This window comes from Nonomuraea mangrovi (assembly GCF_042681425.1).
Taxonomy (GTDB): domain Bacteria; phylum Actinomycetota; class Actinomycetes; order Streptosporangiales; family Streptosporangiaceae; genus Nonomuraea; species Nonomuraea mangrovi.
In genome coordinates this window covers 1-113,374 of record NZ_JBHUFV010000083.1, presented here as the reverse complement: position 1 = coordinate 113,374, position 113,374 = coordinate 1, and the positions used below count along the sequence as shown (strand labels likewise).

The 113,374-nt window shown below is 71.6% G+C and carries 105 protein-coding genes (1 of these 105 cut by a window edge); 65 read left to right on the top strand and 40 right to left on the bottom strand.

Annotation, left to right across the window (positions count from 1 at the left end; genetic code table 11):
* Positions 1-519, bottom strand: partial view of a thioesterase family protein gene (locus ACFSKW_RS49395; protein WP_379581844.1) — the 5' portion only. It extends 294 nt beyond the left edge of the window; only the first 519 of its 813 coding nucleotides appear in the window; the start codon lies at positions 517-519; its stop codon lies off the left edge, out of view.
* A gap of 45 nt (positions 520-564) precedes the next feature.
* Between ACFSKW_RS49395 and ACFSKW_RS49390 the strand changes: the two genes are divergently transcribed.
* Positions 565-1,224 (top strand): TetR/AcrR family transcriptional regulator, encoded by a 660-nt coding sequence (locus ACFSKW_RS49390; protein WP_379581842.1) that lies wholly within the window; start codon positions 565-567, stop codon positions 1,222-1,224.
* Positions 1,225-1,350: 126 nt separating this feature from the next.
* Here the strand turns inward: ACFSKW_RS49390 and ACFSKW_RS49385 are convergent, their stop codons facing one another.
* Entirely contained in the window at positions 1,351-2,208 is an 858-nt protein-coding gene (locus ACFSKW_RS49385) for a LysR family transcriptional regulator (RefSeq protein ID WP_379581840.1), read from the bottom strand.
* Between the two features lie 73 nt (positions 2,209-2,281).
* Between ACFSKW_RS49385 and ACFSKW_RS49380 the strand changes: the two genes are divergently transcribed.
* From ACFSKW_RS49380 to ACFSKW_RS49365, 4 genes are read left to right on the top strand one after another with little or no spacing between them, the layout of a single operon-like run.
* Positions 2,282-2,938: a type 1 glutamine amidotransferase domain-containing protein gene (locus ACFSKW_RS49380; protein ID WP_379581838.1), complete on the top strand. Its 657-nt coding sequence runs from the start codon at positions 2,282-2,284 to the stop codon at positions 2,936-2,938.
* A 24-nt stretch (positions 2,939-2,962) separates the two neighbouring features.
* On the top strand, positions 2,963-4,048 hold the full coding sequence (locus ACFSKW_RS49375; protein ID WP_379581836.1) for an acyl-CoA dehydrogenase family protein: 1,086 nt from the start codon (positions 2,963-2,965) through the stop codon (positions 4,046-4,048).
* On the top strand, positions 4,045-4,944 hold the full coding sequence (locus ACFSKW_RS49370; protein WP_379581834.1) for an acyl-CoA dehydrogenase family protein: 900 nt from the start codon (positions 4,045-4,047) through the stop codon (positions 4,942-4,944). Before ACFSKW_RS49375 ends, ACFSKW_RS49370 begins: the two co-directional genes overlap by 4 nt.
* Positions 4,941-5,765, top strand: a complete 825-nt coding sequence (locus ACFSKW_RS49365) for a TIGR03619 family F420-dependent LLM class oxidoreductase (protein ID WP_379581832.1) — start codon at positions 4,941-4,943, stop codon at positions 5,763-5,765. Before ACFSKW_RS49370 ends, ACFSKW_RS49365 begins: the two co-directional genes overlap by 4 nt.
* A gap of 15 nt (positions 5,766-5,780) precedes the next feature.
* Here the strand turns inward: ACFSKW_RS49365 and ACFSKW_RS49360 are convergent, their stop codons facing one another.
* A complete protein-coding gene (locus ACFSKW_RS49360; RefSeq protein ID WP_379581830.1) occupies positions 5,781-7,871 on the bottom strand; it encodes a CHAP domain-containing protein in 2,091 nt (696 codons plus the stop codon).
* Positions 7,872-8,075: 204 nt separating this feature from the next.
* On the opposite strand from ACFSKW_RS49360, the gene ACFSKW_RS49355 reads away from it, so the two are divergent.
* Complete coding sequence (locus ACFSKW_RS49355) at positions 8,076-8,687, top strand: PaaI family thioesterase (protein WP_379581828.1); 612 nt, start codon at positions 8,076-8,078, stop codon at positions 8,685-8,687.
* A gap of 254 nt (positions 8,688-8,941) precedes the next feature.
* Positions 8,942-9,859 carry a hypothetical protein gene (locus tag ACFSKW_RS49350; protein ID WP_379581826.1) on the top strand — a complete coding sequence of 306 codons (918 nt, stop codon included), beginning with the start codon at positions 8,942-8,944 and terminating at the stop codon, positions 9,857-9,859.
* A 127-nt stretch (positions 9,860-9,986) separates the two neighbouring features.
* Here the strand turns inward: ACFSKW_RS49350 and ACFSKW_RS49345 are convergent, their stop codons facing one another.
* The 6 genes from ACFSKW_RS49345 to ACFSKW_RS49320 all read right to left on the bottom strand — a co-directional run bounded on the left by ACFSKW_RS49345 (position 9,987) and on the right by ACFSKW_RS49320 (position 16,591).
* Positions 9,987-10,736, bottom strand: coding sequence for a glucose 1-dehydrogenase (locus tag ACFSKW_RS49345; protein WP_379581824.1), 750 nt, complete (start codon positions 10,734-10,736; stop codon positions 9,987-9,989).
* Entirely contained in the window at positions 10,723-12,843 is a 2,121-nt protein-coding gene (locus ACFSKW_RS49340; RefSeq protein ID WP_379581822.1) for an acetate--CoA ligase family protein, read from the bottom strand. The genes ACFSKW_RS49345 and ACFSKW_RS49340 overlap by 14 nt, the downstream gene beginning before the upstream one ends.
* The gene (locus ACFSKW_RS49335; RefSeq protein WP_379581821.1) at positions 12,833-14,335 is read right to left on the bottom strand and encodes a class I adenylate-forming enzyme family protein; all 1,503 of its coding nucleotides are present in this window, start codon (positions 14,333-14,335) and stop codon (positions 12,833-12,835) included. Before ACFSKW_RS49335 ends, ACFSKW_RS49340 begins: the two co-directional genes overlap by 11 nt.
* Complete coding sequence (locus ACFSKW_RS49330) at positions 14,332-14,646, bottom strand: VOC family protein (protein ID WP_379581820.1); 315 nt, start codon at positions 14,644-14,646, stop codon at positions 14,332-14,334. The genes ACFSKW_RS49335 and ACFSKW_RS49330 overlap by 4 nt, the downstream gene beginning before the upstream one ends.
* Positions 14,643-14,993: a Zn-ribbon domain-containing OB-fold protein gene (locus tag ACFSKW_RS49325; RefSeq protein WP_379581819.1), complete on the bottom strand. Its 351-nt coding sequence runs from the start codon at positions 14,991-14,993 to the stop codon at positions 14,643-14,645. Before ACFSKW_RS49325 ends, ACFSKW_RS49330 begins: the two co-directional genes overlap by 4 nt.
* Before the next feature lie 98 nt (positions 14,994-15,091).
* Complete coding sequence (locus tag ACFSKW_RS49320; RefSeq protein ID WP_379581818.1) at positions 15,092-16,591, bottom strand: FAD-dependent monooxygenase; 1,500 nt, start codon at positions 16,589-16,591, stop codon at positions 15,092-15,094.
* Positions 16,592-16,687: 96 nt separating this feature from the next.
* Here ACFSKW_RS49320 and ACFSKW_RS49315 point away from each other — a divergent pair, with 96 nt between their 5' ends.
* A complete protein-coding gene (locus tag ACFSKW_RS49315) occupies positions 16,688-17,356 on the top strand; it encodes a TetR/AcrR family transcriptional regulator C-terminal domain-containing protein (protein ID WP_379581817.1) in 669 nt (222 codons plus the stop codon).
* Here the strand turns inward: ACFSKW_RS49315 and ACFSKW_RS49310 are convergent.
* The 5 genes from ACFSKW_RS49310 to ACFSKW_RS49290 all read right to left on the bottom strand — a co-directional run bounded on the left by ACFSKW_RS49310 (position 17,353) and on the right by ACFSKW_RS49290 (position 22,787).
* The gene (locus ACFSKW_RS49310) at positions 17,353-19,212 is read right to left on the bottom strand and encodes a serine/threonine-protein kinase (RefSeq protein ID WP_379581815.1); all 1,860 of its coding nucleotides are present in this window, start codon (positions 19,210-19,212) and stop codon (positions 17,353-17,355) included. The two genes, ACFSKW_RS49315 and ACFSKW_RS49310, sit on opposite strands and share 4 nt — an antisense overlap.
* A 128-nt stretch (positions 19,213-19,340) precedes the next feature.
* A complete protein-coding gene (locus tag ACFSKW_RS49305; RefSeq protein WP_379581813.1) occupies positions 19,341-19,787 on the bottom strand; it encodes a DUF4383 domain-containing protein in 447 nt (148 codons plus the stop codon).
* 198 nt (positions 19,788-19,985) lie between these two features.
* Positions 19,986-21,683 carry a hypothetical protein gene (locus tag ACFSKW_RS49300; RefSeq protein ID WP_379581811.1) on the bottom strand — a complete coding sequence of 566 codons (1,698 nt, stop codon included), beginning with the start codon at positions 21,681-21,683 and terminating at the stop codon, positions 19,986-19,988.
* Between the two features lie 115 nt (positions 21,684-21,798).
* On the bottom strand, positions 21,799-22,491 hold the full coding sequence (locus ACFSKW_RS49295; RefSeq protein WP_379581809.1) for a poly-gamma-glutamate hydrolase family protein: 693 nt from the start codon (positions 22,489-22,491) through the stop codon (positions 21,799-21,801).
* Between the two features lie 104 nt (positions 22,492-22,595).
* The gene (locus tag ACFSKW_RS49290) at positions 22,596-22,787 is read right to left on the bottom strand and encodes a hypothetical protein (RefSeq protein WP_379581807.1); all 192 of its coding nucleotides are present in this window, start codon (positions 22,785-22,787) and stop codon (positions 22,596-22,598) included.
* Between the two features lie 29 nt (positions 22,788-22,816).
* Here ACFSKW_RS49290 and ACFSKW_RS49285 point away from each other — a divergent pair, with 29 nt between their 5' ends.
* The 5 genes from ACFSKW_RS49285 to ACFSKW_RS49265 all read left to right on the top strand — a co-directional run bounded on the left by ACFSKW_RS49285 (position 22,817) and on the right by ACFSKW_RS49265 (position 27,775).
* Positions 22,817-25,513: an AfsR/SARP family transcriptional regulator gene (locus ACFSKW_RS49285; RefSeq protein ID WP_379581805.1), complete on the top strand. Its 2,697-nt coding sequence runs from the start codon at positions 22,817-22,819 to the stop codon at positions 25,511-25,513.
* 110 nt (positions 25,514-25,623) lie between these two features.
* Entirely contained in the window at positions 25,624-26,022 is a 399-nt protein-coding gene (locus tag ACFSKW_RS49280) for a hypothetical protein (protein WP_379581803.1), read from the top strand.
* Positions 26,023-26,055: 33 nt separating this feature from the next.
* Entirely contained in the window at positions 26,056-26,673 is a 618-nt protein-coding gene (locus ACFSKW_RS49275; protein WP_379581801.1) for a hypothetical protein, read from the top strand.
* Positions 26,670-27,248 (top strand): hypothetical protein, encoded by a 579-nt coding sequence (locus ACFSKW_RS49270; RefSeq protein ID WP_379581799.1) that lies wholly within the window; start codon positions 26,670-26,672, stop codon positions 27,246-27,248. Before ACFSKW_RS49275 ends, ACFSKW_RS49270 begins: the two co-directional genes overlap by 4 nt.
* Positions 27,245-27,775 carry a hypothetical protein gene (locus ACFSKW_RS49265; RefSeq protein WP_379581797.1) on the top strand — a complete coding sequence of 177 codons (531 nt, stop codon included), beginning with the start codon at positions 27,245-27,247 and terminating at the stop codon, positions 27,773-27,775. Before ACFSKW_RS49270 ends, ACFSKW_RS49265 begins: the two co-directional genes overlap by 4 nt.
* A gap of 29 nt (positions 27,776-27,804) precedes the next feature.
* On the opposite strand, the gene ACFSKW_RS49260 is transcribed toward ACFSKW_RS49265, so the two are convergent.
* Positions 27,805-29,007 carry a hypothetical protein gene (locus ACFSKW_RS49260; protein ID WP_379581795.1) on the bottom strand — a complete coding sequence of 401 codons (1,203 nt, stop codon included), beginning with the start codon at positions 29,005-29,007 and terminating at the stop codon, positions 27,805-27,807.
* Positions 29,008-29,202: 195 nt separating this feature from the next.
* On the opposite strand from ACFSKW_RS49260, the gene ACFSKW_RS49255 reads away from it, so the two are divergent.
* On the top strand, positions 29,203-30,156 hold the full coding sequence (locus tag ACFSKW_RS49255) for an extracellular catalytic domain type 1 short-chain-length polyhydroxyalkanoate depolymerase (protein ID WP_379581793.1): 954 nt from the start codon (positions 29,203-29,205) through the stop codon (positions 30,154-30,156).
* Positions 30,157-30,239: 83 nt separating this feature from the next.
* On the opposite strand, the gene ACFSKW_RS49250 is transcribed toward ACFSKW_RS49255, so the two are convergent.
* Positions 30,240-31,178: an AraC family transcriptional regulator gene (locus tag ACFSKW_RS49250; RefSeq protein WP_379581791.1), complete on the bottom strand. Its 939-nt coding sequence runs from the start codon at positions 31,176-31,178 to the stop codon at positions 30,240-30,242.
* A gap of 82 nt (positions 31,179-31,260) precedes the next feature.
* Here ACFSKW_RS49250 and ACFSKW_RS49245 point away from each other — a divergent pair, with 82 nt between their 5' ends.
* Both ACFSKW_RS49245 and ACFSKW_RS49240 read left to right on the top strand, forming a co-directional pair.
* Positions 31,261-32,085 (top strand): NAD(P)H-binding protein, encoded by an 825-nt coding sequence (locus ACFSKW_RS49245; RefSeq protein WP_379581789.1) that lies wholly within the window; start codon positions 31,261-31,263, stop codon positions 32,083-32,085.
* Positions 32,086-32,162: 77 nt separating this feature from the next.
* Positions 32,163-32,957: a MerR family transcriptional regulator gene (locus ACFSKW_RS49240; RefSeq protein WP_379581984.1), complete on the top strand. Its 795-nt coding sequence runs from the start codon at positions 32,163-32,165 to the stop codon at positions 32,955-32,957.
* Positions 32,958-32,980: 23 nt separating this feature from the next.
* On the opposite strand, the gene ACFSKW_RS49235 is transcribed toward ACFSKW_RS49240, so the two are convergent.
* Entirely contained in the window at positions 32,981-33,553 is a 573-nt protein-coding gene (locus ACFSKW_RS49235; protein WP_379581787.1) for a TetR/AcrR family transcriptional regulator, read from the bottom strand.
* 544 nt (positions 33,554-34,097) lie between these two features.
* On the opposite strand from ACFSKW_RS49235, the gene ACFSKW_RS49230 reads away from it, so the two are divergent.
* Positions 34,098-34,496: a sensor histidine kinase gene (locus tag ACFSKW_RS49230; protein WP_379581785.1), complete on the top strand. Its 399-nt coding sequence runs from the start codon at positions 34,098-34,100 to the stop codon at positions 34,494-34,496.
* 98 nt (positions 34,497-34,594) lie between these two features.
* Here ACFSKW_RS49230 and ACFSKW_RS49225 read toward each other — a convergent pair whose 3' ends face one another.
* On the bottom strand, positions 34,595-35,230 hold the full coding sequence (locus tag ACFSKW_RS49225) for a flavin reductase family protein (RefSeq protein WP_379581783.1): 636 nt from the start codon (positions 35,228-35,230) through the stop codon (positions 34,595-34,597).
* A gap of 236 nt (positions 35,231-35,466) precedes the next feature.
* Between ACFSKW_RS49225 and ACFSKW_RS49220 the strand changes: the two genes are divergently transcribed.
* Positions 35,467-37,155: a serine hydrolase gene (locus ACFSKW_RS49220; protein WP_379581781.1), complete on the top strand. Its 1,689-nt coding sequence runs from the start codon at positions 35,467-35,469 to the stop codon at positions 37,153-37,155.
* 54 nt (positions 37,156-37,209) lie between these two features.
* Here ACFSKW_RS49220 and ACFSKW_RS49215 read toward each other — a convergent pair whose 3' ends face one another.
* A complete protein-coding gene (locus tag ACFSKW_RS49215; RefSeq protein ID WP_379581779.1) occupies positions 37,210-38,187 on the bottom strand; it encodes an endonuclease/exonuclease/phosphatase family protein in 978 nt (325 codons plus the stop codon).
* Positions 38,188-38,278: 91 nt separating this feature from the next.
* Here ACFSKW_RS49215 and ACFSKW_RS49210 point away from each other — a divergent pair, with 91 nt between their 5' ends.
* Entirely contained in the window at positions 38,279-39,073 is a 795-nt protein-coding gene (locus ACFSKW_RS49210; protein ID WP_379581777.1) for an SDR family NAD(P)-dependent oxidoreductase, read from the top strand.
* Between the two features lie 134 nt (positions 39,074-39,207).
* Here ACFSKW_RS49210 and ACFSKW_RS49205 read toward each other — a convergent pair whose 3' ends face one another.
* The 9 genes from ACFSKW_RS49205 to ACFSKW_RS49165 form a co-directional block, all read right to left on the bottom strand.
* A complete protein-coding gene (locus ACFSKW_RS49205; protein WP_379581775.1) occupies positions 39,208-40,866 on the bottom strand; it encodes an FAD-dependent oxidoreductase in 1,659 nt (552 codons plus the stop codon).
* A gap of 80 nt (positions 40,867-40,946) precedes the next feature.
* Positions 40,947-41,534, bottom strand: a complete 588-nt coding sequence (locus ACFSKW_RS49200) for a GTP-binding protein (protein WP_379581774.1) — start codon at positions 41,532-41,534, stop codon at positions 40,947-40,949.
* Positions 41,515-41,880 carry a DUF742 domain-containing protein gene (locus ACFSKW_RS49195; RefSeq protein ID WP_379581981.1) on the bottom strand — a complete coding sequence of 122 codons (366 nt, stop codon included), beginning with the start codon at positions 41,878-41,880 and terminating at the stop codon, positions 41,515-41,517. Before ACFSKW_RS49195 ends, ACFSKW_RS49200 begins: the two co-directional genes overlap by 20 nt.
* A complete protein-coding gene (locus tag ACFSKW_RS49190; protein ID WP_379581772.1) occupies positions 41,880-42,305 on the bottom strand; it encodes a roadblock/LC7 domain-containing protein in 426 nt (141 codons plus the stop codon). Before ACFSKW_RS49190 ends, ACFSKW_RS49195 begins: the two co-directional genes overlap by 1 nt.
* The gene (locus tag ACFSKW_RS49185; protein ID WP_379581771.1) at positions 42,302-44,638 is read right to left on the bottom strand and encodes a sensor histidine kinase; all 2,337 of its coding nucleotides are present in this window, start codon (positions 44,636-44,638) and stop codon (positions 42,302-42,304) included. Before ACFSKW_RS49185 ends, ACFSKW_RS49190 begins: the two co-directional genes overlap by 4 nt.
* A gap of 231 nt (positions 44,639-44,869) precedes the next feature.
* Positions 44,870-45,457 (bottom strand): GTP-binding protein, encoded by a 588-nt coding sequence (locus ACFSKW_RS49180; protein WP_379581768.1) that lies wholly within the window; start codon positions 45,455-45,457, stop codon positions 44,870-44,872.
* Positions 45,438-45,752 carry a DUF742 domain-containing protein gene (locus tag ACFSKW_RS49175; protein WP_379581766.1) on the bottom strand — a complete coding sequence of 105 codons (315 nt, stop codon included), beginning with the start codon at positions 45,750-45,752 and terminating at the stop codon, positions 45,438-45,440. The genes ACFSKW_RS49180 and ACFSKW_RS49175 overlap by 20 nt, the downstream gene beginning before the upstream one ends.
* A 59-nt stretch (positions 45,753-45,811) precedes the next feature.
* On the bottom strand, positions 45,812-46,231 hold the full coding sequence (locus tag ACFSKW_RS49170; protein ID WP_379581764.1) for a roadblock/LC7 domain-containing protein: 420 nt from the start codon (positions 46,229-46,231) through the stop codon (positions 45,812-45,814).
* Positions 46,228-48,516: a sensor histidine kinase gene (locus ACFSKW_RS49165; RefSeq protein WP_379581762.1), complete on the bottom strand. Its 2,289-nt coding sequence runs from the start codon at positions 48,514-48,516 to the stop codon at positions 46,228-46,230. Before ACFSKW_RS49165 ends, ACFSKW_RS49170 begins: the two co-directional genes overlap by 4 nt.
* Before the next feature lie 202 nt (positions 48,517-48,718).
* Between ACFSKW_RS49165 and ACFSKW_RS49160 the strand changes: the two genes are divergently transcribed.
* Positions 48,719-49,753: a terpene synthase family protein gene (locus ACFSKW_RS49160; RefSeq protein WP_379581760.1), complete on the top strand. Its 1,035-nt coding sequence runs from the start codon at positions 48,719-48,721 to the stop codon at positions 49,751-49,753.
* A 31-nt stretch (positions 49,754-49,784) separates the two neighbouring features.
* On the opposite strand, the gene ACFSKW_RS49155 is transcribed toward ACFSKW_RS49160, so the two are convergent.
* Positions 49,785-51,152 (bottom strand): cytochrome P450, encoded by a 1,368-nt coding sequence (locus tag ACFSKW_RS49155; protein ID WP_379581757.1) that lies wholly within the window; start codon positions 51,150-51,152, stop codon positions 49,785-49,787.
* Positions 51,153-51,378: 226 nt separating this feature from the next.
* On the opposite strand from ACFSKW_RS49155, the gene ACFSKW_RS49150 reads away from it, so the two are divergent.
* The 5 genes from ACFSKW_RS49150 to ACFSKW_RS49130 all read left to right on the top strand — a co-directional run bounded on the left by ACFSKW_RS49150 (position 51,379) and on the right by ACFSKW_RS49130 (position 54,145).
* Positions 51,379-51,804, top strand: coding sequence for a DUF3592 domain-containing protein (locus tag ACFSKW_RS49150; protein ID WP_379581755.1), 426 nt, complete (start codon positions 51,379-51,381; stop codon positions 51,802-51,804).
* 365 nt (positions 51,805-52,169) lie between these two features.
* Complete coding sequence (locus ACFSKW_RS49145; protein ID WP_379581753.1) at positions 52,170-52,970, top strand: DeoR/GlpR family DNA-binding transcription regulator; 801 nt, start codon at positions 52,170-52,172, stop codon at positions 52,968-52,970.
* Between the two features lie 28 nt (positions 52,971-52,998).
* Entirely contained in the window at positions 52,999-53,397 is a 399-nt protein-coding gene (locus ACFSKW_RS49140) for a hypothetical protein (RefSeq protein ID WP_379581751.1), read from the top strand.
* Positions 53,398-53,402: 5 nt separating this feature from the next.
* The gene (locus tag ACFSKW_RS49135; protein WP_379581749.1) at positions 53,403-53,762 is read left to right on the top strand and encodes a PLP-dependent aminotransferase family protein; all 360 of its coding nucleotides are present in this window, start codon (positions 53,403-53,405) and stop codon (positions 53,760-53,762) included.
* Between the two features lie 5 nt (positions 53,763-53,767).
* Entirely contained in the window at positions 53,768-54,145 is a 378-nt protein-coding gene (locus ACFSKW_RS49130; protein WP_379581748.1) for an ACT domain-containing protein, read from the top strand.
* Positions 54,146-54,209: 64 nt separating this feature from the next.
* On the opposite strand, the gene ACFSKW_RS49125 is transcribed toward ACFSKW_RS49130, so the two are convergent.
* Complete coding sequence (locus ACFSKW_RS49125) at positions 54,210-54,995, bottom strand: DeoR/GlpR family DNA-binding transcription regulator (protein WP_379581746.1); 786 nt, start codon at positions 54,993-54,995, stop codon at positions 54,210-54,212.
* Positions 54,996-55,156: 161 nt separating this feature from the next.
* Here ACFSKW_RS49125 and ACFSKW_RS49120 point away from each other — a divergent pair, with 161 nt between their 5' ends.
* From ACFSKW_RS49120 to ACFSKW_RS49085, 8 genes are all read left to right on the top strand, one after another.
* Entirely contained in the window at positions 55,157-57,685 is a 2,529-nt protein-coding gene (locus ACFSKW_RS49120; RefSeq protein ID WP_379581745.1) for a glycoside hydrolase family 78 protein, read from the top strand.
* Complete coding sequence (locus ACFSKW_RS49115) at positions 57,682-58,980, top strand: extracellular solute-binding protein (RefSeq protein WP_379581743.1); 1,299 nt, start codon at positions 57,682-57,684, stop codon at positions 58,978-58,980. The genes ACFSKW_RS49120 and ACFSKW_RS49115 overlap by 4 nt, the downstream gene beginning before the upstream one ends.
* Positions 58,977-59,846, top strand: coding sequence for a carbohydrate ABC transporter permease (locus tag ACFSKW_RS49110; protein WP_379581741.1), 870 nt, complete (start codon positions 58,977-58,979; stop codon positions 59,844-59,846). Before ACFSKW_RS49115 ends, ACFSKW_RS49110 begins: the two co-directional genes overlap by 4 nt.
* Complete coding sequence (locus tag ACFSKW_RS49105; protein ID WP_379581739.1) at positions 59,843-60,655, top strand: carbohydrate ABC transporter permease; 813 nt, start codon at positions 59,843-59,845, stop codon at positions 60,653-60,655. Before ACFSKW_RS49110 ends, ACFSKW_RS49105 begins: the two co-directional genes overlap by 4 nt.
* On the top strand, positions 60,652-64,218 hold the full coding sequence (locus ACFSKW_RS49100) for a hypothetical protein (protein WP_379581737.1): 3,567 nt from the start codon (positions 60,652-60,654) through the stop codon (positions 64,216-64,218). The genes ACFSKW_RS49105 and ACFSKW_RS49100 overlap by 4 nt, the downstream gene beginning before the upstream one ends.
* A complete protein-coding gene (locus ACFSKW_RS49095) occupies positions 64,215-65,600 on the top strand; it encodes an arabinose isomerase (RefSeq protein WP_379581735.1) in 1,386 nt (461 codons plus the stop codon). The genes ACFSKW_RS49100 and ACFSKW_RS49095 overlap by 4 nt, the downstream gene beginning before the upstream one ends.
* A 97-nt stretch (positions 65,601-65,697) precedes the next feature.
* On the top strand, positions 65,698-66,447 hold the full coding sequence (locus ACFSKW_RS49090) for an SDR family oxidoreductase (RefSeq protein WP_379581733.1): 750 nt from the start codon (positions 65,698-65,700) through the stop codon (positions 66,445-66,447).
* Between the two features lie 167 nt (positions 66,448-66,614).
* Positions 66,615-67,769: an epoxide hydrolase family protein gene (locus tag ACFSKW_RS49085; protein ID WP_379581731.1), complete on the top strand. Its 1,155-nt coding sequence runs from the start codon at positions 66,615-66,617 to the stop codon at positions 67,767-67,769.
* A gap of 44 nt (positions 67,770-67,813) precedes the next feature.
* Here the strand turns inward: ACFSKW_RS49085 and ACFSKW_RS49080 are convergent, their stop codons facing one another.
* The gene (locus tag ACFSKW_RS49080) at positions 67,814-68,641 is read right to left on the bottom strand and encodes a nitroreductase/quinone reductase family protein (RefSeq protein ID WP_379581729.1); all 828 of its coding nucleotides are present in this window, start codon (positions 68,639-68,641) and stop codon (positions 67,814-67,816) included.
* A 479-nt stretch (positions 68,642-69,120) separates the two neighbouring features.
* Here ACFSKW_RS49080 and ACFSKW_RS49075 point away from each other — a divergent pair, with 479 nt between their 5' ends.
* From ACFSKW_RS49075 to ACFSKW_RS49050, 6 genes are all read left to right on the top strand, one after another.
* Complete coding sequence (locus tag ACFSKW_RS49075) at positions 69,121-69,879, top strand: class I SAM-dependent methyltransferase (RefSeq protein ID WP_379581727.1); 759 nt, start codon at positions 69,121-69,123, stop codon at positions 69,877-69,879.
* Positions 69,880-70,010: 131 nt separating this feature from the next.
* Positions 70,011-70,745 carry a hypothetical protein gene (locus tag ACFSKW_RS49070; RefSeq protein ID WP_379581725.1) on the top strand — a complete coding sequence of 245 codons (735 nt, stop codon included), beginning with the start codon at positions 70,011-70,013 and terminating at the stop codon, positions 70,743-70,745.
* A complete protein-coding gene (locus ACFSKW_RS49065) occupies positions 70,745-71,935 on the top strand; it encodes a sensor histidine kinase (protein WP_379581723.1) in 1,191 nt (396 codons plus the stop codon). The genes ACFSKW_RS49070 and ACFSKW_RS49065 overlap by 1 nt, the downstream gene beginning before the upstream one ends.
* Positions 71,935-72,573 carry a response regulator gene (locus ACFSKW_RS49060; RefSeq protein WP_379581721.1) on the top strand — a complete coding sequence of 213 codons (639 nt, stop codon included), beginning with the start codon at positions 71,935-71,937 and terminating at the stop codon, positions 72,571-72,573. Before ACFSKW_RS49065 ends, ACFSKW_RS49060 begins: the two co-directional genes overlap by 1 nt.
* Before the next feature lie 77 nt (positions 72,574-72,650).
* Positions 72,651-73,235: an RNA polymerase sigma factor gene (locus ACFSKW_RS49055; protein WP_379581719.1), complete on the top strand. Its 585-nt coding sequence runs from the start codon at positions 72,651-72,653 to the stop codon at positions 73,233-73,235.
* Positions 73,235-74,302: a CU044_5270 family protein gene (locus tag ACFSKW_RS49050; RefSeq protein ID WP_379581717.1), complete on the top strand. Its 1,068-nt coding sequence runs from the start codon at positions 73,235-73,237 to the stop codon at positions 74,300-74,302. The genes ACFSKW_RS49055 and ACFSKW_RS49050 overlap by 1 nt, the downstream gene beginning before the upstream one ends.
* Here the strand turns inward: ACFSKW_RS49050 and ACFSKW_RS49045 are convergent.
* Positions 74,254-76,671, bottom strand: coding sequence for a DUF4838 domain-containing protein (locus ACFSKW_RS49045; RefSeq protein ID WP_379581715.1), 2,418 nt, complete (start codon positions 76,669-76,671; stop codon positions 74,254-74,256). The two genes, ACFSKW_RS49050 and ACFSKW_RS49045, sit on opposite strands and share 49 nt — an antisense overlap.
* Before the next feature lie 102 nt (positions 76,672-76,773).
* Positions 76,774-77,463, bottom strand: a complete 690-nt coding sequence (locus ACFSKW_RS49040) for a helix-turn-helix domain-containing protein (protein ID WP_379581713.1) — start codon at positions 77,461-77,463, stop codon at positions 76,774-76,776.
* A gap of 6 nt (positions 77,464-77,469) precedes the next feature.
* On the opposite strand from ACFSKW_RS49040, the gene ACFSKW_RS49035 reads away from it, so the two are divergent.
* Complete coding sequence (locus tag ACFSKW_RS49035) at positions 77,470-77,841, top strand: DoxX family protein (protein WP_379581711.1); 372 nt, start codon at positions 77,470-77,472, stop codon at positions 77,839-77,841.
* An 8-nt stretch (positions 77,842-77,849) separates the two neighbouring features.
* On the opposite strand, the gene ACFSKW_RS49030 is transcribed toward ACFSKW_RS49035, so the two are convergent.
* Positions 77,850-78,782: an aldo/keto reductase gene (locus ACFSKW_RS49030; RefSeq protein ID WP_379581709.1), complete on the bottom strand. Its 933-nt coding sequence runs from the start codon at positions 78,780-78,782 to the stop codon at positions 77,850-77,852.
* Positions 78,783-78,859: 77 nt separating this feature from the next.
* Here ACFSKW_RS49030 and ACFSKW_RS49025 point away from each other — a divergent pair, with 77 nt between their 5' ends.
* Positions 78,860-79,309, top strand: a complete 450-nt coding sequence (locus ACFSKW_RS49025; RefSeq protein ID WP_379581707.1) for a MarR family winged helix-turn-helix transcriptional regulator — start codon at positions 78,860-78,862, stop codon at positions 79,307-79,309.
* A gap of 155 nt (positions 79,310-79,464) precedes the next feature.
* On the opposite strand, the gene ACFSKW_RS49020 is transcribed toward ACFSKW_RS49025, so the two are convergent.
* A complete protein-coding gene (locus ACFSKW_RS49020; RefSeq protein WP_379581705.1) occupies positions 79,465-80,796 on the bottom strand; it encodes an MFS transporter in 1,332 nt (443 codons plus the stop codon).
* 107 nt (positions 80,797-80,903) lie between these two features.
* On the opposite strand from ACFSKW_RS49020, the gene ACFSKW_RS49015 reads away from it, so the two are divergent.
* Complete coding sequence (locus ACFSKW_RS49015; RefSeq protein WP_379581703.1) at positions 80,904-81,788, top strand: LysR family transcriptional regulator; 885 nt, start codon at positions 80,904-80,906, stop codon at positions 81,786-81,788.
* A 137-nt stretch (positions 81,789-81,925) separates the two neighbouring features.
* Here the strand turns inward: ACFSKW_RS49015 and ACFSKW_RS49010 are convergent, their stop codons facing one another.
* Positions 81,926-82,261: a hypothetical protein gene (locus ACFSKW_RS49010; protein ID WP_379581701.1), complete on the bottom strand. Its 336-nt coding sequence runs from the start codon at positions 82,259-82,261 to the stop codon at positions 81,926-81,928.
* Between the two features lie 286 nt (positions 82,262-82,547).
* Here ACFSKW_RS49010 and ACFSKW_RS49005 point away from each other — a divergent pair, with 286 nt between their 5' ends.
* Positions 82,548-83,699, top strand: coding sequence for an NAD(P)/FAD-dependent oxidoreductase (locus tag ACFSKW_RS49005; RefSeq protein ID WP_379581699.1), 1,152 nt, complete (start codon positions 82,548-82,550; stop codon positions 83,697-83,699).
* Between the two features lie 158 nt (positions 83,700-83,857).
* On the opposite strand, the gene ACFSKW_RS49000 is transcribed toward ACFSKW_RS49005, so the two are convergent.
* Positions 83,858-84,703 (bottom strand): UbiA family prenyltransferase, encoded by an 846-nt coding sequence (locus tag ACFSKW_RS49000; protein WP_379581697.1) that lies wholly within the window; start codon positions 84,701-84,703, stop codon positions 83,858-83,860.
* A gap of 97 nt (positions 84,704-84,800) precedes the next feature.
* Between ACFSKW_RS49000 and ACFSKW_RS48995 the strand changes: the two genes are divergently transcribed.
* Genes ACFSKW_RS48995 through ACFSKW_RS48980 form a run of 4 tightly spaced genes read left to right on the top strand, consistent with a single transcriptional unit; the run spans position 84,801 to position 88,179 of the window.
* Positions 84,801-85,853 (top strand): type III polyketide synthase, encoded by a 1,053-nt coding sequence (locus ACFSKW_RS48995; RefSeq protein ID WP_379581695.1) that lies wholly within the window; start codon positions 84,801-84,803, stop codon positions 85,851-85,853.
* A gap of 36 nt (positions 85,854-85,889) precedes the next feature.
* A complete protein-coding gene (locus ACFSKW_RS48990; protein ID WP_379581693.1) occupies positions 85,890-86,378 on the top strand; it encodes an isoprenylcysteine carboxyl methyltransferase family protein in 489 nt (162 codons plus the stop codon).
* Positions 86,375-87,388 carry an NAD(P)/FAD-dependent oxidoreductase gene (locus ACFSKW_RS48985; RefSeq protein WP_379581691.1) on the top strand — a complete coding sequence of 338 codons (1,014 nt, stop codon included), beginning with the start codon at positions 86,375-86,377 and terminating at the stop codon, positions 87,386-87,388. Before ACFSKW_RS48990 ends, ACFSKW_RS48985 begins: the two co-directional genes overlap by 4 nt.
* A gap of 59 nt (positions 87,389-87,447) precedes the next feature.
* Positions 87,448-88,179 (top strand): APH(3') family aminoglycoside O-phosphotransferase, encoded by a 732-nt coding sequence (locus ACFSKW_RS48980; protein WP_379581689.1) that lies wholly within the window; start codon positions 87,448-87,450, stop codon positions 88,177-88,179.
* Positions 88,180-88,182: 3 nt separating this feature from the next.
* Here the strand turns inward: ACFSKW_RS48980 and ACFSKW_RS48975 are convergent, their stop codons facing one another.
* A complete protein-coding gene (locus ACFSKW_RS48975; RefSeq protein ID WP_379581687.1) occupies positions 88,183-88,314 on the bottom strand; it encodes a hypothetical protein in 132 nt (43 codons plus the stop codon).
* Between the two features lie 225 nt (positions 88,315-88,539).
* Between ACFSKW_RS48975 and ACFSKW_RS48970 the strand changes: the two genes are divergently transcribed.
* The 6 genes from ACFSKW_RS48970 to ACFSKW_RS48945 are packed head-to-tail and all read left to right on the top strand — an operon-like array spanning position 88,540 to position 95,234.
* Positions 88,540-88,923: a bifunctional 3-phenylpropionate/cinnamic acid dioxygenase ferredoxin subunit gene (locus ACFSKW_RS48970; protein ID WP_379581685.1), complete on the top strand. Its 384-nt coding sequence runs from the start codon at positions 88,540-88,542 to the stop codon at positions 88,921-88,923.
* A complete protein-coding gene (locus ACFSKW_RS48965) occupies positions 88,920-90,092 on the top strand; it encodes an NAD(P)/FAD-dependent oxidoreductase (RefSeq protein WP_379581683.1) in 1,173 nt (390 codons plus the stop codon). Before ACFSKW_RS48970 ends, ACFSKW_RS48965 begins: the two co-directional genes overlap by 4 nt.
* A 14-nt stretch (positions 90,093-90,106) precedes the next feature.
* Positions 90,107-91,192, top strand: a complete 1,086-nt coding sequence (locus ACFSKW_RS48960; RefSeq protein WP_379581681.1) for an S-(hydroxymethyl)mycothiol dehydrogenase — start codon at positions 90,107-90,109, stop codon at positions 91,190-91,192.
* A complete protein-coding gene (locus tag ACFSKW_RS48955; RefSeq protein WP_379581679.1) occupies positions 91,192-91,815 on the top strand; it encodes an MBL fold metallo-hydrolase in 624 nt (207 codons plus the stop codon). The genes ACFSKW_RS48960 and ACFSKW_RS48955 overlap by 1 nt, the downstream gene beginning before the upstream one ends.
* Positions 91,816-91,842: 27 nt before the next feature.
* A complete protein-coding gene (locus tag ACFSKW_RS48950) occupies positions 91,843-92,967 on the top strand; it encodes an aromatic ring-hydroxylating oxygenase subunit alpha (RefSeq protein ID WP_379581677.1) in 1,125 nt (374 codons plus the stop codon).
* Between the two features lie 44 nt (positions 92,968-93,011).
* The gene (locus tag ACFSKW_RS48945) at positions 93,012-95,234 is read left to right on the top strand and encodes an FdhF/YdeP family oxidoreductase (RefSeq protein WP_379581979.1); all 2,223 of its coding nucleotides are present in this window, start codon (positions 93,012-93,014) and stop codon (positions 95,232-95,234) included.
* Here the strand turns inward: ACFSKW_RS48945 and ACFSKW_RS48940 are convergent.
* Positions 95,206-95,979 carry an IclR family transcriptional regulator gene (locus ACFSKW_RS48940; protein WP_379581675.1) on the bottom strand — a complete coding sequence of 258 codons (774 nt, stop codon included), beginning with the start codon at positions 95,977-95,979 and terminating at the stop codon, positions 95,206-95,208. The two genes, ACFSKW_RS48945 and ACFSKW_RS48940, sit on opposite strands and share 29 nt — an antisense overlap.
* A gap of 127 nt (positions 95,980-96,106) precedes the next feature.
* Between ACFSKW_RS48940 and betA the strand changes: the two genes are divergently transcribed.
* Positions 96,107-97,744: a choline dehydrogenase gene (gene betA, locus ACFSKW_RS48935; RefSeq protein WP_379581673.1), complete on the top strand. Its 1,638-nt coding sequence runs from the start codon at positions 96,107-96,109 to the stop codon at positions 97,742-97,744.
* 125 nt (positions 97,745-97,869) lie between these two features.
* Here the strand turns inward: betA and purU are convergent, their stop codons facing one another.
* Positions 97,870-98,733: a formyltetrahydrofolate deformylase gene (gene purU / locus ACFSKW_RS48930; protein ID WP_379581671.1), complete on the bottom strand. Its 864-nt coding sequence runs from the start codon at positions 98,731-98,733 to the stop codon at positions 97,870-97,872.
* 225 nt (positions 98,734-98,958) lie between these two features.
* Here purU and ACFSKW_RS48925 point away from each other — a divergent pair, with 225 nt between their 5' ends.
* The 11 genes from ACFSKW_RS48925 to ACFSKW_RS48875 form a co-directional block, all read left to right on the top strand.
* On the top strand, positions 98,959-100,419 hold the full coding sequence (locus ACFSKW_RS48925; protein ID WP_379581669.1) for an aldehyde dehydrogenase family protein: 1,461 nt from the start codon (positions 98,959-98,961) through the stop codon (positions 100,417-100,419).
* 24 nt (positions 100,420-100,443) lie between these two features.
* Positions 100,444-101,505 carry a quaternary amine ABC transporter ATP-binding protein gene (locus ACFSKW_RS48920; RefSeq protein WP_379581667.1) on the top strand — a complete coding sequence of 354 codons (1,062 nt, stop codon included), beginning with the start codon at positions 100,444-100,446 and terminating at the stop codon, positions 101,503-101,505.
* Positions 101,502-103,490: an ABC transporter permease subunit gene (locus ACFSKW_RS48915; protein ID WP_379581665.1), complete on the top strand. Its 1,989-nt coding sequence runs from the start codon at positions 101,502-101,504 to the stop codon at positions 103,488-103,490. Before ACFSKW_RS48920 ends, ACFSKW_RS48915 begins: the two co-directional genes overlap by 4 nt.
* Before the next feature lie 44 nt (positions 103,491-103,534).
* Positions 103,535-104,506, top strand: coding sequence for an ABC transporter substrate-binding protein (locus tag ACFSKW_RS48910; protein WP_379581663.1), 972 nt, complete (start codon positions 103,535-103,537; stop codon positions 104,504-104,506).
* A 186-nt stretch (positions 104,507-104,692) separates the two neighbouring features.
* Entirely contained in the window at positions 104,693-107,101 is a 2,409-nt protein-coding gene (locus ACFSKW_RS48905) for a GcvT family protein (protein ID WP_379581661.1), read from the top strand.
* Positions 107,102-107,113: 12 nt separating this feature from the next.
* Positions 107,114-108,370, top strand: coding sequence for a serine hydroxymethyltransferase (glyA, locus tag ACFSKW_RS48900; protein WP_379581659.1), 1,257 nt, complete (start codon positions 107,114-107,116; stop codon positions 108,368-108,370).
* Positions 108,367-109,599, top strand: coding sequence for a sarcosine oxidase subunit beta family protein (locus ACFSKW_RS48895; RefSeq protein ID WP_379581657.1), 1,233 nt, complete (start codon positions 108,367-108,369; stop codon positions 109,597-109,599). The genes glyA and ACFSKW_RS48895 overlap by 4 nt, the downstream gene beginning before the upstream one ends.
* 10 nt (positions 109,600-109,609) lie before the next feature.
* Positions 109,610-109,879 carry a sarcosine oxidase subunit delta gene (locus ACFSKW_RS48890; protein WP_379581655.1) on the top strand — a complete coding sequence of 90 codons (270 nt, stop codon included), beginning with the start codon at positions 109,610-109,612 and terminating at the stop codon, positions 109,877-109,879.
* Positions 109,876-112,749, top strand: coding sequence for a 2Fe-2S iron-sulfur cluster-binding protein (locus ACFSKW_RS48885; protein ID WP_379581653.1), 2,874 nt, complete (start codon positions 109,876-109,878; stop codon positions 112,747-112,749). The genes ACFSKW_RS48890 and ACFSKW_RS48885 overlap by 4 nt, the downstream gene beginning before the upstream one ends.
* Positions 112,742-113,305, top strand: coding sequence for a sarcosine oxidase subunit gamma (locus ACFSKW_RS48880; RefSeq protein WP_379581651.1), 564 nt, complete (start codon positions 112,742-112,744; stop codon positions 113,303-113,305). Before ACFSKW_RS48885 ends, ACFSKW_RS48880 begins: the two co-directional genes overlap by 8 nt.
* On the top strand, positions 113,302-113,374 hold a 73-nt coding region (locus tag ACFSKW_RS48875), incomplete at its 3' end, for a serine dehydratase beta chain (RefSeq protein ID WP_379581977.1). The genes ACFSKW_RS48880 and ACFSKW_RS48875, both read left to right, overlap by 4 nt.

Here is a 113,374-nt window from a genome sequence, read left to right as displayed (position 1 = left end):
GGCGATGACGCCCTGGCGGGCGGGCTCGCCGAAGGCGAAGGCGAGATGGGCGGGGTTGAGCCGCTGCTCGACGACCTCCATCAGCGGCACCCGCATCCCCGCGCCCGGCGGCTCGGTGGGCGACAGCCAGCACTCCTGCTCGTCGGGCAGCTCCACCGGCTCGAGCCCCGACCACCACGGGTCGTCCTCGGTGAGCCTGCCGAGCGTGATCAGCGCCTCGACCAGCGGAGCGTCGTTCTGGGACATGCGAGCGCGAACCTGGGTGACGGCCTTGCCCCTGCGCAGCGTCTCCACGTCGATCCGCACCGCCCCGAACGAGGGAGGCGAGATGAACGAGCCGCTCACCGCGGTCAGGTGCGGGTGGTCCTGTCCCGCGCTCTCGATGGCGGCTCTTCCCATGACGGCCAGGAGGTAGCCGCCGTGTGCCTTGTCGCCCACGCTCCACTTCTCGTCCAGCGTGGCGTCGAATCCACCGTCCGCGCGCGGGGCAACAGCGGTCGCATCCCTAAAAGTCGTCATATGGCCACATTGACGTCGTCAAGCTGACGGTGTCAACCTGAAGGGATGAAGCGGGTTCGCGCCAATCCTGGTGAAGGAGTGCGGCTGCGCGAGGAGATCCTCGCGGCGGCCGAGGAGCTCCTGGTCGAGACGGGGCGCGAGGGGGCGTTGACGCTGCGCGCGGTCGCCGGCCGTACGGGAGTCTCGACGCCGTCGGTCTACCTGCACTTCGCCGACAAGGACGCGCTGATCGAGGCGGTCTGCCTGCGCGCATGGGACGAGCTCGAACGGCGGATGCGCGATGCCGCGCGCGGCGTCGGCGACCCGTTCAGGGCACTGGGCAGGTGCGGCAGGGTCTATGTGCGGTTCGCGCTCGACCACCCCGCGCAGTACCGGGTGCTGATGATGCGGCAGGGCTCGGGCTCGGCGGCGGAGGCGTGCTTCGGCTACATGGTGGAGGCGGTCTCGGCGTGCGTGGCGGCGGGCGTGCTGCGCGGCGACCCGCAGACGCTCGCGCTGGGGCTGTGGTCGGCGGCGCACGGGTGCGCGTCGCTCGTGATCAGCCAGCCCTCCTTTCCCTGGCCGGAGAACCTCGACGCGTTCATCGACGACACCGTCAGGATGGCCGGCTTCGGTACGGCCCTCGCCTCGCGCCTGCCCCGCCACGGCATCTCCGCCGAGATCGCCGCCGAGCTCGACGCCTTCGCCGCCCGGCTCACCGAGTAGCCGGGTCATCGAGCCGCCGGGTCACCGTCGTTAGGTCACCCGAAGGTCACCGAGTAGCCAGGTCATCGAGGAGTCAGGTCATCGAGGAGTCAGGTCACCGAGGAGCCGGCTCGCCGGGCTGGCGGGTCACCGGGCGGGCGCCAGCCTGCTCCTGAACTCCTCGAGCAGATGCCGGTACACCGCGGCCACCGCGGGCCTGGCCAGGGCGCCGGAGGCGACCGCGAGATAGCCCGTGTTGAGCGGCGGGACCTGCGGCGACGCCAGCGCGACCAGCCGTCCCGCCGCCAGGTCGTCGGCGCACAGGTAGGCGGGCAGCACCGAGACGCCCGCTCCTGCGCGCACCGCGGCCAGCACGCCGCGCAGGTCGGGGATGATCGCCCCTGCCGTCATGCTCGCCCGGCGTCCGAAGACCGTCCGCCAGTACCGCCTGATGATCGGCAGGTCCTCCGCGTAGGAGATGATTGGCGCGTCCGTCGGCACACCCGGAGCCGCCACCAGCACGAACTCCTCGTCGTAGAGCGCCTCGGCCTGCACGCCGCGCACGCGCGGCCGTACCGTGGAGATCACCAGGTCCAGCCGCCCCGCCGCCAGCTCGGCCAGCAGGTCGTCGGTCAGCCCGAACGTGGTGCGCAGCACCAGCCCCTCCGCGACCAGCGGTGCGAGCACGGGCACCACCTCCACGCACACGAACTCGGCCGGACCGCCCAGATGCACGCTCCGCATGGAGGGCAGCTCGGAGCCCACCACCTCGGCCAGCGCGTCGAGCGAACCCGCCACCCGCCTGGCCAGCTCGTCGGCCGCGGCGGTCGGCGCGACCCCTCTGGGCAACCGGTCGAACAGCGGCCGGTCCAGTGCCGCCTCCAGCGCTTTGACCTGCGCCGTCACCGCGGGCTGCGAGAGGCCGAGCGTCTGCGCGGCGGCCGTGATCGAGCCCGTACGGTGCACGGCGAGGAAGGTCCTGAGCAGGTCCAGTGAAAGCGACATATCAGCATCATGATGCCTGATGACGGGTTCGGCTATTTGTGGCTGATGGCTGTGGCGGAGCATCATCGAGGGCATGAGCAAGCGCATTCTGATCGCCCTGACCAGCCATGACGACCTGGGTGGGGCGCGAAAGACCGGTTACTACGTCTCCGAGGCCGCCCATCCGTGGCATGCCTTCCGCGAGGCCGGGTTCGAGGTGAAGGTGGCCAGCGTCCTCGGTGGGCAGCCGCCGCAGGACGGGTACGACCCCGACGATGCCGCGCAGTCCGCCTTCCTCGCCTCCGACGAGCTGCGCGACGCGGGCAGGCTCGCCGACCTCGACGGCCGCGCATTCGACGCGGTCCTGTTCGCCGGCGGGCACGGCACCATGTGGGACTTCCCGGCCGACGCGGACGTCGCCCGTATCGGCAGGGAGGTCTACGAGGGCGGCGGCGTGGTGGCCGCCGTCTGCCACGGCCCTTCCGCGCTGGTGAACATGACGCTGTCCGACGGCACCCCGCTGGTGGCGGGCAGGCGCGTGGCCGCCTTCACCAATGCCGAGGAGAAGGCCGCGGGAGTGGACGAGATCGTGCCGTTCCTGCTGGCCGACGCCCTGGTGGCCAAGGGGGCCAGGCACGAGCCCGCGCCCGACTGGCAGCCGCAGGTCGTGGTCGACGGCCGACTGGTGACGGGCCAGAACCCGGCCAGCGCCACCCCGCTGGCGGAGCGCCTCGTCGACCTTCTCAAGTAACCAAGCGTGCGCTAGGTTGGGTGAGTGGATCTCGACTTCACCCCCGCCGAGGAGGCCTTCCGCGAGGAAGTGAGGGACTGGCTCGCGGGTCACCTACCCGATCGCTTGCCCTCCATGGACACGCGTGAGGGCTTCGAGGCGCACCGCGCGTGGGAGGCGGACCTGGCCGGCGCGCGCCTGTCGGTGGTCTCGTGGCCCGAGGAGTACGGCGGGCGGTCCGCCTCCCTGATCGAGTGGCTGATCTTCGAAGAGGAGTACTGGGCCTCCGGCGCCCCCGGCAGGGTCAGCCAGAACGGCATCTTCCTGCTCGCGCCCACCCTCTTCGCCTTCGGCACGCCCGAACAGCAGGCCAGACTCCTGCCGAGGATGGCGCGAGCGGAGGACGTGTGGGCACAGGCCTGGTCGGAGCCTGAGGCGGGCAGCGACCTGGCGGCGCTCACCTCGCGAGCGGTCAGGGTGGACGGCGGCTGGCTCCTCCACGGGCAGAAGACGTGGAGCTCCCGCGCCGCCTTCGCCTCCCACGGCTTCGGCCTGTTCAGGACCTCGGGCTCGCGCCACCACGGGCTGACGTACTTCCTCTTCCCGCTCGACGCCGTGCTCGTCAGGCCGATCGCCCAGCTCGACGGCACCCACGGCTTCGCGGAGCTGTTCTTCGACGGGGTCTTCGTGCCCGACGACATGGTCCTGGGCGAGGTCGGGCAGGGCTGGAAGATCGCGATGGCGACCACGTCGTCCGAGCGCGGTCTCACGCTGCGCAGTCCCGGACGCTTCCTCGCCACCGCCGACCGGCTGGTGTCCCTGGCCCGCGACGCCGATCCGGTGCTGCGGGACAGGGCGACCAGGTGCCTGATCGACGCCGAGGCCTACCGGCTGCACACCTTCGGAGCCGTCAGGGGCGAGCTCGGCGCGACCACGAGCCTGGGCAAGGTCTTCTGGTCCGAGCTCGACGTGCGCATGCACACTCTCGCCATGGAACTCCTGGGCCAGGGCGCCGCGGCGACGCCGTGGTTCGACGGGTACGTGTTCTCCCTCGCCGGGCCGATCTACGCGGGAACCAACGAGATCCAGCGCAACATCATCGCCGAACGCGTCCTGGGGCTGCCCCGATGAACTTCACCTTCACCGACGAGCAGCTCTCCTTCGGCGCCGCCGTACGGGAGGTGCTGCGCGACCACTGCCACCCCTCGGACCGCGGGTCGGGCTGGAAGCAGCTGGCCGAGCTCGGGTTCTTCACCGCTCTGGTGGACGAGGAGGCGGGCGGGCTGGGTCTCTCGCTGATCGACGTGATCCCCGCCATCGAGGAGACGGGCCGGGCGGCCATGCCGGGGCCGGTCGTGGAGAGCCTGGCCGCCGCGCCGCACCTGCCGCTCGCGGGGCGCACCGCCCTCCTCGTCGACGGTGTGGCGCTGGACGCCGACCTGGCAGAGGCGGTGGTGGACGTGGAGGGGTACGTGGTGGCGAACCCGGTCCTGGAGCCGTCCCCGGGGGTCGACCCTGGGCGCGTGCCGTTCTCGGTGAGAGCGGCGGGCCAGGGCGAGCCCTTCGCGGGCGCCGACCTGCTCACGCGAAGGGTGACGGTCGGAGTGTCGGCACAGCTCGTCGGCGTGGCCAGGGCGTTGCTCGCGAGGTCGGTCGACCACGCCAGGACCAGGACCCAGTTCGGGCGGCCGATCGGGGCGTTCCAGGCGGTCAAGCACCAGCTGGCGGACGTGGCGATCGCGGTCGAGTTCGCCGCGCCCCTGGTCCACCGTGCCGCGCTCACCGTGGACGGCGAGGGGTCACCGCCGCGGGGCCGCGCCGACCGTGACGCCAGCGCCGCCAAGGTCGCCGCAGGTGAGGCCGCGGCGCTCGCCGCCCGCACCGCGCTCCAGGTGCACGGCGCCATCGGCTACACGGACGAGCTCGACCTGCGCTTCTGGCTGGCCAGGACCTGGTCGCTCACCGGCGCCTACGGCACCACCGCCGTCCACAGGGCGCGCGTCACGGAGGCGGTGTTCGGCGCGTGAGGTTCGGCGTCCCTCTCGGGCTCATCCACCCCGCCGCGTGGAAGGACGTCGCCGTCGCGGCCGACGAGCTCGGCTTCGAATCGCTGTGGATGCCCGAGCACCTCGTCTTCGCCACCGACCTGTCGCTCGCCCGCTATCCGGGCTCCTCCACGCCCGGCATCACGCCGCACACTCCGCTGTTCGACGCCCCCGCCTACCTGTGCTGGCTCGCGGGGCTCACGTCCACGATCAGACTGGGTACGGCGGTGCACCTCTACGCGCTGCGCCACCCCTTCGTCTCCGCGCGGGCCTTCGCCACCCTCGACATCGTCTCCGGCGGGCGCGCCCTCTGCGGCGTCGGGGCGGGGTGGTACCCGGGGGAGTGGATCGCCGCGGGAGTCGACTTCGCCACCCGCGGGCCCCGCCTCGACGAGGCCATCGAGGTGACCCGCCGCCTGTGGTCGGAGGAGACGGTGGCACACTCCGGCCGGTTCTTCACCTTCCCCGAGGTCGCCTTCGAGCCGAAACCGATCCAGCGCCCGCTTCCCATCCTCGCGGGCGGCGAGTCGGCGGCGGCGCTGCGCAGGGCCGCCACCCTGTGCGACGGCTGGATCAGCATGCCGCACACGCTGGAGTCGGCCCGGCCGCAGCTGGAGCGCCTGGCGAAGCTGCGCGACGGCCGGCCCTTCTCGGTGACCGTGCACGCCTACGGGCTGACGGAACCGGAGGAGGTGGCCGAGTGGGCGGCGATGGGCGTCGACCGGCTGATCGTCCGCCCGTGGACGCGCACCCGCGACGCCGTGGACCGCCTGACCGCCTTCGCCGCCGCGTACGGGGTCTGACCTCCACGGTGCCGGTCAGGCGCGGTGGCGGCCCTTCCTGCCTCTGGCGGTACGGCCCGCCGTGTCCCTCTCGGGGGAGGCGCCCGCGCCGGCGAGGACAGGTTCCCTCTCGGCGGTTTCCCTCCCGACGGCTTCCCACAGGGTCTCCCACGACTCGGGGACGGGCGGGGGCTGGATGACCGCCCGGCTCGTGGCCGGCTGGGGACCCGCCGGGGCGTGCGGGACGATCGAGCGGGCGGGGGCCGGTTGGGCGGCCGAGCGGGCCGGGGCCGCCGGCCGGTGGCGGCGGCCTCTGAGCGGGGCGTCAGGGGAGAACGTCGTGGCCGGGGCACCGGTCGAGGTCGCGCGGTGGGCCCTGACGGTCTCCGAGGCGCGGTGGCGGCGGCCGCGGGCCGGGGCGTCCGGCCTGAACGTGGTGGTCTCGTCCGCCGGGTGCTCCCTGCTGCGGCGCCTGCCCCGGTAGCCGTCGAGCGACCTGTTCTCGTGGGCGGCGGCGAAGGCGGACCCTTCCCATGCCTCCAGGACGTCGTGACCGGTACCCGAGGCGAGGGCGCTCTCCAGGCTGTCGTTCCTGAAGGGGTTGGGTCCGCTTCCGAAGAGGTTGAGGTCGGTGTTCAGGATGTCGTCGTCGTTCCTGAAGGGGTTGGGTCCGCTTCCGAAGAGGTTGAGGTCGGTGTTCAGGATGTCGTCGTCGTTCCTGAAGGGGTTGGGTCCGCTTCCGAAGAGGTTGAGGTCCGTGCTCAGGATGTCGTCGGCGGCCGTGCCGAACGCGTCGAACGGCGTGGTGGCCGAGGACTCCAGCTCGGCGAGGATCGCGTTCGAGGTCTCCAGCCCCGCCGCCAGCGCGGCGGCCGCGTCGAGGTCGGACCGGGCGGAGCCGGGCAGCGCGTCGAAACCGGTGGTCGCCACACTGGACGCCGCCGCCAGGCCCGGAGCGGCGAAGGGAGCCGACTCCGCGGTCTCGAATGGGACAAAGGGGGTCGTCGCCGCTGCCACGGGGGACACGTCGGGCGTGGTGGTCGCCGGGGTGAACAGCGGCTCGACGGGGGGCACCGACCCGGTCCCGCGGCGGCGGGTCCCGGCGGCGCGGCGGCGGCCGGTGCGGCGGTCGGGCTGCAACTCTGGCCTGGTGTCGAGTCGCCGGTCGGCGGACGGGCCGGCGGCGGGCCTGCGGGAGGCGGCCGGCCGTACCCTTAGCTGGCGGGTGCGGGCCACGGCCAGCAGGCCGAGCGCGGCCAGCAGCACCGGCCCGATGATGGCGGGGGACCCGAGGTTGGGGACCTGGGTGGTGGCCGAGGCGTCCGTGAACGCGGTGACGGGTTCGCGGGTGACCGCCTCGGTGTCGGCGGTGGCGGGCTTGGCGTGCTTGCCCTTCTTGCCGGGCCGCGTCTGCCCCGCGGTCGCCGCGGGCGTGTCGGCGGAACGGGCGGGCGCGGAGGGCGAGACCCTGGGCGCGGTCGCGTGCTCGCCTGCCGCGGACACCGAGGGGGCGGGGGAGGCGGTCTCGCGCCTGGGGATGAGCGCGGTGACACCCGTCGTCTCCGACTGCGGGGGCAACTGGAGCCTGTCGACCTCGCTTGGCCCGGTGTCGGGCGGGAGCGACCCGTCGACCTCGGCCTCCTTCAGCTTGGCGGCCTCGAGCCTCTTCTTGATCTTGTCCGGGTAGCCGTAGCCGACGACCTTGCTCTGGTCGCGTTCCTTGCGCTTGGCGACGCCGCCGTCGATGTTGCCCTCGATCGTGAAGATCGTGTCCCCTTCGACCTTCGTGACGATGCCCACGTGGTCGATGTTGTCGATCTTGTTGGAGCCGCTCCAGTCATAGAAGACCAGCGCGCCGGGCTTCGGCTTGGTCCCCCACGCGTCCTTCTCCTTGAACCACTCCGCGTGCGCGACGGTGTAGGCGAACTGCCCGACCCACTCCTCGTAGCCCAGCTTGTGCGCGGCCCAGGACAGGAACATGTCACACCAGGGTGCGCCGCTGTAGTCGGCGTCGAACTCGACCGTCTTGCCGTACCAGTCGCCGAACTTGGTGTACGCGCCGTGGCCCTCCGAGTAGCCGAGTTCGCTTTCGAGGAGCTTGATGAGCTTGCTGGTCTCTGGGGTCATGGAAGTATGAAGGGACCTTCCGTGCACGATGGGGCTCGTGAGGTTGGAGGCTACCTTGGGAACCGGCAGGTCAAGCACTCCCCATGTATCGGCAAAGCCATCCGCCGAGTTGAAACCGCAGGTCAACGGCCCTTCAGGGAATTCTCCCGAAAACCGACATATCCGGAAAAGATCTACCGAATAGGGTTCGGTAAGGTGTGCCGCATGTCGGTCGAACTAGGAACCGAGGAATCCCGCCTCGCCGCCCTCTGCGCCCTTGCCCAGCAGACCCGTGAGCTCATGGACGCGGTCGCGCTGACCGATGTCGCCGAGGCGGATCTCACGGCCGCCACCGCCACCCTCACCGCGGTCACCGAACGCCTGCGCGCCACGGTCCGCCAGACCCCGCAGCCGTTCGAGATCGCCCCCGACGGCACGCTCAGGCACCTCGGCAACGCGGTCACAGGCGCCGCCAACCCGCACGCGCTCCCCCTGGCCATCGAGGTGTACGACGGAGGGGTACGGGCCGAAGTGGTGTTCAGGCCGCTGCACGAGGGTCCGCCGAACGGCGTCCACGGCGGCATCAGCGCCATGATGCTCGACCATCTGCTCGGGCAGGCCGTCGCCACCGCGGGCTCGGCGGGGATGACGGGCACGCTGACCGTCCGCTACCGCAGGCCGGTGCCGTACGGGACGGATCTGGTCGCGACCGCCGAGTACACCCGCACCGAGGGCCGCAAGACGTGGGCGGAGGGGCGCATCGCGCTGCCGGACGGCGAGCCGCTGGTGGAGGCCACGGGCCTGTTCATCACCCCCACGGCCTGGATCGGCCTCTGATCCCTCCGGCGGGGCGTCAACGCCATGCCTGACGGCCCGCCCCGCGCGACGGGCGGACCGTCAGGCACGCGGGGGGACGGCTCGCCCCGCGTGCCGGGCGCCGGTCCGGCCAGGGCGTGGCCGCGACGGCCGGCCTGGTCCTGGCCCTCGCATGTGGCACGTCTGACCCGGACGAAAGCGTCACGGTCGGTGACCGTTATCGATTCGTTGTCAACCGGGGGTGAGTCTTCCGGGTCCAACCAAAAGTGAAGATCTTGTACGGCACGTTCGCGTTCGTCCTGGTGGCGCAGGTGCTGAGCGGTGGCTTCGCATCGGGCCCGACACCTCTTCGAGCCGCGTGGCTGGAGGCCCGCCCGGCCCGCGACGGCGAGGTGCCGACCGGCACGTGGCAGCTGCAGTTCGCCGACGGCAAGCGGAAGAGCCTGTCCGTCGCGCGGGCCACGACCTCCCCGTGGGACGCCGCTCCGGTCGTGATCAGCGGGGACGGCCTGCATCTCGCCTACGTCCGCAGCACTGACCTGCGCGTGGTCGTCGCCTCGTTCGCGGGCGGTGAGGACTTCGTCGGGCCCTCCGGCGAGCACGTCAAGGCCATGTGGCTCTCCGAGGACGGCGAGCGACTGCTCATCGACCACTACGCCGAGCGGCGCGCCGGCGGACGGCGGGCGGAGGACGTTCCCGACGCGCTCGTCGAGGTCGGCACGGGCCGTACCGTGCCGCTGCCCGTGGGCGGCGAGCTCGCAGGGTTCAGCGAGGACGGCGACGAGGTGCTGTCCAGGCGGACGCTGCGGGACGGCACCCTCCAGGTGTCGGCGCACAAGCCGGACGGCACGGCCGCCTCCTGGACCCCGCCGCAGGACATCGTGCTCTCCGACCTCGCGCTGTCGGCGGACGGCGCCACGCTGGTGACCCTGGACCAGGGCAGGGTGCGCCGATACGACCTGGAGACCGGGCGGTGGCTGGCCGGCGGGGCGTCGCTGGACCCCTCGGCGTACGGCCTGGCCTGGCGGGCGGGCGTGCTGACCGTCAAGACCGGGGAGCACGATGCAGGGAACAGGTGGAAGGTGAAGGTCATGGCCGTCGACCCCGCGACGGGGGCGACCCGCCGGCTGGACGGCTACCGGCTGCCAGGATGGACCGACGACGGCAGCCTGGTGGCGGCGGTGGAGCGATGATCGAGCGCGACACCGTCGCCAGGCCCACCCGGACGCCGAGCGGGCCCGCCCGGCTCACCGGGGCGGACGGTGACTCGCGCGCCGAGGTCCCCGTCCACGAGTGACGTGCCGCCTGCGGCGCCGAAGGCTAGTAGCCCGCGCCGGTCAGCATGCCGCCGTCGACGGTGAACTCGCTTCCCGTGCAGTAGCTGGACCGGTCCGAGGCCAGGAACGCCACCACGTGCGAGACCTCGACCGGCTTGGCGAAGCGCTTGATGACCATCGACTTCATGAACGCCTCGCCGTCGACCTCGGCCATCAGGTCGGGGTCGGTGACCATCGGGGTGTTGATCGCGCCAGGGTGGACCGAGTTGACGCGGATCTTGAAACGCGCCAGCTCGCGCGCCGCCGCCTTGGTGACGCCGCGCACGCCGAACTTCGAGGCGGCGTAGGCGGACAGACCCGACGCGCCGATGAACCCCTCGATGGAGGAGATGTTGACGATCGAGCCGCGTCCGGCCGCCTTCATGGGCTCGATGACGGACTTCACCCCGAGCCAGGTGCCCTTCAGGTTGACGTCGACGACCTGCTCGAAGACCTCCAGCGGCATGTCGCCGATCCGGCCGTACTTCAGGATGCCCGCGTTGTTGACGAGGACGTCCAGCCTGCCGTGTGCCTCGACGGCGGTGCCGACCGCCCGCTCCCACTCGGCGGGGCTCGTCACGTCGTGATGGACGAAGACGGCGCCGGTCTCCTCTGCCAGGGCCTTGCCCTCGTCGTCGAGCACGTCACCGAAGACGACCCGCGCGCCCTCCTCCGCGAACAGCCGCACGTGCGCCTCGCCCATGCCGCGCGCGCCGCCGGTGATCAGCGCGACCTTGCCGTCAAGCAGTCCCATCGGTGCCTCCGTAGAAACGTTGACCGGCGGCGACGGCGATCGCTGCCGCCTCCATGGATCGATATACGGGTATGCCCGCTTCTGCAGCGATCGCCCTGATCTCGTCCTCCACGGCCGGCGGGGCGAACTCGCCGTTCCTGGTGACGAGCGTGACCCTGACGCCCTCGACCTCGCCCAGGTGGCGGGCGTAGTCACGCAGGGGTTCGGCGCTGGTGCCGTAGGTGAAGAAGCTCTGCACGTTCACGTGGGCGACGACGTCCTGGTACGGCAGGCGGCGGACGATCGTGGCGATCACCTGCTTGACGAGGTCGGGCCGGACCCTGGGGCCGACGGGGACCTCCAGCGGATTGGCCAACGAGCTCCCCACGCCCAGGCCGATGGCCTTGAGGTCGTCGAGCACGTCGTCGGGGAGGGGGTCGAGGGTGAGACCTGCGTCGTCGAACGCGTCGGCGGCGAGCACGCCCGCGCCTCCGCTGGGCCCGATCACCAGCACCCCAGCACGCTCGGCCCTCGGCCCGGGGCTCTCCCCTGGATCAGAGCCGGAGTGGCGGCCGGCCCCCGCGCCTGGATCGCTGGAGCGGCCGGAAGCGGAGCGGTGGCCGGGGTGGGGCGGGGCGGGCGGGGGGCGGCGGGGAGCGTGGGACTGGAAGTAGGACAGGGTGCCGATCAGGGCGTCCTGGGTGGTGACGAGGGTGGCGCCGGTCTGGTCGGCGAGGGCCTGCCAGATCCTGGAGTCGCTCACCATCCCCCCGGTGTGCGAGGCCGCCGCCCTGCGGCCCTGGCCGCTGCGCCCGCCCACCAGCATGACGACCGGCAACGGGCATCCCGCCAGCGCCGAGAACAGCGCGAGACCGTCGCGCGGATCCTCCAGGTACAGCCCGACCACCGAGGTCGCCGGGTCGGCCGACAGCCAGCGCAGCAGCTCGGCGGGCGTCACGTCGGCCGCGTTCCCCAGGGTGGCGACCCTGCTGAACGCCAGCCCCCGCCGCTCGCCCACCTTGATCACCTCCCCGGCCAGCCCGCCGCTCTGGGAGATCAGCGCGACGGTGCCCGGCGGCCCGAGCCCGCCGCCGACGAACGTCTGCCTGCCCCTGGGACAGTAGACGCCCATGCAGTTGGGGCCGAGCAGCCGCGTCCCTGCCTCGCGGGCCGCGCCGGCCAGCGCCGCCTCCAGGTCCGGGTGCCCCGCCTCGCCGAAGCCGCCGCTCATGACCTGCGTGTACGGCACGCCGCGCGCCTCCCGTACCACCTCGGCGCAGCGTGAGGCGGGCACGGCCACCAGCGCGTAGTCCACGTCGGCGGCGGCGAGCGAAGGCACCGCCGGCACCCCGCCAACGGACGCGGCCGTGGGATGGACCGCGACGACCTCCGCGCCCGCCGCCAGATAGAACTCCAGGAACATGTTCCCGAAGTTCGGCCTGCTCGTGGACGCGCCCACCACGGCCACCCTGCGCGGCTCGAAGAGGGTGGTGAAGTCGTGCGCGGGGGGCGGGACATGCGGCGAGGAGGGCGAGGGGAGATAGCGGGCGTCCACTGCGACCACGCCCGAGGGACTCGCGATCACCGGGTTGAGCTCGAACTCGCCGAGCTCCAGCCGTTCCCACAGCCCGCCGTGCCCGCCGATCGTCAGCAGGAGCTTCACGACCGCGTCGAGGTCGACGGGCGGCGTGCCGCGGTGGCCGTACAGGAGGGGGGAGCCGCGCAGCGACGCCAGCATGCGCCGCGCGTCGGTCTCGGAGATCGGGCACAGGCGGAGCGCGGTGTCGCGCAACGCCTCGGTCCACACCCCGCCGAGCCCCGCCAGCAGGACCGGGCCGAACCCCGGGTCACGGACCAGCCCGACGATCAGCTCGACGCCCGCGGGGGCCTGCTCCTCGATCAGGAACCCGTCGCCGAGCCGGTCGCGCATCTCGGCGACGGCGGGGCCGAGCGTGTCGTGGGTCAGACCGAGCCGTACCCCTCCCGCGTCGGTCTTGTGCAGCAGGCCCGCGGACTTGAGCACCAGCGGAGGGGTCAGCGTCCCTGCGAGGGCGGGATCGGCGACCCCGCGCGGCACCGGGACGCCGGCTTCCCTGAGCAGCTCCTTGACCTGGTGTTCAGTCCACAAGGTGCTGGTACATCTCTCTGATCTCGCGCCGCAGCAGCTTGCCGGGCCCGCCGGAGGCGTCCGCGAAGTGCGGGAGCGACTCCGCGACCACGATCACGTCGGGCCGCTGGTGCGGCGGCAGCGTGTCGGCCAGCGCGAGCGCGATCTTCGAGGAGTCGAGCGCCTGCCCGGTCATGGGCACCACCGCGAGCAGGATCCGGCCGTCGCCCACGCCGACCGCGCCGGCCTCCGCCACGGAGTCGAGCGCGGTGGCCGCCTCCTCGACGGTGGAGGGCTGGGTCCAGACGCCGCCCTTGAGGATGGCGTCCTCGCGCCGCCCGAGCACCTGCAGCACGCCGTCGGCCGACAGCGTGCCGAGGTCGCCCCCGACATACCACTCGCCGCGCAGCACCTCGGCGGTCTTGTCGGGCAGCATGTCGTAGCCCGCCATGCGGTGCGGTCCCGCGAGGTTGATCTCGCCGACCGTGTCGACGACGCGCGCGCCCGACGGGTCGGTGATCGCGACGGCGCAGCCCGTGCGGGCCCGGCCCGAGGTGCCGAGCGGCGTCGAGCCGTCGTCGACCCTGCCCATGCAGGTGTAGGGGGCCTCGGTCTGCCCGTAGTAGGAGTAGACGCCCGCGCCGGGTAACCGCTGCTTGATCCTCGACAGCAGCGACGCGGTCAGCGGCTCGCCACCGAGCATGATGACGCTGATCGAGGACAGGTCCACCTGCTCGTGCTCGGCAGAGCCGAGCAGCGCCGCGTAGAAGGAGGGAATCTGCGAGACGTGGGTGACCCTCTCCCTCGGGACGACCTTCAGGAAGTTGGCGGGACCCCAGTCCTGCTCCAGCACCAGCCGCATCCCCGTGTAGAGCGCGGGCCCGACGATGGCGGGGAAGCCGATCCCCCAGATGATGGCGCCGGTGCCGAAGACCGAGTCGGGTGCGCGCGGCACGTCGAGCCAGATCTGCGCGGTCGCGAGGGACGAGGCGTGCGTGTGGACGACGGGCTTGGGCAGCCCTGTCGTGCCCGAGGTGTAGTAGAGCGCCAGCGGGTCGTCGAAGGCGGCGCCGGGCGGCGGCTCGCCCTCGTCCTGCGAGGTCAGCTCCTCGGCGTTGATCCAGGTGGTGATCTCGGGCAGGGAGGGCCTGATCTCCTCGACGATCCCCGCCACGGTGGCGTCGTGGACGAACGCCGTGCAGCCCGACGAGGCCACGACCGCCCGCAGCGTCTCAACCGGCCAGTAGGGGTTGAGCGCCGCCGTGATGGCCCCGATCTTGGCCTGCGCGAGGTAGACCTCCGCCACCGTCAAGGTCTCGTTCAGCAGCGCCGCGACCCGCTGGCCCGGCAGTACGCCCGCGGCGAGCAGCGCGTGCGCGCGCCTGTTGACGGCCCTGTTCAGCTGGTCGTAGGTGAGGTGCTGCTCGCCGCAGTAGGTCAGCGCCACCTTGTCGGGCGTGCGCAGCGCCCCGGCCGTCAGGATCGCGTAGGCGTAGTTGCCGTAGGGCGTCATCGAGAACCTCCTGGGGAGTAGAGCACGAAGAGGTTTCCTGAGGGGTCGCGCAGGACCGCGCGCGTCTCGTGCGGGCCCGCCTCGGGCTCTCTCGCCACCGCGCCGCCTCGTTCGAGGAAGTCCTGTACGGCACGCGGCAGGTCGTCCACCTTGAGGCAGAACGCCGTCGCGCCGGTCAGCTGCTCGGCCGGGCCCGCGAGCCCGATCCCGCCCTCCAGCAGCGCGAACCTGTCGCCGTCCCTGAACTTCACCGGCAGCCCGTAGAAGGCGACCGCCTTGCCGACGTCCTCGACGGGGATGAAAACGTTCACCTGGGCCTCCATTGCGGCAGTTCGTCGCTGAACGTCACTCGCACCGGCATCCCGATGCGCACCCGCTCCGGCGGGCACTCCACCACTCGGCCGAATGCGCGCGCCCCCTCCGGCAGGTCCACCCAGGCCAGCACGTACGGCTCCCGCCCGCGGAACTCGGGCACGAACGAGCGGTGCACCACCGTGAAGGTGTGCACGACCCCGTCGCCGGAGACCGGCTCGAAGACGAGGTCGTCGCCGCCGCACCACGGGCACGCGGGGGCGGGCAGGTGGACCCGCCGCTCGCAGGACGTGCATCGCTGAATGACCAACTCGCCGCGCGCGCAGGCGGCCCAGTAGGTGTCCATCGTCTGCCAAGCTAGCGCACGCTTGGTTGGCCCACAAGGGCACGCGGTCGCGTCCGCGGGACGTCCTCGACCGGGGCGAGGAACCGGTGCAGGCTCCCTCAGACGGCGGGGCCGAACCAGGTGGTCAGCGCGTCCGCGAGACCTTCGGCGCCGGTCCAGGCGACGTACCCGTCGGGGCGGACCAGCAGGGCCGCGAGGTCCTCCACGGCGCCGTCCCGCGCGGCCCCCGTGACCACGCGGACCCGGTCGCCGTGTCCGGCGGCCGTCCTTCTCACCTCGGCGGAGTCGGCCAGGTCGAGCAGCAGTCCACGGCCGTCGGCCTGCAGGTCCCTGGCGTACCCGGCGTCCTTGATCTCCAGGTCGGGCAGGAACCGGCCGACCAGGGGGTGCGCCGAGCCTGGCGCGTAGTCGATGTCCGTGCCGTTGACCATGTCGAGGAAGTGCCGCTGCGTCTCGGGGAGGCGCAGCGTCTCGCCGAGTACCTCGCGCAGCGCGTCCACCTGGGGGCCTGGCCGCATGAGCGCCACCTGGGCCCGCGTGTTGCGCAGCACCGTCGCGGCCACGGGGTGCCGCTCGGCGGTGTAGGTGTCGAGCAGTTCCTCCTGCGCGAGCCCCCTTGCCACCAGGCCGAGCTTCCAGCCCAGGTTGGCCGCGTCCTGTAGGCCCAGGTTCAGTCCCTGGCCGCCGATCGGCGAGTGGACGTGCGCGGCGTCCCCCGCGAGCAGGACCCTGCCCCTGCGGTAGGTGTCGGCGTGGCGGGTGTTGTCGCTGTAGCGGATCCCGGCCTCCACCCGGGTGACGACCGCGTCGTTCCCGCTGACCCGCCTGATGCTGCCCTGCAGTTCCTCGGCCGTCACGGGCGCGTGGCGCTCGTCGGGGCCGCCGTCGAACTCGATGGTGGCGATCTCGCCTGGCACGAGCGAAAGGTTCAGCAGGCCGCCGGGGCCGCGCATGGCCGAGGCGACGGGCGTGGCCAACTCGGCGACGGCGGTGCGGCCCGTCATGGTCGCCGGTGTGCCCTCGAAGGGAAATCCGGCCCGCTTGCGCACCGTGCTGCGCCCGCCGTCACACCCGACCACGTAGCTCGCGCGCAGGGTCTCTCCTCCGGCCAGCGTGACCACCGCGTACGGCCCCTCGTCGGCGACGTCCGTCACCTGGCAGGCGGACCGGATGCGCACGCCCAGCGACTCGGCGCGGTCGGCCAGCACGCGCTCCAGCAGGTGCTGCTTGATCATGACACGCTCGGGTGTCCTGGTGACCTCGCCGAACAGCGGCAGCCCCGCGAAGTGGCCGCCGCTCTCGCCCTTGTCGAGCAGGCTCATCATGAAGCCGATGACGTCGTGCTCGTCCTGGGGCGTCCGGTGCGCCGCCATCCCGCGGAACATCGCCCACTGCGCCTCGACCAGCGGCCCGGTCAGCCCGCGCAGCCCCAGCGTGTGCATGCTGCGTGCGTTGATCCCGCGCAGCCCCAGGTCCCGCGTGCGCCGCTGCTCGCCGGTGGCCGACTCCAGCACCAGCGGGTCCGCGCCGGCCAGCTTCAGCTCGCTCGCCAGCAGCAGGCCGACCGGCCCGCCGCCCACGATCACCACGTCCGTCATCGAACCACTCCTTACTTACGCCGTATGCTTACGCCGTAAGTACATACATACAGTGTAAGCTTTGTCAATCGGCACAACGGCACAAGGAGCCCATGGATGTCCCGGCGCGAGCCCCTGAACAGGGAGAAGATCCTCGATGCGGCGTTGACGCTGGCGGCGGAAGAGGGGCTCGAAGGGCTGTCCATGCGAAGGCTGGCCAAGTCCCTGGGCGTGGAGGCGATGTCGCTCTACAACCACGTCTCCAACAAGGCCGACATCCTCGACGGCCTGGCGGAGCGCGTCTTCAGCACGATCGAGCGGCCCGACCCCTCGCTGCCGTGGCCGGAGCAGATCAGGGTCGTGGCCGGGAACATGTACCACGCCCTCGCCCGGCACCCGGTGGTACCGCTGGCTCTGGTGACGGACCAGTCGAACCCGACGTCGGAACGGGCGCTCGCGCCGCTCGACGGCGTGGTGGGCGCCCTCTACCAGGCCGGGTTCGACGACGTCGGAGTATGGCGGGCGCTGGGAGCGGTGAACGCGCTGGTCTTCGGCTCGCTGATGCTGTCGACGGGCGGTTTCACCGGCGACTCCGATGAGCACGTGGGGCGGCGCGAGTTCGGCGCCTACGTCCGCGAGGTCGATCCGGCTCGCCTGCCGCACTTCAGCAGGCTGCTCAAGAGCATGCCCGAGGTCGTCGCCGACCCCGCGAGAGACTTCGAGAAAGCCCTCGACCTGCTCATCCGCGGCCTCGTCGAGGCCGCGCCCGCTACGCCGCGGCCCTAGGAGCCGCCGGACGCCCGTGGCGTGGTGGCTCCTGACCAGAGGTCGTCGCCGGGGGCGGCCTCCTGCGACGTCGGCGGCTCGGAGGTGACCCGTGGCTCGGGAGCGTCCGGATCGGGGACCGAGGCGGGCGCGGTGGTGGAGGAGGAGGTCGCCGGCGGGGTGGCGCCCGCCGTCGTCGAGGAGGCGGTGGGGGACGTGGCCGTGGGCGAGGAACCCGTCGGGGACGACGCGCACGGCGGCCCGTCCACAGGGACCTCGCTGATCTGCGGGCCGTTCGCCGCCGCCCGCTCGGTCTGCACGATCAGCCCGAAGTGGGCGCGCTTCCCGCACGCCACCTCGCCGAGATCCCGCAGCAGCGGCACCGTGTAGGCGGTCCTGCCCTTCAACTCCCGGACGTCCTCGTGGACCGTACGGGAGGGCCCGTCGCCGTCCCTGCGGGTGTAACTGACGCGCAGCCGTACCGGCCCCGTGCCGTCGGTCGCGACCTTCACCGCACCCGCGGACCCGCTCCATGTGACGATGTCCGCCGACTTGACGGCGGGCGATAGCGTGCCCGCCCTCGGTGGTGCGCTCGTGGGCGGGCTCGGAGGCGGCGCAGGGGGCGAGCCTGAGGGGGAGACGGACAGCCGGCCCGGCTGTGAGGCCGGCGGTCGGGTCGGTGGCGGAGTCGGCGGTGGAGGGGTGGCCGCCGTGCCGGGCGGCCTGCTCGTCGGCGTGGCGCTCCTGCCCTCGCTCGTCCTCGACACCGTGGGCTTGGCGGCCGGTTTCCTGGCCGTCGGCTTCGAGTCGACGGGAGTGGCACCCAGTTCGAAGGGCGACTTGGGGGGAGGCGCGAGGAAGGTGCCGGGCCCCGGCGGCAGCCGCCCCCCGCTGATCAGCAGCGCGAGCAGCGTCGTGACCAGTGCCCCTCCCGCGATCCACAGGTGCGGCGGCAGCCTGGGCACCCGCCATTCGCGCACGAGCGACCCTCTGGCGGGCGTCTCCTGCGGCGAGCCGGGGTTGGCCAGCGGGTAGTGCAGCGCGAGCAGCGTCGCCAGCTCGCCGAGGTGCCTGCGACCCCGCTTCTCCCATTCCGTTCCGAAGCCGGCGACGGCCGCGGACTCCAGCGCGGCCGCGAACTCCCTGGCCGAGCGCGGCCTGCCCGAGGGATCCTTGGCCAGACCGTGCCGCAGCAGGTCGCGCACCGCGTCGGGCACCACCTCGACAGGCACCGGCTCGACCAGGTGCTTGTCGCGCAGCGCCGCCACATCGGGCGCCCGGTAAGGCTGCCGGCCCGTGATGCACTCGAACAGGACGCACGCCGCCGCGTACAGGTCGGCGAGCACGCCTGCCGTTCCCCTCGTCCACAGCTCGGGCGCCATGTACGGCGGGCTGCCCGCGGGCACCCCCGGCTCCTCCACGTGGACGGCGAGCCCGAAGTCGGCGAGCTTGCTCGTCCCGTCCGCCTGGACCAGCACGTTCTCCGGCTTCACGTCCCGGTGCGCGATGCCCCGCTCATGCGCCGCCGCCAGCCCGAGCAGCGTCCCCTTCAGCACGGCCAGCGCCGCCTCGGGGCTGGTCCTGCGGTGCTCGGTCAGGATGGCCCGCAACGACACCCCGTCGACCAGCTCCATCACCGCGGCGGTCCTGGTCGGCGTCTCGACGTACTCGTAGAAGCGCACGACGTTGGGATCGTCGATCTCCACCAGACCCGGCGTCTCCGCCCTGAACCGCTCCATGAACTCGGCGTCCCTGCGCAGGGTGGCGTTCAGATACTTGATCGCCACGTAGGCGCCGGTGGACTGGTAGGTGGCGAGGAAGACCCGGCCCGTACGGCCGGAGCCCAGCTGACGTACTTCGCGGTAACCCGGAACCAAACCAGCCCCCATGCGCAGCGGGTGTCAATGGTTCGACGGTCTCACCCGGGGTTCTGGTTGTCACGAGTAACGCATTTTCGCCCAACGTCACCAAAAACTACACGGGGTAGCAGGCTGAAGGGTCGCCGCTAGTGCGGGGCGGCCACCCGGCCGCGGGACAGCAGATAGCCCATGGCGATCATGCCGAGGCCGAGGAAGAGGTGCAGCCAGTTGTCCGCGGTGTTGACGGGCACGACGTTGGCGGCGCTGTTCTGATCGATGAGGAGCCCGTAGAGCCACAGCAGCAGGTAGACGAGGCCGCCGCCGATGAGGTAGCCGCGCGCGCCGGCCCAGCTGCGAGCCAGCAGAAGACCGGCGACGCCGAACAGCAGATGGACGACATTGTGCAGGACGGACACCTGGAACACGCCGAGCAGCATCGCGCCCGACTGGTGGCCGGCGACCCCCAGGTCGTCGTAGTGCGTGGTGATCCCGGGGATGAAGCCGAGGACGCCGACGAGCAGGAACACCGCGCCGACGACGCGTGCGGCGAGCTGGACGGGCGAACCGGCGGCGGGTTTGCGTCGGGTGGCCACGAGACCCTCCTCAGGACGGGGTTCTGCGGTGTCCGCCTACCCTGGCGCCGCCGCTTCACTCGCGTCCGTCCAGGTCAGCCCACGTGCTCGTCGAGAGGGGCGACCCCGGCCCCAGATGTGGGCGGGCGACCCCTGGTCCAGCGCCGGGCAGTCGGCCCGCCCCCGCGCAGGGACCCGCCGCGGGGCTGCCGAAGGACCTCACTGCAGCGCGGACACCTTCACACCGGCCTCGTCGACCGCCGAGAGCCGGGGCCGCGCGATGCCCGATCCGGCGATGGCGACGTGCCGTCCCGAGACGCGGTGCCTGCCGACGTCCATGGCGGCGACCCGCCTGCTGCCGGCGGCCACGTAGTAGCGCCTGCCCGACGGCGCCTTCCACCACACGCCGGCCACGATGTCCGTGCGCAGCCTGCTGCAGTCCCAGGTGCCCGCGCGGGCGGCGGTCGGCGTGCCGGTGGTGCGCCCGCGCCCCGTGGCGAGCAGGACGCCCCGCACCACGCTGCCGCCGCTCGCGTCGGTCGTGCGCAGGCAGACCCAGCGCCCGCGCACCCCCTCGGGCAGTTGCCCGGCCCAGAACTCCCATGCGGTCGCCGCCTGGATCTCGCCCTCCGGACGCTCCACCGCGCAGCCGACATGCTTCCACGCGCTGAACCCCTCGGGGAGCGCGTCGAGCTCGTGGGGACCGTACCGATTGACCTCCGCGGGCGGGGGCGGCTGGTAGGAGGCGTTGGCGAGCGACAGCCGGCCGAAATCGAGCATGGTGTACGGCAGGCCGTGCGCGATCTCCGGCGCCCTCAGCCGCAGGACGGGCCCCTGCCAGCAGCCGCCGCGCTCGGCGAGCGGTACGGGAGCGGTCACGCCGTCCCTGATCTCGACCTTGTGCCAGTGCGGCGTACGGCCCGCCAGCGTCGCCTTCGACACCTCGCGCACCCATGGCGGCAGCAGGTAGCGGTTGCCCTCGGTGGTCGTGCTCAGCTTGAGCGGGCCGGCACCGTCGGGCCTGACGCGCGGCTCCGGCAGGATCTCCACAGTGGGGCCGTTGGCCGTCTCGGTGTAGCGCGCCACCTGTGAGGGCCGCCTGAGCAGGACGACGCGGGCGTCGTCCACCTGGCCCGCGAACAGCAGTTGCGCGCTGCTCGCCCCCCACGTGCCGATCGCGCGGCGCACCAGCTCCTCGTCGTGGACGAGGGAACCCCTCGGCGCCCACGTGCCGAGGTCGAGGCTGGTGCCCGCGCGCCACGCCTCGCCGGCGGCCCGCACGATCCGCGGTCTGGAGGCCGAAGGGGCGGCCGCGATGCCCGGCCGTTCGAGGTCGAGCTGGGGGAGGACGACGACGAGCGCGAGCAGGCACAGCCCGGCCGCCGCGGCGGCCCTGAGCCGGCGCCCCGCAGGAGGGCGGCCGTAGATCCTGACCAGGGTGGGGTCGAGCGCGGGCCGCCACAGCCAGCCCGCCTGCTCCTCGAAGTCGGACACGGCGGCCAGCGCCGCGGCGGGGTCGTCGACCCCGGCGCCCGTCAGGATCTCCATGACCTGGTCGTGCGGGCGCTCCTCGAGCCGTAGCAGCGCGTACGCGGCCCGGGCGGGCGCGGGGAGGCCGTCGAAGCGCCTGGTGAACTCCATGTCCCGGCTTCGCGTGACGGCGGGCACCGCCTCGACCGTCGCCAGCCTGCCCGACCACGGCATGAGCCGCTTGCGCAGCACCCTGCGCAGGAACGACTTGCGCAGCCGCACCTCCTCGATCCTGGTCCTGCCGGTCACGGCCGAGGCGGACATGCGGTGCGCGAGCACGAGCCGCCGTTCCTCGCCCGCGGCGCGGGGCAGGGAGAGGTAGGCGAGCCAGACGAGGTCGCGGTACGGCTGCGCCCGTACCCTGCTGCCCCTGATGGACCGTCGCACCCTCATCCCCTCGCTCTGCGTAGTCGAAAGAATGCGTGTCGTGACTAGGAAGGGTACGGCAGGCTTGCGGCGTGGCGCGGCGGATATCGGAAAGATGCCGGGGTTCGGCGTCTCGTCAGGGAAGGACGCTGTTGACGGCGGCGACGTAGCGGTAGAAGGCCCTGGTGCGGTGGGCCGGGTCGGCGATCCAGGCCCTGCTCAGGTTCCCGTCGGCGAAGAACTGCTCGCGCTGCCCCTTGCTCAGCTCCAGTTGCACGCCCATTCCCCTGCGGTTCCTGTTCGCGATGTTGGCGGGGCTGTCGCCGTTGAGCTCCTTCGGCGTCGACGCGGCGACGGTGAACCCGGCGGCGCGCAGCGCGGTCGCGACCCTCTTGGCCAGCCTCCTGTCCCGGCCGCCGACGTAGGTCGTCGCCTTGGTGCCCGCCGCGGCGTGCCAGGAGACGGTGTAGTCGACCGCGGCCACCACCTGGCGGCCCTTCGGCTCGTCGAAGCGGGTGGAGGTGATGTGCAGGGCGCTGTTGCCCGAGGACTTGAGTCCCTCGAAGGAGTAGAAGGCGTGCCTGTCGCCCGCGGCGTGGTCGGCGAGCTGGGTGGTGGGCGGTTCGATCGCGCCGCCGTGGATGGCGATGTGCGCCACCCTGGCCTTCTTGGGCAGGCGCTGGACGCGCCGGTAGTCCTTGCCCTCGCTCTCGTGCGCGGCCAGGTCGGCGTAGCCGGTGTAGGCGTCGGGTGCCTTCGCGGCCTGGACGGCGGGCGCGGCGGCGAGCGCGAGGAGGCCGGTGACGACGGCCGGAATGACTCTTGCCATGAGCAAGGATACGACGCGGGACCGGCCCGTGAGCGGGCTGCGCGGGCCCGGCTCCCAACGCGGCCCGGCGGCCGGCGGATCAGGGTCGCGTGACGTCCTGGTGCTCACCGGCCGCTGCCTCCGGTGACGCCCGAGTAGCTCGCGACGACCCTGAACCGGCCCGGCTCCGCCTTCTTCGGCGGGATGTGAACCGCCACCTGGAAGGTCGTGAAACCGAGCACGCCGCCGTCGGCGGTGCGCAGGGCGAAGGAGGGGTAGCGGGAGGCAGTTCGCCGGTTGATCGGGCGCCTGGCCACCTGGAGGACGTTGTGCCACCGTTGGGCGGGTGGATTTCGGGGTGTTAGGGCGGCTGTCGGTCAGCCGTGACGGGGAGGCGATCGAACTCACCTCGGCCAAGCAGCGCACGCTGCTGGCCGTCCTGCTGGCAGGAGCCAACCGACCCGTCCCGCCCGACCGGCTGGCCGACGCCGCGTGGGGGGAGGCGCCGCCCTCGCCCGCGACCCTGCGCTGGCACGTCCACCACCTGCGCCAGGCGCTCGGCGGCGACCGCGTCACCCGCGAACCCGGCGGATACCTCCTCATCGTCCGCGACGGCGAGCTCGACGCCGCCCGCTTCGAGGAGCTGTGCGCCCGCGCCGCAGGCTCGGGCCCCGCCGAGGTGGCCCGCCTCCTCAGCGAAGCGATGGGTCTGTGGCGCGGTCCCGCCTACGCCGACCTGCCGGGTGACGCTCTCACCGAGGAGGTGGCCAGGCTGGAGGAGCTGCGGCTGCTGGCCGCCGAGCAGCGCGCCGAGGCGATGCTCGCCCTCGACCGCGCCGACGAGCTCACCGCCGACCTGGCCGCCCTCGTCGCCGCCCATCCGCTTCGGGAACGGCTGCGCGAGCTGCTCATGAGAGCCCTGCGGCTGGCGGGGCGGCGCGCCGACGCCCTGCGTGTCCACCAGGAGGGCCGCGACGTGCTGGTCGCCGAGCTCGGCATCGAGCCGGGCCGCAGGCTGAGGGAGTTGCACGAGGAGATCCTGCGCGAGGAGGACCCCGTCCCCGCCGTACGGCCCGCGCAGCTGCCGCCCGACGTCTACGCCTTCACCGGCAGGGCGGCAGAGCTCGATGCCATGGACGGGGACGCGCCGCTCGTGGTCATCAGCGGCGCGGGAGGGGTGGGCAAGACAGGACTGGCCGTGCACTGGGCGCACCGGGCCGCCCACCGGTACCCCGACGGCCAGCTCTATGTCGACCTGCGCGGACAGGCGGACCCGCTCGACCCCGCCGACGTGCTCGAACGCTTCTCCCACGCGCTCGGCGTCACCAGGCCGCCCTCGGGTCTCGACGAGCGGTCGGCGCTCTTCCGCAGCCTGGTGCGCGACAGGCGGATGCTGATTCTCCTGGACAACGCCTCAGGCGCGGCGCAGGTCAGGCCGCTGCTGCCGGGAACCGCACGGTGCCGGGTCGTGGTGACGGGACGGCGGCGCTTCGACGGCCTGGTGGCAGGGGAGGGCGCCAAGCCGGTACAGCTCGACGTCCTGCCGCAGGGAGAGGCGGCCGCGCTGGTCGCCCGCATCGCCTCCCGCGAGCCGTCGGCCGAGCGGCCGCTCTCACGGGTGGCGGAGCTGTGCGACGGGCTCCCGCTCGCCCTGCGGATCGCGGGCGCGCGCCTGGCCACCCGCCCGGGCTGGACGGCCGAGGACCTGGCCGGCCGGCTGGAGGAGGAGCGCCGCCGCCTCGACGAGCTGCGCGCGGGAGACCTCGACGTGCGGGCGGGCTTCGAGCTCGGCTACCGGCACCTGCCCGCGCCCGAGCGCACGCTCTTCGAACGGCTCGGCCTGCTCGACCTGCCGGGGGGCTTCGCGCCCTGGATCGTGGCCGCCCTCATGGACGTCCAGGTCGAGCAGGCGGGCGACCTGCTCGAACGGCTGGCCGACGCCCAGCTCGTCCAGCCGCTCGGCGCGGACCCCTCGGGGCAGGAGCGCTACCGCTTCCACGACCTGATCCGCCTGTTCGCCCGCGAACGCGCCACCGCCGCCATGGACGCCCCCGCCCGCGCGGCCGTGCTCGGCAGGGCCTTCGAGACGTTCCTCGCCCTGGCCGACGAGGCCTACTCCCGCGACTACCTCGACGGGTTCATCCCCTTCCACGGCGACGCGCCGCGCAGGCGAGCCGAGCCCGAGGCGGTCGCGCGGATGCTCGGCGACCCGCTCGCCTGGCTGGAGGCCGAGCGCCGCACGCTCACCGGCCTGGTCGCGCGGGCGGCGGAGCTGGGCATGACCACGCACTGCTGGGATCTGGCGCTGTCCGGTGTGCGGCTGTACGAGATCAGCGGCTACCTCGACGACTGGCGGGCCACGACGCTGCTGGCGTTGCGCGCCTGCCGCACGAAATCGGACAGGAGGGGCGAGAACGCGATGCTCGTCTCGCTCGGCGCCCTGGAGACGATCGAGCGCCGCTACGACCAGGCCCGCCCGCTCCTGACCGAGGCGCTGCCCGGGCTGAGCGGTCACACGCGGATCCTGGCCCTGGTCAACCTGGCCTCCGTCGAGCGCAGGACGGGAAGGGCGGCGGAGTCGCTCGCCCTCTACGACGAGGCGCTCGCCCTGGTGAGGGAGAGCGGCGATGCGCCCGCGCTCGCGCTGACACTGTGCTTCCTGTCCGGCGCCTACGAGGACCTCGGCCGGTACGAGGCGGCGGAGGACCTGCTGGCCGGCGTCCCCGCCCTCGGGATCGGGCGGGTCGAGATCGAGGTGGCGATCCGCCTCGCCAAGATCGCGCTGCGGCGGGGCGACCACGCGAGGGCGTACGAGCTGTTCAGCGCCGTCGTCGACAAGGCCGGAGGATGGAGGGACAGGGTCAACGTCGCCATGGGGAAGGAGGGAGTGGGCAAGGCGCTGGCCGGGCTCGGCAGGAGGCGGGAGGCGGTGGAGGTGCTGACCGAGGCGATCCGGTTGTCGGCCGCCGTCGGCGAGAACGCCCGCGCCCTGGAGATCCGGAACTTCCTCGACGCCCTGGCGGGCGACCGGGCGCGTGGCTAGCAGGGGCGGCTCCAGGCCGCGGGCAGGGGAGGGCCGGAGGAGGGCGGTGGAGGGCCCGGTGGCCGGGGTCTGAGGCATCGTTCCCGGCCCGGCCGGGTATCCGTGCAAGCATGCCGTACACACCCGACCCGGAGCACCGCCGTCCCGACGGAGCGACTGACGCGGTCGTCGAGGGCCTCGGCCGCCTGTCGGAGGCGCTGGAGACCACCGAGCGCGCCAGGGGCCACCTCTACTCCTTCCATCAGCTCACGGGGACCGCCGACCGGACCCTCGACGACGTGGTCGAGCTGCTGGCGTCGGCGGGCCATGACGAGATGGCCCGGCGGATCCGCACCGAGCTGCTGGGGCGCGAGGTCCTGCCTGGACGCTGGACCTTCCAGATCGTCGAGGAGTACGACGACGGTTACTACCGGACGTTCAAAGAGCTCGAACGCCAGGCACGCACCGAGCTGCTCGACGGCAGGCGGCACGTTCACGAGGCCGAGATGCGGCAGCGCCGGCAGACCTGAACGCGGAGGCCGATCGTCGGTATCATGCCGCGGGTGCGGACAGATGGGGACATGTCGCCCCAAGGGCGCGGGGTGTGGCGATGGTACGGCGGCATCGCCGCCGTGGTCGTGTCGTCGATCCTGATCGCCTGGCCGCTCGGCGGTCTCGAGGACGCCGTCAAGGAGGGCCCACGGCAGATCGGGATCGGGCAGAGCGTGACCGGACACAGGGTCGCGATCAGACCGGTCAGGGTCGGGTTCGCCACGAAGGACCCGCTGCCCTGGTCGGGCACGGGGCAGAAGGGCCGCTACCTGGTGCTCGACATGGACGTGACGAACGTCAGCCCGCGGGCGGTGAACCTGACCGAGCTGTATCTCGACCTCGACGTGCACGCCGACCGCTATCACGTCGACCCGATCGCCGACCTCCATCGTCAGGCGGTCGTCCGTGACGACGGCGAGGGCGGACAGATCAACCCCGGCATGGCGGAGAAGGTCAGGTTCGCGTGGGTGCTGCCGGCGTCCGTCGGCGATCCGCGGCAGGTCACGGTCACGATGCGGGACGAGACGTGGGAGCCGAGCTGGTCGCTGCTCGGCTACAGCTCGGGCGTGTCCCTGTGGTTCAAGGGCGAGGTGATGGCGATCCTGAAGGCCCGGGTCGAGCGCGGATGAACAGAGCGGCCTCCGTGGCGGTCGGCCTGGCCCTGCTCGCCGCCATCGGAGGGGCGCAGCGGCTCATCCCTGATGCGGACCTGACCTACCGGCCGATCGCCACGGGCGGCGTGGTGGGCGAGGAGGTGCGCGTCCTGCCGTACACCTTCAGGGTCGACGGCGTGGAGGTGGGCCGCACGCTGCGGCTGGAGAAGTCCTTCGGCGGCAAGACGATGACCACCGGCGGCGTGTGGGTGGTCGTGCGGGCGGGCGCGGCGGCGACCACCGAACAGGTCACGCTGGGAACGGCCGTGCTGAGGTCGGCGGACGGCGCCGAGTTCGCGGTCAGCGACCGGGTGCTCGGCCTGGAGGGTGAGCCGCTGCAGGCGGGCATCTGGCGGTCGGGAACGCTGGCCTTCGAGATCCTGCCCGCGCAGGCGGAGGGGGCGCGGCTGGTGATCAGCAAGGCGCGGTACTCCAGCATCCACCGCCTCAACGGGGCGCTCGGTCCGGCGGTGGAGATCGACCTGGGCCTCACCCGCGAGCGGCTCGCCGCGGCGGGCCCGACGGTGACGATCAAGGAGGGCGCGCCGTGAGGAACCTTCGCTACGCGCTCGGCCTCGTGGTCGCGGTCGCCGGCGTGGTGGGCGTGCAGGCCCTTCCCCACCTCGAGCGCTACCGGGCCGCCATGGGGGACGCCGTGGTCGAGGCGCCGCCTGGCGGGCCCGCGCAGCACGCGGGATCGCGGTGGCGGCTGATCAGCCTGAAGCCCGTCGACCCAGGGGAGCGCGCCCCGGCGGGCACCAGGGCGCTGACCGCGGTGATCGGGGTGACGCCGCTGTCCCAGGAGGCCGGCAAGACGCTGGCCAAGGGGTGCGCCGCCGCGGTCCGCGACCCGTCGGGCCGGGTGTGGACCTCCGCGACCGTTAGCTCGGTCACGCCGGTCGACGGCGTGGAGCCGACGTGCTCGCGCTTCGACGGGAACTACAAGCCAGTGCCGCCGAGGGTCGGAAAGGAGCTGCGGTGGCAGGCCTCCTTCGTGGTCCCCGCGGCCGCCGCCGACCCCATGCGGATCGAGGTGCGGCTGGAGGGCGTGGAAGAGGCCCTCAGGCTGGCGCCCTGACCTCACGTCCGCCGGCCGCGGGGCCGCCGTCAGGGGAGCCCGCCGTTCCCGGGCCTGTCGTTCCCCAGGCCGGCCTCTCGGCTGCGCCCGAGCAGGTGCAGGGCGGCGGCCAGCAGGCTGATCCGTGCCACCTCGAACAGCGCGGTCACACCGAACCGGACAGGCCCGTGCCACATGGTCCACCAGTTGCTCTCGTGCGGGCCGACGAGCCTGGTGACGCCCACGAAGGTCCACTCCCTGGCCAGGAGCAGCAGGACGTAGCAGAGGCAGAACGTCAGGTAGAAGCGCGCGCCCGCGCTGAGGACGTAGCGCATGCCGTTGAGCATCGGGGTGTACTTGTCGCGCAGACCACCTGTCAGGAACTCGGCGGCCGACCTGATCTGACGCGGCAGCCGCCGCCAGACGGCTCCCGCCGTCGGCTCCACGCGGGTGCCCGCGACGATCTCCTCCTCGCGGGACATGTCCCTGCCGTACACGACGGCGGCGATCGTGAGCCAGACCAGCGGGAGCACCAGCGCCTCCACAGGACGGGGCAGCACCACGCCCACGAGGTCGGCGAGCGGGCCGAGGACCGCCCCCAGCGCGTCGCTCACCATTGCCCACGCCGCGCGGGAGGTCAGCCACTCGATCCTCGCGGAGACGAACACCTCCAGGCTGATGACCGCGAAGAACATCCACATGGACTCGAAGGCCGTGGTGAGCACCCCCGCGAAGGCGCCGCGGCCCCGCTCGTACCACTTCTCGAGCAGGGCGCGCACGGCGAACGTGACGGCGGCGATGGCGCCCGTGACCAGCAGCGGGTCGAAGGACAGGTTGTCGATCTGCTGGACGCCGCCGAGTTCCTGGGCCAGCACGCTGTACTGGCGCACGTCCTCCGCGAACAGGCCCCACGCGCCGTAGAAGACCAGGAAGGGCAGCAGGGTGTGGGCGATGGCCGTCCTGAGCCTGTCGTCTCCCACGTCCCCGGCCGTCGTGCCGGACGGGTCGGGCGCCTCGCCCCTCCTGATCACCCTGAACATGGCGATGTAGGCGGCCAGCGTCGCGAGCACGGCGAGGCTCATCACGGCGAACCCGACGTACTTGCGCGGTCCCTCGACATCGGCCGTGTACGCGGCCACCAGCAGGATCAGGTCGTGGACCAGCCGTCCCGCGCTGTAGAAGAAGGCCAGGGGCAGCAGGTGTCTGCCGGCGAGCCTCAGGCTCTCCGCGGGCAGCCAAAGTGGTGACGCCATAAGCGGTGAATCCTACTGAAGCCCTCCCATTCTCGACACACCTCACCGCTGCGATCCGCTCACCACCGCGATCCGCCGACTGTGCGCCCGCACAGGGAGAAGGCCGGAGCCGGCTGCGTGGGCCCATCGACTTCGGCACCCCGCTGGCCCACGATCTGCCCTAAGCCTCGGCCAACCACCCCCATGGAGGCAGGATTGAAACGTTTCGCCATCGCCGTCGCCCTCGCGCTCGTCGCCACCACGCTGGTCGCGACGCCCGCGCACGCGGCAGGCACGAGCTTCACCGGCAGCTACTCCAACGCGGCCGGCTTCAGGAACTACCGCGGCTACGTGCCGTCCTCCTACCGGCCCGGCACCCCGATGCCGCTGCTGGTCGCCCTGCACGGCTGCACCATGAACGCCAAGGACATGGAGGACGTCACCAGGTACAACGCGCTCGCCGAGGCCCGTGGCTTCATCGTCGTCTATCCCGAGCAGGGCATCCTGAACAACCTGCTGAGCTGCTGGAACTTCGCCCAGGCCGGCAACCAGGTGCGCGGCAAGGGCGAGCCGTCGATCATCGCGGGCATCACCGAGAAGATCCGCTCGCAGTACACCGTCGACACCCGCAGGACCTACGTCATCGGAGCCTCCTCGGGGGCCGCGATGTCGTCGATCATGGGGGCCACCTATCCCGACGTGTACGCGGCCATCGGCATCATGGCCGGCGGCCCCTTCCCGCATGACCAGAACGCGACACCCGAGCAGAGCGGCCTGCACGCCTACCAGGCGATGGGCGCCTACGCCCGCAAGATGCCCGTCTTCCTGGTCCACGGCCTCGCCGACGGGACCGTGAACCCGCAACTGGGTCGCGACGCCGTCACCCAGTGGGCCCAGACCGCCGACCTGGCGCTCGACGGGGGTGTGGACGACGACGACGTCGACGCGATCGCCGACGTCACCAGACAGGCCACGGAGAACGGGCGCGCCTTCACCCACGACACCCACACCCAGGCCGGCACCGGCGAGTCGGTGATCGAGGCCTACTTCGTCGAAGGACTGGCGCACAAGTGGTCGGGCGGCTGCTCGTGCAGCAGGTTCGGCGACCCTCTCGGGCCGGACGCCACGCGCATCTCGTGGGACTTCTTCACGGCCCACCCCATGCCGTAGCCGTCTACGCGGCCCCTGCCGAGTGACCAGGCCGGGGCCGCTCCGCCTGCCCTGAGCCCCGCTGCCGGCACGGTCCTGCGGGCTCAGGCGGGCAGCCTGGATCTGGCGCGATGCTCGCTCGGCCGCACCCCGAGCGTCCGCTTGAAGGCGACGCTGAGCGCGTAGGCGTTGGAGTAGCCGACCTGGCGGGCGACGGCGTCGACCGTCCCGTCGGTGCGGGCCAGCAGATCGGCCGCCTGGCAGATACGCCAGTCGGTGAGGTACGCCATGGGCGGCCGGCCCACCAGTTCGGTGAAGCGCTGGGCGAACCGCGACCGCGAGACGCCCGCCTTGCCGGCCAGGCTCGCCACCGTCCACGGATGCGCGGGATCGTCGTGGATGAGCCGCAGCGCCCTGCCGATCACGGGGTCGTGGTGGGCGCGGTACCACGAAGGGGCGCAGGCCTCGGGGCGATCGAACCATTCCCGCAGACTGGAGACGAGCAGCAGGTCGAGCAGCCGGTCGAGGACCACCTGCTGACCCGGCTTGTCCCGGCCGATCTCGCTGACGATCATGTCGAGGATGGGGCGGCCAGCGGATGCCGACGGAACGTGGGCGACGCGCGGCAGCGCCGAGAGCACCCGCTCCGTCACGCTGCCCCGTACCTGGTAGGTCCCCTTGAGCCCGATGGCGGAGCGGCCGAGGCCGTCGTCCGCGCACATCGGCAGCTCGTCCAGCACGGTCCGCCCGTCGGGCGTCGTGCAGAGCTCCGCGTCGTGGATCACGGCCAGCGGCGCGGTTCCGGGGGAGTCGGCGACGGTGAACGGCTCGGGGCCTCTCACGATGGCGACGTCGCGGGCGCGCAGCAGGACGGGATCGCCGCCGTCGGGCACGATCCACGCCTCACCGCTGAGGATCGCCATCAGGGTCAGCGGTGTCTCCTCCACGAAACGCAGTGCCCACGGCGGGCGGACGATCGACTGGTCGAACAGCGCCCCTCTGGGCGTGACCTCGTGCAGCAGGCTCGACAGGGCGTCTTCCACGCCGCGCAGTCTAGACGCGCGGACATCGATCCAGGAGTCTCAGCCATCGCCCGTCCGATCTGATGGCGGTTGACTGGCACGCATGACGACTTCACCGATTCTGGTTCTCGGCGGCACGGGCAAGACGGGCCGCAGGGTGGCGGCAGGGCTGCGCGCTCAGGGTCACACCGCCCGGGTGGCGTCCAGGTCGGGCGAGACCCGCTTCGACTGGGCCGACGAGGCGACGTGGAAGCCCGCCCTGTCCGGCGCGCGCGCCGCCTACGTGGTCGACTCGCAGGCGGCCGACGCCGCGACGACGCTGCGGGCCTTCGGCGAGCTGGCCGCCGCCCATGGCGTCGAACGGCTGGTCCTGCTGTCCGCGCGGGTGTGGGCGGAGATGGGTGTCCCCTCCGACGCCGAGCAGGCGGTGCGTGAGTCGGGCACGGCGTGGACGATCCTGCGCCCGACGTGGTTCATGCAGAACTTCAGCGAGGACCCGATGCTGACGGGGCCCGTGGCCGCGGGCGACGTCAGGCTGCCCGCCGGCGAGGGGAAGGAGCCGTTCGTCGACCTGGAGGACGTCGCGGACGTGGCCGTCGCCGCGCTGACAGGCCAGGGACACGACGGCCAGATCTACGAGCTGTCGGGCCCCGAGGCGATCACGTGGCGCGAGGCCGTCGGCGAGGTCGCGCGGGCCGCGGGCAGGGCGATCGGCTACACCCCGCTCAGCGTGGCGCGGTACCGCGAGGAGGCGGCCGCGCTCGGGTATCCCGCCGAGTACACGGCGCTGCTCGGAGAGCTGTTCGAGCACATCCGCCAGGGGCGCGCCGAGCACGTCTCCGACGGCGTCCAGCGCGTGCTCGGCCGCGAGCCGGGTGACTTCGCGTCCTACGCGCGCCGGACGGGGGCCGCCTTCCCCCGCGCGTAGGCCGCGGCGCCGGCCCGGGTGGGGCTCGGCTCAGGGTGGAACCTGCCCCTGGGGGAGGTCCCACACTGGGACGCGTGATGAACATCGGGGAGTTCGCCGAACTGACCGGCCTGAGCGTGAAGGCGCTCCGCCTCTACGACGAGCAGGACCTGCTGCCGCCCGCCGCTGTCGACGAGTGGTCGCGGCACCGCCGTTACAGCGCCACCCAGTTCGAGTCCGCGCTGAGGCTCAAGGCGGCCCGCTCGGCCGATCTGCCGCTGGCCGAGGCGGCCAAGCTGCTCCAGGATCCGGAGACCGCCGCCGTGACGCTGGCCGTACACAGGGACAGGCTGGCAGCCGAGCGGGAGCGCCAGGACGCCGCGCTGGCCGTCCTCGACCAGCTGCTGGCGGGCCCCGTGGAGTGGCAGGCCGAGGTACGGCAGGCGGAGCGGCAGCACTGGGCGGGCGTGCTCCTTCCACCCGAGGTCGCCGACGACGAGCGGGCGAACGAGCTGTTCGCCGGGCTGTGGCGACGGCTGTCGGCGGCGGGCAACGCACCGACAGGGGCGTTCTGGACCACGATCGGGACGGCGGAGGGCAGCGAGACCGAGACGGAGGTGGTGTGCTGCTGGCCGGTCGCCGAGCCGCCCCCCTCCGACTGGGACGACGTGCGGCGCGGCACGATCGAGCCGGGCAAGGAGATGGTGGTCCGCTGGCGGTTCGAGCAGGACGTCCCGGTCGTCGACGGGGCGGCGCACCCCGCCGTGCTCGCCCTGCTGGCCGCCGTGGAGCGCGAAGGGGTCAACGTCTCGCTCGCCCGGCTGCGCCAGATCGGTCTGCTGGAGGACGGCGTCCCCGTGGGCATGGAGGTGGCGGTCCGCCTGACGTCCTGACCGCTCGAGGCGGGACCCCCGGTTCACGCGAGCGTGCGCGAACCGCGGCGGCGGGGTGGCCGGTCGAGCAGCGCGGCGGCCACGGCACGGGCGCGGTGCGCGGGTCTCGCCGTCCGGTCGTGCATGGCCGTGACCATGGCGCCGTCCATCAGCAGGACGATCTGGCATGCCAGCCGCTCCACGTCCGGGTGCCCGCTCTCGGCGAGCAGTCCCGTGACATAGGAGGTGACGCGCTCCTTGTGCGCGACGGCGAGCTGATGAGCCGCGCTGCCGGGGGTGGCCTCGACCATGGCGTTGATGAACGCGCACCCATGGAAGTCCGCGCGGGCGAACCACTCGGCCAGGGCGTCGAAGACGTTCAGCGCCTCGCCGCCCAGGGCGTTCACCCGCTCGGCCAGCCACGCCCTCCATGCCTGGTCGCGCCGCCGCAGCACCGCCACGACCAGGTCCTCCTTGCCGGGGAAGTGGCGGTAGAACGAGGCCCGCCCGACCCCTGAGTCGCCCAGGATGCGCTCGACCCCGACCGCCCTGACGCCCTCGGCGTAGAAGAGAGCGTCGGCGGTGACGAGCAGTCGTTCGCGGGCTCCGGTAGGCATGAGCCCACGCTATCCGATCTTGACCCGAACGGAACTGTTCGGTACCGTCCGGTCGAGCCGATCACGCTGTTAATCTACGGCCCGTATTATGCGGTTCGGGACAGCCCGGTAATGATCGAGTTGGGAGTGCCGTGCGCGTTTTCAACCAGTTGGGCACGAAGGGCAAGCTGATCGGAGCGACCGCTCCGCTCGCCGCCGGCGGCGCCGCGGGCGCGACGGGCGACGGCGGGCATCACGGCTGATGGGACCGGCTGCGCCCCCGCCGTACGGCAGGCGGAAATCGCCTCGGCGTCTCCGCTGATCTCGCCGTACGGCAGGCGCCGAGCCGCCATAATCGGGGACACGCATGACTGCCCGCGTCAGGGCCCGTACGAGGGGATGTTCGGTCACACGGGGCAGGCGCCGCGGTCGCCAGGGGCACGTCCGATCTTGTCGCTCGTCACGCGACAGGAAGCCGGACTCGGGGTAGACGGGGGCGTTCGCCAAGGACGTCCGCGCACGGGGGGCCGCCCGCTCGGAGCGGGCAACGGAAACAGGGGGACACATGGTTATGCAGCTGTACGTGACCGAGCCCGACGCTCTGGGATCGACGCTGGAGACGTTAGCGCAGGAATGGTCGGCGCGGACCGGCGTCGTGGTCGAGATCTGGGCGCTGCCCAGGGCTCCTGTCCCAGGTGAGGCGGGCGAGGTCGTCCGCTACACCATCAGGACCGTGTTCGACCAGATCGAGACGTACGGCGGGACGCGCAGGCTGTCGATCGCCGTCACGTCAGGCGACTACGGGCTCAGACTGACCATCAGCCATGACGGGGAGGGCTTCCCCGTGCCGGCGGGCGAGCGCTTCGCCGTACCCGTGGCCCGGTTCGCCTCGCTGCGCGGGAAGTTGACCGTCAACGACGTTCACGGCGCGGGCACGACCATCACCGGCGCGATTCCGCTGTAAGGACTCACGGTGGGTGGAGCCCCGGACGACCGCGTGCCGCGCCTCCACCCACCGCGTCTCCACCCACCGCCCGTGCCGGCTGAGGGCGACCCCGCAGGTCATGCCGTCCGCGCACGGTCGTGTGGCATGTTCCACCCCTTCGCGAGCTTGGACGGGTGGACGTTCTCCGCGCCGCCGAAGAACTCGCAGAACTTCATGATGAGCGGATCCCACCCGACCGGGTCGACGTACTGCGTGCCGGGGATGATCAGGCTCTCGTCGACGTGGGCGCGGACGACCTCCACCTCGAAGGCGGTGGCGTGCGACGTCGGAGCGCCGAACGGGTACGACGCGGTGACCGTGCACTCCAGCTGGATGGGGCACTCGGCCGCCCGTGGCGCCTTGACCAGGTCGGACGGCTGTTCGGTCAGTCCCGCCAGCCCGAACTTGTCCGGCTCGTACCGGTAGCCCTGCCGTGCCTTGCCGGGATGTACCACGGGCGCGCCCGTCGTGAGCGCGAGTCTGTCGACCGCCTCGACCATCGCGGACGACGGCAGGTTGAGCACGCATTCGCGCTCCCGCAGCAGGTTGGCCGTCGTCTGCCCGCTGTTGCCCAGGCCCAGCATGCAGCACCGGCCCAGCCACCACGCCGAGGACATCGGCGCGAGGTTGGCGGTGCCGTCCTCGTTGAGGGAGCTGATCAGCACCACGGGCGTGCCGAAGTACATCACCTTCAGCTCGGGGGTCACGTGCACAGGTGGGGTCCTTTCGCGTCGAATGCCTGCGGAGTCCGACTCTGGCGGGTCGACGGGCGCCTGCGCTGGCGAGGATCGGACGCGTCATCCCTCGGCCGGGCGAGCGCCTGGGAGTCGCCGGCGGCCGCCGGCGGTGTGGGCGTGCCCGTGCGCCTGCTCGCGGTCCTGGGCCGCCGTCATCGGTTGGGGAGTCCGGGGGCGCACATAGCCGTGTGAAATGCGGAAATACTGTAAAGGTGAGGCGGAGGTGCGCGGGCCGGGCGGCCGCGGGCGCGGGTGCGTTGCTGATCGCCGCGTGCGGCACCGGGGGCATGGTGACGGCGGCAGGGCAGTTCGGCGCGCCGCTCGGCGCAGCCGTCGCGGCGGGGACGCGGCCGGACCCACCGGCCGTGCCGACGTCGACGACCCTCGCCACGCCCACGCCCACGCCCGCGCTGTCGGCGGCCCCGCCGGCCCAGGCGCCGCCCTCCCTCACCCAGGCGCAGATCCACGGCGCCGTCGCCCGCCTCGACGGGGTCATCCGCGCCACGATGGCCAGGACCGGCGTGCCCGGCCTGTCGGTCGCCGTCGTCCACAAGGACCGGACGCTGTACCTGAAGGGGTACGGCGTGAGGCGCGTGGGCGACCCTCGGCCCGTCGGCCCCGACACCGTGTTCCAGCTCGCCTCGGTCTCCAAGCCCCTGGCCTCGACCGTGGTCGCGGGGGTCGTGGGCGGCAAAACCGTCGCCTGGGACGACCCTGTGGTCAAGCACGACCCGGAGTTCGCGCTCAAGGACCCGTGGGTGAGCAGGCACGTCACCCTGGCCGACCTGTTCGCCCACCGCAGCGGTCTTCCCGATCACGCCGGCGACCTGCTCGAAGATCTCGGGTACGGCAGGCCGTACATCATCGCACGCCTGCGCTACGAGCCGCTGGCGCCCTTCCGCGCGAGCTACGCCTACACCAACTTCGGGCTGACGGCGGCCGCGGAGGCGGTGGCGAAGGCCCGCGGCGTCACATGGGAGGAGCTGTCGGCGCGGGTGCTGTACCGGCCACTCGGCATGACGTCCACCAGCTCGCTCTTCGACGACTACGCCAACGCGCCCGACCGGGCCTCCCTCCACGTCAAGGTGAACGGTCACTGGGAGGCCAAGGGCAGCCGCGACCCGCAGGCCCAGTCACCGGCGGGCGGCGCCAGCTCCACGGCCCGCGACATGGTCTCGTGGATGCGGCTGCAGCTCGGCGACGGCAAGGTCGGCGGCAGGACGGTCATCGATCAGGCCGCCCTCGAACAGACGCACCTGCCGCAGATCGTCTCCGCCCCGCCCAGGGCGCCGTTCGGCGAGGCCGGCTTCTACGGTCTCGGCTGGAACGTGGGCTACGACGACCTCGGACGGCTCCGGCTCAACCACTCGGGCGGGTTCGACCTCGGCGCGGCCACCACGGTGACGCTGCTCCCGACGGAAGGGCTCGGCATCGTCGTCCTCACCAACGGCGAACCCCTAGGCGTACCCGAGGCGGTGGCCGAGACCTTCTTCGACATCGCGCAGCACAGCAGGCAGACCGTCGACTGGCTTCCCCTCATCGGCGGCCTGTTCGCGAAGATGGACCAGGCCGGGCGGTCGACGCTCGACTACGCGAGACCCCCGCCCGACGCCACCCAGCGGCATCCGGCCGACGCGTACACGGGAACCTACGACAACCCCTACTACGGGCCGATGCAGGTCCTCTCCACCCCGGACGGTCTGGTGATGCGGCTCGGCCCCAAGGGGACGGCGTTCCCGCTGCGCCACTACGACGGCGACACCTTCAGCTACCCCACCCAGGGGGAGAACGCGGTGGGCCTGTCCGGCGTACGGTTCACCGTGCGGGAGGCCCGGCGGGCGACCGCGGTGACCGTCGAGCACCTCAACCAGAATGGCCTGGGCACCTTCACCCGCCGCTGAGCCCCGCCTCCACCTCGGTCCCAGGGACGACCGCCCCCGTGCCGTCCTGCGATGTCACGGGAGGCGGAGCTCGGCGAAGACAGCGCGATGGTCGGTGCGCGGGACGTCACGCACCTCCACCCGTGCCACACCCATCCGCCGGTCCGCCAGCACGTGGTCGATCGTGATCAGCGGCGGGATCAGCCGCCCGTGCGGCCACGTCGGCGTCAGCCCCTCGCCCGCCGCCTCGCCCGCGTCGATGTAGCCCTTCGCGAGCAGGTCGCGCATGGCCCTGTGGTCGAGGCTGGCGTTGAAGTCCCCGGCCAGCACGCGCATCACGTCAGGTGACGGCGGCGGCATCGCCGCGAGCGAGGCGTTCCATTCGGCGGTCATCCGGCCCAGCGGCGGATTCGGGTGGATCGCCACCACCTGCGCCCGGGCGCCCGAAGGCAGCGTCACGGTGGCCGCGGGCATGTTATGGCCGATGGGCGTGAACAACCCCTTCAGCTCGGTCAGCGGATGCTTGGCGTACAGCCCGCTGCCCGTAGCGCCCCACGCGGGCTGGAGCACCCGGTACGGCATGAGCGTGTCCAGCCCCGCCGCGTCGAGCCGCCTGACCGTCTCGGGTCCCAGTTCGAGCGCGCTGAACACGTCCGGATCGAACTCCCGTACCAGCGAGACCACGGCCTGGGCGTCCGCCCTGGAGAACAGGTTGATCGACAGCACCTTGAGCGCGGGCCCCCGCGCGGTGAGCGGGTCGGCGAAGGCGCGGGGCAGCACGCCGGTCGCCAGCGCCAGCACGGCGGCCAGCGCCGGCACGGCCGCGGCCCTCCTGCGCACCGCCAGCACCGCCGCCACGGCCGTCCCGGCCACCAGCGCGTACGGCGTGAGCGTCATCAGCTGCGTCAGGAACGATCCATGCTCAAGCCCGAGAAGCCTGACACATGCCCAGGCGGCGATCAACGCCGCCACCAGCCACGACATCCACCGCCTGCGCGCGCGGCGTGGCGCGGACTCGGTCACCCGCTGGCCCTTCTCGGCGGTGATGCTCACGTGAACCCCTTGCCTCGGCTTGTCCCATGACAGCGTCGGACACGGAAATGAAAGGCGGATGAACCACCACCGCGCGGGAAGGACCATCCCCATGCACATCGATCTCTCGGGGAAGACCGCCCTGGTCACCGGCTCGACACAGGGCATCGGGGCGGCGATCGCCGCAGGGCTCGCCAGGTCGGGGGCGCGCGTGGCGGTCAACGGCAGGAGCCGGTCGACCGTCGAGGCGGCGGCGGACAAGCTGCGCGGCGAGGTGGAGGGCGCGCAGGTGACGGCCGTCGCCGCGGACCTGTCCACCGAGGACGGCGCCGCCAGGGTGGTCGAGCTCCTGCCCGATGTGGACATCCTCGTCAACAACCTCGGCATCTTCGGCGCCAAGCCCGCGCTGGAGATCACCGACGACGAGTGGCGCAGGTACTTCGAGGTGAACGTCCTTGCCGCGGTCAGACTCACCCGCGCCTACCTGCCGGGCATGACCGAAAGGTCGTGGGGGCGCGTGCAGTACGTCGCCAGCGACTCGGCGGTGGTCACGCCCGTCGAGATGATCCATTACGGCATGTCGAAGACGGCCCTCCTCGCCGTCTCGCGCGGGTTCGCCAAGGAGGCGGCGGGGAGCGGCGTCACCGTCAACTCGGTGATCGCGGGCCCGACCCACACAGGCGGAGTCGAGGACTTCGTGTACGAGCTGGTCGACAGGGAACTGCCGTGGGAGGAGGCGCAGCGGGCGTTCATGCGCAGGCACCGGCCCCAGTCGCTGCTGCAGCGGCTGATCGAGCCCGAGGAGATCGCGAACATGGTGGTCTACCTCAGCTCGCCGCAGGCCTCGGCGACCACGGGCGGCGCGGTCCGCGTCGACGGCGGCTACGTGGACGCCATCCTGCCCTGACCGGTGCGCAGAGCGCCGCCTTGACCGGTGCGCCGAGCGCCGCCGCCGCCGAGATCGACGCCCTGCCCCCTTCCTTCTGGAACCGTCCCTGACCGACCGGGGCAGAGGACGATCCGGTGGTGCGGAAGGGCCCGTCAGGCGGGGAGGCGGCGGACCTTGACCACGGTGTCCGTACGGCCGGCCGGACGCCCGTCCGGTCCGGTCTGGATCCGCTCGTGCTCCCCGCACACCAGCACCTCCCACTGCCCGTCGGCGAGCTCGAGCGACGACAACACCTCGTCGGCTGAGGGAAGCCGCAGGTCGGAATGCGGATGCCGCGGCCCGGCGTCCGCGTGTCCGACGACCAGCAGCACCCCGCCGGGCGCGACCGCACCGGCCGCCGCCCGCAGGATCCGCTCCCGCGGCATGTCCGAATACGAGTGCAGGAAGTGCGTGGACACCAGGTCGTAGGCGCCGTCAGGGAACGTCTCACCGAGGTCGTGCCGTTCCCACTCCACCAGGTCGGCGACGCCCGCGACGGCGGCCTCGGCCGCGGCGCGGTCGAGGGCGACACCGGAGATGTCGACGCCGGTGACCCGCCAACCCCGCTGAGCCAGCCAGATGGCGTCAGCTCCTTCTCCGCAGCCGAGGTCGAGCGCCCGTCCCGGCCGCGTGCCGGTGACTTCACGCACGAGGATGGCGTTGGGGTTCCCGCTCCACACCCTGGAGCTCTGTCCGTAGCGGGCGTCCCAGAACGCCTCATCGGGCATACGGCGGGCCTGGGCGACGACGGCCTTGTGCGTCTCCTCGGCGATCAGGTCGGCGTTGATCGCCGCGCCCGCCTTGACGCCCGCGGCCGCCGCGCCGATGACCTGGTCGGCGAGGGCGGTGACGTTGCCCGCCACCCACACACCCGGTACCGCGGTCGCTCCCGAGGGATCGGCGACGATGCGGCTGCCGACCACGTGCCCGTCCATCTCCTGGTCGGCCGTCTCGAGCCCCAGGCCGGGAAGGACACCGGCGGTGAGGCGGGGGGCCACCACGAGCGCCTGGCAGGGGACCACGCCGCCGTCGGCCAGCCGTACCCCTGTGAGCGCGTCGTCCTTCACCTCCAGCTCCGCCACCTGCCCGGCCACCACGGTGATGCCGCGTGCGGACAGCCGCTCGTCCTTGTCCAGCCCTTCGCTCGTGTGCAGGAACAGCGTCACGTCCGTGCTCCACTGCCGCCACAGCAGCGCGTGGTGGACGGCCAGCGGCCCTGTGGCGAGGATGCCGATCCGCTGGTCGCGCACCTCCCAGCCATGGCAGTAGGGGCAGTGCAGCACGTCCCGCCCGAACCGCTCGGCGACGCCCGGCACGTCGGGCAGCTCGTCGACCAGGCCGGTGGTCAGCAGCAGGCGCCTGGCCGCGACAGAGGACCCGTCGTCGAGCGTGACGCGGAATCCGCCGGCCTCGACGCGCTCGGCGGCCACGGCGGTGGCGTTCACGAACTCGCCGCCGTAGCTCGATACCTCCGCGCGACCCTCGGCAAGCAGCCGTGCGGGAGGCATGCCATCGCGGGTCAGATAGGCGTGGACGTGACCGGCGGGCGCGTTACGCGGCCGGCCGGCGTCGATCACCAGGACCGAGCGTCGAGCCCTGGCCAGCGTCAGCGCGCCGCTCAACCCTGCCGCGCCACCACCGACCACGACGATGTCATGCTGCCGCTCGGCACCCGCCGCCGAGCTCCCACCCATCCCCGAGCCCATCTCCACGCCCGAGCCTGCGTCCCTCGGGTCCGAGCCTGTTCCGTTGTGTTCCGTGTGCGTTGCCATATGGTTGCCTCCGTTCACCGGAGAGCATGCGTCAACGGTTCACGGGACAGCAAACTTCGTTGCCGGAACGGCAACAGCCGTCACGAGGTGGAGTGCAGCAGGCGGCGCTGGAGGGCGTGGTCGATCAGGCCGATGAGCATGTCGCGGCTGGAACCCTTGTCGCGGGCATCGCACAGCAGGATGGGGATGACCGGGTCGAGCTGGAGCGCCACCCTGATCTCCTCCACTTCGAACAGGTCGGCCCCCTCGAAGCAGTTGACCGCCACGATGAAGGGCGTGCTGCGCCGTTCGAAGTAGTCGACGGCCGCGAAGCAGTCGGCCAGCCTGCGGGTGTCGGCCAGGACGACCGCGCCGAGCGCGCCCAGCGCCAGCTCGTCCCAGAGGAACCAGAAACGCTCCTGCCCGGGGGTGCCGAACAGGTAGAGCACGTAGTCGGTGCTCAGCGTGATGCGCCCGAAGTCCATCGCCACGGTGGTGGAGCGCTTGGTGGAGACGCCTGAGATGTCGTCCACGCCGACGCCGCGTTCGGTGAGCAGTTCCTCGGTGCGCAGTGTCCGCGTCTCGGAGACGGCGCTGACCATGGTGGTCTTGCCCGCCCCGAAACCGCCCGCGATCAGGATCTTGACCGCGTTGGGCATGCGGCGCCGTTCAGAGAGAGCGAAGACCATCGAGTACCGCCTTGTAGACCCGCGGGTCATGGATGTCGGTGTCGGGGTGGGGGTGCTGCACGTCGATCAGGTCGTGCGCCAGGAGGTCACCGAGCAGGACGCAGACCGTGCCCGGCGGGAGGTCCAGGTGGGAGGCCAGTTCGGCCACCGCGATCGGAGCCCTGGACAGACGCAGGATCGCCGCGTGTTCGGGGTCGAGCCCCAGAGCGGGGCGTTCGGCCACCGCGACCGCCTGGGTGATCAGGTTGAAGGCCCCGCGGACCGGCTGGGTGCGCCCCCTGGTGATCACGAAGGGGCGCAGCAGACTCGGGTCGACCTCCTGCTCGGGCGCGCCGGAACGAGTCATCAAGCGACCTCACCTTCTCCCAGGTCGGTGCCGTTGGCGGACGTGAGGCGGTCGTTCGTGGACAGGTGATGGCCGACCTTCGCGATGAGCATCTCCATCTCGTAGGCCACGAGGCCGAGGTCGGCGCCGTGGGTGGTGAGCGCGGCCAGGCGGGCACCGTGACCGGCGACCGTCACCCGCAGGATCAGCTCCTGCCATTCCACGAGGGTCTGCTTGACCTGGCCGCCGTCGGCGTAGTCGGTGGCGGCCTTGGCGAGGCTCTGCAGGCTGGCGGCGACGGCCGACAGCCGGGTGGCGTCTTCGGGATCCAGTCCGTCGGAGGCGGCGAGCACGAGCCCGTCGCTGCTCAGGACGATCGCGTGTGAAATGTCGGAGACCCGTGTGATCATGTCGTTGAGCAGCCAGTTCAGCTGGGCCGTAGTCATGTCGGCTCCTGATCGCCGTAGGGGTCGCGACCGCCGAGCAGGCGCTCGGCGGCGGCGCGGCCGCGGACGGTTCCCCGCTGGAGGGCCGCCAAGCGGATGCGCAGATCGTCCTCGTCGTCCACGATCCCGGGAACGGGTTCGTCGGGCCGCGCGTCGGCGGCGGAGGAGGCGGGCTGGTCGCGCAGTTCGGGAACGATGCTGGTTTGGGGCACGCGCAGGGGGAGACCTCCCGGGGTGAAGAGCGGCTGGTCGCTGGTCTGGGTCGGTACGGGAGCCGCCATCGGCGTCGACGCGGGGACCCGGATGGAGGGAGCCGCCACCGGCGCGGAGAGCGGACCCGACGGTGCTGTGGGGGGAGCCGACGGGATCGGAGCGGTGGGGGTCGTCCGGCGGCGGGTGGGCAGGGCCGGGGGTGCCTGCTCGCCCGGCGTGGGCGCGGCCTCCCCGCGCGTAGGCGGCTCCGGAGGAACGACCGGCGTGAAGAGGTCGCTCCGCTCGGGCTCACGCAGCAGCGCGAGTGGCACCAGGACCACCGCGGCGACCCCGCCGTACGGCGAGGCCTTCAGCGTCACCAGGATGTCGTGCCGGGCAGCGAGCCTGCTGACGACGTAGAAGCCGAGCCGAGCCGCCGTACCGGTGGCCTTGAACTCCGGCGGGTCGGCGATCTGCCTGTTGGCCTCGGCCAGGTCGGCGGAGGACATGCCGAGTCCGCGGTCCTCGATCTCCAGCGCGTACCCGTTGGCCACGTGCTGCCCGCCCACCGTGACCGTGGTGTTGGGCGGGGAGAAGGAGACGGCGTTGTCGATGAGTTCGGCGAGCAGGTGGGTGAGGTCGCCGACGGCCTCGCCGAGCAGGTGGCTGTCGTCGAGCGGGGTGATCGAGACCCTGCGGTAGTCCTCGACCTCGGCCAGCGCGCCGCGGGCCACGTCGATGAGCGGGACCGAGCGCCGCCATGTTCTGGCGGGTGTCGCCCCGGCCAGCACGAGCAGGTTCTCGGCCGCGCGCCTGGTCCTGACGACGAGGTGGTCCAGCGCGTACAGGTCGGTCAGTTCCTCGGGGGTGGTGGCGCGGCGCTGCATGACGTCGAGAGCGTCGAGTTGCCGCTTGACCAGCCCCTGGGTACGGCGGGCGAGGCTGGTCAGGATGTTGCGCGTGTTCAGCCGCAGCTCCGCCTGCTCGACGGAGACCCTGATCGCGGTCTCCTGCACGGAGTTGAAGGCGCGGGCCACCTCGCCGATCTCGTCAGGGCCGAACGCCAGCGGCGGTGCCTCCTCGGCCAGGTCGACGGCCTGTCCATGGCTGACCCGCTCGACCACGCCGGGCAGCCGGCGCTCGGCCAGGTCCAGCGCCGCCGCGCGCAGGCGGTTCAGCTGGGCCAGCAGCGCCCTGGTGGTGGTGACCGCGAGCACGATCGAGGTCACGACGGCCACCAGCCCGAGTCCGCCGGCGATCAGGAGGCGGATGAGCACGCCGGCCGCGACGGGTCCCGCCCGGTCGACCAGGCGGTCACCGCCCGTCTGGATCACCGTGTTCAGGCCGGACAGCGCGCCGTCGGCGGCGGGCCGCCACTGCTGCGGAGTGATCGGGGCGCTTCCCGTGAGGGCGTCGGTGGCCATGGTCTGCTCCAGCATGCGCAGCCGGGCCGCCGAAGGGCCCGCATGCCAGTCACGGAAGGCACGCTGGTCCTCCGCGGGCAGTTCGGAGGCGGCCTGCTCCATGACGTAGGTGGCGATGGTGCTCGCCCTGGTGACGTCGGCCCGGTCGTCCCCGGTGAAGCCGCCGCTGGCGAGGATGCCGCTGACGAGCGCGTCCTCGCGTGACATGAGCTCGCGTGCCTTGCTCATCGTCGCGAGCGCTCTGCCGTTCTGGGCGAGGGCCTCGTCGCCGAGGGCGGACAGCGCCGCGCCGTACATGTCGTAGAAACTGTCGGCGAGCTCGTCGTAGGCGGCCTGCGCCTGCCGGCGGTTCCGCTGTCCGGTGTCGATGAGCCTGCGCAGCTCGGGCAGGGTGGCGACCCGTCGCAGCACCTCATCGGCGCGGACGCTGAGGGCGTCGGCCGTGGCCCCCTGGGCGATGGCGGCGCGGGCGGACTCGTCGAACGCCTGCCGGAGCCGCTCGTTCTCCTCGCGCTGGGCGCGCAGCTGGGGATCGGCGGCCGATCCCGAGCCGAGGGCGGTCATGGTGAGACGCCGCTCGCGCTGCAGACCCCACAGCAGGGGCTCGCTGGGCTGGACGATGTCGGCGTCGATCGTGCTGGCCCACAGCAGGCTGACGCCGTCCGAGACGGTGACCCATGCGCTGAATCCCCAGAGGGCGACCAGGGAGACGAGCATCGCGACGATCTTGCTACGGACCCGGGTTGCCCGCCATCGCCGGTGTTCGCCGTGGTCGCCCGAGGCCCCGTCAGGGCCGCGAGATAACCGCGTTTGTCGCACACCAGGGGAATGTGGCACTCGGCACACCCTAGCGATCAGACAAATATCGCTCAAGATCTTCTGTTGATTGTGTCAGGTCGCCTCGGGTTAGGGGTGTCCGCAATCCCGCGTGACGGCCAGGGGCGCAGGTCAGCCGCCGACCGGCGCCGCCCGCAGCTCGGCCGAATGCCTCACCAGCGTGATCAGCACATCCCGGCTCGACTTCCGCTTCCTGGCGTCGCACATGACGATCGGGATGGACGGGCTGAGCTGGAGCGCCAGCCGTACCTCGTCGAGTTCGTAGGTGGGCGCCCCCTCGAAGGTGTTCACCGCCACCACGAACGGCGTGCCCCGCCGTTCGAAGTAGTCGATCGAGGGGAAGCAGTCGGCCAGGCGCCGGGTGTCGGCGAGGACGACGGCGCCGAGCGAGCCCTCGGCCAGTTCGTCCCAGACGAACCAGAACCGCTCCTGGCCCGGCGTGCCGAACAGGTAGAGCACGTACTGCTGGTCGAGCGTGATGCGGCCGAAGTCCATGGCGACGGTGGTGGTGCGCTTGTCCGTCACCCCCGAGATGTCGTCCACACCGACGCCGCGGTCGGTGAGGACCTCCTCGGTCCGCAACGGCCTGGTCTCGGAGACCGCACCGACCATGGTGGTCTTGCCCGCGCCGAAGCCACCCGCGATCAAGATCTTGATCGCGGTCGGCAGTCGCGGGCGATCAGAGCGCGCGAAGACCATCGAGCACCGCCTTATACATGTTCGCGTCGTTCATGTCCGCCTCGAATTGCGGTTCCTGCGCGGAGACGAGATTCCGGTCGTACAGGTCTCCCAGGAGCACGCGGATCGTGCCAACGGGAAGGTCCAGGTCCGCGGCGATCTCAGCCACGGACTTCGGTTCGCGGCACAGCCGCAGGATCGACAGGTGTTCGGGATCGAGCCCGGCGTCGGGACCGGGCGAGGGACCCATGGTGACCGCCATGGAGATCAGGTCGAACTTGCCGGTGGCGGGCCGTGTTCGCCCGCGGGTCACCACGTAGGGTCTGATGATCTCCGGGTCGACCCAATGATCGTCGGCGGACCCGCCAGGTGAGCTCACTGGTCGCTCCCCGCGAGCGTCTCGACGGTGCGCGCCGCCGACGTGAGGTAAGGGCCGACGCGGGCGACGAGCATGGCCATCTCGTAGGCGACCAGCCCGATGTCGGCCGTCTGGGCGCAGAGCACGGCCAGGCAGGCCCGCTCGCCTGCGACGCTGACGATGAGGAACCCTGACTTCCACTCCACCACCGTCTGCCGGACCGCGCCGCCGCTCACATGCTCGGCCACACCCCTGGCCAGGCTCTGCAGTCCGGAGGCCACGGCCGACAGGTGCTCGCCGTCGGTGCGCTGCAGCGCCGCCGAGGAGGCCATCAGCAGCCCGTCAGAGGAGAGCACGATGGCGTGTTCGGTGTCGGCCACCCGGTTGACCAGATCGTCGAGCAGCCAGTTCAGATCCGGGCTCGCACTCGGTGTCACGCGTCGTCTCCAGACTGCTGGTCCTGTATGAGCTTGGCCGCCGCGGACCTGCCGAGCCGGTTACCCGACTGCAGAGATCCCATCATCGCGCGGATCTCTTCCGGTGAGCGCTCGTCATCGTTCTCTTCATTGCTGGGCGCGGCGGCGGGAGCCTGGTCGCGCAGGGGTGGAGCGAGGTTGGCCTGAGGCACCCGCAGCGGCAGTCCGGACGGGGTGCGTCCGGTCGGCGCCGCTTCCGCGGACGGGCGCTCCTCCGGCGCCTCGACGTCGGCGACGGGCGGGGCCATACGCAGCGGTGACGCCGCTGTGAGCGTGGTGGGGCGCGTCGCGGGACGCGCGGCGGCACGCGCGACGGGACGCTCGGCCGGTCCTGCCGCCGCGGTCGCCGCGGGTTGCCTGCGCGGCAGGCTCGTCGGCGGTTCGTCCTCGGGCGTCGCGGCGTTGGCGTCCATCTCGACGAGCTCCTGCGGGAGCATCACGATGACCGTGGTCCCACCGTACGGCGAGGACCTCAGCACCACCTGGATCCCATGGCGCTCGGCCAGCCGGCTGACCACGAAGAGCCCCAGGCGCGCGGTGGTGCCCGTGATGCGGAACTCGGGCGGGTTGGCGATGCGCTCGTTGGCGGCGGCCAGGTCCTCGGGCTTCAGCCCGAGACCGCGGTCCTCGATCTCCACGACGTACCCGTTGGCCACGAGCTGCCCGCTGACCTGGACGTTGGTGTAGGGCGGGGAGAAGGAGACGGCGTTCTCGATCAGCTCGGCGAGCAGGTGGATGACGTCACCGACGGCCCGGCCCACCAGCACGACGTCGCCCATCGGCATGAGCGAGACCCGTGTGTAGTCCTCGACCTCGGCCAGCGCGCCGCGAACGACGTCGACCATCGGCACCGAGCGGCGCCAGGTACGACCAGGGGACGCGCCGGAGAGCACCATGAGGTTCTCGGCGTTGCGCCGCATGCGGATGGCCAGGTGGTCCAGCCGGAAGAGCTCCTCCAGCTCGACGGGGTCGGTCTCGCGCCGCTCCATCACGTCCAGCACGCTGAGCTGCCGGTGGACCAGTCCCTGGGTCCTGCGGGCCAGGCTGATGAGGATGTCGCGGATGCTCTGCCGCAGGGCGGCCTGCTCGGCGGCGATCCTGATCGCGGTCTCCTGCACCGTGTTGAACGCCTGGCCGACCTGGCCGATCTCGTCGGCGCCGAACTGCAGGGGCGGCGCCTCCACGGCGACGTCGACGTGCTCGCCGTGGCCGATCCGCTCGACCACCCTCGGCAGCCGTTCGTCGGAGAGCTCGTGCGCCGCGTCACGCAGCTTCTGCAACTGAGCGAACAGCGCGCGGGCCGTGGTGACGGACAGGATGATCGACGCGATGACCGCGATGAGCCCGAGGCCGCCGGCCAGGATCAGCCGTACGATGACGCCGGCCGCGACGGGCGTCGCACGCTCGACCACGCGGTCACCCGCGCCGAGCACCATGGTGTTGAAGTCGGAAAGTGCGCTCTCGGTCGCGGACTGCCACTGCGCGGCGCTGAAGGGAATCATGTCGACGACGCCGCCGTGCTGGGCGAGCATGGTCTCGAGACTGCTCAGCCGGGTGAACGCCGGGCCATCGATCAGCTTGTCGTAGGCGGCCCTGTCGGCGTCCGGCAGATCGGCCGCGGCCTGGTCGGCGACGACGCGCCACGCGCCCGAGATCCTGGCGAACTGGGAATGCTCTTCGGCGCTCAACCGTCCTTCGGCGAGCGCTCCGGCCAGCAGCGCGTCCTCCGTGGCCATGAGCTCTCGCGCTCGGCTGAGGGCCATGAGGGTGCGGGCGTCCTTGGCGAGGGTCTTGTCGTCGAGCGTCGCCATCGAGCCGTACATCCGGTAGAACGAGTCGGTGATGTCGGCGTAGGCCTGGCTTGCCTTGATCCGGCTCATGCGCCCCGCGTCGACCGCCTCCCGGATCTTGGCGAGGCCGTCGAGTTTCCCGAACAGCTCGGCCAGTCGCTTCTCGCCGTCGTCGTCGGCGGCCCAGGAGACGATGCCCGCACGTGCCGACTCGTCGAAAGCGGCTCTGGTCCGATCGGCGCGCTGTCGCTGTTTCTTCAGCTCGTCGCGGGTTCGTGTGGAGCCCTCTCCCAACTGGATCATCGAGGCTCTGCGTTCGGCCTGAAGCTCGACGAGGAGCGGCTCACTCGGCCCGACCACGCTGCTGTCGAGTTGCGCCACCCAGAGGAGGTTGACACCCTCACGGAGCGTGACCCAGGCCGCGAATGCCCACAGCGCTGTCAGGGAGAGAAGCAAAGCCGTGATCTTGGTCCGCAGACGTGAATTGCGGGGGCGCATGATACCTACTCTGCGAAGTCAATTGATTGCATACCGGCGCTGGCAACCCGGGAACTTTAGCAAGGATCATGATCGTCGCTCAAGTGACTACGGGGTTTTCCGACCTGTCATCCCGCTATGTCACCATCGTAGGTAAGATCACGAACGGTATAGTCATCGCGTGAGTGGTCCCAGCCCTGAGGCGTACTTCGGTATCCGCAACGATCTCGCCGACCGCTTGCTCAAGGGGTCGCATCAGCTGGCCGGTGTCCCGAGCCAGGATCGCGGCGCCGTCCTGCGGGCCGCGCTGGACGCGGTTCCCGAGGCCGCCGCACTCCTGCGCCCCTACCCCGTACTGTTCGCCGACGGCGAGAGCTCGGCCAGCAGGCTCGCTTTCAGCTGCCTGTCGGCCGCGGCCACGTTCCCGCGCGCGCGGCGTGACCAGATCGCGGACCTCGGAGCGCTGACCGCGATCCTGTTCGGCGTCGACGACATCGCCGACAGCATCGCGGGGGAATGGTCCGAACACGGCTTCGAGGCGTTCTTCGCCGAGCTTCCCGCCATCCTGTCCGGCGCCACCGACGCGGACCCATCCGACGGCCCCGCGGGGCAGATCCTGGCCGCGTGGACCGCGTGGTGCGCCCGGTTCCACGGATACGCCGGCGCTCCGGTCCACGCGCCGAACCTGGCACGGCAGCTGGAGTCCGCGAGCAGCGCGATGGCCCGCGAACGCGCGTGGACCGCGGGACGGCAGGCGTGGCCGTCATACGACGACTACCTCGCGAACGGGATGCTCACCATCCTGTATCACACCTGGTGGTCGGCCGCTCTGGCCATCTGCGGCCCCGTCCCCGCCGGCATGGCGCACTGGACGTCGATCGAGCAGGCCACGCATCTGGGCGCCTCGTGCCTGCGGCTGGCCAACGACATCAGGACCTTCGAGCGGGAGAAGGTCGAGGGCAAGCCCAACTCCGTGAGCATCCTGCAGCGCGCGGGGATGAGCGCGGAGGCGGCGGTCCTGCGGATCTCGGCGCACATCGACGAACTCGAGGCGGCCTTCCAGACCGAACTGGGGAAACTGCCGGCCGAGCTGACGGGGATCGCGGTGGGGCATCGCAACAGCGTGGCGTTCAACGGCCGCTGGTACATGGCGAGGGACACCCACGCATACACCGTTCGGGAGCTGGCCGACGACGTGGACGGTCACGAGGGCTAGCGGCCACGGGCGGGTGTTCGCCCGCCGACGCCTACCGGTTGCGGTCGATCGGCAGCAACTTCAGCAAGAGCTTCTCCTTGGGTCGTACCGATGCGCCCGGCACGGGGGTGAGCCGCTGCGGGTTTGTCAGCACCGGCCGGTACCTGCTGAGCAGGTTGGCGATCACCAAAGGGGCTTCGAGGTAGAACAGATGCTGGCCAAGGCAGACGTGCGGGCCCGCGCCGAACGGAATGAAGGAGTAGCGGTGGCGGCGGTCGGTCCTCTCGGGCGCCCAGCGCTCAGGGTCGAACTCGAGCGGCCGGTCCCAGAACTCGGCGAGCCGGTGCGTCGTGTACGGGCTGACCAGCACCTGCGAGCCGGCCTTGATCGGGACGCCGCCGATCTCGGTGTCCGCCACCGTCTGACGAGGGATGATCCAGGCCGACGGGTAGACGCGCAACAGCTCCTGCAGGACCATGCGCAGATATCTGAGCTTCGCGACATGCGCGGGCCGGACAGGACCCTCGCCGACCACCTCGTCGATCTCCTCCAGCAGCCTGGCGTTCACGTCGGGGTGGTCGTGCAGCACGGACCACAGCCAGGTCAGCGACATCGCCGTGGTCTCCGAGGCGGCGCCGTAGATGCTGACCAGGTCGTCGCGGACCTGCCGCAGGTCCGCCTCGCCGTCCTGTGCGATCCTCGCCCCGATCAGTGCCGAGACCACTTCGTTGGTGCCGGTGTTCTCTTTACGGGCCCTTTCGATCAGGGGGTAGACGATCTCGTCGATCTTCTTCGCGGCGGCGAGGAAGGCCCGGTCTCCTGGGACCTTGACGGAGTAGGGCACGAACGGGAACAGCAGCCGGAAGGCGATCGACGTGGCGCAGGTGGCGAACTCGGGCGAAAGGCGCTCGGCGACGTCGCGGGAGATCCGGCCGCCGAAGAGCACCTTGATGACGGCCTGGTTGACGATCGTCGTCATCTGATAGCCGCCGTCGACCGGCCGCCCGGTCCGCGCGTAGTCGTCGAGTTCGAGGATGCACTCGGCGATGATGTCGGCCATGTCTTCGCCCAGCGAGGCGGTGTATCTCGCGGTGAACAGCGGCTGGAGGATTCTCCGGCTGGACTCCCAGCCCTCGCCCTCGCCCAGGATGCTCTGGCCGATCACGCGGCTCAGCGGCCGCCAGAACATCCCCTCGCGCACGAAGTTGGACCAGTCGGTCTTCAGCACCTGCTGGACGTGGTCGGGATGGGAGACCAGATAAGGCCGGAAAGGGCCGATGTCGATCCGGACGACCCGCCCCCCTGCCTCGGTGCCCATCTTGGCCAACTCGGTGACGGGGTCCTTTACCAACCGTGGGATGGCCCGGTAGAAGGGCAGGACACGCGGTCCGGTCACGGTGGTGCCCGTGTCAAGCGACATGGCGACGATCCCCACTTCACGGCTTCAAGCATCATCCGTCAGAAGAGCTCGCTCTCCTGACATGCATAACTCCTTATGCGAAGCATCACATGATCATCCATATCCGATCAAGATGGGACAAGGGGGATAATTCGTTTCACTGGTCTCCCGCCGGACGATCGACGCCCCCGCGGCGACGCCGACCGGCCGATCGACTCCGGTGCACGATCCGCCCGAGAGGTGATCCGTGAGCTATATCGAGACGATCATCGCGCTGGTCGGCCTGCTGGGGCTGGCGCTCGTCGCGGCCGGACTCCGGCGGGCGGTCAGGGACCGGCGGTTCCTGCGGCGCGGGGTGCGCGTGCCCGCCAAGGTGATCGGCAGGCGCCCTCGCACGCAGGCGGGAGGCGGTCAGCGCTGGCTGACGTCGCTGCGCTTCACGACGGTTGACGGCGACGAGGTCACCGCCGACTCGAAGATCACCTATCCACGGCCTTCGCACGAACTCGGTGCGGGGGTGGAGGTGATCTACGACCCGGCGAACCCACGGGAGGTCATGATCGCTGACGGGGCGCGCGGGGCGCTGCGGACCCTCGCAGGACCGCTGCTGATCGGGATGGGCGCCGTGTACGCCGCCGGCGCCGTTGTCGCGCTCCTCGCCATCCGCGCCTGATCGCCGGGACGGCGGTGCGGTCCGGCCCGCTGTCAGTCGCGCCGATGTCGGCGACGAACTCGTCGAGCAGGCGACGGGCGCGGGGTCAGGCACTCGAAGGCGATGACCCCTGCGAGCTCGCCGTCGACGGCCGGGAGGTTCCCGGGGGAAGACGTGGATCCACAGCGGCTCGCCGTCCCGCGCGGGCGCCCGTAGCGGCGACGCCTACACGGCGGTCACCGCGTCGATGTCGACCAGCCCTTCTAGGGCCGCGATCCGGGGGCGTCTCCGGAGCCGGTCGGGCGTCTCGCCGCCATCTCATCCGATCGGGGCGGTTCCGGCCCCACTCATGGTCCGCACACGGAGATGTGCGAATGAACATTTGTATGTTAGAAATAGGGCTCATGGTCGCCAACCGGTTGGACCTGACCCTGCGGCTGGTGCAGGGCTCGGGTCAGGTCTCCGTGTCCGAGCTCTCCCGGCGTCTGGGGGTCTCGGAGATGACCGTGCGCAGAGACCTGGACGCCCTCGAAGCGCAAGGCCTGGTCAGGAGGGTGCACGGAGGCGCCGTCGCCACCCGCTCCCGCGAGGAGGGCGCGGGATTCGCCGCCAGGGAGCCGTGGCAGGCGGCGACGAAGAACCGCCTCGGCGCGGCGACTGCCGCCATGGTCGAGCAGGGGTCGCTGGTGTTGCTGGACGCCGGGACCACGACCGTGCACGTCGCCGAGCACCTGGCCGCGAGGGCGCCGCTGACGGTGGCGGTACTCAGCCTGCAGGCGGCGGCCAGGCTCGCCGACGTGCGGGGAGTCGAGTTGCTGGTCGTCGGTGGCCGGTCCCGCCCGGGGGAGCGGTCCCTCGTCGGGCCGCTGGCCCTGCGCACGCTGGAGTCGCTGGTCTTCGACTGCTTCGTCATGTCGATCGGCGGCGTGCACGCCGAGTACGGCTGGTCGGAGTTCTCGCTGGACGACGCGGCCGTCAAGCAGGTCGGGCTCGCCCAGTCCGCCAAGACGATCGCGGTGGCCGACGCCACCAAGCTCGGCGTCCGCGCGTTCGGCAAGGTCGCCCCTCTGGACGGCGTGGGCACCTTCGTGACCGACTCCGCGGCCGGCGACGCCGGCACCCATCCCAACGGCCCCGAGACCCTGGCGGCCCTGCGCGAGGCAGGCGTCCGCACGGTGCTGGCCTGACCCTACTCGCCTTCAAGGAGCGACATCGATGAACGCGACGCTGATGATCCTCGTCGCCGGGCCGTACCGGTCGGGCACCGGCGACGACCCCGCCAAGCTGGCCGCCAACGTGGAGGCGATGAACAGGGCCGCGCTCGACCTGTTCCGCGCGGGCCACCTGGCCGTCACGGGTGAGGCGCTCGCCCTTCCCCTCCTGGAGACGGCGGGGAGCGCGCGTCCGGGCGACGCGCTGTTCGAGGAGATCTTCCACCCCGTGGCCGAGCGGCTGCTGTCGCGCTGCGACGCGGTCCTGCGCATCGGCGGGCCCTCCGAGGGGGCGGACCGGATGGTGGCGCTGGCGCGGGCCGAGGGCAGGTCCGTCTACACCCGGCTCGACGACGTCCCCGCCGCCGGCCGCCCCGAGACGCGGCCTCAGCCCGGCGGGTGACCCCCGTGCGGCCGCCCTCTCGGCTCCCGCGTCCGCCCTCGCGGCTGTTCGAGCGCAACCGCACCTGCGTGCGCAGGGGCTACGAGCTGTTCTCCGCATGGCTGGAACGCCAGGACGGCAGGCTCACCGCGCTCGCGCCCATGGCCTCGGCGCCGGCGTTCGTGCGCTACGACAGCGACCTGACCTCCGTCGAGGTCGGCGACATGCTCAGGCGGAAGGCGAGTGTTCTGGTCGCGCCCGGCGTGTTCTTCGGACGCGAGGGGTGGTTCAGGATCAACATCGGAATGGACACCGGATACCTGTCACAGGCGCTCGACGCCCTGGCGCCCGTCGTGGCCGGACTACCCAACGCTCTTCAGAGGTGATGGACGTGGAGCTCCGCCTTCTTTCCCGTGAGTACTCCGTCTGCAGGCTGCCGGCCGGATCCACCCCGCCCGCGCCGCCGCCCACGGCCGAACTGTACGGCGTGACCGTCACGGCCGAGGAGGTCTCCGTCGTGTGCGCCGCGGGCGACGAGCCGAGCGAGGCCAGGGTGGAGGGCGGATGGAGTGCGCTGCGGGTGGCGGGCGAGCTGGACTTCTCCCTCGTCGGCATCCTGTCCTCGCTGACCGCGCCGCTGGCCGAGGCAGGCGTGTCGGTGCTCGCGCTGTCCACGTTCGACACCGACTACCTGCTGGTGAGGACCGCCGACCTGCGACGGGCGTCGAAGGCGCTGGAGGCGCGCGGGCACGTGATCACCGGCGGCTGATCCGGCCATGGCGCGCCGGCGCGAACGTTTTTACAAGGCCTAAAGTTAAGTTAACAACATTTCTTCACATCGAGGCCACCTCGACGGTGTGGTGGTGCTCGCGCAGCCGCCGCACGGCCTCCTCGGGTGTGCGCGAGTCGACCACGATGACGTCGAAGTCGTCGAGCGGCGCCACTCTGTGCAGCGCCACCCGCTCGAGCTTGGTGTGGTCGACGGCGAGGACGCGGCGGGCGGCCGCGCCCATCATCGCCCTCTTCACCAGCACGATCTCCTGCTCCTGGTGGAAGGCGTAGCGGCCGGAGATCGCCGAGGTCGACACCACGACGAGGTCGGTGCTCATGGCCTCCACCGCGTCGACGCAGGCCACGCCGAGGAAGGAGTCGTGTGTCGCGTGGTACTCGCCGCCGAGGGCCATGAGGCGAACGCCGGGGGTGCAGGCGAGCAGCTTGATCGCCTCGAGGAAGTTCGTCACCACGGTGAGCGGGGCCACCTCGCCGATGTGCCTGGCCACCGCCAGCGCGGTCGTGGAGTCGTCGAGCATGACCGAGCTGCCAGGCTCGATCAGCCTGACGACGTGCCTGGCGATCGCCTCCTTCTCCGGAAGGTGGGCGGTGAGCCGGTAGGCGATGTTGCTCTCGAAGACGTTCGAGGCCAGCGCGGTCGCGCCGCCGCGGAACTTGCGCACCATCCCCTGCCGCTCGAGCTCGTCGAGATCGCGGTGGACGGTCATCACGCTCACCCCGAACGCCTCGGCGAGCTCCGCCATCGACATCGTGCCCTGGCGCATGACGTGCTCGGCCATCGCCTGGCGCCTGGCCACGCCGCTGTTGACGCGCTGACGCGAACTCACCTGTGCACTCCTGTGGGCGTCGTGGGATCCGATGTGAATATCGCAGAATCGCGCCGCTCCCGGCGTCATGAGCGCCCTTGACACCCGCAGGAGCGGCTCCTACTCTTCCCCGTAATCACAAAATCACATCTGCCGTAGTTAGATTTAACACGGAGGCGACATTGGGCGCCGCATTACCCCACGACCTACGCTGCGACCACCGGACGACGCCTCTGGGCGTGGCGGGCCGGCCGTCGCTGGGCTGGCGGCTGGAGGGCGCCGATCCGATCGCCTACCGGGTCGACGTCGGAGAGGTGTGGTCGAGCGGGCGGATCGAGGATCCGGACGCCATCTGCCATCCGTACGACGGACCCCCGCTCCTGCCCCGCACCCGCTACGCGTGGAGCGTCACGCTCTGGGACGGCACCGGCGCCGCACGCACCGCCGAGTCCTGGTTCGAGACCGGGAACGACGCGTGGACGGCGGCGTGGATCGCTCCCGACCCGCACGCGGTCGAGCATGTGGACCCGCCCACCGAGGGCGAGCGGGCGCTGGCCGCCCACGGCCTGCTGCCGTGCCCGCAACTGCGCAGGAGCTTCGAGATTCCCCGCGCCGTCACGACGGCCCGCCTGTACATCAGCGCCAAGGGCCTCTACCACGCGCTGATCAACGGAAGACGGGTGGGCGACGCCGAGCTCGCCCCCGGCTGGACCGACTACCGCGAACGCCTCCAGTACCAGACCTACGACGTGACGTCGCTGGTCGGCGAGGGTGAGAACGCGCTCGCGGTGACCGTCGCCGACGGGTGGTGGAGCGGCTTCGCCGGGTTCGACCCGCGACAGCCCGGCTACCACTACGGCCGCTTCCCCGAGCTCATCGCCGAACTGCACCTCACGCTCGCCGACGGCTCGACGCGGGTCGTGATGACCGACGGGAGCTGGCGCACCGCCCATGGCCACGTCCGGCACGGCGACCTGCTCAAGGGCGAGTGCCACGACCTGCGGGCGGCCACACCCGGCTGGGACCTGCCCGGCTTCGACGACTCGGCGTGGCGCCCCGTCGTGGTGACGGGCGCCGACCACCACCTGCTCGTGCCGTCGGCGGACGAGCCGGTCAGGGTGCTGCGCGAGCTGGCGCCGGTGTCGGTCACCAGGACCGGGCCCCTTACCCACCTGGTCGACTTCGGGCAGAACCTCGCGGGGCGGGTCCGCCTCGCCGTACCGGCCCAGGAGCCGGGGACCCGCGTCGTCGTCAGGCACGGCGAGAAGCTGGAGAACGACGGCCGGCTGCACACCGCGAACCTGCGCACGGCCGACGCCACGGACATGCTGGTCACGGCGAGCACGGCGGCCTCGTTCGAGCCGCGCTTCACCTACCACGGCTTCCGCTATGCCGAGATCTCCGGGGTGGAGCGCCTCGGTGAGGTGAAGGCGGTGGTCCTGCACAGCGACACCCGGTGGACGGGCACGTTCGAGTGCTCGGACCCGGAGATCAACCGGCTGCACCGCAACATCGAGTGGGGCCAGCGCGGCAACTTCGTCAGCGTCCCGACCGACTGCCCTCAACGCGACGAGCGGCTCGGCTGGATGGCCGACGCGCAGGTGTTCCTGCCGACCGCCTGCCTCAACGCCGACGTGGCCGCCTTCTTCGCCAAGTGGCTGCGGGACGTACGTGACGCGCAGTCGCCCGAAGGCGGTTTCCCCAACGTGGCGCCCCGGCTGACCGGGGTCGCCGAGGAGGGCGCCCCCGGCTGGGCCGACGCGGGCGTGCTGGTGCCGTGGCACCTCTACACCGTGTACGGCGACGCGAGGTTTCTCGACGTCGACTCGATGGCCGCGTGGGTCGACTTCGTGCTGCGACACAATCCCGGCCTGATCTGGCGGGAGAAGACGGGACCGCACTACGCCGACTGGCTCGCCCCCGGCCCCGCGACCCCGCGCGAGGTGGTGGCCACCGCCTTCTTCCACCGAAGCGCGTACCTGACCGCCAGGGCGGCACAGGTGCGGGGCAGGTACGGCGAGGCCGACAGATTCCACAGCCTCGCATCCGACATCCGCACGGCCTTTATTAAAACGTTCGTAGACCCGCGGGGAGCGGTCATGGGCGACACCCAGACCGGCTACCTGCTCGCGCTCGCCTTCGACCTGCTGCCCGCCGCGCTCGCCCGCAGGGCCGCGGAACGGCTGGCCGAACTGGTGGAGGAGAACGGCCCACAGGCCGGATTCCTCGGCGTGAACCTGCTCTGCCCCGTCCTGTCGGCCACCGGCCGCCCGGACCTCGCGCACGCGCTGCTCCGCCGTACCGACCCGCCGTCCTGGCTCCACCAGGTGCGCAACGGCGCCACGACGGTGTGGGAGCGCTGGGACGGCGAGGGGGCGCCGTCCATGAACTCCTTCAACCACTACGCGTTCGGCTCTGTCGGGGAGTGGCTGTACACCGGCGTCGCCGGGATCGCCCAGGCCCCCGACTCGGTGGCCTACCGGGAGCTGGTGATCAGGCCACTCCCGGGAGACCTGAGCTGGGCGCGGGCCTCCTACGAATCCGCGCGGGGGCGGATCGCCGTCTCATGGGAGCGCGCCGACGAGGACTTCCGCCTGTCGGTGACCGTCCCGCCCGGCGCCTCGGCGACCGTGCACCTGCCCGATGGCCGGGTCCATCGGGTGACCTCGGGGGACCACCACTTCGCATCAGTCCGAGGAGAAGACTCATGACCGATCTGCGTCACGCCAGGATGAGCCGCGGCCAGTTCTTCCGCATGATGGGCGGCCTCGCGGTGGCGGCCGCGGCGACCGCGTGCTCGACCAAACCGCAGAGCACCTCCGCCACAGGAGCCGCCGCCGCGGTCGACCTGAAGTTCGTGGGAGTGGCCGACCAGAAGGCGCCGATGGACGAGCTGGTCGCGGCCTACCAGAAGGTGAAGCCGGGGGTACGGCTCACCGCGTCGTACGCGCCGACCGACCAGGTGCAGACCTCGCTGCGCACCCAGCTCGGCGCGGGCAACGCCCCCGACCTGCACGTCGTGTATCCGGGCAACGGCAGCGCCATGTCGATGTCGCAGATCGCGGGGGCGGGGCTGCTGGCCGACCTGTCCGCCCAGGCGTGGACCGCCACGATCCCCACCGGCTTCAAACCCGCCCTCCAGGTCGAGGGCAAGACCATGATGTTCTCGGCCGGCTCCTCGGTCATCGGGGCGATCTACAACAAGAAGGTCTTCGAGAAGGCCGGCGTCGACGCGCCCCCCACCACCTGGACCGAGTTCCTGACGCTCTGCGACAAGCTCAAGAAGTCGGGAGTCGCGCCGATCGCGCTCGGCGCCCAGACGCCGTGGGTCACGCAGCTCATCACCTACGCGCTGGTGCCCTCGACCGTGTACGCCAAGGACCCCTCCTTCGACGACAAGCAGCTCGCCGGGCAGACCACGTTCGCCGAGTCGGGCTGGCGCGCGGCCATGGAGATGTACATGGAGCTGAGCGAGCGCGGGTTCTTCAACGACAAGCCGAACGGCACCACCTTCGAGCAGCAGATCTCGATGGTGGCATCGGGTAAGGCGGGCATGGCGATCCAGGTCTCGGCCGTCCTGCCCGACTTCCGCAAGGCGACCTCCAGCCCCGACGACCTGTCCATGTTCCCCGTGCCCGGCGCCGACAGCGCCGACCAGGTGTGGATCCCCGCCGGAGTCGTGGTCGGCCTCGGGGCGGGGGCCAAGGGGAAGAACGTCGAGGAGGCCAAGGCGTTCGTCGACTTCCTCGGCAGGCAGGACAGCATCAACCGCTGGGCCAAGGCGATCTCGGCCATCCCGCTCACCCAGGACGGCGGCTCGACGATCGACCCCGCGGTGCGGTCCTTCCTGCCGTTCACCAAGGACAGGGCGGTGCCCTTCATGGACCAGCGCTGGCCCAACGCCGAGGTGCAGCCGGTCCACTTCGCGGTCGTCCAGGAACTGCTCGCCGGCAAGGCGACGATCGACGAGGCGCTGAAGAAGATGGACGAGGCATACCAGAAGTGATCAAGCGATTCTCCGCACTCTCCCCCTCCTGGCTGTTCGCCGCGCCCGCGCTGCTGGTCTACGCCGTCGTCGTGCTCTACCCGAGCGCCGCAGGCGTGGTCTACGCCTTCACCGACTGGAGCGGCATCGGCGAGGGCATGTCCTTCGTCGGCCTGGCCAACTTCCAGGCGATCCTGGACGACGAGCAGGCCATGGGCTCGCTCGGCAACACGCTGCTGCTCACGCTCGCGATCGTGATGGTGCAGAACGGCGTCGGCCTGCTCCTCGCCCTCGGCGTGCACGCCAGGCTGAAGAGCAGGACGCTGCTCCGAGTGATCTTCTTCGCGCCCGTCGTCGTCAGCCCCGTCATGGTCGCGTTCCTGTGGAAGTACGTCTACAACCCCGACCCGTCGGCGGGGCTCAACGGCCTGCTCGGCCTGGAGGTCGACTGGCTCGGCGACCCCGCGGTCGCGCTGTGGTCGATCGCGGGCATGGTCGTGTGGCAGTACGCCGGCTACTCCATGGTCATCTTCCTGGCCGGGCTGGAGGGCATTCCCGCCGAGCTGCACGAGGCGGCCATGATCGACGGCGCGGGCACGCTGCAGCGCTTCAGGTACGTGACCTGGCCGCTGCTCGCGCCCGCGCTGACGATCAACCTGATGCTCTCGACCATCGGCGGGCTCAAGCTGTTCGACCAGGTCTTCGCCGCGACCAACGGCGGGCCTGGCTACGCCACCGAGACCCTGTCGACCGTGCTGTACAAGCAGGCGTTCGTGTTCGGGAAGTTCGGCTACAGCACGGCGATCGCGCTGGTGCTCGCCCTGTTCGTGGCCGCCGTCTCCCTCGTCCAGATCTCCTACCTGCGCTCCAGGGAGGTGGCCCAGTGAGGAGGACCTTCCTGCTCGAGATCGTGATGATCGCCGCCGCCGTGGCGTTCCTCTTCCCCGTCTACGCCCTGGTCACGCTGTCGCTCAAGGACCCGTCGCAGCTCTCACGGAGCCCGCTGGCCCTGCCCGACCCGCCGACCGCCGCGAACTTCGCCAAGGCCTGGTCGGCCGCCGCGCTCGGCTCCTCGCTGGTGAACAGCACGGTGATCACCGTGGTCAGCCTGGTCGCGCTCATCGGGCTCGGCTCGTTCGCCGCCTACTTCCTGGCCAGGGCGAAGAGCCGCCTGGGCTACGGGCTCTACGTCCTGTTCCTCCTGGGCATCGTGCTGCCGTTCCAGCTCGGCATGATCCCGCTGTACCGGCTGGTCACCGACCTCGGGTTGATCGGCACCCACGCCGGGATGATCCTCTTCTACACCGGCATCCAGTTGCCGTTCACGGTGTTCCTCTACACCGGGTTCATCCGCGCCCTGCCCCGCGAGTACGCCAGCGCCGCCCAGATCGACGGCGCCTCGCACCTGACCGCGTTCACCAGGGTGGTCTTCCCGCTGCTGCGGCCGATCACAGGAACGGTGCTGATCCTCAACGCGGTCTTCATCTGGAACGACTTCTTCACCCCGCTGCTCTACCTCGGCGGCTCCGGCTTCGAGACCGTCCCCGTCAGCGTGTTCGCCTTCGTCGGGCAGTACGTCTCCGACTACGGCCTCGTCTTCGCGGGACTGGTCATGGGCGCGCTGCCGATCGTGCTGGTGTTCCTCGCGCTCCAGCGCTACGTGATCAAGGGCTTCTCCTCGGGACTCAAGGGATGAACCTCTTCGACGTGCTCAGGGAGCCGCCGCGCAGCCATTCGCCGGCCGCGATCTGGTGGTGGAGCGGCGAGCCCCTGCGCCGCGACCGGCTGCGCTGGCAGATGCGGCGCCTGGTCGACGGCGGGGTGCACCACCTGGTCGTGCTCAACCTCGCCCCCTCGGGCCCGCTGTTCGGCGCCGACGCCGACGACCCGCCGTTCCTGTCCGAGGAGTGGTGGGAGCTGTTCGACGGCGTCTGCGAGGACGCCCTGGAGCTGGGCGCCTTCCTGTGGTTCTACGACCAGCTCGGCTTCTCGGGCGCGGACCTGCAGGCCCGCCTGGTGCAGGAGCACCCCGAGTTCGCCGGTCAGTGGCTGGCCGCCGACGGCACGGTGACCACGCGCGGCTTCGACTACCTGTCCCGTACGGCATGCGAGGTGCTGCTGGACCGTGTCCACGGCGAGTTCGAGCGGCGGCTCGGCCACTGGTTCGGCCGCGTGATCGTCGGATCCTTCCAGGACGAGCTGCCGTCGATGCCCACCTGGTCGGGCGCCTTCGCCGCGGAGTTCCGCGCCCGCAGGGGCCAGGAGTTCCGCCTGGAGGACCCCGACTGGCACGCCTACCACCGGACCAGGGCGGAGCTGGCCGAGGAGGCGTTCTTCAGGCCGCTTGCCGAGTGGCACGCCAAGCACGGGCTCCTCAACGGGTGCGACCAGCAGGACCCCGCCAGGGCGGGCCACCCCGTCGAGGGGGTCGAGCTGTACGCCGACTACACGCGCACGCATCGGTGGTTCAGCGCGCCGGGCTCCGACCATCACGGCGACGCCCGGCTGCACTCCTCCCTCGCCCACCTGTACGGCAGGCCGCGCACCTGGATCGAGGCGTTCCACTCCAGCGGCTGGGGCGGCACCCTCGAGGAGACCCTCGACTGGCTGCTTCCCTGGCTGCGGGCGGGCGCGAACCTCTACAACCCGCACGCGGTCTACTACACGACGAAGGCCGGGTGGTGGGAGTGGGCGCCGCCCTCGACCGACTGGCGGCAGCCGTACTGGAGGCACCACCGGGTCTTCGCCGACGCGGTCACCCGCATGTGCGCGGCGCTCTCGCTCGGACGGCACGTGTGCGACATCGCGGTCCTGTTCCCCACGACGACCGCGCAGGCGGGCACGCCGCTGCCCGGCGGCTCGGCGGGGGAGCGGCAGGACGCGGCCGTGCGCGCCCAGCGCGTGTACCGGCGGCTGGTCGGGGACATGGCGTGGTTCGGGACCGTGCCAGGGGTGCTGGACCGGCTGTGCCTGGACGCCGACGTCATCGACGAGGACTCGGTCGAGCGGGCCGTGGCCGAGGACGGGCGGCTGGCCGTGTCCGGCGAGGCCTACCGCGTCGTCATCCTGCCCGCGGTCACGGAGCTGGACGAGCAAACCGCCGGACGACTGGCCGCCTTCGTCGACGGCGGAGGGCTGCTGGTCGCGGTGGGCGCCCTGCCCCGCTCCCCGGTTCTCCGCGCCCGATTCTCCGAGGATCCCGCCGCCCGCCCCGCGCAGAAGGGACGGGCGCGGTTCGTGGCGTCCGAGGACGAGCTCGGCGCGGCACTCGCCGGGTTCGAACCCCAGGTGGAGGCCGAGGTGCCGCCCCTGGTGCGCGAGGTGGACGGGGTCACGCTCGTCTTCCTGACCGCAGCGTTCCCCAGGGCGAGCAGAATCGCGGTGGGGCGGCCGGAGGAACGGGGCGTCGAGCTCGGCTGGCTGGACGCCACGATCGACTTCGACCCCCGCCGCTATCGCGACCGGACGAGGGTCAAGGTCCGCGGGGTGAGCGGGACCCCGCTGCTGGCCGGCCCGTTCGGAGGAGAGCCGCGCGCGCTGCCGTACACGACCGTGGACGGCGCCGTGGAGGTGGTCGTCCCCTTCGACGAGGGGCCCGCGGCGATGCTGCTGTTCACCGGCGAGGACCTGCCGGTCGCGCCGCCGCGCGAGCCGTACCCGCACGAGGTGGATCTCGGCGGCGACTGGGCGGTCGAGCTCGTGCCGACCATGGACGACACATGGGGCGACTTCGCCACGTCGGCCACGGTCGAGCGCTGGACGCTCACGACCCCCGAGGGCGAGCCCGTGCACGCGACGTTCGGCCCGCACGGCGAGCAGCGGACCGGCGACGGCTCAGGGCTCGACTGGCGGCCGTCGATCTGGTCGGAGTCCAGGGGGCTGCGCAAGGACCCCATCCACCGCGACACCCTCGGGCCCAAGGGGCACGTGCCCGAGGAGTTCATCGACTTCGGCCGGGTGGCGGCAGGGCAGAGCGGCTGGTTCCGCACCCTGCTCGCCGTGCCGCCCGCGGCACGGGACGTCTGGCTGGTCGTGGGCGCGGCGGCGGCGAAGACCGTCTGGCTGGACGGAGTGGAGCTGCCGCTCGACGACGCCGGCCACCTCGCGGTCGGCCCGCTTCCCCCTGCGGGCGGCGAGCGTCTGCTGGAAGTGCGGCTAGTCCCTGACGAGGACCTCGGCCTGCGCGCGCACGTGTCCGTCACCGCCGATCCCGCCCGCGTGCGCAGGCCCGAATGGATCGTGGGGCCGGTCCTGGAGACCGTCGTGGAGTCCACGGGAGAGGCCGCGGGAGGCGTCCTTCAGGTCGCCTCCACCGCGCCGTGCCTGGTCCTGGTCAACGGGCGGGAGGCCGGCCGCCAGGGCGGGTTCGACCCCTACGCCGAGGCCGACATCCCCAGGGTGCGCCGCTACGACCTGCGCCCGCTGCTGCGCCCAGGACCGAACACGATCCGGCTGGAGTGCGCGGGCGCGGTCCTGGCCGACGGCCTGGCCGTCTCTGGCCCCGGCTGGACCGGACCCGGCGGCGGCGAAGGCCCGCTGGTACGGCGGCGCCAGCACGGCGACCCCGCCGCCCTGCACCTGCGCCCCCGGCAGCACCCGCTCCCCGGAGCGGGCTGGATCGACGGGCGGGACACCGCCCTGCCCGCCGTCTTCGCCGCTCCGGGGAGCCGCAGGCCCAGGGAGGAGCGGTTCGTCGTGGACATCCCGCCCGGCGCCGTCCGGGTCGACGCCGACACCCACGGGCCCGCGCGGATCCTCGTCGACGGCGTGGAGAAGGACCTGCCCGCAGCTCTGGACGGCTCGGCGCGCAGCGCCGAGCTCCGCGTCGCCGCCCGGCCGGGCTTCGAGGGCGGCGGCGCGCTGGCGGGACCGGTCAGGTTCGACTGCGGTCCTGGCCGGATGACGCTCGGCGCGTGGGAGTCGTACGGCCTGGCGGACTACAGCGGCGGCGTCCGCTACACGACCACCGTCCGCTCGACCTCGCCCACGCCCGCCGTCCTCGACCTCGGCGGGGTACGGGGCACCGCCGAGGTCACCGTCGACGGCGTGGCCGCCGGCGTGCGGATCTGCGCGCCGTACACCTTCGACCTGAGCCTGACCCGCGGAGAGAACAGGATCGAGATCCTGGTGCTCGGCACCCTCGCGCCCTACCTCGACGCCGTCAGTCCGACCCACTTCGTCTTCCCCGGTCAGCGGGTGACCGGCCTGTTCGGGCCGGTCACCCTCCGCACCGCCCATCCCCTGGAGGAACCAGCATGAGAATCGGACTCGTCGCGGGCGGCCTGGGCGCCTACTGGCCCCAGTTCCCCGACCTGCTGCCCCAGCTGAAGCGTTCGGCCGCGCGTGTCGCCGAACGGATGAACGGGTTCGGCTGCGAGGTCGTCGACGTCGGGTTCATCTCCGACGCGCAGGAGGGCGCCGCCGCCGCCGAGCGGCTGCGCGCGGCCGGATGCGACCTGATCGTGGGCTTCCTCACCACGTACATGACCGCCACCATGCTGCTTCCCGTGGCCCAGCGCAGCGGCGCGCCCGTCCTGCTGATCAACCTGCAGCCCACCGAGGCGATGGACCACGACACCTTCGACACGGGTCAGTGGCTGGCCTACTGCGGCGCCTGCCCGCTGCCCGAGATGGCCAACACCTTCATCCGCGCGGGCATCCCGTTCCGCTCGGTGTCGGGCTACCTGGAGGACGAGCGGGCATGGGCGCGTATCGAGCGCTGGGTGAGGGCGGCGGGGGTGCGCGCCGCGCTCCGGCACGGCAGGCACGGGCTGATGGGGCACCTCTACCCCGGCATGCTGGACGTCTCGACCGACCTGACGCTGGTGCCCGCCAACTTCGGAGGGCACGTGGAGGTGCTCGAGTTCGACGACCTGAGAGTGCGCGTGGACAAGGTCACCGACGGCGAGGCGGCGGACAGGAGACGCGAGGTCGCGGAGCTCTTCGACGTGGACGCCTCCATCGCGGACGAGGACTTCGACTGGGCCGCGCGGGTCTCGATCGGGCTGGACCGCCTGGTGTCCGACTTCGGGCTGGACAGTCTCGCCTACTACCACCGCGGGCTGGAGGGCGAGATCCACGAGCGGCTGGGCGCGGGGATGATCCTGGGCGCCTCCCTGCTGACCGCGCGCGGCGTGCCCGCTGCAGGCGAGTATGAGCTGCGCACCTCGCTGGCCATGCTGATCATGGACAGGATGGGCGCCGGAGGCTCGTTCACCGAGCTGCAGGCGCTGGACTTCCTGCGCGGCCACGTCGAGATGGGCCATGACGGCCCCGCGAACCTGGCGATCAGCTCGCGGCGGCCCCTGCTGCGCGGCCTCGGCGTCTACCACGGCAAGCGCGGCTGGGGCGTGTCGGTGGAGTTCGACGTCACGCACGGCCCCGTGACCGCCTTCGGCCTGCTCCAGCGGCGCGACGGGCGGTTCGGGTTCGTCGCCGCCGAGGGCACGACGGTGGACGGTCCGCACCTGAAGATCGGCAACACGACCTCAAGGGTGGACTTCGGCCGTGACCCCGGCGAATGGACCGACGCCTGGAGCGCGACGGGGATCTCGCACCACTGGGCGCTGGGGACCGGGCACCGTGTCGAGGACCTGCGGGCCGTCGCAGATCTGCTCGAGATCGACCTCGTCGTCGTGTAGTGCCGTCAGCTCCGCGTTCGCGCTCGTGATCGATCGGTGCGTGGCCGGTGCGTGGCACCGGCCACAGTACCGATCACCGACGAACAAGGAGATCGACATGCAGAAGCTGAACGGCAAGACCGCCCTCGTGACCGGTTCCTCCCGCGGGATCGGCCGGGCCGTCGCCGAGCGGCTGGCCGCCGAGGGCGCGACGGTGATCGTCCACTACGCCTCCAACGACGCCGCCGCCAAGGAGACCGTCGAGGCCATCCGGACGCGCGGCGGCAGGGCGGCCGCCGTCCGCGCCGAGCTCGGCACCGAGGGCGACGTCGACGCGCTGTTCGGCGCGCTCGACGGCCAGGGCCTCGACATCCTGGTGAACAACGCGGCGATCGGCGGTGGCTCCATCGAGGACACCACGCCCGAGTCGTTCGACAGGGTCTTCGCGGTCAACGTGAAGGCGCCGTTCTTCATCATCCAGCGCGCGCTTCCGCTCATGCGCGACGGCGGCAGGATCGTCAACATCTCCTCCGCCGACACGCGGATCGCGCTCGCTCACGAGCTGGCCTACTCGATGACCAAGGGCGCCATCAACGTCATGAGCCGCACGCTGGCCAACGCGGTCGGCGACCGCGGCATCACCGTGAACACCGTCGCCCCCGGCCCGACCAGGACCGACATGACCGCATGGCTGTTCGCCACGCAGGGCATGGAGGAGGCCACCGCCGCGGGGGCCGCGCTCGGCAGGGTGGGGGAGCCCGCCGACATCGCCGACGTCGTCGCCTTCCTCGCCTCGGACGACGCCAGGTGGATCACCGGCAACCTCATCGACGCCACAGGCGGGATGTTCCTCGGCCCCCGGTTCTGATCTGATCACGCAGGCCCGGCTGTATCGCGGTATAGTCGGCCCGTCATGCGATACGAGGAGGTGAGCCCGATGACGATATCTCGTCCTGTCCGGGCCCTCCTGGGAGTTTCGTCGGTCTGAGCCGCGCCCAGGAGTGCCCATGTCGAGCACTTCTGAACGAAGGAACCATGGCAGTCAAGCCTTTTCAGATCACCGTTTCCGATGACATCCTGACCGATCTGCGCGCCCGCCTGGCCCGCACCCTGTACACGACCGCCTCCGACTCCGCCTACTGGGCCGCCGGCGTCGACCCCGGCTACCTGCGCGAGCTCGTCACGTACTGGGCCGACGGCTTCGACTGGCACGCGGCCGAGGCGGCGCTCAACGCCTTTCCCCACTACGTCGCCGACGTCGACGGCCGGCGGGTGCACTTCGTGCACGTCCGCGCGGAGCGCGTGGAAGGCGCGCCTGAGCCGCTGCCGCTGGTGCTGACACACGGCTGGCCGAGCAGCTTCGTGGAGATGCTGCGCGTCACGCGGCTGCTGGCCGATCCCGCCGCCCACGGCGGCGATCCCGCGGACGCGTTCGACGTGGTCGTCCCCTCCTTGCCCGGCTTCCTGTTCTCCGACCTGCCGCGCGATCTCTTCACCCGCAGGGGCGTCGCGCGGACCTGGCACACGCTCATGACGGAGACCCTCGGCTACCGGCGCTTCGGCGCCTTCGGGGGCGACATCGGGGGAGGAGTGACGCAGTGGCTCGGCGCCCTCCACCCGGGGGAGGTCGCCGGCGTCCACATCACCTCCGCGGTGGTGACGAGCAACTTCGGGGAGAACCCGGCGACCCCGGAGGAGCGGACGTTCCTCGACGCGCTCGACGCCTACGACGTCACCGACCAGGGCTACAGCGAGATCATGTGCACCAGGCCCGACACGATCGCCGCGGCCCTCATGGACTCTCCCGCCGGTCTGGTGGCCTGGATCGTCGACAAGTACCGCGACTGGAGTGACTGCGACGGCGACCTGGAGAAGAGCTGGGACAAGGACACGATCCTGACGGTGGCGACCCTCTACTGGGCGACCGGCACCATCGGCTCGTCCTTCAGGCAGTACTACGACTACGCCAACAACCGGCCGGTTCCCACGATCGGCGTGCCCGCCGCCGTCACGCTGAGCCATGAGCCGGCGTTCGCGAACTTCCCCAGGAGTCTCGCCGAGCGCATCTTCGCCGACCTGCGCCACTGGAGCGTCCCCCGGCGCGGGGGCCACTTCATGGCGCACGAGGAGCCCGAGCAGGTGGCAAGGGAACTGCGGGAGTTCTTCCGCCCCCTGAGGTCCGCCGGCTGATCACGGTGAGGCCGCTTCCCGACAGGGGGAAGCGGCCTTCCGGTTCAGCGGGCGACGCCGTTCAGGATCGCGACCAGCTGCTCCTCCTCGTAGTCGAGGTGAGCCTCGAGCTCCGTGGTGAGCAGGTCGACCTCGGCGACGAGGGCGGCGTGGTCGAGTTCGTCGCCCGCGAGAAGGGCCTGCAGCCTGGCCAGCAACCGCGCGACCACCTCGTGCTCGTCGCGCAGCCGCTTCATGGCGGGGGCGAGCTCGGGGTGACGCTCCTCCAGCGAGGGGAACATCATGCCGTCCTCGTTGGAGTGATGGTGGTGCAGCCCCTGGCACAGGGTCAGGCAGTTGACGCGCAGCTGCGCCCCGATCCCCGGCCCCGACGCGGCGATCTCCTTGCGGATCAGCGCGAGCTCCCTGCGGAACGCGCCGTGAATCGTCTTGAGCGCCTCGCCCATCGGACCCGCGGGCGGCCCGCCGTGGATGGGGTGGAGTGCGACGACCGGGATGAGCCTGCTCGTCCTGGCCTGGTAGTCCCCCCATCCGGGGTCCGCCTCCACGGCGCGGGCGAACAGCCTGTCCCGCTCCTCGCCCTCCAGCACCACCGCGTCCGCCTCGTAGGTGAAGCTCCCGTCCTCGACGGTGACGCGCGGGTGGGCGACCAGGTTGTGGTACCAACCCGGGTGAACGGGCGCCCCCATGGCGGAGGCGATGACCAGCAGCCGGTCGCCGTCGGGCAGGTAGCCGACAGGGGTCGTACGGCTCGCGCCGGTCCTGGCCCCCTTCGTCGTCAGCAGGAGCAGCCTGCCTCCGTCGAACATGGCGACCTGGCCGGAGTTGGCGCGGAACTCGTCGATGATCTGCTGGTTGAAGTCATTGGTCATGCTTGTGTCTGCTCCAGGCGTGGACGAGAAGAAGAGAAGAAGGGAGAAAGCCCGTCAGGGCACGAAACGTCGGCGCGTCGACATGGAAAGACGCCTCGACAGGAAAGAAGGCCGTCGGGAACGGCGGCGCAGGGGAGGGCGCGGAAGCGCTACGCGGTCAGCCGCGTCCTGTGAGCTGAGAAGCCACGACATCATCCCCCTGATACGGCGCCTCCATGCCACCGCCGTCCTCCGGGCCGGTGGCACGCGACATGAAGGTCATTAGAGGCCCATCCGGCGAATCTTGTCAAGGCGGTCGTCCGCCGCCTTCGCCGTCACCCGAGGGGCCCGCCGCCTTCGCCGTCACCCGAGGGGCCCGCGGCCGACGACAGGTACGCGGGCGGCCACGGATCCGTGGGCGGCGACGGATCCGCGGCGACGGCCCGCGGGCGTGCGGGCCGCTGTTCCGCCGGCCTTCCGGGGCGTGTGAGGATCGGCAGATGACACGATCGTTCGATGACCTGGTGGCCGAGGCGAACGCCGTGCCGGTCGAGGGTTGGGACTTCTCCTGGCTCGACGGGCGCGCCACCGAGCAGCGCCCGTCATGGGGATACCAGCGCCTGATGAGCGACCGGCTCGCCAGGGCCACGGCCGCGCTCGACATCCAGACCGGCGGAGGCGAGGTCCTGGCCGGAGCGGCGAAACTGCCGCCGACGATGGTCGCCACCGAGTCGTGGCCGCCGAACGTCGTCAAGGCGACCCGCCTGCTGCACCCGCTGGGCGCGGTCGTCGTCGCCGACCCCGACGAGCCGCCGCTGCCGTTCGCCGACGAAGCGTTCGACCTGGTGATCAGCCGCCATCCCGTGAGCGTCTGGTGGCGGGAGATCGCGAGGGTCCTCAGGCCAGGTGGCACGTACTTCGCCCAGCACGTCGGGCCCGGCAGCGTCTTCGGGGTGAGCGAGTACTTCCTCGGCCCGCAGCCCGAGGAGAGGGACGGACGGCATCCCGACATCGAGAGCGCCGACGCGGTCGCCGCCGGTCTCGAACTCGCCGACGTGCGCATGGAGCGGCTGCGGATGGAGTTCTCCGACATCGGCGCGGTCGTCTACTTCCTGCGCAAGGTGATCTGGATCGTCCCGGGCTTCACCGTCGACGCCTACCGCGACAGGCTGCGCGACCTGCACGAGCTGATCGAGGAGGAGGGCCCGTTCGTCGCCCACTCCTCACGCGTCCTCATCGAGGCCCGCAAGCCGGGATGACGGGGCCGGGCGCCCGCCCGGCCGATGCCGATCCACCGTCGAGTCCCACCGCGCGAGGTAGAGAAACCTCTACCGGTGATCGGTAACCAGCCCCACTGCCTGCCACGAAGCCGACTACGATCATCGAAGGCATGGACAGAAGGACAATGTGGCCGCGGGCCCGCGCGGTCGGCGCGGTGGTGGCAGCAGTGGCGCTCGGTGTGGTCATCGGCGGCGGCGGGCCGGCCGTCGCCCAGAACGGCGCCAAGGGCGGCGGCAAGGCGACATTCGAGGAGATAGACGTCCAGCGGATCAACGTGGTCGAACCGCATGGCAAGCCACGTCTGGTGCTGACCAACAAGGTGAGGTCGCCCGCGGCCGTCGTGGACGGCGTCGACCTGGGCAACGCGGGACAACGGGCCGGAATGATCTTCTACAACGCCGAAGGCGACGAGGCGGGCGGCATGGGCGTCGACAGCAGTGTCGTCGACGGGAAGCCGGGCGCGGGTGGGCAACTGGCCTTCGACCAGTACAAGCAGGACCAGACCCTGGTCCTGAGGTACGCGGAGGACCAGGGCAGGCGCGGCGTCGGCCTGACGGTTCAGGATCGGCCCGACACGCCTCTCTCCGGCATGTTCGAGGAGTACACGAAGATCCAGCAGATGCCGCCTGGCCCCGAGCGGGACCAGGCGATGGCGGAGCTGGAGAAGAAGTACCCCAGCCCAAAACGGGCCTTCTTCGGCAAGAATCCGGACAAGTCGGTGGGCCTGACGCTCGCCGACGGCAAGGGCAAGCCGCGCATCGTCGTGCGCGTCGACGAGAAGGGCGACCCGCAGATCCAGTTCTTGGACGCCAGGGGCAAGGTCACCAGGACGATCAAGGGCTGATGAGACGAGCCACGACCCCATGGCAGGCGATCCGAGGAAACCCGCTGCGGTTCCTCGGGTCGCCGTGGCCATGGCGAGCGCTCGCCTACCTGCTGACCGGGCTGCCGGGCGTCGCCGGTGTGGCCTACCTGTCATTCCTTGGGCGGCAGACGGCCGTGGTGGTGGGGACGACCATCCTGCTGGCCGTCGCTGGAGCGCTGAGCGGCCCGATCGCGGCCATGGAACGCAGGCGGCTGAGGCTGATCGATCCGGTCAAGGCGTCCGCGCCGTACCCGAAGTCGCCGGCCTTCCTCTGGCGGGAGATCGGCTACGGGCTGCTGTGGGTGACGATCCTGCCCGTGGTCGACGTCCTGGCCATCGTGCTGGCCGCGGTGACGGTCGTCTCGCTCGTCGAGAGATTCCATTCCTGGGTGGCCGGATGGCTTCCCGCCGCGTGGCAGGCGGCCGGGCTCAGCGCCCTCGTCACTCTGGTCTGGCTGGCCGGGTGCGCCTACCTGTTCACGCTGCTCGCCGCGGCGCAGGGGGCGCTGGCGCGCAGTCTGCTCACCGCGCCCGCCGAGGCGCGGATGGTCGAGCTGACCAGGTCGAGGGCCAGGCTGGTCGACGCGTTCGAGGCCGAACGGCGGCGCATCGAGCGGGACCTGCACGACGGCGCCCAGCACCGGCTCACCGCCGTGCTCATGCAACTCGGCCTCGCGCGGCTCGACGTCGCGAGCGACCCCGCAGGCACGGCGAAGGCCATCGATCTGGCCTACGGGCACACCCAGGCCGCGCTGGACGAGCTGCGCAAGGTCATCAGAGGTATGCATCCGCCCGCGCTCACCGACAGGGGGCTCGGCGTCGCGGTCGCCGAGCTGGCCCGCCACTGTCCCGTCCCTGTGACGCTCGACCTCGACCTGCCGTACCGGCCGCCGCCAGGGGTGGAGGCGGCGGCCTACTTCTGCGTCTCGGAGGCCCTCACCAACGTGATCAGACACAGCGACGCGCGGAAGGCCGCCATCAGCGCCGCGCTGGCGGGCGGGCGGCTCGTCATCGAGGTGACCGACGACGGCGTCGGCGGCGCCGATCCCTCGCTGGGCAGCGGGATCAGCGGGCTGGCCGACAGGATCGGCGTCCTCGACGGGACGCTGTCGCTCAGCAGCCCGCCTGGAGGGCCGACGATGCTCAGAGTGGGCATCCCGTGCGACTGATGATCGCCGAAGACTCGGTTCTCCTCAGGGAGGGGCTCAGCGGGATCTTCGCCAGGTTCGGCCACGAGGTGGTCGCCGCCGTCGGCAGCGCCGTCGAGCTGGTGCACGCCGTCGGCCGCGAGGTGCCCGATCTCGTGGTCGTCGACGTGCGCATGCCGCCGACCTTCCGCGACGAGGGGCTGCGGGCGGCCATCGCACTGCGCCGCGACCACCCGGGCCTCGGCGTCCTGGTCCTGTCGCAGGTCGTCGAGGAGGCCGCGGCGGGCGAGCTCATGCAGGCGGGCACGCGCGGCATCGGCTACCTGCTCAAGGACAGGATCGGCGCGATCGCCCAGTTCGTCGAGGACGCCCGCGCGGTCGCGTCGGGTGGCACGGTCATCGACCCCGACGTGATCCACCAGCTGCTCGTCCACCGTCGCGCGCACGACCCGCTCGAAGCGCTGTCGCCCCGCGAACGCGAGGTGCTCGCGCTCGTGGCCGAGGGCCGCTCCAACAGCGCGATCGCCCAGCGGCTGCACGTGTCGGAGGCCGCCGTGGCCAAACACGTCACCAGCGTCTACCTCAAGCTCGACCTCGGGCCCGACGCCGACGACCACCGCAGGGTGCTGGCCGCCCTCACCTTCCTCCGCTCCCGCTGACCACGTTCGGCGGGAGCGCGTGAAGAGGATCCGGCCAACGGTGAACAACAGGCGACCGTCCTACCGAAAGGAGCGCCATGGCGGCACCACCTGATGCCCACGGCGTGATGGAGGACGCGGACGTGGTCCTGCGGTCGCTCGACGAGCCGGACCTCTTCGCGTCGCTCTATGACCGCTACGCGGACGACATGCACCGCTACCTGGCCGCACGCCTCGGCAGAGAGCACGCCGAGGACCTCGTCGCCGACACCTTCCTGATCGCCTTCAACAGCAGGAGATCCTTCGACCCCGCGCGCGGCACGGTCAGGCCGTGGCTGTACGGCATCGCCACCAACGTCGTGGCGCGGCATCGCCGTACCGAGGGCAGGAGACTGAACGCGCTCAGCAAGGTCACCGCCGAGAGCGCCGTGGAAGGACACGAGGACGGGCTGACGTCCAGGCTGGCGGCCGAGGCGAGCAGGCCCGAGCTGCTCCGGGGGCTGAAGGGGCTCTCCCGGGCCGATCGCGACGTGGTGTTCCTGCTGGTCTTCGGCGGGCTCGACTACAACGAGATCGCGGCAGCGCTCGACATCCCCAGCGGGACGGTCGGCTCCCGGCTCAACCGGGCGAGGAACAAGCTGCGCGAGGCACTGGGCGGCGTGAATCCCATGAGGGGGCAGTGATGGACGAGCTGAAGCTGATCGAGACCGTTCTCGCCGAGCCGCGGGCCACGCCGGAGGAGCTCGCCGCCGGGCGTGATCGCTTCCTGCGGTCGGCCTACGGCGACGCCGCCTCTCGGCACCGCCGCGGGGGACGCGTGCGCTGGGCCGTCGGCGGGATGGCCGCCGTCGCGGCGCTGGCCGCGCTGTTCACCGTGCTCGTCGTGGTGCCCGCGGCCGAGCCCGCGAGCGCCAGAGAGCTCCTGCTGGTGGCCGCCGACAGGAGCGCGGCCGATCCGGCACGGGGCCGCTACACCCACTACCGGGTCGAGCGCGGCACCGTGATCGAGGTGGGCTCTGCCGAGCGGCCGTACCGGATGCTGGAGCGCCGCGTCGACGCGTGGTGGTATCCGACGGCCGCGGGCGACGACGGCTGGTACTCCTTCGCGCTGCTGGGGGCGGCGCCGGTCGGCGAGCAGGACGCCGCCGCCTGGCGCGCCGCGGGAAGCCCCGCCCGCGTCCCTTCGCTGTGCACCAGGGGAAAGGTCCACATCGACGGCAAGGAGCGGCCCGATCTCGCGACGGAGTGCCGCGAGGTCGACACGCGCCCCGCGAAGGAGCGGACCGGGCCGCTGGGCGGGTACGCGCGCTCTCATCCCGGTCTCGACGTCACCAGGCTGTCGGCCGACCCGGCGGCGCTCAGGGAGCAGCTGCTGACCTGGACGCGCTCCGGCGGGCTCGGCGGGCCGATCGAGGACGAGACCGCCCAGGTCTGGGCGGCCGCGCTGACCGTGCTCTTCCAGCCCGAAGGGCCCGTCTCGCCCCAGGTGCGGGCGGCCGTCTACCGGGTCATGGCCGACCTGCCGGGCGTCACGTCGCAGGGGGAGGCCCGCGATCCGCACGGCCGTACGGGACAGGCCTTCATCCGTGACGGAGAGGTATGGGAGGGCGCCACGAGCAGCAGCAGGGTCATCATCGACCAGGGCACGGGCCTGCCGCTCGCCGTGCAGGACTTCGAGCGGCCGGGTGGCCCCGTGACCGGCTACACCGTGCTGCTCGCCGCCACCTCGACGGACGGCCCGCCCGTGTAGCCGCCCTGTCCCGCAGGGGGTTTGGCCATGGTGCGGAGGGTGACGTCGTCGAAGTCCACGGTGACGTCGGTGGCGCTGTCCACCAGGAAGATGAGCCGCACCCTGCCGACCTCCTTGCCGCGGGCCGTGGAGGGGATCTCGCAGTCCAGCCGCAGCGGCGTCCACGTCCCCGACGGATCCAGGGTGATGACGGGCGAGCGGACCGAGCTGTTCGGGATCGGCGTGCCGTTCTGTTCCAGCAGGTCGAGCGCGAGCTGCACCGACGCCGACGTGCCTGACGGGGTCCGGTGGACGGCGGTGAGCCGCGCCAGGCCGGGGTCGATGTCGATGACCTGGCTGGGCCCGCCCCAGCCGTGGCCCGTCACCCGCAGCACCGCCGCGCCGGGCGGGCGGGAGATGGCGCGGGTGCCGTTGGAGCGGTCGAGCAGTTCCCACGGGGCGAGCCCGGTCTCGAACGACGGGTTGGCCACGAGGGAGACGGCCGACATCCCGCGCAGGATGAGGGCCGCGTAGGGGTGGTCGGCGGCGAGGGCGCGGGCCCGGTCGGTGACGGGGCCACCGACCGGCTCGTGGACCCGAAGGTGGTCCACCAGGGTCCAGTACTCGCCCGGGTTCCACCCTGTCCAGGTCAGGTTGGGGTAGGAGCCGGGGTTCATCTGCAGCACGAGCACGGGATCGGTGGCGAACTCCTTGATCAGCGCCTGCCGACGGGCGGCCAGGTCGAGGCGGCGCTGGAAGGTGTCGACGCCGTGCTGGAGCAGCGCGAGGGCGGCGGCCTGACCGTCGGGGGCGTCGACGGGGCGGGGATAGCTGAGCGCGGACGCCTCGTAGAACTCGAAGGCCCTCCTCATGATCGTCGCCCTGGCGCGCTGCGCGGGCGTGGCCGTCCTGGAGACGACGGAGTCGAGCAGGGCCCGGCTGCGGGTCAGGTCGGACTCCTCCACCAGGTCGAGGTACTGCGGCAGGTTGAAGGTCTGGTAAGTCGCCTCCGGCAGGAACCATGCCGATCCGGGCACCCGTTCGGCCCAGAAGCGCTCCCACAGGCCGAAGTAGGCGGACAGGTCGTCGGCCGCGGCGGTGCCGACCGCGCGCTCGCACCACTCGCGGTGGAGCCGGTCGACGTCGGCGTCCGCGTTCCACAGCAGCTTGGCGGTGATCCAGGGTTTGGGGCCCTCGCCCCAGTTGGGATACAGCTCGGCGTAGTGGGCGACGACGCCCTTCGCCTTGGCGTACCTGATGGTCTCGGCGTAGCGGCGGGAGAACATCCGGGGTAACAGGTACGGCGCGCCGTACAGGTAGTCGTAGAAGCCGAGCCGCGAGCAGACCGCGAGCCACCGCTCGGTCAGCGCGTGCCCTGCCTCCTGGACCGCAGGGTCGACCCAGGCGTACCTGTCCTGCGTCAGGAACGGCACCACGTGGGGGTGGAGCGGGAAGGCGGGCGGCGTCTCCAGCCTGCGGTAGGCGAGCAGGCCGAAGTCCTTTCCCGGATGGTGGACCAGCACGCGCCGGACGACCTCGTTGACCCAGGCGTAGTAGGCGGGCACGGGGTCGGCCTCGGCGAAGCCCTCGCCGTCGTTGACGCCCAGGGAGAAGGATCGGGCCGCGGGGTTGGCGGCGAAGTACTCGAGGATGCCGATGACGGCCGCGTCGATGGTGCCGGGCACGGAGAAGGCGGGCTGCCAGCCGGTCAGCTTTCCCGGCGCGGGCGGTCTGCCGCCCGGATAGTACTCGGGGTGGGTCTGGCCGTACCTCTCGACGGGGAACAGGCTGTGCAGGTTGTGGTGGAAGGCGATGGGTTCGGTGGTGACGCCCTGCATCCTGTTGCGCTGGGCCCATTGTTGCTGCAGCGGGTATCTGGCGTCGCGCAGCGGGCTGAGCGAGCGCTGGGCGAAGGCCGGCTGCTCGCGCACCTGGACCAGGGGGACCCGTAGCGTCGCCAGGGCCGGCACGTCGTCGCCGTCGGGGCCCGGCATCAGCCACCGCACCCCGGCGTAGCGCTCGAGGAACTCGCGCACCCCGTTGGCGGTGCCCGTCGCGCTGGGGCCGACGACGGTGACCGTGTCGCGGTAGAGCCTGATCACGAACCCGTCGGGGTCGAGTCCTCGGATCAGTCCCGGCACGGCGGGATCTGGTCCTGGCGAGCCCACGTGGATCGGCGTGAGCCCCGGCGAGGCCGTACGGGGCAGGCGCACGCCGGTGGCGCGCTCGATGTAGGAGACCAGCTCGTCGGCGGCGGCCTGCGCGGCGGGCGGGGCGATGACGGCGGCTCTGGCCGTGCCCGACTCGACGATGGGCAGGCTCGTCTCGGGGCGGAGGGCGGGGACGAAGGGGAGGGCTCCCATGAGGCCGAGCAGCCGGCGGCGGTTCATGTCGTCTCCAATCGAGGACCTAAGACATAGGACATAACTCGATCGGAAAAGCGTCAAGACCTCTTGCGGACGCGTTTCCCTGCGCCGCCCGGCACGCTCCCGTCACGTGGTTCGGAGCGAGACCGGGGTGCGGCCCAGGAAGGCGCGAGAGGTGCGGGTGAGGTGGGCCTGGTCGGCGAATCCCGCCATCGCCGCGGCGGAGGCCACCGACGAGCGGCCGAGGTGGGCGACCGCCGTCCGCAGCCGTGCCCACTGCCGCAGCCGTACGAGCGGGATGCCGACGGACTCGCGGACCAGGGCGCGCAGCCGCGGGGCCGACAGCCCCACCTCCGCGGCGATGGAGTCGAGAGACGCCAGGTCGGCCGCCCGCTCCAGCGCGTGGGCCACCCTCGGGTCGAGAGCGGCACCCACTCCCACGAGCGCGCCGAGCTCGGCCATGGCCGCGTCGGCGCCGGCGGCCATGGCGGCCCGCACCCGCCGTACGGCCCGCGCGTCCAGCGCCGCCACTTCCGGGCGGGACGGCGGCAGCAGCCACGGATCGACGAACAGCGCCGTGTAGGCGGAGGTGACGGCGGCGGTGTGAGCGAGCTGGGGCGGCACGAGCAGCCCCGCGGCCGAGATCCGCCCCGCCTCGGCGGGTCCCCGGTCGGGCAGCACCACCTTCCACGCGGGATGCAGGTGGCGGGCGACGCTCGCGGGCCCGTCCTCCGCGAACACGGTCAGCCCGCCGGAGGCGAACACCAGCCGGCGATCGTTCTGTTCAAGCGTCCGTGAGGGCGCGCGGGTCAGCATCGCGTCATGCACGATATCGCCGCCATCGCACTGGCGCTCTTCCTGGTCGTCACGGGGGTCTCGCACCTCATATTCCCCGGGTACTTCCGCACCCTGGTCCCCGCCTGGTTCCCCTGGGCGGGCGCGGCCGTCGCCTGCAGCGGGGCGGCGGAGATCGTCGTGGGCGCGGTGCTCCTCGTCCCGGGAGGCGGGGCGGCGGGGGGATGGGCCGCGGGAGCGCTCATCACCGCCTACCTCGCCTCGCACCTCGACGCGCTACGGCACGCGCGCCGGGATCGGCCGCGGCTGCTGGACCGGCCGGTCGGCGTCGCGGCGCGGCTGGTGGTCAACGCCGTCTACATCGGTTGGGCGGTCATGGTGGCGCTGTCCGCGCCGTGACCACGCCGTCAGCGGTCGATGGTCGTCATGAGGAACGCGGGATAACGCTCACCCGCGGCGCCGCCCAGGGCGTCGAGCGTCGCCAGCTCCCGCTCGGTGAGGGTGAGGTCCGCGGCGGCCGCGTTCTCCTTGACGCGGGCGGCGCGGGTGGTGCCGGGGATCGTCACGACGTCGTCGCCGCGCGACAGCACCCAGGCCAGCGCGAGCTGGGCGGGCGTGACGCCCTTCGCGGCGGCCAGCTCGGCGACCGTGCCGGCCAGGGCCCGGTTGCGGGTGACGTTCTCGCCCTGGAAGCGCGGGTCGGCGCGGCGGAAGTCGCCTTCGGACAGCTCGTCGGGGCCGGTGAACGAGCCGCCGAGGAAGCCGCTGCCGAGCGGCCGGTAGGCGACCAGCCGCACGCCCAGCTCGCGCAGCGTGGGCAGGATCTGGGCCTCGACGTGCCGCTCCCACAGCGAGTACTCCGTCTGCAGCGCGGCGATCGGGTGGACCGCGTGCGCCCGTCGCACGGTGGCCGCACTCGCCTCGCACAGCCCGATCTCTCGCACCTTCCCCTCGGCGACCAGTTCGGCCATCGCGCCGACGCTCTCCTCGATCGGCACCCGCGGATCCACCCTTGCCAGGTAGTACAGGTCGACGTGGTCGGTGCCGAGCCTGGTCAGCGAGCCTTCGACGGCCCGCCTGAGGTGGGCGGGGCTGCCGTCGACGCGCATCCCCTCCGGCGTGCGCACGCTGCCGGTCTTGGTGGCGAGTACGGCCTGCGCCCGCCTGCCTTTGACCGCCCTGCCGACGATCTCCTCGCTGACGCCGCCGCCGTAGAAGTCGGCGGTGTCGAGGAGGGTGACGCCGAGGTCCAGTGCGGTGTGGATGGCGTTGACGGATTCCCGCTCGTCGGCGGGGCCGTACGAGCCGCCCATGCCCATGGTGCCAAGCCCGATTCTCATCGCGATCACTCCTTGATTAGCCGTCTAACGAAAAACGATAGACGGCTAATCATTTGCCGTCAAGCTACCCTGAGAGCGTGACCGAGATCCTTGACCTGATGACCATGACCCACAAGGCGCTGCGCGCCGTGGCCGAGGAGAGCATGCGCAGGCACGGGCTCCACCTGGGTCAGAACCTGGTGCTGGCCGCGCTGTGGGAGCGCGACGGACGGACCCCCGGCGAGCTCGCCGCCACGCTGAACGTCACCACACCGACCATCGTCAAGATGGCCACCCGCATGACCGCCGCCGACCTGCTGGTACGCCGCCGGGACACCGCCGACAACCGGCTGGTCAGGCTCCACCTCACCGAGAAGGGCCGCGCGCTGCGCGAGCCCGTCCTGACGGAGCGTGCTGAGCTCGAACGGCGGATCACCGAGGGCCTCACCGGAGTCGAACGCGACCACCTGGTCTCGGCCCTGGGCAAGATCCTCGGCAACGTACGGGCGCTGGGCGCCGGGCCCGTGGACCACACCGCCGAGGTCTGACGGACCCGGCTCCCGCGCCGCTGCGGTCTGACGGACCCGGCTCCCGCGCCGCCGAGGTCTCGCATCCGGGCCTTCGCGCCCGCGCCGCCAGGGTCTCGCGCCCGCTCCCTGTGACCAAGCCGCCGAGGTTCCCACATCGCGTCGCAGCGGGTTGGTCAGCGCCGGGTCGTGAAGGCCACCGTGGCGGCGGCCAGCGGGAAGACGGCGACCACGGCCAGCGTCCGCACCAGTCCCAACGGACCGGACAGCGCGCCCGTCAGCGCCGACCCCGCGGCGCCGCCGACGAAGAAGGCGAGGTTCAGCAGGCCCATCCCCATCCCGCGGGCCTGCGGCGCGAGCCTGGCCGACATCTCGCCGGTCAGCACGACCTGCGTGACAGCGAACGCGGCCAGCGAGAGCGAGGCGGCGGCCACGAGCAGCCACCCGCCCGCCGCTCCCGTCACCGCCGCCGCTGCCAGGGCGACCCCGGCGGCCAGCGCCGTGCCGACCAGCAGTCCGCGGGCCTTGCCGGCATCGAGCAGGCCGGCCCTGCGGGAGAGCAACGCCCCCACGGCCGCGCCCGGCAGCAGCGCGGCGCCGACGGCGAGCACGCTCCAGCCGTGGGCGCCGGTCAGGAGCTGCGGCACCGCGTACATGGTGGCGAACAGCCCGCCGAAGACGCCCACCCCGATGGCGACCGCCACCCAGAACGCGCCCGAGGCGATCACCGTGTGGGGGAGGAAGCCCTCGGGCCTGCCGCGGGTCCACCACGCCAGGGCCCCGGCGGTGGCGACCGCCACGACTGCCAGCGCCGCGACGACGGGCGCTTCCAGCCGCAGGCTCCGTCCCTGTATCAGCACCAGCAGCGTGCTCACCGTGACAGTGAGAAGGGCGGCTCCTGTCACGTCGAGCGGCCCGCGCGAGCCCGCCCGCCGTACCAGGGGCAGGCAGGCCGGTACGGCCGGCAGCGACAGCACGGGAAGCACGAGCGTGACACGCCAGCTCAGCCAGGTCGTCACCACCCCGCCGACCAGCGTCGCCCCCGCCGCGAACGTCGCCATGACCATGCCGTAGCCGGCGAGCACCCTGGGCCGCCGCTCCGGCTCCACGCCCGCGAGCAGGGCCACCCCTGCCGCAGCCATCGCGCCCGAGCCCGTGGCCAGCACGAGCCGTCCCGCGACCAGCGCGCCCAAGCCGGGGGCCACGACGCAGACGAACGCGCCTGCGCCCAGCACCGCCGCGCCCGCCAGCAGCGCCGTCCTGATGCCCCGCGTGTCGGCGATCCGGCCGAACACGGCGGTGCCGACGCCGAGCGCGAGCGCGTGAGCGGTGATCACCCAGGCCACGGCCGCGGGCCCGGATCTCAGCGCGGCCGCGACCTCGGGCAGGGCGACGCCCGCGGCCGTCACCCCGAAGACCGAGGGCCCGAACAGCGCTCCCAGCCGCAGCGCGGTCGAGAGCGTGCCGATCTGCCCGCGTGTGGCGGGGTCGGCAAGGGAATGCGACATGTCAGCTCCTTCAAAGATCGGATTCCATTCGAGTCCGGGAAGAAGCGGTGAACCAGAAGCAGTTGTCGCCTCCAGTAATCAGCCGTCGTGATGAACGGGGGAGGGCGATGGAACTCCGGCAACTGCAGTACTTCGTGGCCGTGGCTGAAGAGAGCGGGTTCGGCCGCGCCGCCGAGCGGTTGCACATCGTCCAGTCGGCGGTCAGCCAGCAGGTCCGCCGCCTGGAACGCGAGCTGGGCGTGGCGTTGTTCGACCGCACCACCCGGCACGTGCACCTGTCGGCCGCAGGCGAGCGGCTGCTGCCCGAGGCCCGCGCCGTTCTGGCGGCGGCCGACAGGACACTCAGGGTGGCCGCCGACATCAGGTCGGGCGACGACGGCGTGCTGCGGCTCGGCGCGGTGAACGCACCAGGCGACCGCATCTATCGCATGCTGGGCGAGCTGGCCACCGTGGCGCCCCGGCTCCAGGTCAGACTGCGGCGGCTGAGCCTGGCCGACCGGCTGGCCGCCGTGCGGTCCGGCGAGCTGGACGCCGCGCTCGTGCGGGCGCTGACCGCCGCTCCCGAGCTGGAGCTGCTGCCCGTGTGGACCGACCCTCTGTACGCGGCGCTGCCGGCCGACCACCGGCTGGCGGACGAGCCGGTGCTGCGCCTGGAGCAACTGGCAGGGCTGCCGGTACGGCTCGCCCCGCGCGAGAACAACCCGCCGTTCCACGACCTGGTCATGGACGCGTTCCGGGCGGCGGGCGTCGAGGTGTGCCTCGGGCCGCCGTTCACCGACTTCCAGGAGACCCTTGTCTCGATCGCGTCAGGTCCTCCGTCGTGGACGGTCTTCTACGAGGTGTCGGGCCTGCCCGCCTTCCCCATGGTGGCCATGCGGCCGCTGGCCGAACCCGTGCTCGTCACCTCGCTCGCCGTGAAGCCGGGACCGCCGAGCCCCCACGTACGCCACCTGCTCCACGCGCTCGCCGCGACCGGCCCGACCACCGAGTGACCGCCTGGCTTCGGCAGTCATCGATCGGGTGACGGTCTGGCCTGGGCTGGTCGTCGGTCGGGTGACGGTCTGGCCTGGGCTGGTCGTCGGTCGGGTGACCGTTTGGCCTGGGCCGCCGGAGGAGGCCGGAGCGCTCGCTAGCTCCTCACCCGTTCCAGCGGGTCCAGGCAGAGCCAGAAGCCGTCCCGCCCCACCTCGGCCAGCACCACGTGACGGCCGGCGTCGGAGTCGTGCGCGCGGAACTCCACCGCCACCAGGTCGTCCTCGTCCTGGTCCTCCTCGTCGTCGATCAGGCGGAGCCGCAGGACGGCCTCGCCCTCCATCCGCCAGCGGAAGGTCAGCGTGTCCTCGCCGTGAAGGGCCGAGTGGTGGCGCAGCTCGCCCGTGCCGTCGGCTGAGAAGACGACCTCGTCGCCGAACAGCACCCCCGCCGTCCCGTTCGCCGAACGCCAGCGGCCGACCAGCTCCGTCATGCCGGCAAGGCTACGACGTGACGGGCCGCGATGCCTCCGCCGGCCGGTGTTCGCGGGTTACCCGGTATGGGACGGCTGTGGTGCCGTTGTCGGTGGGTGTTCGCGGTTACCAGGGATGGGTTGGTTGTGGTGCCCTGTCGGTAGGCGTTGACAGGTTGCTGGGACCTGTTGCCTGTGGTGCCGTTGTCGGTGGTGTTCGCGGGTTGTCGGGATGGGATGGCCGCGATGTCCTCGTCGATCGGCGTTGACGGGTTTCGGCGAGACCGCGGCGTGGCAGGTGTCCTGGATGACAACCGTCTGGGACGTGGTGGTCGTCGGCGGAGGGCCCGCAGGCTCGGCGGCGGCCCTGCGCGCCAAGCAGCTCGATCCCGGCGCGCGCGTCCTGCTTCTCGACAGGGACGACTTCCCCCGCGACAAGGCGTGCGGCGACGGCATCGCGGCACACGGCAGGGACGAGCTGGCCCTGCTCGGCCTTCCCGATCTCATCGCCGACTACCGGCCGACACAGCGCCTGTCAGTGGTCTCGCCCGGCGGCGTGCGCGTCTCGGCCACGGTCGCCCGCCCCAACCACGTGGTGCCCCGGCTGGTGTTCGACGCCCGCCTCGTCGAGGCCGCCCGCGCCCGAGGAGTCGAGGTACGCCGCCACCGCGTCCGGTCGCTGGCCGCCCGCGATGGCGAGGTCCTCATCGACGGCGAGGTGCGCGCCCGCACGATCGTCGCGGCGGACGGCGCTCACTCCACCGTGCGCCGCCTGATCGGCGCGCCGCCGGCGCCGGACAGGCACACCGCGATCGCGGTGCGCGGCTACGCGGACATGCCCGACTCCGACGACGCCCAGCTCATCGCCATGCAGCGGGCCGGCTGGCCGGCCTACGCGTGGGTGTTCCCCGTCGGGGACGGCACCGCCAACGTGGGCTTCGGCATGCTGCTGCCGAAGCTGCGCGCGACCGGCCTGCCGGGCAGGCAGGTCCTGCACGGCAGGCTCGCCGAGCTGCTTCCGTGCCTGCCCGCACGCGACCTGCGCGCCCACCACCTGCCGCTGTCGCCTGGCCGTCCTCGTCCGGGCGCCGGCAGGGTGTTGCTCGCGGGTGACGCCGCCGCCCTCATCAACCCGCTCACCGGCGAAGGCATCTACTACGCGCTGCTGTCGGGCAGGCTGGCGGGCGAGGCGGCGGTCACGGCTCCCACCGATCCGCTGGCCGCCTACCGGCGCGGCCTGCGGGGCGCGCTCGGACGGCATCTGCGCACGACCGACCTGCTCGCCCGCGCCGCGCAGTCGTCCGGCTTCATCGACGCGGCGATCGCCACGGCGGCGCGCCGGCCCGAGGTGTTCGACCTGCTGGTGGAGGTGGGTCTCGGCGCGGGGACGGTGCCGGTCCCGCTGGCGTGGGCCGTGATCAGCCGCTGGCTCACAGGCAGCCCGCGCCGGCATCGGTGAGTTGCGGCCGGGTCCGTCGGCACCGGTGAACCTGAGCCCGCGCCGGGACCGGTGAGCCGCCCCCCGGTCCGTCGGCACCGGTGAAGTGCGCCTGGTTCGGCGGAGCCGGCGAACTGAGCCGCAACCGGTGGGCAGTGAACCTATGAGAGGAGCGGGTGCTAGGCGGTGAGGTCGGCGCCGTTGGCGACCAGGAGGGCGACGTCGATCGCGGCCACCACGATCGCGGCGGCGAAGGGTGCCTTCGGGACGCGACCGCCCAGCAGCAGGCCCGCCAGCGCGACGGCGCTCGCCGCGACGAGCGCGCCCCACGAGGCCGCGCCCGGCTCGCCGTACGGGCCGAAGGCGAGCAGCGCCGTCGCCGCCAGCAACGGCAGCGGGACCAGCACGGAGACGAGGACGCGCCCGAGACGCTGCGGCAGGCCGCGTACTCCCGCGGCAAGGTCGGCCTGGATGTCGGGCAGCACGTTGGCCAGGTGCGCGCCGACACCGAGCAGCGCGGCGGCCGAGACGGCCCACCACGCGGGCCACGGCCGTCCGGGCAGTCCGAGGGTCACGAAGGCGGGCAGCACCCCGAAGCCCACCGCGTACGGGAGCCAGGACAGGACGGTGGCCTTGACGCCGAGGTCGTAGGCCCACGCCGCGCCGACGCCCGCCAGGTGCGCGGACCCCGCCGCCCAGCCCGAGGCCAGCGACAGCGGCACGCAGAGCGCCAGCGCGACCACCGCCGCGGCTCGTACGGCCCGCGCGCTCACCTCGCCTGTCACGATCGGCTTGTCGGCCCGCCCCGCGGCCGCGTCGCGGTCGGCGTCGACCGCGTCGTTGCACCAGCCGATCGACAGCTGCCCGGTCAGCACGGCGGCCGCCACCAGAGCGCATCCCGCGGCGTCCCGCCCGCTCGCCACGGCCAGCACGGTGACCAGGACGGTGACCGCGACCGTCGGGCCGGGATGACAGCTGCCTGCCAGCCCCCTGAGCACCCGCGCCGCGCTCAATGCCTGTCGCACCAGCCGATCATTGGCAGCCGAATCCATGCCGTCTCATGGGCATAGTAACCATCGGCCAGGGCAGCCTCCCGGGCAAGCATCTACCGGAGGGGTCCCCATGACCTGGATCGCAGCCGTCCACGGCGTGCTGCCCCCCAACCGTTACCCGCAGAGCGAACTCACCGACCTGGCCGCGCGCACGTTCCTGCCCGAAGGGGCCGACCGCCGCCTGCTGGACCGGCTGCACGCCGGGGCCAGGGTCGAGCAACGTCATCTCGCCCTCCCTCTCGACCAGTACGCCAAGCTGGACGGCTTCGGCGCGGCCAACGACGTGTTCGTCTCGACCGCCGTCGAGCTCGGCGCGGAGGCGGTCGGCGCGGCGTTGGACGAGGCGGGGCTCTCGCCCGCGGACGTCGACCTTTTCATGTTCACCTCGGTCACCGGCGTGGCGGCCCCCTCGGTGGAGGCCAGGGTGGCGGGCCTGCTGGGGATGCGGCCCGACATCAAGCGGATCCCCGTCTTCGGGCTGGGCTGCGTGGCGGGCGCGGCGGGGATCGCCCGGCTGCACGACTACCTGCTCGGCTGGCCCGATCACGTCGCCGTGCTGCTCTCGGTCGAGCTGTGCTCGCTGACGCTGCAGCGCGGCGACGCGTCCACTGCCAGCCTGGTGGCCAGCTCGCTGTTCGGCGACGGCGCGGCCGCCGTGGTGGCCTGCGGGTCGGGACGTGAGGGAAGCGGGCCGAGCGTGGTCGCGACGCGAAGCCACCTGTATCCGGGCTCCGAGCAGGTCATGGGATGGGAGGTGAGGGACAGCGGCTTCGGCGTGGTGCTCGACGCCCGCGTTCCCGAGGTCGTGCGCACCTACCTCGCCGACGACGTGCACGGGTTCCTGGCCGACCATGGCCTGACCGCGGGCGAGGTGACGGCGTGGGTGTGCCACTCGGGCGGCCCGAAGGTTCTGGACGCGGTGGCCGACGCGCTGGACCTGCCGCCGGAGGCGCTGGAGCTGACCTGGCGCTCGCTCGCGGCCAACGGCAACCTGTCGTCGGCCTCCGTGCTGCACGTGCTGCGCGATACGCTGCGCCTCCGTCCGCCGCGGCCCGGTACCGCCGGGCTGCTCATCGCGATGGGCCCCGGATTCTGCTCCGAGCTCGTCCTGCTGCGCTGGTAGCCGCCGATGCCGTGGTATCCGCTTCTCGTTCTGCTCGTGGGCGTGGAACGCCTCGCCGAGCTCGTCGTCGCACGCCGTAACGCCCGCTGGAGCATGGAACGCGGCGGGCGCGTCTACGGCCAGGGCCACTACCCGTGGATGGTGGCGCTGCACACCGGCCTGCTGGCCGGCTGCCTGCTGGAGGTGTACCTGGCAGGCAGGCCCTTCATCCCCGTGCTCGGCTGGCCGATGCTGGTCCTCGTGGTGGCCGCCCAGGCGCTGCGCTGGTGGTGCGTCCGGGCGCTCGGGCCGCGCTGGAACACCCAGGTCATCGTGGTGCCGGGGCTGCCTCTGGTACGCGGCGGGCCGTACCGGTTCGACCGGCTGCGTCACCCCAACTACGTGGCGGTGGTGGTCGAGGGGGTCGCGCTCCCGCTGGTCCACACCGCCTGGATCACCGCGCTGGTCTTCACCGTGTTGAACGCCGTCCTGCTGGCGGTGCGGATCCGCTGCGAGAACGCGGCCCTGGCCACGCTCCCGACGTGATCGACATCATCGTGGCAGGTGGCGGGCCCGCCGGGCTGGCGACCGCGATCCACGCCGCCATGGCGGGGATGAGCGTCGTGGTCGTCGAACCGCGCGCCGCGCCCGTCGACAAGGCGTGCGGCGAGGGACTCATGCCCGGCGGCGTCGCAGCCCTGCGGGCGATGGGCGTGGAGGTCGGCGGCCATCCGCTGCGCGGGATCGACTACGTCCACGCGGCGACCCGCGCACGGGCCGGGTTCGGCGGCGCGCCGGGTCGCGGCGTGCGCCGTACCGAGCTGCACGCTGCCCTGTCCGCGCGCGCCGCCGAGCTGGGCGTCCCCGTGGTGACCGGCAGGATCACGCGCGCCCGCCAGGACGCGCACGGGGTGGAGGCGGGCGGTTGGCGAGCCCGCTGGCTGGTGGCCGCCGACGGGCTGCACTCGCCGCTGCGCGCGTCGCTGCGGCTGGGCCTGCGGGATCCCCGGCCGCACAGGTACGGCCTGCGCAGGCACTACCGCGTCGCGCCATGGTCCGACTTCGTGGAGGTCCACTGGTCGGGGGAGGGGGAGGCCTACGTGACCCCCGTGGGCGAGGATCTGGTGGGCGTGGCGGTCCTCAGCTCCGAACGCCGCCGCTACGACGAGCATCTGGCCGCCTTCCCCGGCCTCCTGCGCAGGCTCACCGGCCCGGCCGCGACGCCGGTGCGCGGGGCGGGACCCCTGCGGCAGCGCGTGCGGAGCAGGGTCGTGGGACGGATCCTGCTCGTCGGCGACGCCGCCGGATACACCGACGCCATCACCGGCGAGGGCATCAGCCTGGCGGCCCTGTCCGCGCGGGCACTCGTGGGCTGCCTGGCCGCAGACCGCCCCCAGGACTACGAGCGCGCGTGGCGGCGGCTCTCCCGTACCCATCGCCTGCTCACCGAGGCGCTGCTCGGCGTCGCCCGCACGCCGCGCGCGGCCCGCCTCATCGTTCCCGCGGCCGCGCGCCTGCCCGCCCTGTTCACCACGGTGGTGCGCACACTCGCCTGATCGAACCCCGGCACTCGGTACCCGCCAGGCCTGAAGATCACCGCATATCCTCACCAGGTATGCGGTTTTCTGAACGAGTTCTCGACCTGTTCGGCGACGATGCGGTCTGGTCGGATGATCATGAGGGTATGAGCGGGCATCTGCTGCGGGTGAGCAGTGCCGCGGGTGTTTTCTACGTCAAGCACGGGCCTGTGGCCGAGGTGGAGTACGAGCGGCTGCGCTGGCTGAAGCACTGGATGGCGGTCCCCGACATCGTCGCCTTCGACGGGGACGTGCTGGTGCTGGCCGATGTGGGCCGGCCCAGCCTGGAACGCAGGGCGCCGGCCGACATCGGCACGATCATGGGCCGGACGCTGCGCGAGCTGCATGCCGTACCGATCGAGGAGTGCCCCTTCGACGAGGGGCTCGACGTACGGCTGGCTCGCGCGCGCGAGCACGTGCGGGAGGGGCTGGTGGACCCGGACGACTTCGACGACGACCACGCGGACCTGACCCCGGAGCAGGTCTACGACCGGTTGCTCGCCGAGCGGCCCGCCCGGGAGGACCTGGTGGTCGCGCACGGCGACTACACGCCCGGCAACGTGCTCGCCTCCAGGACAGGCGGGCCCGTGCTGATCGACGTGGGCGGGCTCGGCGTGGCCGACCGCTACCTGGACCTGTCCATCGCGCTGCGCGATCTGAGCGAGGACTTCGGCGCGTCCGCCGTGGACGACTTCCTCGCCGCCTACGGGCTGGAGGAGGTCGACCAGCGGCTGCTCGGCTACTACCGGCTGCTGGACGAGATGTTCTGAGAGTTAGGGGCGGAACGCCACGTCCATGGGGTCGCGCACGCGTCTGTAGAGGCCACCGGCCACCAGGCGTTCGGGCGGGGCGGCGGAGAGCGGGGTGTCGAGGCCGTCGACGGCGAACCGGACGAACGAGTTCACCGGGACGGCCGCCCCCGCCGGTAACGAGCGCCGCGCCCAGCGCCCTGAGCGGGATCATCGCCCACGCGGGGAACGGAGCACCGGCCCGGCGGCGCGCGGCCGGGCTCGGCTCATCGCCTGATGCCCTGGAAGGTGCCTGCCGGACCACGCCAAGAGGGACCTCTTGCACAAAACCGGTCTTGACATCCGCAATCCACACCCGCACCCTGTTGCGTATAGCGCGAGATGTTTCTCTTTGCGAAACCGAGGGGTGACACGATGATCCCAGCGTGCCCACTTGCATCACTGCCGCGGGGTGAGGCCTTCCGTGTGGAGGCCGATCCGCCCATCGCCGTCTTCCATACCGAGGACGGCGAGCTCCTCGCCATCGATGACACCTGCACGCACCAGGATGCCTCGTTGGCCGATGGCTGGCTCGAGGGCTGCGAGATCGAATGCCCGCTGCACGCCTCGCGGTTCGATCTGCGCACCGGCCAGGTGGACGCCCCTCCGGCCAAGCGTCCCGTCCGCACCCACCAGGTGGTCGTCGAGGACGACGTCATCTACGTCGTGCCCTCCGACGAGGAGCCGAACCTGCCTCCTGGAGTCTCGCTCAAGGGGCAGGCGTGAACACCGTCTGCGTCGTCGGCGCCTCGCTCGCCGGACTCCTGACCGCCAGGGCGCTGCGCAACCAGGGCTACGCGGGCAGGCTGGTCCTCGTGGGCGAGGAGCTCCACCGCCCGTACGACCGGCCGCCGCTGTCCAAGGACTTCCTCAAGGGCGCGATCGGGGAGGCCGACCTCGCCCTGGAGGGCGAAGGCGAGGAACTCGGCATCGAGTGGCGGCTCGGCGTGGCCGCGACCGCGCTCGACGCCGCGGGCCGCAAGGTCACGCTCAGCGACGGCACCTCGATCAGGGCTGACGGCATCGTGATCGCCACCGGCGCCTCCGCCCGCGAGCTGCAGGGCTCGCGGGGGCTGGCGGGGGTGCACACGCTGCGCACGCTGGACGACGCCCGCGCCCTCAGGGGCGACCTGGGCAGCGCCGGGCGGATGGTCGTGATCGGCGGCGGCTTCATCGGCGCCGAGGTGGCCGCGACCGCAAGAGACCTCGGACTGGACGTCACGCTCGTGGAGTCGGGAACCGCGCCGCTGGCGGGCGTTCTCGGTCACTCGATGGCGGAGGCGATCGCCACCCTGCACGAGCGGCGGGGCGTGCGCCTGGTGCGCGGCGCATACGTCACGGAGCTGACGGGAACGGGCAGAGTGGACGGCGTACGGCTGGCCGACGGCACCCACCTGCCCGCCGACGTCGTGGTCGTGGGGATCGGGGCGATCCCCAACATCGCGTGGCTGGAGGGAAGCGGCGTCGAGCTCGGCGACGGTGTGATCTGCGACGAGGGCGGCGGCACCTGCGTGCCCGGCATCGTCGCGGTCGGCGACTGCGCGGCCTGGTTCGACCCCGCTCAGGGCGGCCACCACAGGATCGAGCACTGGACGGGCGCCAGGCAGCGGGCCGCCGTGGCGGCGGCGACGCTGCTGTCGGGCGGCACCGCCCGTCCCGAGCCCGCGCGCCCCGCCTATTTCTGGTCCGATCAGTTCGACATCAAGATCCAGTTCATCGGGCACGCCAGGCATGCCGACTCGGTGACCGTGGAGGAGGGTGACCCCGCCGACCACAGCTTCCTCGCCGTCTACCGGCAGGGCGACCGCCCTGTCGCGGTGCTGGGAGTCAACCAGGTCAGGCTGTTCACCCGCTGGCGCCGCCACTTGGAGACCGCGCCGGTCCAGGCCGGCTGACACAGGAGTGAATCATGGCTCATGAAGTACGCGGCGTGGTCGCGACGGGCAAGGGCAAGCCGGTAAGCCTGGAGACGATCCTGGTTCCGGACCCGGGTCCAGGCGAGGCGCTGGTGAAGGTGCAGGCGTGCGGCGTCTGCCACACCGACCTGCACTACCGTGAGGGCGGCATCAGCGACGACTTCCCCTTCCTGCTCGGACACGAGGCGGCGGGCGTCGTGGAGGCCGTCGGCCCCGACGTCAAGGACGTCGCCGTGGGCGACTTCGTCATCCTCAACTGGCGCGCGGTGTGCGGTTCGTGCCGCGCCTGCCTGCGGGGCCGCCCGCAGTACTGCTTCGCCACGCACAACGCCGTTCAGAAGATGACGCTGAAGGACGGCACCCCGCTCAGCCCGGCGCTCGGGATCGGCGCGTTCGCCGAGAAGACGCTGGTGGCGGCCGGGCAGTGCACCAAGGTCGATCCCGCCGCCAGCCCGGCCGCGGCGGGGCTGCTCGGCTGCGGCGTGATGGCGGGCCTCGGCGCCGCGGTGAACACCGGCGCGGTCAGCCGCGGCGACTCGGTCGCGGTGATCGGCTGCGGTGGCGTGGGCAACGCGGCCATCGCGGGCGCGCGGCTGGTCGGGGCCACCACGATCATCGCGGTGGACGTGGACGATCGTAAGCTCGCCTGGGCGCGCGACTTCGGCGCGACCCACACGGTGAACGCCAAGGAGAGCGACCCCGTCGAGGCCGTCAGGGAGCTCACCGGCGGGTTCGGGGCCGACGTGGTGATCGACGCGGTCGGCCGCCCCGAGACCTTCAAGCAGGCGTTCTACGCGCGCGACCTGGCGGGGACCGCCGTGCTCGTGGGCGTGCCGACCCCGGAGATGACACTCGATCTGCCCCTCCTCGACGTCTTCGGCCGCGGCGGCGCGCTGAAGTCGAGCTGGTACGGCGACTGCCTGCCCAGCCGTGACTTCCCGATGCTGATCTCGCTCTACCTTCAGGGCCGCTTCGACCTGGACGCCTTCGTCACCGAGACCATCGGCCTCGACGACGTGGAGGACGCCTTCGCCAAGATGCACCACGGCGAGGTGCTGCGCTCGGTGGTGGTGCTGTGATGTACGTCGAGCGCCTGGTCACCTCGGGGACGTTCAGCCTGGACGGCCAGACGTGGGACGTCGACAACAACGTGTGGCTCCTCGGCGACGACGACCAGGTGCTGGTCATCGACGCGGCCCACGACGCGGACGCGATCGCCGAGGCCGTCGGCGACCGCAGGCTCGTGGGCATCGTGTGCACCCACGCCCACGACGACCACGTGAACTCCGCTCCCCGGCTGGCGGCGCGCACCGGCGCGCCGGTCTTCCTGCACCCCGACGACTCGGTGCTGTGGAAGCTCGCGCACCCGGTCGCCGCTCCCGACCGGGCGCTGGCGAACGGCCAGATCATCAGGGTCGGCGACAGCGCCGTCCATGTCCTTCACACCCCTGGGCACGCTCCGGGCGCGGTCTGCCTGTACGTGCCCGAACTGGGCGTCCTGTTCTCCGGCGACACGCTCTTCCAGGGTGGTCCCGGGGCGACGGGCAGGTCGTTCAGCGACTTCCCGACGATCATCTCGTCGATCAGCCGAACGCTGCTCACCTTGCCGGCCGAGACGGTGGTCCACACCGGCCACGGCGACGACACGAGCATCGGAGCCGAGGCTCCGCAGCTCGAGGACTGGATTCGCCGAGGCCACTGACCCGGCACGTATCAGAGGAGTACTCCCGTGACCACCTCCAGCACCGCCCCCACCTCCAGCGTGATCCCCACCCTGCCCGGCCACTACTACACCGACCAGGAGCTGTTCGCGCGGGAGCAGAAGAACATCTTCGAGGCGATGTGGTTCTGCGTGGTGCGCTCGTCCGACCTCCCCAAGCCCGGCTCGTTCAAGACGGTCCAGGTCGGCAGCGAGAGCATCCTGGTCACCAGGGCGCGCGACAAGTCGGTGCGCGCCTTCTTCAACGTCTGCAGGCACCGCGGCGCGCAGCTGTGCACCGAGGAGTCGGGCGAGGTCGCGCGCGCCTTCCAGTGCATGTACCACGCATGGACCTACGGCCTCGACGGCAAGCTGGTCGCCGCGCCCAACCTCACCAAGATGGCCGATCTCGACCGCGTCCAGTACGGCCTGATCAACGTGCACGTCCGGGAGTGGCTCGGCTATGTGTGGGTCTGCCTGGCCGATGAGCCTCCCTCCTTCGAGGAGGACGTGCTGGGCGCCGTGACCGAGCGGCTCGGCGCCCTCGATCTGATCGACAACTACGACGTGGCGGGGCTCGAGGTCGGCCGCAGGATCGTCTACGACGTGAAGGCCAACTGGAAGCTCATCATCGAGAACTTCATGGAGTGCTACCACTGCGCCACGATCCACCCCGAGCTGACGGAGGTGCTGCCGGAGTTCGCCGACGGCTACGCCGCGCAGTACTTCGTCGGGCACGGGGCGGAGTTCGGCGAGGAGATCAGGGGCTTCACCGTGGACGGCTCGGAGGGGCTCGACCGCATCCCCGGCGTGAGCGAGGACCAGGACCGGCGCTACTACGCGATCACGATCAAGCCGCAGGTCTTCATCAACCTGGTGCCCGACCACGTGATCGTGCACCGTATGTTTCCCTTGGCGGTCGACAGGACCGTCGTCGAGTGTGATTGGCTCTATCTTCCCGACGTGGTGGCGAGCGGAAAGGACCTGGACAAGTCCGTGGAGCTCTTCCATCGTGTCAACGAGCAGGACTTCGAGGCGTGCGAGCGCTGCCAGCCCGCCATGGGCTCGCGGACGTACGCCAAGGGCGGCGTGCTCGTGCCGAGCGAGCACCACATCGGCGCCTTCCATGAGTGGGTGCAGGACAGGATCGGCTGACAGTGGTTCGAAAGGCGCCGCACGACGACGTCGGCGACGAGGGCATGCGGGTCCGCCCGCCCAAGGACTGGGCCGGCGGGCTGCCCGCCGTGGCGCACGCGATGGAGACGGCCTACCGCCAGATGGGGGTGGGCCGCACCGCGCTGACCTTGCTGCAGGTCAACCAGAAACGCGGCTTCGACTGCCCTGGCTGCGCCTGGCCCGAGGGCGAGCACCGCAGCCCCGCCGAGTTCTGCGAGAACGGCGCCAAGGCGGTCGCCGAGGAGGCCACCACGCGAAGGGTCGGGCGGGAGTTCTTCGCCGCCCACCCGGTGGGCGAGCTGGCCGTTCGCAGCGATCACTGGCTCGGCCAGCAGGGCAGGCTCACCGAGCCGATGCACAAGCCCGCCGGCTCCGACCACTACGTGCCGATCGGGTGGGACGCCGCCTTCGAGATCATCGCCAGGGAGCTGCGCGCCCTCGACGGTCCCGACGAGGCGGTGTTCTACACCTCGGGACGCACGTCCAACGAGGCCGCCTTCGCCTACCAGCTGCTCGTGCGCCGCTTCGGCACCAACAACCTGCCTGACTGCTCCAACATGTGCCACGAGTCGAGCGGCTCCGCGCTCAACGAGACGCTCGGCATCGGCAAGGGCACGGTGTCGCTGGAGGACCTGCACAGGGCCGAGCTCATCTTCGTGGTGGGTCAGAACCCCGGTACCAATCACCCCCGCATGCTGACGGCGCTGGAGCGCGCCAAGCGCGGAGGGGCGCGGATCGTCGCGGTCAACCCGCTGCCCGAGGCCGGCCTGCTGCGGTTCAAGAACCCGCAGAAGCCCTCAGGCCTCGGCAAGGGCACCTCGCTGGCCGACCGCTTCCTGCAGATCCGCCTGAACGGGGACATGGCGCTGTTCCAGGCCCTGTCCCTGCTGCTGCTCGACTCCGCGGACGAGGAGTTCATCGAGCGGCACACGCACGGGTTCGAGGAGTGGGAGCGGCACCTGCGCGGGCTCGACTGGGACCAGGTGCTGGAGGCCACGGGTCTGACCATGGCCGAGCTGGAGGCGACGGCCGAGGACGTGCGCGCGGCCGGGTCGGTCGTCGTGTGCTGGGCGATGGGGCTGACCCAGCACCGCAACTCCGTCGCCACGATCAGGGAGGTCGTCAACTTCCTGCTGCTGCGCGGCAACGTCGGCAGGAGCGGGGCGGGCGTCTGTCCCGTGCGCGGCCACTCCAACGTCCAGGGCGACAGGACCATGGGCATCTACGAGAAGCCCGCGCGGGCCTTCCTCGACGCGCTGGGCAAGGAGTTCGGCTTCTCCCCGCCCACCCGTCACGGCCTCGACACCGTGGAGGCGATCCGCGCCATGCGCGACGGGGCGGCCAACGTGTTCGTCGGGATGGGCGGCAACTTCGTCAGGGCCACTCCCGACAGCGACGTCACCGAGGCGGCGCTGCGCAGTACCAGGCTGACCGTGCAGGTCTCCACCAAGCTGAACCGCTCACACGCGGTGTGCGGCAGGGAGGCGCTCATCCTGCCCACCCTGGGCCGCACCGAGCGCGACCCGGCAGGGTACGTGACCGTCGAGGACTCGATGGGCCTGGTCCACGCCTCCCACGGCAGGCTCAGGCCGGCCTCGGCCGACCTTCTCTCCGAGGTGGCCATCGTCTGCCGGCTGGCGGGCGCGCTGTTCGGCGAGGACCCGCACGTGCCGTGGGCGGACTTCGAGCACGACTACGGCGCGATCAGGGACCGCGTGTCGCGGGTGATCCCCGGCTTCGAGGACTTCAACGCCCGCGCGCTCGCCGGTTTCGCCTTGCCCAACGCGCCCAGGGACGAGCGCAGGTTCCCCACCGCGACGGGGAAGGCGAACTTCACCGTCAACGAGCTGGAGGTGCTGCGGGTCCCGCAGGGAAGACTGCTGCTGCAGACGGTCAGGAGCCACGACCAGTACAACACCACGATCTACGGGCTCGACGACCGCTACAGGGGGGTCAAGGCGGGCCGCAGGGTCGTCTTCGTCCATCCCGACGACCTGGCCGAGCGCGACCTCGCCGACGGCGACCTGGTGGACCTGATCAGCGAGTGGCCGGACGGCGAGCGCAAGGCCGACGGGTTCAGGGTGATCGCCTACCCGACGGCCCGCGGCTGCTGTGCGGCCTACTTCCCCGAGACCAACGTCCTGGTGCCGCTGGACTCGGTGGCCGAGACGTCCAACACCCCCACCTCCAAGAGCGTGGTGGTACGGCTGGCGAAGGCTAGCCCGCGTAGCCGAGGCGGCGGCTGATCTCGTCGGCGCCGTTCATCAGCACCGGGGCCAGCTCGTGCATGCGTTCGGCGCTGAAGCGGTAGGCGGGGCCCGACGCGCTGACGGCCGCGACCACCTCTCCGTGATAGGAGCGGATGGGCGCGGCCATGGCGTTGAGCCCCTCCTCCAGCTCCTCCAGGCAGAAGGCGTAGCCGACCGCGCGCGTCTGGGTCAGCTGCTGCTCCAGCACGTCGACCCCGGTGATCGTCCTGGGCGTGAAGCTCTGCAGCTCGCCGTCGGCCAGGAGCCTGCCCCGCTGCCTGTCGTCCAGGTAGGCCAGCAGGACCTTTCCGCTGGAGGTGGCGTGGAGCGGGGTGACCTGGCCGACCCAGTTGTAGGCGGTGACCGCCGAGGGCCCCCGTACCTGGTCGAGGTTGACCGCGTAGGAGGAGCGGAGCACGGCGATGTTGACCGTCTCGCCGATCTCCTGCGCCAGCCGCTGACAGACGGCCCGCCCGCGCTGGGTGATGTCCATCTGGGTGCTGACGCCGCCGGCCAGCCTGATGATGCCGAAGCCGAGGCGGTACTTGCCCCTGTCCTCGGCCTGCTCGACGAGGCCGCGTGCCTCCAGGGCGCCGAGCAGCCTGAAGGCGGTCGACTTGTGGACGTCGATCTCGGCGGCCACCTCGCTGACGCCGGCCTCTCCTCGGCGCGAGAGGATCTCCAGCACGCTGATCGCCCGATCGACCGACTGCACGCCCCCGCTGCTCGAGTCGTTGCTCATAGCGAAACTGTAAGTGCTGAATGGAACCGCGTCGAACACAAGACCAAAAGATCTCCTGTTGCGACTAGTGCAACACAATGCGTATAGCGCTACGATTCGGTGAAACGCGCGAGCGAGACGAGGCAACATGACGTCACAGCAGTACGACTTCGTCATCGTCGGAGGCGGCTCGGCGGGCAGTGCCCTGGCCAACCGGCTTTCCGCGGACCCCGCCACGCGGGTGCTGGTCCTCGAGGCCGGCCGGTCCGATTATCCGTGGGACGTCTTCATCCACATGCCGGCCGCGCTGCCCTTCCCGATCGGCAACCGCTTCTACGACTGGAAGTACGAGTCGGAGCCCGAGCCGCACATGAACGGCAGGCGCATCTATCACGCGCGCGGGAAGGTGCTCGGCGGCTCCAGCAGCATCAACGGCATGATCTTCCAGCGCGGCAACCCCCTCGACTACGAGAGGTGGGGCGCCGATCCCGGGATGAAGACGTGGGACTACGCCCACTGCCTGCCGTACTTCAAGCGGATGGAGAACTGCCTGGCCGACCCTGGCACGGCCTTCCGCGGCCATGACGGGCCGCTGGCGCTGGAGAGGGGGGCGGCGAGCACACCGCTCTACAAGGCCTTCTTCGAGGCCGTGCAGGAGGCGGGCTACCCCCTCACCGACGACGTCAACGGCTACCGCCAGGAGGGCTTCGCCCGCTTCGACCGCAACATCAGGCGCGGCCGCAGGCTCAGCGCTGCCCGCGCCTACCTGCACCCGGTCATGAAGCGCCCGAACCTCACGGTGAGGACGCGGACGCTGGTGACACGGATCCTCTTCGAGGGCAGGCGTGCCGTCGGCGTGGAGTTCGACGGCGGCACCGTCCGCGCGGGCGAGGTCATCCTGTGCGGAGGAGCCATCAACTCGCCGCAGCTCCTGCAGCTGTCCGGCGTCGGGAACGCGCGGGAACTGGGCGCCCTCGGCGTCGACGTGGTGCACGACCTTCCTGGCGTGGGGGAGAACCTCCAGGACCACCTGGAGGTCTACATCCAGCACGGCTGCAGCCAGCCCGTCTCCATGCAGCCGAACCTGCAGAAGTGGCGCCATCCCTGGATCGGCGCCCAGTGGCTGTTCCTGCGCAAGGGGCCGGGCGCGACCAACCACTTCGAGGCCGGCGGCTTCGTCCGCAGCAACGACGACGTCGACTACCCCAACCTGATGTTCCACTTCCTGCCCATCGCCGTGCGCTACGACGGTTCGGCGCCCTCAGGAGGGCACGGATACCAGGTGCACGTCGGCCCCATGTACTCCGACGCCCGCGGCTCCATCAAGATCAAGAGCACCGATCCGCGGCAGCATCCGGCCCTGCGCTTCAACTACCTGTCCACCGAACAGGACAGGAGGGAATGGGTGGAGGCCGTCAGGGTGGCCCGCGACATCCTGGGTCAGCCCGCGCTCGGCGCGTACAGCACGGGCGAGATCTCGCCCGGCCCTTCCGTGGAGACCGACGAGGAGATCCTCGACTGGGTGGCGAAGGACGGTGAGACGGCCCTGCACCCCTCCTGCACCGCGAGGATGGGCGTGGACGACATGTCGGTCACCGACCCGGAGACCATGCGGGTGCACGGCGTGGACGGGCTGCGGGTGGTGGACGCCTCGGTCATGCCGTACGTCACCAACGGCAACATCTACGCGCCGGTCATGATGCTGGCGGAGAAGGCGGCCGACCTGATCCTCGGCAACACGCCGCTGCCGCCCGAGACGACGGAGTTCTACCGCCACCGTTCGTGACGGCGGGCGTCCCGCCGGCGCCTGGGCGCGCCGGCGGGACGACGAGAGACGGGACGACAAGAAGAAGGACGCAAAGAAGGCGGTGGGGGACGCAGCACCCCCACCGCCTCATCCTTGGGCGTCGCTCAGCGGAAGACGACCGTCCTGTCCCCGTTGAGCAGCACGCGGTGCTCGCTGTGCCACTTGACGGCCCTGGCGAGCACCTGGGCCTCGACATCCCTGCCCGCCGCGACCAGGTCCTCGGGGTCGAGCTCGTGGTCCACCCTCGCCACGTCCTGCTCGATGATGGGGCCCTCGTCGAGGTCGGCCGTGACGTAGTGCGCGGTCGCGCCGATCAGCTTCACCCCGCGCTCGTGAGCCTGGTGGTACGGCTTCGCGCCCTTGAACCCCGGCAGGAACGAGTGGTGGATGTTGATGGCACGGCCTTCCAGCCGCTTGCACATGTCGTCCGACAGGATCTGCATGTAGCGGGCCAGCACCACCAGGTCCGCCTCGTACTCCGCCACCAGGTCGAGAACCTTGGCCTCGGCCTCGGCCTTCCCGTCCGCGGTGACGGGGACGTGGTGGAAGGGCACGCCGTAGGAGGCCGCGAGAGGCTCCAGGTCGGGATGGTTGGAGACGATCGCGGGGACGTCGATGTTGAGGCCGCCCACCTGTCTGCGGAAGAGCAGGTCGTTCATGCAGTGGCCGAACTTCGACACCATGACGAGCGCCCGCGTGGGCGTCGAGGCGTCGTTGAGCTGCCAGGTCATCTGGAAGGACTCGGCGACGTAGGCGAAGCCCTCACGCAGTTCCTCCAGCCCGTCCTGGGCGGCGAAGTGGACCCGCATGAAGAACCCGCCGCCGAGCCTGTCGTTGAACTGCTTGCTCTGCAACATGTCACCGCGGTGCTGCACGAGGAAGCTGCTCACCGCGTACACGATGCCTGGCTTGTCCGAGCAGGAAACGGTGAGGATGAACTCGCGGCCGGGGCCTGGACGAGGAGACATCACACCTCCTTGTGTTGCGTATTACGCAAAATGGTGATGTATACGCAACAGCGTGGACGTGCGCAGGCCTGCCCGTCAAGAGGGATGACGATGGGTAAACGGAATCACAACGTATGGATTCGCCCAGTGATTCCCTCAAAGCCTTGACGAACGGAGGGTAGCGGGTCAATTCTGTTCCTCACTGAGCATTGCCTTGCGCCATACGCAACGATCAGGGGTGTGCCGATGACCGATCTCTATATCGGCGGCACGTGGACCAAGCCGGTCGCCGGCGGGCAGCGGAGTATCCTTTCGCCCGCCGACGGCAGCCTCGTGACCACGGTCGCAGAAGCAACAGCGGCCGACACCGTGGCCGCCATCAGGGCCGCGCGCCATGCCTTCGACAGCGGCCCGTGGCCCTTCACTCCCGCCAGGGAGCGGGGCGCCCTGCTGTCCGCGGTCGCCGACCTCGTGGAGCGCGACCGTGACGCCTTCGCCCGCGCCGAGTCAGGCGACACGGGCAAGCGCCTGGTCGAGAGCGAGTACGACGTCGACGACTCCGTCGCCTGCCTGCGCTACTTCGCCGGCGTGGCCGGCACCGACGCGGGACGGGTCATCGACACCGGCCGCGACGACGCGATCAGCAGGGTCGTCTACGAGCCCGTCGGCGTCTGCGGCCTGATCACGCCGTGGAACTACCCGCTGCTGCAGACCACCTGGAAGGTGGCGCCCGCGCTCGCCGCGGGCAACACCTTCGTGCTGAAGCCGAGCGAGCTCACGCCGAGCACGGCGATCCTGCTCGTCCGGGCGCTGGAGGAGGCGGGCCTGCCCGAGGGTGTGGCCAACCTCGTGCTCGGCGCGGGCCCCGAGGCGGGCGCGCCGCTCGCCGAGCATCCCGACGTCGACCTGGTGTCGTTCACCGGCGGCCTGGCCACCGGGCGGCGGATCATGGCGGCGGCCTCGGCCACGGTCAAGCGCGTCGCGCTCGAACTCGGCGGCAAGAACCCCAACATCGTCTTCGCCGACGCGGACTTCGAGACCGCGGTCGACTTCGCGCTCACCGCCGTGTTCCTGCACTCCGGGCAGGTCTGCTCGGCGGGCGCGCGGCTGCTGGTCGAGGACTCCCTGCACGACGCCTTCGTCGACGAGGTGGTCAGGAGGGCGGAGCGCATCCGCCTCGGCGGCCCCTTCGACGCCGAGGCACAGGCGGGGCCGCTCATCTCCGCGGCCCACCTGGCGAAGGTGGAGGAGTACGTGGCCGCCGGCCTCGCCGAGGGCGCGACACTCCGCTGCGGCGGACGCAGGCTGGACGGCGAGGGCTTCTTCTTCCCGCCCACGGTGCTCGACGACTGCAAGCAGGGCATGCGCGTGGTGCGGGAGGAATCCTTCGGCCCCGTGCTGACCGTCGAGCGCTTCACCACCGAGGAGGAGGCGATCCTCCTCGCCAACGACACCGAGTACGGCCTGGCCGGCGCGGTCTGGACCCAGGACGCCGGCAAGGCGCAACGGGTCGCGGGACGGCTCCGCCACGGCACGGTGTGGATCAACGACTATCACCCCTACGTGCCGCAGGCCGAATGGGGTGGCTTCAAGCAGTCAGGCATCGGCCGCGAACTCGGGCCGACCGGACTCGACGAGTACCGCGAGATCAAGCATGTGTGGCAGAACACCCGCCCGCGCCCCCAGCGGTGGTTCCCAGCGAACTGACGCTCCGACGACCAAGAGGTGGTCATGACCGTGTCGTCACTGACCGAACGTAGTCAGCTCCACACCGAAGCCCCGCCCATCCTCGATGTCAGAGGGCTGTGGAAGGTGTTCGGTCCCAAGGCCGACGGAGTCGTCGGTTCCACGCTCAGCCGCAAGGAACTCAAGGAGCAGACCGGCTGCGTCGCCGCCGTGCGCGACGTCTCCTTCGAGGTGCGGCGGGGCGAGGTGTTCGTCGTCATGGGCCTGTCGGGCTCGGGCAAGTCCACCCTCGTGCGCTGCCTGACCAGGCTCATCGAGCCCACGGCTGGCGAGGTCGTGCTGGACGGCGAGGACATCCGCAAGGCCGACGCTCGCCGGCTGCGCGAGCTGCGCAGGCACCGCATGGCCATGGTCTTCCAGCACTTCGGCCTACTGCCGCACCGGTGCGTCCTGGACAACGTGGCCTTCGGCCTGGAGATCCGCGGCGTGCCCAAGCAGGACCGCTACGCCCGCGCCCGCGAGGTCGTGGGACTGGTCGGCCTCAACGGCTTCGAGAACTCCTACCCCGACCAGCTGTCCGGTGGCATGCAGCAGCGCGTCGGACTGGCCCGCGCGCTGGCCGCCGACCCCGAGGTGCTGCTGTTCGACGAGCCGTTCTCCGCGCTCGACCCGCTGATCAGGCGGGAGATGCAGAACGAGGTCATCCGCCTGCACCACGAGGTCGGCAAGACGATGATCTTCATCACCCACGACCTCAGCGAGGCGCTGAAGCTCGGCGACCGGATCCTCATCATGCGCGACGGCGAGCTCGTCCAGGTCGGCACCCCCGACCAGGTGGTGGGCGCCCCTGCCGACGACTACGTCAGGGACTTCGTCAGCGACGTCCCTCGCTCGCACGTCCTCACGTTGCGCTGGATCATGCGCCAGCCCCTCATGGACGAGTCGCTCGACGGTCCCGTGCTCGGCCCCGACGTCGTCATCCGCGACGCGGTGCACGCCGTGCTCTCGGCCGACCGCCCCGTGCGCGTCGTCGAAGGGGACAACCTGCTCGGGGTGGTCACCAGCGCGGAGATCCTCGAAGTGATCGCGGGAGGGGAGGAGCGGTGACCTCCGTCGCGGTGGTGGCCGCCAGGCTGCCGGCACGCCGATACCTGCTTCTCGCGGTGCTGGCCGTATGGGTGCTGGGCTGGGCGCTGTTCCACGGCCGGGACACGCTCGAGCTCGGCGGCGCCGAGCTGACGCCCCTGCACACCTCGCTCAACGAGGGCATGGACGCCATCGACGACAGCCGCAACAGCAACCCGTTCTTCCTGTACTTCATCAACTACGTCAGACTCTTCCTCGACGAGTCGGTGACGTTCGTCCAGGCGCTCATCAGCCAGCCCTCCTTCGGGCGTCCCCTTCCCGTGCTCGGCTGGCTGGGCGTCGTCGGGCTGGCCACGGCCATCGCCTGGCTGTGGGGCAACGGCAGGGTGGCGCTGCTCACCGCCGCGGGCTTCCTCTCCTTCGGCCTGCTGGGGCTGTGGCAGGAGAGCATGGACACGCTCGCGCTCACGCTGACCGCGGTGGCGCTCTCGCTGGCCGTCGGCATCCCGCTCGGGGTGTGGGCGGGGCTGAGCGACCGGTTCAACCGGGTGGTCACGCCGGTGCTCGACTTCATGCAGACGATGCCGACGTTCGTCTACCTGGCGCCGCTGACGCTCTTCTTCCTCATCGGCCCCGCCAGCGCCACGGTCGCCACGATGATCTACGCGATCCCGCCGGCGATCCGCATCACCTCCCACGGCATCAGGCAGGTCTCGCCCGACACGCTGGAGGCGGGCGCCTCGCTGGGCGCCACGGGCGCGCAGGCGCTCCGCCACGTGCGCCTGCCGATGGCGAAGCAGACGATCATCGTCGGCGTCAACCAGACCATCATGGCGGCGCTGTCCATGGCGACCATCGCGGCCCTCATCGACGCGCCGGGCCTGGGCAAGACGGTGCTGAAGGCGCTGCAGACGCTCGACGTCGGCACCGCGTTCAACGCGGGCCTGGCCATCGTCATCATGGCCGTCGTGCTGGACCGGGTCACCTCGGCGGCCAGCAGGAGGGTGGAGGCGGAGCGGCGCGCCGGCAGGCTGCGCACCCCGGGCCGCCGCAGGCTGGAGCTGGCCGGCACGTTCGGCGTCGTGGCCGTGCTCGGCTACCTGTCCTACACCTACGTCTGGGCCGCGGAGTTCCCCATCCAGGCCGAGTTCGGCTCCTACGTGCGTCAGGCCGCCGACGCGGCCAGCGTGTGGGTGCAGGACAACCTCGCCGTCTACACCGACGCGCTCAAGAACGTGCTCACCAACACGCTGCTCAACCCCTTCGAGGCGCTGCTGACGCAGACGCCGTGGTGGCTCGTGCTGGCCGTCGCGGTCGCCGTCGCGCTGCTGGTGGGCAGCGTGCGCGCGGCGCTCGTGACAGCCGTCGGGCTGGCCGTGCTCGTGCTGCTCGGCCTCTGGCAGGACAGCATGGTGACGCTCGCCTCGACGCTCGTCGCGACGATCCTCGTCATGGTGCTCGGCGTGGTCCTGGGCGTGTGGATGGGCCGCAGCGACAGGGTCGACACGGTGCTCAGGCCCGTGCTCGACGCCGGCCAGACCATGCCCGCCTTCGTCTATCTGGTGCCGATCCTCGGCCTGTTCGGCCCGACGCGGTTCACCGCCATCATCGCGGCCGTCGTCTTCGCCGCGCCCATCGCGATCAAGCTGGTCGCGGAGGGCATCAGAAGAGTCTCGCCCACCACCGTGGAGGCCGCCATCTCGGCCGGCACGGGCACGTGGCAGCTCATCTCCAAGGTCCAGCTCCCGATGGCGCGCAGCGGCGTGACGCTGGCGGCCAGCCAGGGGCTCATCTACGTGCTGTCGATGGTGGTCGTCGGCGGCCTGGTGGGAGCGGGGGCCCTCGGCTACGACGTGGTCGCGGGCTTCTCCCAGCACCAGCTCCGCGGCAAGGGGCTGGCGGCGGGGCTCGCGATCGTCGTGCTCGGCATCGTGCTCGACCGCATCATGCGCGCCGCCACACAGCGGGCCGACATGGCCGCGCACGGCGGTGTCACCCACAAGTAACGGAAAACCGGCTCATGAGAACTCAGGAGGACCAGGTGGCTGTGATGAGGAGTGGAAGGGTCAGGGCGATCGCGCTCGTGACCGGCACCGGTCTCCTGCTCACCGCGTGCGGCGGGGCAAAGGTCGGAGAGACGCAGCAGCCCGCCGCCGGCGGCGAGGGCAAGAGCTGTGGCACGTTCAACCTGGCGGTCAACCCGTGGGTCGGCTACGAGGCCAATGCCGCGGTCATCGCGCACGTGGCGGAGAAGAACCTCGGCTGCAAGGTGGTGAAGAAGGACCTCAAGGAGGAGGTGGCGTGGCAGGGCTTCGCCACCGGCGAGGTCGACGCGATCGTGGAGAACTGGGCCCACGACGACCTGAAGAAGAAGTACATCGAGGACCAGAAGGTCGCCGTGTCCGCGGGGCCGACGGGCAACAAGGGTGTCATCGGCTGGTACGTGGCGCCGTGGATGGCTCAGAAGTATCCCGACATCACCGACTGGAACAACCTCAACAAGTACGCCCCGCTGTTCAAGACCTCAGAGTCGGAGGGCAAGGGACAGCTCCTGGACGGCGACCCCTCGTTCGTCACCAACGACGCGGCCCTGGTGAAGAACCTCAAGCTCGACTACAAGGTCGTCTACGCGGGCAGCGAGACCGCGCTCATCACCGCCTTCCGCCAGTCGGAGAAGCAGCAGAAGCCCATCATCGGCTACTTCTACGAGCCGCAGTGGTTCCTGTCGGAGATCAAGCTGGTCAAGGTCAACCTGCCCCCCTACAAGGAGGGGTGTGACGCGGACGCGGCCAAGGTGGCGTGCGACTATCCGCCGTACGAGCTGGACAAGATCGTGAGCAAGAAGTTCGCCGACTCCGGCAGCCCGGCCTACACGCTGGTCAAGAACTTCACCTGGACGAACGACGACCAGAACCTCGTGGCGAAGTACATCTCCGAGGACAAGATGTCGGCCGAGGACGCGGCCGCCAAGTGGGTGGCCGACAACCCCGACAAGGTCAAGGCCTGGATTCCCCAGAGCTGACGGTCTCACCAGCCCGATCGCCTGACCCCGCGATCGGGCTGGTGTCGTGCGGTCATTGGAACGTTCTAAGTCACCGCAAAGCCGTACGGAATAAGACAGAACACCTATTGACACCCGGAAAGCGGCGAGCGACGCTTGTTGCGGTAAACGCGTTTGGTTGCATATGTCGCAACAACGGAGGTGGGTATGACGGGCCCGAGCGTCGTCATCATCGGGGCGGGCGTGGTCGGCGCGGCCCTCGCCGACGAGTTGTCCGCCCGCGGCTGGACCCAGGTCACCGTGGTCGATCAGGGAGACGTGCCCGCCACCGGCGGCTCCTCCTCCCACGCCCCCGGCCTGGTGTTCCAGACAAACGGGTCGAAGACCATGACCGAAATGGCCCGCTACACGGCCGAGAAGTTCGTCGCCCTCGACAGCTTCCTCCAGGTGGGCGGGCTCGAAGTGGCCACCACCCCCGAACGGCTGGCCGAGCTGCACCGCAGGCACGGCTGGGCGGTCGCGTGGGGGATCGAGGCGCACCTGCTGTCTCCCGAGGAGTGCGTGGCCAAGCACTCGCTCCTCGACCTGTCCAAGGTCCTCGGCGGCCTGTTCCTCCCCGCCGACGGCCTCGCCAAGGCGGTCAAGGCGGTCGACGCCCAGCTCACCAGGGCGCGCGAGCGCGGGGTGCGGGTGCTGCCCAGGCACGAGGTCCTCGACATCACCACCGAGGGCGGCAGGGTCACCTCCGTCGTGACCGACCAGGGCGAGATCCCCGCCGACATCGTGGTCTGCTGCGCCGGCATCTGGGGGCCGAAGGTCGCCCGCATGGTCGGCATGAACCTCCCCCTGACGCCGGTGGCCCACCAGCTCGCGTGGACGGGTCAGGTGCCGGACCTGGCGGGGCAGACCGAGGAGGCCACCAGGCCGATCCTGCGGCACCAGGACGCCGACCTCTACTACCGCGAGCGCTTCGACACGCTGGGCATCGGCTACTACGGCCACCGGCCGATGCCGATCGGCGCCGACGACATCCTGTCGGTCGACGAAGCCGAGGTGATGCCCTCGGTGCTCACCTTCACCCCCGACGACTTCGCCGACGCCTGGTCCGCGACCCAGGACCTGCTGCCCTCCACCCAGTCGGCCAAGGTCGAGGAGGGCATCAACGGACTGTTCTCCTTCACCACCGACCACCTGCCGCTGATGGGCGAGTCGCCGGAGGTCAAGGGCTTCTGGGTGGCCGAGGCCGTCTGGGTCACCCACTCGGCGGGCGTCGGCCTGGCGATGGCCGAGTGGCTGGTCGACGGCCACTGCTCCTCCTTCGACCTGCACGAGTGCGACGTCAACAGGTTCGAGCCGCACCAGCTCGCGCCCGACTACGTGCGGGCCAGGGGCTGCCAGAACTACGTCGAGGTCTACGACATCATCCACCCCCTGCAGCCCATGCAGGAGCCGCGCCCGCTGCGCACCAGCCCCTTCCACCCGCGCCAGCAGGAGCTCGGCGCGGTCTTCCTCGAGGCCTCGGGGTGGGAGCGGCCGCAGTGGTACGGCGGCAACGCCGGACTCCTCAAGGGCAGGGACATCCCCACCCCCGGCGACTGGGCCGCGCAGTACTGGTCCCCGATCGTCGGCGCCGAGGCCCAGGCCACCCGCGAGTCCGTCGCCATGTACGACATGACCGCGCTGAAGCGCCTGGAGGTCAGCGGCCCTGGAGCCGTCCGCTTCCTGCAGTCGCTGACCACGGGAGACATCGACAAGTCGGTCGGCTCGGTGACCTACTGCCTCCTGCTCGACACCGACGGCGGCATCCGCAGCGACGTCACCGTCGCCCGCCTCGGCGCCGAGGAGTTCCAGGTCGGCGCGAACGGCAACCTCGACCTCGACTGGTTCGACCGGCACCGCCCCCGCGACGGCTCCGTGTACGTCCGCGACATCACCGCGGGCACCTGCTGCGTCGGCGTCTGGGGGCCACGGGCCCGCGACCTGGTCCAGCCGCTGACCACCACCGACCTGACGGCACTGCGCTACTTCCGCGGCACCCGCGCCTTCATCGGCAACGTGCCCGTCACGATGCTGCGCCTGTCCTACGTCGGCGAGCTCGGCTGGGAGATCTACACCACCAGCGACATGGGGCTCAAGCTCTGGGACACGCTGTGGGAGGCCGGCCAGGACCACGGCGTCATCGCCGGCGGCAGAGGCGCCTTCACCAGCCTGCGACTGGAGAAGGGGTACCGCTCGTTCGGCACCGACATGACCTACGAGCACGACCCCTACGAGGCGGGCCTCGGCTTCGCCGTGAAGCTGGACAAGGGCGACTTCGTCGGCCGCGAGGCGCTGCTGGCCCGCAAGGAGTCGGTGAAGCGCAGGCTCACCTGCCTGCTCACCGACGAGGTGGTCATGGGCAAGGAGCCGGTCTACGACGGCGAACACGTCGTCGGCTACGTCACCAGCGCCGCCTATGGTTACACGATCGGCAAGGGGATCGCCTACGCGTGGCTGCCTGCCTCGCTGGCGACCCCAGGACAGACGGTGGACATCGGCTACTTCGACCGCAGGGTCGGGGCCGTGGTCGCCGAGGAGCCCCTGTTCGACCCGGCGATGCAGCGCCTGCGCGGTTAGAAAGGACCCCAGATGATCGACACCCCGCTGGACGTGGTGGACCCCGAGGTGCACGCCGCCATCGGCGCCGAGCTCGCGCGTCAGCGCTCGACGCTGGAGATGATCGCCTCGGAGAACTTCGCGCCCGCCGCCGTCATGGCCGCCCAGGGCTCGGTCCTCACCAACAAGTACGCCGAGGGCTACCCGGGCAGGCGCTACTACGGCGGCTGCGAACACGTCGACGTGATCGAGCAGCTCGCCATCGACAGGGTGAAGGCGCTGTTCGGCGCCGAGGCGGCCAACGTGCAGCCGCACTCGGGCGCCCAGGCCAACGCCGCCGTGATGGCCGCCCTGCTCGAACCCGGCGACACCATCCTCGGCCTCGACCTGGCCCACGGCGGTCACCTCACGCACGGCATGCGCATCAACTTCTCGGGACGCCTGTACAAGGTGGCCGCCTACCACGTGCGCGAGAGCGACCACCTGGTGGACATGGAGGAGGTGGAGCGCCTGGCCCGCGAGCACCGGCCCAGGCTCATCATCGCGGGCTGGTCGGCCTACCCCCGTCAGCTGGACTTCGCGGCCTTCCGCCGGATCGCCGACGAGGTGGGCGCCTACCTCATGGTCGACATGGCGCACTTCGCCGGCCTGGTCGCCGCAGGCCTGCACCCCTCTCCCGTGCCGCACGCCCACGTCGTCACCACCACGACGCACAAGACGCTGGGCGGCCCCAGGGGCGGGGTGATCCTGTCCACCGAGGAACACAGCAAGAAGATCAATTCGGCGGTCTTCCCCGGGCAGCAGGGCGGTCCGCTGGAGCACGTCATCGCGGCCAAGGCCGTCGCCTTCAAGATCGCCTCCGAGGAGGCGTTCCGTGACAGGCAGCGGCGCACGCTCGAAGGCTCGCGCATCCTCGCCGAGCGCCTGCTGGCCCCCGACGCCGTCGCGGCCGGCGTGCGGGTGCTGACCGGCGGCACCGACGTCCACCTCGTCCTGGTCGACCTGCGCGACTCGGAGCTGGACGGCAAGCAGGCCGAGGACAGGCTGCACGAGGTCGGCATCACGGTGAACCGCAACGCCGTGCCGTTCGACCCGAGGCCCCCGATGGTCACCTCGGGGCTGCGCATCGGCACCCCCGCCCTCGCGACCCGCGGCTTCGGCGCCGGCGACTTCACCGAGGTGGCCGACATCATCGCCGCCGCGCTGGCGCCGCAGGCGGACCTGTCCTTCCTGCGGGGCAGGGTCGAGGCCCTGGCCGGCAAGCACCCCCTCTACGGAGAGGCCCGATGAGCCCGCGCACGCCAGGCGCCGACCTGCCCGAACACCCCGACCGGCTGTGGAGCGCCGCCGACCCGAAGCCGTCCTACGACGTCGTGATCGTCGGAGGCGGAGGGCACGGCCTGGCCACCGCGTACTACCTGGCCAAGAACCACGGCATCACCAACGTGGCGGTGCTGGAGCGCGGCTGGCTGGCCGGCGGCAACATGGCGCGCAACACCACCATCATCAGGTCCAACTACCTGTGGGACGAGAGCGCGGGGATCTACGAGCACGCGCTCAAACTGTGGGAGGGGCTGGAGGAGGAGCTCGACTACCCGCTGCTGTTCAGCCAGCGCGGCGTCCTCAACCTCGCCCACAGCCTGCAGGACGTCCGCGACAGCGTACGGCGGGTGCACGCCAACAACCTCAACGGCGTCGACGCCGAATGGCTCGACCCCCAGCAGGTGAAGGAGGTCTGCCCGATCGTCAACATCTCGCCCGACGTGCGCTATCCGGTGCTGGGCGCCACCTTCCAGCCCAGGGCGGGCATCGCCAAGCACGACCACGTCGCGTGGGGCCTGGCCAGGGCGGCCTCGGCGCTCGGCGTCGACTTCATCGAGCACTGCGAGGTCACGGGGCTGCAGGTGAGCGGCGGCAGGGTGACCGGCGTGGAGACCACGCGGGGGACGATCGCCGCGGGCAAGGTCGCGCTCTGCGCGGCGGGGCACACCTCGGTCGTGGCCGCCACCGCGGGCATCGACCTGCCGATCCAGAGCCATCCCCTGCAGGCGCTGGTGTCCGAGCTGCTGGAGCCGGTGCACCCGACGGTCGTCATGTCCAACGCCGTGCACGTGTACGTCAGCCAGGCGCACAAGGGCGAGCTGGTCATGGGCGCGGGCATCGACGCGGCCAACTCCTACCGCCAGCGCGGCGCCTTCCACATCATCGAACGGCAGATGGCCGCGGCCCTCGAGCTGTTCCCCGTCTTCGCCAGGGCGCACGTCCTGCGGACCTGGGGAGGGGTGGTCGACGTCTCGCCCGACGCCTCGCCGATCGTCGGGCTGACCCCCGTCGACGGCCTGTACCTCAACTGCGGGTGGGGCACCGGAGGCTTCAAGGCCACTCCCGGCGTGGGCTGGTGCATGGCCCACACGGTGGCCAACGACGAGCCGCACCCGCTCAACGCCCCCTTCTCCCTTGACCGATTCACCACCGGGGCGCTCGTCGACGAGCACGGCGCCGCCGCGGTCGCGCACTGAGGACCACACGATGCTGCTGATCCCATGCCCATGGTGCGGCCCACGCGATGAGGCCGAGTTCCATTACGGCGGGCAGGCGCACGTCGCCTACCCGGACAACCCGTCGGCGCTGTCCGACGAGGAGTGGGCCCGCTACCTGTTCTTCAGGGACAACCCCAAGGGTCGCTTCGCCGAGCGCTGGAGCCACTCGGCGGGCTGCCGCCGCTGGTTCAACGCCGTGCGCGACACCATGACCAACGAGATCCACACCGTCTACCGGGTGGGTGAGGTGGCCTCATGAGGCGCGAGAACGGCGGGCGGATCGACCGCGACACCACGCTGCGTTTCACCTTCGACGGCCGCGAGTACACCGGCCACCCCGGCGACACGCTCGCCTCGGCGCTGCTGGCCAACGGCGTGCGCCAGGTCGCGACGAGCGTCAAGCTCGGCCGCCCGCGCGGCGTCGTCTCCGCGGGCGGCGAGGAGCCGAGCGCGGTCGTGCAGATCGAGGCGCCCTTCCCCGAGCCGATGCTGCCCGCCACCACCGTCGAGCTGTACGAGGGTCTGGTGGCCGCGAGCCTGCCAGGACAGGGCAGGCTCGCCACCGAGCCGGACCCCGCCCGGTACGACGCCGTCCACGCGCACTGCGACGTCCTGGTCGTCGGGGCGGGCCCTGCGGGCCTGGCCGCGGCGCGGGCGGCGTCGAGCACCGGCGCGCGGGTGATCGTCGTCGACGAGCGTCCCGAACCGGGCGGCAGCCTGCTCGGCACCCTCGAATCGGTGACCGAGCCCGAGGCGGACGACGTGCTGGGCTCGCAGGAGGTGCGCCCCGGCGCCGGGTGGGCAGGCGCGACGGCGGACCTGCTCGACGGGCTTCCCGAGGTCAGGGTCCTGCGCAGGACCACCGCGATCGGCTACTACGACGACAACTACGTCGTCGCCGTCGAGCGGCGCACCAACCATCTGGGCGCCTCCGCTCCCGCTGACGTCGCCCGCGAACGCGTCTGGCGGATCCGCGCCAAGCGCGTCGTGCTGGCCACCGGCGCCCACGAGCGGTCCATCGCCTTCGCGGGCAACGACCTGCCGGGCGTGATGCTGGCCGGATCGGCCCGCGCGTACGTGAACAGGTTCGGCGTGCTCCCCGGCCGCCGCGCCGTGGTCTTCACCGCCAACGACGGCGCCTACGCCGCCGCCTTCGACCTGGCGGACGCGGGCGTCGAGATCGCCGCCATCGTCGACGTCAGGCCCTCGCCCGGAGCGGCATGGGCGGCGGGGGCGCGCGAGCGCGGCATCGAGGTGCTGGCCGGCCACGTGGTGACCGCGGCCCAGGGCGACGGCCAGGTCTCCGCCGTGCTGGTCGGACGGCACCGGCCCGAGGCCGACTCCGCGGTGGGAGAACGGGAACTCGCCGCCGACCTGCTGCTCGTGTCCGGCGGCTGGAACCCGGTCGTGCACCTGTTCAGCCAGTCGGGCGGGACGCTCCGCTACGACGACGCGCTCGGCACGATCGTGCCGAGCGAGCCGCGCCAGGCCGTCGAGGCGGCGGGCGCGGCCAAGGGCGTCTTCACGCTGACCGGCTGCCTGGCCGACGGCGCCGCCGCCGGCTACCGCGCGCTGGAGGCGGTGCTCGGCAGGGCGGTGGAGCGGGCGGCCGCGCCGCGGGCCACGGCGGAGACGCCGACGTCCGCGGGGCCGGCGTTCTGGCTGGTGCCGGCCTCCGACTACACCTCCCACTTCGTCGACCTCCAGAGGGACGTGACCGCGGCCGACGTGCTGAGGGCGACGGGGGCGGGACTGCGTTCCGTCGAGCACATCAAGCGCTACACGACAGCGGGCACCGCCCACGACCAGGGCAAGACGTCGGGGCTGCTCACCACGGCGGTCGTGGCCCACGCGCTCGGCGCCTCCGTGGGCGAGCTGGGCAGCACCACCTTCCGCGCGCCGTACGCGCCGGTGAGCTTCGCCGCCCTCGCAGGCAGGGACCGCGGGACTCTGCACGACCCGGTCAGGGTGACCGCGCTGCACGAGTGGCACGTCGCCAACGGCGCGCTGTTCGAGAACGTCGGGCAGTGGAAGCGCCCGTGGTACTACCCCCGCGAGGGCGAGGACCTGGAGGCCGCCGTCCTGCGCGAGTGCGCCGCCGCCCGCGAAGGCGTCGCGGCCATGGACGCCTCGACACTCGGCAAGATCGACGTGATCGGCCCCGACGCGGGCGAGTTCCTCGACCGGCTCTACACCAACCTGATGAGCTCGCTGGCGGTCGGCGCCGTCCGCTACGGCGTTATGTGCAAGCCCGACGGCATGGTCTTCGACGACGGCACCGTCATCAGGCTGGCCGAGGAGCACTTCCTGGTCACCACGACGACCGGCAACGCGGCGGCCGTGCTCGACTGGATGGAGGAGTGGCTGCAGACGGAGTGGCCCTCGCTGCGGGTGCACTTCACCTCGGTCACCGAGCAGTGGGCCACGGTCGCGCTGGTCGGGCCGAGGTCGCGCGAGGTGCTCGCGGGGCTCGCCCCCGAGCTCGCCGTGGGCGTCGAGGACTTCCCCTTCATGACCTGGAGGGAGGCCGAGGTCGCCGGCATCCCCGCGCGGGTGTGCAGGATCAGCTTCTCCGGCGAACTGGCCTACGAGATCAACGTGACCTCGTGGGACGGCCTGCGCCTGTGGACCGCGATCATGGACACCGGGCTCGTCACGCCGTACGGGACCGAGACCATGCACGTGCTGCGCGCCGAGAAGGGCTACCCGATCGTCGGCCAGGACACCGACGGCACGGTCACCCCGCAGGACCTGGGCATGTCGTGGGTGGTGTCCAAGAAGAAGCCCGACTTCGTCGGCAAGCGCTCCTTCGCGCGGGCCGACACCTCGAGAACGGATCGCAAGCAGCTCGTCGGCCTGCTGCCGGACGATCCGGGCTTCCTGCTCCCCGAGGGCGCGCACCTGGTCGCGCAGGCCGAGCTGCCCGCGCCGCCCGTCCCCATGCTCGGTCACGTGACCTCCAGCTACCGCAGCGCCGCCCTCGGCCGCACGTTCGCGCTGGCGCTGGTCCGCGGCGGGCACGGCCGTACCGGCGAGCGTCTCTACGCACCGATCGGCGGGCGGCTCGTGCCCGTCACCGTCACCTCGCACGTCCTGTACGACCCGGAAGGAGCGCGCCGCGATGGCTGAACGCAGGAGTCCCGCTGCCGCCTTCGCCGGCCGGTTCGAGGCCGCCTCGGCGAGCGGGGCGCTCAAGCTGGCGGAGATCCCGTTTCTCGCCCACGTCAACGTGCGCGTCGACCCGGCGAGCCAGGCCGCGGAGGAGGTGGGTGCCGCCCTCGGCGTCCCGCTTCCCACCGAGCCCTGCACCGCCGCGCGCGCCGGTGACCTGACCGTGGCCTGGCTCGGCCCCGACGAGTGGCTGGTGATCGGCTCCGAGGGGTTCAGGTCCGAGCTGCTGCGCAAGGCCGTGGACGGCGGCCAGGGCTCGGTGGTCGACGTGTCGGCCCAGCGCACCACGCTGCTGGTCGCCGGGCCGAAGGCACGCGACCTGCTGTCCCACGGATGCGCGATCGACCTGCACCCGAGCGTCTTCGGCCCGGGCGGCTGCGCGCAGACCACGCTGGCCAGGACGCAGGTCGTGCTGCTCCCGCGGGAGGACGGCTACCTCGTGCTCGTCCGCTCCTCCTTCGCGGCCTACCTGTCCGAATGGCTGCTCGACGCCGCGACGGAGTACCTGCGATGAGCATCGGCGTCTTCGATCTCTTCAAGATCGGTATCGGTCCGTCGAGTTCGCACACCGGTGGGCCGATGG

Bases quoted from the DNA above. Each gene is read 5' to 3' on its own strand.
- ACFSKW_RS49390 (WP_379581842.1), top strand. From the start codon at position 565: ATGAAGCGGGTTCGCGCCAATCCTGGTGAAGGAGTGCGGCTGCGCGAG.
- ACFSKW_RS49385 (WP_379581840.1), bottom strand. From the start codon at position 2,208: ATGTCGCTTTCACTGGACCTGCTCAGGACCTTCCTCGCCGTGCACCGT.
- ACFSKW_RS49380 (WP_379581838.1), top strand. From the start codon at position 2,282: ATGAGCAAGCGCATTCTGATCGCCCTGACCAGCCATGACGACCTGGGT.
- ACFSKW_RS49370 (WP_379581834.1), top strand. From the start codon at position 4,045: ATGAACTTCACCTTCACCGACGAGCAGCTCTCCTTCGGCGCCGCCGTA.
- ACFSKW_RS49360 (WP_379581830.1), bottom strand. From the start codon at position 7,871: ATGACCCCAGAGACCAGCAAGCTCATCAAGCTCCTCGAAAGCGAACTC.
- ACFSKW_RS49355 (WP_379581828.1), top strand. From the start codon at position 8,076: ATGTCGGTCGAACTAGGAACCGAGGAATCCCGCCTCGCCGCCCTCTGC.
- ACFSKW_RS49345 (WP_379581824.1), bottom strand. From the start codon at position 10,736: ATGGGACTGCTTGACGGCAAGGTCGCGCTGATCACCGGCGGCGCGCGC.
- ACFSKW_RS49335 (WP_379581821.1), bottom strand. From the start codon at position 14,335: ATGACGCCCTACGGCAACTACGCCTACGCGATCCTGACGGCCGGGGCG.
- ACFSKW_RS49325 (WP_379581819.1), bottom strand. From the start codon at position 14,993: ATGGACACCTACTGGGCCGCCTGCGCGCGCGGCGAGTTGGTCATTCAG.
- ACFSKW_RS49320 (WP_379581818.1), bottom strand. From the start codon at position 16,591: ATGACGGACGTGGTGATCGTGGGCGGCGGGCCGGTCGGCCTGCTGCTG.
- ACFSKW_RS49315 (WP_379581817.1), top strand. From the start codon at position 16,688: ATGTCCCGGCGCGAGCCCCTGAACAGGGAGAAGATCCTCGATGCGGCG.
- ACFSKW_RS49295 (WP_379581809.1), bottom strand. From the start codon at position 22,491: ATGGCAAGAGTCATTCCGGCCGTCGTCACCGGCCTCCTCGCGCTCGCC.
- ACFSKW_RS49280 (WP_379581803.1), top strand. From the start codon at position 25,624: ATGCCGTACACACCCGACCCGGAGCACCGCCGTCCCGACGGAGCGACT.
- ACFSKW_RS49270 (WP_379581799.1), top strand. From the start codon at position 26,670: ATGAACAGAGCGGCCTCCGTGGCGGTCGGCCTGGCCCTGCTCGCCGCC.
- ACFSKW_RS49260 (WP_379581795.1), bottom strand. From the start codon at position 29,007: ATGGCGTCACCACTTTGGCTGCCCGCGGAGAGCCTGAGGCTCGCCGGC.
- ACFSKW_RS49245 (WP_379581789.1), top strand. From the start codon at position 31,261: ATGACGACTTCACCGATTCTGGTTCTCGGCGGCACGGGCAAGACGGGC.
- ACFSKW_RS49240 (WP_379581984.1), top strand. From the start codon at position 32,163: ATGAACATCGGGGAGTTCGCCGAACTGACCGGCCTGAGCGTGAAGGCG.
- ACFSKW_RS49235 (WP_379581787.1), bottom strand. From the start codon at position 33,553: ATGCCTACCGGAGCCCGCGAACGACTGCTCGTCACCGCCGACGCTCTC.
- ACFSKW_RS49230 (WP_379581785.1), top strand. From the start codon at position 34,098: ATGGTTATGCAGCTGTACGTGACCGAGCCCGACGCTCTGGGATCGACG.
- ACFSKW_RS49210 (WP_379581777.1), top strand. From the start codon at position 38,279: ATGCACATCGATCTCTCGGGGAAGACCGCCCTGGTCACCGGCTCGACA.
- ACFSKW_RS49205 (WP_379581775.1), bottom strand. From the start codon at position 40,866: ATGGCAACGCACACGGAACACAACGGAACAGGCTCGGACCCGAGGGAC.
- ACFSKW_RS49200 (WP_379581774.1), bottom strand. From the start codon at position 41,534: ATGGTCTTCGCTCTCTCTGAACGGCGCCGCATGCCCAACGCGGTCAAG.
- ACFSKW_RS49195 (WP_379581981.1), bottom strand. From the start codon at position 41,880: ATGACTCGTTCCGGCGCGCCCGAGCAGGAGGTCGACCCGAGTCTGCTG.
- ACFSKW_RS49190 (WP_379581772.1), bottom strand. From the start codon at position 42,305: ATGACTACGGCCCAGCTGAACTGGCTGCTCAACGACATGATCACACGG.
- ACFSKW_RS49185 (WP_379581771.1), bottom strand. From the start codon at position 44,638: ATGCTCGTCTCCCTGGTCGCCCTCTGGGGATTCAGCGCATGGGTCACC.
- ACFSKW_RS49180 (WP_379581768.1), bottom strand. From the start codon at position 45,457: ATGGTCTTCGCGCGCTCTGATCGCCCGCGACTGCCGACCGCGATCAAG.
- ACFSKW_RS49155 (WP_379581757.1), bottom strand. From the start codon at position 51,152: ATGTCGCTTGACACGGGCACCACCGTGACCGGACCGCGTGTCCTGCCC.
- ACFSKW_RS49145 (WP_379581753.1), top strand. From the start codon at position 52,170: ATGTTAGAAATAGGGCTCATGGTCGCCAACCGGTTGGACCTGACCCTG.
- ACFSKW_RS49140 (WP_379581751.1), top strand. From the start codon at position 52,999: ATGAACGCGACGCTGATGATCCTCGTCGCCGGGCCGTACCGGTCGGGC.
- ACFSKW_RS49115 (WP_379581743.1), top strand. From the start codon at position 57,682: ATGACCGATCTGCGTCACGCCAGGATGAGCCGCGGCCAGTTCTTCCGC.
- ACFSKW_RS49100 (WP_379581737.1), top strand. From the start codon at position 60,652: ATGAACCTCTTCGACGTGCTCAGGGAGCCGCCGCGCAGCCATTCGCCG.
- ACFSKW_RS49095 (WP_379581735.1), top strand. From the start codon at position 64,215: ATGAGAATCGGACTCGTCGCGGGCGGCCTGGGCGCCTACTGGCCCCAG.
- ACFSKW_RS49090 (WP_379581733.1), top strand. From the start codon at position 65,698: ATGCAGAAGCTGAACGGCAAGACCGCCCTCGTGACCGGTTCCTCCCGC.
- ACFSKW_RS49085 (WP_379581731.1), top strand. From the start codon at position 66,615: ATGGCAGTCAAGCCTTTTCAGATCACCGTTTCCGATGACATCCTGACC.
- ACFSKW_RS49080 (WP_379581729.1), bottom strand. From the start codon at position 68,641: ATGACCAATGACTTCAACCAGCAGATCATCGACGAGTTCCGCGCCAAC.
- ACFSKW_RS49075 (WP_379581727.1), top strand. From the start codon at position 69,121: ATGACACGATCGTTCGATGACCTGGTGGCCGAGGCGAACGCCGTGCCG.
- ACFSKW_RS49070 (WP_379581725.1), top strand. From the start codon at position 70,011: ATGGACAGAAGGACAATGTGGCCGCGGGCCCGCGCGGTCGGCGCGGTG.
- ACFSKW_RS49065 (WP_379581723.1), top strand. From the start codon at position 70,745: ATGAGACGAGCCACGACCCCATGGCAGGCGATCCGAGGAAACCCGCTG.
- ACFSKW_RS49060 (WP_379581721.1), top strand. From the start codon at position 71,935: ATGATCGCCGAAGACTCGGTTCTCCTCAGGGAGGGGCTCAGCGGGATC.
- ACFSKW_RS49055 (WP_379581719.1), top strand. From the start codon at position 72,651: ATGGCGGCACCACCTGATGCCCACGGCGTGATGGAGGACGCGGACGTG.
- ACFSKW_RS49050 (WP_379581717.1), top strand. From the start codon at position 73,235: ATGGACGAGCTGAAGCTGATCGAGACCGTTCTCGCCGAGCCGCGGGCC.
- ACFSKW_RS49045 (WP_379581715.1), bottom strand. From the start codon at position 76,671: ATGAACCGCCGCCGGCTGCTCGGCCTCATGGGAGCCCTCCCCTTCGTC.
- ACFSKW_RS49040 (WP_379581713.1), bottom strand. From the start codon at position 77,463: ATGCTGACCCGCGCGCCCTCACGGACGCTTGAACAGAACGATCGCCGG.
- ACFSKW_RS49035 (WP_379581711.1), top strand. From the start codon at position 77,470: ATGCACGATATCGCCGCCATCGCACTGGCGCTCTTCCTGGTCGTCACG.
- ACFSKW_RS49030 (WP_379581709.1), bottom strand. From the start codon at position 78,782: ATGAGAATCGGGCTTGGCACCATGGGCATGGGCGGCTCGTACGGCCCC.
- ACFSKW_RS49020 (WP_379581705.1), bottom strand. From the start codon at position 80,796: ATGTCGCATTCCCTTGCCGACCCCGCCACACGCGGGCAGATCGGCACG.
- ACFSKW_RS49015 (WP_379581703.1), top strand. From the start codon at position 80,904: ATGGAACTCCGGCAACTGCAGTACTTCGTGGCCGTGGCTGAAGAGAGC.
- ACFSKW_RS49010 (WP_379581701.1), bottom strand. From the start codon at position 82,261: ATGACGGAGCTGGTCGGCCGCTGGCGTTCGGCGAACGGGACGGCGGGG.
- ACFSKW_RS49005 (WP_379581699.1), top strand. From the start codon at position 82,548: ATGACAACCGTCTGGGACGTGGTGGTCGTCGGCGGAGGGCCCGCAGGC.
- ACFSKW_RS48995 (WP_379581695.1), top strand. From the start codon at position 84,801: ATGACCTGGATCGCAGCCGTCCACGGCGTGCTGCCCCCCAACCGTTAC.
- ACFSKW_RS48980 (WP_379581689.1), top strand. From the start codon at position 87,448: ATGCGGTTTTCTGAACGAGTTCTCGACCTGTTCGGCGACGATGCGGTC.
- ACFSKW_RS48970 (WP_379581685.1), top strand. From the start codon at position 88,540: ATGTTTCTCTTTGCGAAACCGAGGGGTGACACGATGATCCCAGCGTGC.
- ACFSKW_RS48960 (WP_379581681.1), top strand. From the start codon at position 90,107: ATGGCTCATGAAGTACGCGGCGTGGTCGCGACGGGCAAGGGCAAGCCG.
- ACFSKW_RS48955 (WP_379581679.1), top strand. From the start codon at position 91,192: ATGTACGTCGAGCGCCTGGTCACCTCGGGGACGTTCAGCCTGGACGGC.
- ACFSKW_RS48945 (WP_379581979.1), top strand. From the start codon at position 93,012: ATGCGGGTCCGCCCGCCCAAGGACTGGGCCGGCGGGCTGCCCGCCGTG.
- ACFSKW_RS48940 (WP_379581675.1), bottom strand. From the start codon at position 95,979: ATGAGCAACGACTCGAGCAGCGGGGGCGTGCAGTCGGTCGATCGGGCG.
- betA (WP_379581673.1), top strand. From the start codon at position 96,107: ATGACGTCACAGCAGTACGACTTCGTCATCGTCGGAGGCGGCTCGGCG.
- purU (WP_379581671.1), bottom strand. From the start codon at position 98,733: ATGTCTCCTCGTCCAGGCCCCGGCCGCGAGTTCATCCTCACCGTTTCC.
- ACFSKW_RS48925 (WP_379581669.1), top strand. From the start codon at position 98,959: ATGACCGATCTCTATATCGGCGGCACGTGGACCAAGCCGGTCGCCGGC.
- ACFSKW_RS48920 (WP_379581667.1), top strand. From the start codon at position 100,444: ATGACCGTGTCGTCACTGACCGAACGTAGTCAGCTCCACACCGAAGCC.
- ACFSKW_RS48910 (WP_379581663.1), top strand. From the start codon at position 103,535: ATGAGGAGTGGAAGGGTCAGGGCGATCGCGCTCGTGACCGGCACCGGT.
- ACFSKW_RS48905 (WP_379581661.1), top strand. From the start codon at position 104,693: ATGACGGGCCCGAGCGTCGTCATCATCGGGGCGGGCGTGGTCGGCGCG.
- glyA (WP_379581659.1), top strand. From the start codon at position 107,114: ATGATCGACACCCCGCTGGACGTGGTGGACCCCGAGGTGCACGCCGCC.
- ACFSKW_RS48895 (WP_379581657.1), top strand. From the start codon at position 108,367: ATGAGCCCGCGCACGCCAGGCGCCGACCTGCCCGAACACCCCGACCGG.
- ACFSKW_RS48890 (WP_379581655.1), top strand. From the start codon at position 109,610: ATGCTGCTGATCCCATGCCCATGGTGCGGCCCACGCGATGAGGCCGAG.
- ACFSKW_RS48885 (WP_379581653.1), top strand. From the start codon at position 109,876: ATGAGGCGCGAGAACGGCGGGCGGATCGACCGCGACACCACGCTGCGT.
- ACFSKW_RS48880 (WP_379581651.1), top strand. From the start codon at position 112,742: ATGGCTGAACGCAGGAGTCCCGCTGCCGCCTTCGCCGGCCGGTTCGAG.